General features: G+C 72.9%; 99 protein-coding genes, 1 pseudogene and 1 riboswitch (1 of these 101 running past the window's edge). Of the genes and pseudogenes, 40 read left to right on the top strand and 60 right to left on the bottom strand.

Features of this window, described 5'->3' with window-relative positions; translation table 11 throughout:
* Window positions 1-185: acyl-CoA carboxylase biotin carboxyl carrier protein subunit (locus tag OTB16_RS26500; RefSeq protein ID WP_324290883.1), on the top strand; the 185-nt coding region annotated here is incomplete at its 5' end.
* Window positions 186-283: 98 nt separating this feature from the next.
* Here OTB16_RS26500 and OTB16_RS26495 read toward each other — a convergent pair.
* Window positions 284-1240 carry a DeoR/GlpR family DNA-binding transcription regulator gene (locus tag OTB16_RS26495; protein WP_267723266.1) on the bottom strand — a complete coding sequence of 319 codons (957 nt, stop codon included), beginning with the start codon at window positions 1238-1240 and terminating at the stop codon, window positions 284-286.
* Between the two features lie 175 nt (window positions 1241-1415).
* The gene (locus OTB16_RS26490) at window positions 1416-2855 is read right to left on the bottom strand and encodes an NAD(P)H-quinone dehydrogenase (RefSeq protein WP_267723265.1); all 1440 of its coding nucleotides are present in this window, start codon (window positions 2853-2855) and stop codon (window positions 1416-1418) included.
* 173 nt (window positions 2856-3028) lie between these two features.
* Between OTB16_RS26490 and OTB16_RS26485 the strand changes: the two genes are divergently transcribed.
* The 3 genes from OTB16_RS26485 to OTB16_RS26475 all read left to right on the top strand — a co-directional run bounded on the left by OTB16_RS26485 (window position 3029) and on the right by OTB16_RS26475 (window position 6205).
* The gene (locus OTB16_RS26485; RefSeq protein WP_267723264.1) at window positions 3029-3466 is read left to right on the top strand and encodes a gamma-glutamylcyclotransferase family protein; all 438 of its coding nucleotides are present in this window, start codon (window positions 3029-3031) and stop codon (window positions 3464-3466) included.
* A gap of 201 nt (window positions 3467-3667) precedes the next feature.
* Window positions 3668-4474 carry a purine-nucleoside phosphorylase gene (locus tag OTB16_RS26480; RefSeq protein WP_267723263.1) on the top strand — a complete coding sequence of 269 codons (807 nt, stop codon included), beginning with the start codon at window positions 3668-3670 and terminating at the stop codon, window positions 4472-4474.
* A 75-nt stretch (window positions 4475-4549) separates the two neighbouring features.
* Window positions 4550-6205, top strand: a complete 1656-nt coding sequence (locus OTB16_RS26475) for a phospho-sugar mutase (RefSeq protein WP_267723262.1) — start codon at window positions 4550-4552, stop codon at window positions 6203-6205.
* A 168-nt stretch (window positions 6206-6373) separates the two neighbouring features.
* Here the strand turns inward: OTB16_RS26475 and OTB16_RS26470 are convergent, their stop codons facing one another.
* Genes OTB16_RS26470 through afsQ1 form a run of 3 tightly spaced genes read right to left on the bottom strand, consistent with a single transcriptional unit; the run spans window position 6374 to window position 9211 of the window.
* Window positions 6374-7066 carry a hypothetical protein gene (locus OTB16_RS26470; protein ID WP_267723261.1) on the bottom strand — a complete coding sequence of 231 codons (693 nt, stop codon included), beginning with the start codon at window positions 7064-7066 and terminating at the stop codon, window positions 6374-6376.
* Entirely contained in the window at window positions 7053-8537 is a 1485-nt protein-coding gene (locus OTB16_RS26465) for a sensor histidine kinase (protein ID WP_267723260.1), read from the bottom strand. Before OTB16_RS26465 ends, OTB16_RS26470 begins: the two co-directional genes overlap by 14 nt.
* Entirely contained in the window at window positions 8534-9211 is a 678-nt protein-coding gene (gene afsQ1 / locus OTB16_RS26460) for a two-component system response regulator AfsQ1 (RefSeq protein WP_267723259.1), read from the bottom strand. Before afsQ1 ends, OTB16_RS26465 begins: the two co-directional genes overlap by 4 nt.
* 177 nt (window positions 9212-9388) lie before the next feature.
* On the opposite strand from afsQ1, the gene OTB16_RS26455 reads away from it, so the two are divergent.
* The gene (locus OTB16_RS26455) at window positions 9389-10102 is read left to right on the top strand and encodes a SigE family RNA polymerase sigma factor (protein ID WP_267723257.1); all 714 of its coding nucleotides are present in this window, start codon (window positions 9389-9391) and stop codon (window positions 10100-10102) included.
* Window positions 10103-10295: 193 nt separating this feature from the next.
* Here OTB16_RS26455 and OTB16_RS26450 read toward each other — a convergent pair whose 3' ends face one another.
* Window positions 10296-11006 carry a uridine kinase family protein gene (locus tag OTB16_RS26450; RefSeq protein WP_267723279.1) on the bottom strand — a complete coding sequence of 237 codons (711 nt, stop codon included), beginning with the start codon at window positions 11004-11006 and terminating at the stop codon, window positions 10296-10298.
* Between the two features lie 54 nt (window positions 11007-11060).
* Here OTB16_RS26450 and OTB16_RS26445 point away from each other — a divergent pair, with 54 nt between their 5' ends.
* The gene (locus OTB16_RS26445) at window positions 11061-11411 is read left to right on the top strand and encodes a hypothetical protein (protein ID WP_267723255.1); all 351 of its coding nucleotides are present in this window, start codon (window positions 11061-11063) and stop codon (window positions 11409-11411) included.
* Window positions 11412-11508: 97 nt separating this feature from the next.
* Here the strand turns inward: OTB16_RS26445 and OTB16_RS26440 are convergent, their stop codons facing one another.
* Genes OTB16_RS26440 through deoC form a run of 3 tightly spaced genes read right to left on the bottom strand, consistent with a single transcriptional unit; the run spans window position 11509 to window position 14820 of the window.
* Entirely contained in the window at window positions 11509-12423 is a 915-nt protein-coding gene (locus OTB16_RS26440) for an aldehyde dehydrogenase family protein (protein ID WP_267723254.1), read from the bottom strand.
* Window positions 12416-13852: an aldehyde dehydrogenase family protein gene (locus tag OTB16_RS26435; RefSeq protein ID WP_267723252.1), complete on the bottom strand. Its 1437-nt coding sequence runs from the start codon at window positions 13850-13852 to the stop codon at window positions 12416-12418. The genes OTB16_RS26440 and OTB16_RS26435 overlap by 8 nt, the downstream gene beginning before the upstream one ends.
* 5 nt (window positions 13853-13857) lie before the next feature.
* A complete protein-coding gene (gene deoC / locus OTB16_RS26430) occupies window positions 13858-14820 on the bottom strand; it encodes a deoxyribose-phosphate aldolase (protein ID WP_267723278.1) in 963 nt (320 codons plus the stop codon).
* Window positions 14821-14987: 167 nt separating this feature from the next.
* Between deoC and OTB16_RS26425 the strand changes: the two genes are divergently transcribed.
* From OTB16_RS26425 to OTB16_RS26415, 3 genes are all read left to right on the top strand, one after another.
* Window positions 14988-15653, top strand: a complete 666-nt coding sequence (locus OTB16_RS26425; RefSeq protein ID WP_267723251.1) for a PH domain-containing protein — start codon at window positions 14988-14990, stop codon at window positions 15651-15653.
* A 76-nt stretch (window positions 15654-15729) separates the two neighbouring features.
* Complete coding sequence (locus OTB16_RS26420) at window positions 15730-16302, top strand: VanZ family protein (protein WP_267723250.1); 573 nt, start codon at window positions 15730-15732, stop codon at window positions 16300-16302.
* 37 nt (window positions 16303-16339) lie between these two features.
* Window positions 16340-16540, top strand: coding sequence for a PspC domain-containing protein (locus tag OTB16_RS26415; protein ID WP_267723249.1), 201 nt, complete (start codon window positions 16340-16342; stop codon window positions 16538-16540).
* Between the two features lie 13 nt (window positions 16541-16553).
* Here OTB16_RS26415 and OTB16_RS26410 read toward each other — a convergent pair whose 3' ends face one another.
* The 3 genes from OTB16_RS26410 to OTB16_RS26400 form a co-directional block, all read right to left on the bottom strand.
* A complete protein-coding gene (locus OTB16_RS26410; protein ID WP_267723248.1) occupies window positions 16554-17327 on the bottom strand; it encodes a hypothetical protein in 774 nt (257 codons plus the stop codon).
* A gap of 133 nt (window positions 17328-17460) precedes the next feature.
* Window positions 17461-17727 (bottom strand): hypothetical protein, encoded by a 267-nt coding sequence (locus OTB16_RS26405; protein ID WP_267723247.1) that lies wholly within the window; start codon window positions 17725-17727, stop codon window positions 17461-17463.
* A gap of 139 nt (window positions 17728-17866) precedes the next feature.
* Window positions 17867-19015: an adenosine deaminase gene (locus tag OTB16_RS26400; protein ID WP_267723246.1), complete on the bottom strand. Its 1149-nt coding sequence runs from the start codon at window positions 19013-19015 to the stop codon at window positions 17867-17869.
* Between the two features lie 113 nt (window positions 19016-19128).
* Between OTB16_RS26400 and OTB16_RS26395 the strand changes: the two genes are divergently transcribed.
* Together OTB16_RS26395 and OTB16_RS26390 are read left to right on the top strand one after the other, a co-directional pair.
* Window positions 19129-19854 (top strand): alpha/beta hydrolase, encoded by a 726-nt coding sequence (locus OTB16_RS26395; protein WP_267723245.1) that lies wholly within the window; start codon window positions 19129-19131, stop codon window positions 19852-19854.
* A gap of 122 nt (window positions 19855-19976) precedes the next feature.
* The gene (locus tag OTB16_RS26390) at window positions 19977-20348 is read left to right on the top strand and encodes a cupin domain-containing protein (RefSeq protein ID WP_267723244.1); all 372 of its coding nucleotides are present in this window, start codon (window positions 19977-19979) and stop codon (window positions 20346-20348) included.
* On the opposite strand, the gene OTB16_RS26385 is transcribed toward OTB16_RS26390, so the two are convergent.
* A complete protein-coding gene (locus OTB16_RS26385; protein WP_267723243.1) occupies window positions 20324-21568 on the bottom strand; it encodes an ATP-grasp domain-containing protein in 1245 nt (414 codons plus the stop codon). The two genes, OTB16_RS26390 and OTB16_RS26385, sit on opposite strands and share 25 nt — an antisense overlap.
* A gap of 136 nt (window positions 21569-21704) precedes the next feature.
* On the opposite strand from OTB16_RS26385, the gene OTB16_RS26380 reads away from it, so the two are divergent.
* Complete coding sequence (locus OTB16_RS26380) at window positions 21705-22757, top strand: helix-turn-helix transcriptional regulator (RefSeq protein ID WP_267723242.1); 1053 nt, start codon at window positions 21705-21707, stop codon at window positions 22755-22757.
* Here the strand turns inward: OTB16_RS26380 and OTB16_RS26375 are convergent.
* The gene (locus OTB16_RS26375; protein ID WP_267723277.1) at window positions 22754-23689 is read right to left on the bottom strand and encodes a LysR family transcriptional regulator; all 936 of its coding nucleotides are present in this window, start codon (window positions 23687-23689) and stop codon (window positions 22754-22756) included. The genes OTB16_RS26380 and OTB16_RS26375 overlap by 4 nt on opposite strands.
* Before the next feature lie 98 nt (window positions 23690-23787).
* Here OTB16_RS26375 and OTB16_RS26370 point away from each other — a divergent pair, with 98 nt between their 5' ends.
* From OTB16_RS26370 to OTB16_RS26360, 3 genes are all read left to right on the top strand, one after another.
* Window positions 23788-25137 (top strand): MFS transporter, encoded by a 1350-nt coding sequence (locus OTB16_RS26370; RefSeq protein ID WP_267723241.1) that lies wholly within the window; start codon window positions 23788-23790, stop codon window positions 25135-25137.
* A 112-nt stretch (window positions 25138-25249) separates the two neighbouring features.
* Entirely contained in the window at window positions 25250-25957 is a 708-nt protein-coding gene (locus OTB16_RS26365) for a L,D-transpeptidase family protein (protein ID WP_267723240.1), read from the top strand.
* Between the two features lie 92 nt (window positions 25958-26049).
* Window positions 26050-27033, top strand: a complete 984-nt coding sequence (locus tag OTB16_RS26360) for a sigma-70 family RNA polymerase sigma factor (RefSeq protein ID WP_267723239.1) — start codon at window positions 26050-26052, stop codon at window positions 27031-27033.
* Here the strand turns inward: OTB16_RS26360 and OTB16_RS26355 are convergent.
* The 13 genes and pseudogenes from OTB16_RS26355 to OTB16_RS26295 form a co-directional block, all read right to left on the bottom strand.
* Window positions 26947-27276 carry a hypothetical protein gene (locus OTB16_RS26355; RefSeq protein WP_267723238.1) on the bottom strand — a complete coding sequence of 110 codons (330 nt, stop codon included), beginning with the start codon at window positions 27274-27276 and terminating at the stop codon, window positions 26947-26949. The two genes, OTB16_RS26360 and OTB16_RS26355, sit on opposite strands and share 87 nt — an antisense overlap.
* Window positions 27277-27331: 55 nt before the next feature.
* Entirely contained in the window at window positions 27332-27922 is a 591-nt protein-coding gene (locus OTB16_RS26350; protein ID WP_267723237.1) for a Uma2 family endonuclease, read from the bottom strand.
* 94 nt (window positions 27923-28016) lie between these two features.
* Window positions 28017-29294 (bottom strand): thymidine phosphorylase, encoded by a 1278-nt coding sequence (locus OTB16_RS26345; protein ID WP_267723236.1) that lies wholly within the window; start codon window positions 29292-29294, stop codon window positions 28017-28019.
* Window positions 29295-29399: 105 nt separating this feature from the next.
* Complete coding sequence (locus OTB16_RS26340) at window positions 29400-29807, bottom strand: cytidine deaminase (protein ID WP_267723235.1); 408 nt, start codon at window positions 29805-29807, stop codon at window positions 29400-29402.
* A complete protein-coding gene (locus OTB16_RS26335) occupies window positions 29804-31066 on the bottom strand; it encodes an ABC transporter permease (RefSeq protein WP_267723234.1) in 1263 nt (420 codons plus the stop codon). The genes OTB16_RS26340 and OTB16_RS26335 overlap by 4 nt, the downstream gene beginning before the upstream one ends.
* A complete protein-coding gene (locus tag OTB16_RS26330; protein ID WP_267723233.1) occupies window positions 31063-32178 on the bottom strand; it encodes an ABC transporter permease in 1116 nt (371 codons plus the stop codon). The genes OTB16_RS26335 and OTB16_RS26330 overlap by 4 nt, the downstream gene beginning before the upstream one ends.
* Window positions 32175-33878: an ABC transporter ATP-binding protein gene (locus OTB16_RS26325; RefSeq protein WP_420717802.1), complete on the bottom strand. Its 1704-nt coding sequence runs from the start codon at window positions 33876-33878 to the stop codon at window positions 32175-32177. Before OTB16_RS26325 ends, OTB16_RS26330 begins: the two co-directional genes overlap by 4 nt.
* 221 nt (window positions 33879-34099) lie before the next feature.
* The gene (locus OTB16_RS26320) at window positions 34100-35176 is read right to left on the bottom strand and encodes a BMP family lipoprotein (protein ID WP_267723231.1); all 1077 of its coding nucleotides are present in this window, start codon (window positions 35174-35176) and stop codon (window positions 34100-34102) included.
* A gap of 268 nt (window positions 35177-35444) precedes the next feature.
* Window positions 35445-36692, bottom strand: coding sequence for an amidohydrolase (locus OTB16_RS26315; RefSeq protein ID WP_267723276.1), 1248 nt, complete (start codon window positions 36690-36692; stop codon window positions 35445-35447).
* Between the two features lie 137 nt (window positions 36693-36829).
* Window positions 36830-38038: a hypothetical protein gene (locus OTB16_RS26310; RefSeq protein ID WP_420717801.1), complete on the bottom strand. Its 1209-nt coding sequence runs from the start codon at window positions 38036-38038 to the stop codon at window positions 36830-36832.
* A 72-nt stretch (window positions 38039-38110) separates the two neighbouring features.
* Window positions 38111-39025 carry an N-acetylneuraminate synthase family protein gene (locus tag OTB16_RS26305; protein WP_267723275.1) on the bottom strand — a complete coding sequence of 305 codons (915 nt, stop codon included), beginning with the start codon at window positions 39023-39025 and terminating at the stop codon, window positions 38111-38113.
* 453 nt (window positions 39026-39478) lie between these two features.
* Window positions 39479-39853 (bottom strand): annotated as a pseudogene (locus OTB16_RS26300) (acylneuraminate cytidylyltransferase family protein); the annotation flags it as partial.
* A 26-nt stretch (window positions 39854-39879) separates the two neighbouring features.
* A complete protein-coding gene (locus OTB16_RS26295; protein WP_420717800.1) occupies window positions 39880-41277 on the bottom strand; it encodes a DUF6716 putative glycosyltransferase in 1398 nt (465 codons plus the stop codon).
* Between the two features lie 176 nt (window positions 41278-41453).
* Here OTB16_RS26295 and OTB16_RS26290 point away from each other — a divergent pair, with 176 nt between their 5' ends.
* On the top strand, window positions 41454-42464 hold the full coding sequence (locus OTB16_RS26290) for a glycosyltransferase family 2 protein (RefSeq protein WP_267723229.1): 1011 nt from the start codon (window positions 41454-41456) through the stop codon (window positions 42462-42464).
* Window positions 42464-43876: a polysialyltransferase family glycosyltransferase gene (locus OTB16_RS26285; protein WP_267723228.1), complete on the top strand. Its 1413-nt coding sequence runs from the start codon at window positions 42464-42466 to the stop codon at window positions 43874-43876. Before OTB16_RS26290 ends, OTB16_RS26285 begins: the two co-directional genes overlap by 1 nt.
* Here OTB16_RS26285 and leuE read toward each other — a convergent pair.
* Window positions 43869-44519 carry a leucine efflux protein LeuE gene (gene leuE / locus OTB16_RS26280; RefSeq protein WP_267723227.1) on the bottom strand — a complete coding sequence of 217 codons (651 nt, stop codon included), beginning with the start codon at window positions 44517-44519 and terminating at the stop codon, window positions 43869-43871. The genes OTB16_RS26285 and leuE overlap by 8 nt on opposite strands.
* A 431-nt stretch (window positions 44520-44950) precedes the next feature.
* Here leuE and OTB16_RS26275 point away from each other — a divergent pair, with 431 nt between their 5' ends.
* Window positions 44951-45811: a L,D-transpeptidase family protein gene (locus OTB16_RS26275; RefSeq protein WP_267723226.1), complete on the top strand. Its 861-nt coding sequence runs from the start codon at window positions 44951-44953 to the stop codon at window positions 45809-45811.
* A gap of 194 nt (window positions 45812-46005) precedes the next feature.
* Here the strand turns inward: OTB16_RS26275 and OTB16_RS26270 are convergent, their stop codons facing one another.
* Both OTB16_RS26270 and OTB16_RS26265 read right to left on the bottom strand, forming a co-directional pair.
* Window positions 46006-47121 (bottom strand): hypothetical protein, encoded by a 1116-nt coding sequence (locus OTB16_RS26270; RefSeq protein ID WP_267723225.1) that lies wholly within the window; start codon window positions 47119-47121, stop codon window positions 46006-46008.
* Window positions 47121-47885 carry an RNA polymerase sigma factor gene (locus OTB16_RS26265; RefSeq protein ID WP_267723273.1) on the bottom strand — a complete coding sequence of 255 codons (765 nt, stop codon included), beginning with the start codon at window positions 47883-47885 and terminating at the stop codon, window positions 47121-47123. The genes OTB16_RS26270 and OTB16_RS26265 overlap by 1 nt, the downstream gene beginning before the upstream one ends.
* 452 nt (window positions 47886-48337) lie before the next feature.
* Here OTB16_RS26265 and OTB16_RS26260 point away from each other — a divergent pair, with 452 nt between their 5' ends.
* The 9 genes from OTB16_RS26260 to OTB16_RS26220 all read left to right on the top strand — a co-directional run bounded on the left by OTB16_RS26260 (window position 48338) and on the right by OTB16_RS26220 (window position 55280).
* Window positions 48338-48928, top strand: coding sequence for a 2-oxo-4-hydroxy-4-carboxy-5-ureidoimidazoline decarboxylase (locus tag OTB16_RS26260; RefSeq protein WP_420717799.1), 591 nt, complete (start codon window positions 48338-48340; stop codon window positions 48926-48928).
* Window positions 48929-49080: 152 nt separating this feature from the next.
* A complete protein-coding gene (gene sdhC, locus OTB16_RS26255; protein ID WP_078892868.1) occupies window positions 49081-49461 on the top strand; it encodes a succinate dehydrogenase, cytochrome b556 subunit in 381 nt (126 codons plus the stop codon).
* A gap of 5 nt (window positions 49462-49466) precedes the next feature.
* A complete protein-coding gene (locus OTB16_RS26250) occupies window positions 49467-49949 on the top strand; it encodes a succinate dehydrogenase hydrophobic membrane anchor subunit (RefSeq protein ID WP_267723224.1) in 483 nt (160 codons plus the stop codon).
* A 23-nt stretch (window positions 49950-49972) separates the two neighbouring features.
* Window positions 49973-51727, top strand: a complete 1755-nt coding sequence (sdhA, locus tag OTB16_RS26245; protein WP_267723223.1) for a succinate dehydrogenase flavoprotein subunit — start codon at window positions 49973-49975, stop codon at window positions 51725-51727.
* Complete coding sequence (locus tag OTB16_RS26240) at window positions 51727-52494, top strand: succinate dehydrogenase iron-sulfur subunit (RefSeq protein WP_267723222.1); 768 nt, start codon at window positions 51727-51729, stop codon at window positions 52492-52494. Before sdhA ends, OTB16_RS26240 begins: the two co-directional genes overlap by 1 nt.
* A gap of 173 nt (window positions 52495-52667) precedes the next feature.
* Window positions 52668-53219 (top strand): hypothetical protein, encoded by a 552-nt coding sequence (locus OTB16_RS26235; protein ID WP_267723221.1) that lies wholly within the window; start codon window positions 52668-52670, stop codon window positions 53217-53219.
* Between the two features lie 474 nt (window positions 53220-53693).
* Window positions 53694-54098 (top strand): hypothetical protein, encoded by a 405-nt coding sequence (locus OTB16_RS26230; RefSeq protein ID WP_267723220.1) that lies wholly within the window; start codon window positions 53694-53696, stop codon window positions 54096-54098.
* A 22-nt stretch (window positions 54099-54120) separates the two neighbouring features.
* Window positions 54121-54546 carry a thiol-disulfide oxidoreductase DCC family protein gene (locus OTB16_RS26225; protein ID WP_267723219.1) on the top strand — a complete coding sequence of 142 codons (426 nt, stop codon included), beginning with the start codon at window positions 54121-54123 and terminating at the stop codon, window positions 54544-54546.
* Between the two features lie 11 nt (window positions 54547-54557).
* Window positions 54558-55280: a TetR/AcrR family transcriptional regulator gene (locus OTB16_RS26220; protein WP_267723218.1), complete on the top strand. Its 723-nt coding sequence runs from the start codon at window positions 54558-54560 to the stop codon at window positions 55278-55280.
* Between the two features lie 27 nt (window positions 55281-55307).
* Here OTB16_RS26220 and OTB16_RS26215 read toward each other — a convergent pair whose 3' ends face one another.
* The 3 genes from OTB16_RS26215 to OTB16_RS26205 form a co-directional block, all read right to left on the bottom strand.
* Entirely contained in the window at window positions 55308-55604 is a 297-nt protein-coding gene (locus OTB16_RS26215) for a hypothetical protein (protein ID WP_267723217.1), read from the bottom strand.
* A 63-nt stretch (window positions 55605-55667) separates the two neighbouring features.
* Entirely contained in the window at window positions 55668-56957 is a 1290-nt protein-coding gene (locus OTB16_RS26210) for a metallophosphoesterase (protein WP_267723216.1), read from the bottom strand.
* Window positions 56954-57286, bottom strand: a complete 333-nt coding sequence (locus tag OTB16_RS26205) for an SCO4848 family membrane protein (RefSeq protein WP_267723215.1) — start codon at window positions 57284-57286, stop codon at window positions 56954-56956. The genes OTB16_RS26210 and OTB16_RS26205 overlap by 4 nt, the downstream gene beginning before the upstream one ends.
* A gap of 121 nt (window positions 57287-57407) precedes the next feature.
* On the opposite strand from OTB16_RS26205, the gene OTB16_RS26200 reads away from it, so the two are divergent.
* Window positions 57408-58646, top strand: a complete 1239-nt coding sequence (locus OTB16_RS26200; protein WP_267723214.1) for a D-alanyl-D-alanine carboxypeptidase family protein — start codon at window positions 57408-57410, stop codon at window positions 58644-58646.
* 26 nt (window positions 58647-58672) lie between these two features.
* Here the strand turns inward: OTB16_RS26200 and OTB16_RS26195 are convergent, their stop codons facing one another.
* The 4 genes from OTB16_RS26195 to OTB16_RS26180 all read right to left on the bottom strand — a co-directional run bounded on the left by OTB16_RS26195 (window position 58673) and on the right by OTB16_RS26180 (window position 63046).
* Window positions 58673-59692 (bottom strand): YihY/virulence factor BrkB family protein, encoded by a 1020-nt coding sequence (locus OTB16_RS26195; RefSeq protein WP_267723213.1) that lies wholly within the window; start codon window positions 59690-59692, stop codon window positions 58673-58675.
* A 157-nt stretch (window positions 59693-59849) separates the two neighbouring features.
* Complete coding sequence (locus tag OTB16_RS26190) at window positions 59850-60446, bottom strand: 2'-5' RNA ligase family protein (protein ID WP_267723212.1); 597 nt, start codon at window positions 60444-60446, stop codon at window positions 59850-59852.
* An 85-nt stretch (window positions 60447-60531) separates the two neighbouring features.
* Window positions 60532-61545: a tryptophan--tRNA ligase gene (gene trpS, locus OTB16_RS26185; RefSeq protein WP_267723211.1), complete on the bottom strand. Its 1014-nt coding sequence runs from the start codon at window positions 61543-61545 to the stop codon at window positions 60532-60534.
* Between the two features lie 232 nt (window positions 61546-61777).
* On the bottom strand, window positions 61778-63046 hold the full coding sequence (locus tag OTB16_RS26180) for a serine hydroxymethyltransferase (protein WP_267723210.1): 1269 nt from the start codon (window positions 63044-63046) through the stop codon (window positions 61778-61780).
* Window positions 63047-63079: 33 nt separating this feature from the next.
* Window positions 63080-63170: riboswitch (ZMP/ZTP riboswitch) on the bottom strand.
* Between the two features lie 119 nt (window positions 63171-63289).
* On the opposite strand from OTB16_RS26180, the gene rocD reads away from it, so the two are divergent.
* Complete coding sequence (gene rocD / locus OTB16_RS26175) at window positions 63290-64495, top strand: ornithine--oxo-acid transaminase (protein WP_267723209.1); 1206 nt, start codon at window positions 63290-63292, stop codon at window positions 64493-64495.
* A 30-nt stretch (window positions 64496-64525) separates the two neighbouring features.
* Here the strand turns inward: rocD and OTB16_RS26170 are convergent, their stop codons facing one another.
* Together OTB16_RS26170 and OTB16_RS26165 are read right to left on the bottom strand one after the other, a co-directional pair.
* Entirely contained in the window at window positions 64526-65728 is a 1203-nt protein-coding gene (locus OTB16_RS26170; RefSeq protein ID WP_267723208.1) for a glutathionylspermidine synthase family protein, read from the bottom strand.
* A 13-nt stretch (window positions 65729-65741) separates the two neighbouring features.
* The gene (locus OTB16_RS26165) at window positions 65742-66041 is read right to left on the bottom strand and encodes a hypothetical protein (RefSeq protein WP_267723207.1); all 300 of its coding nucleotides are present in this window, start codon (window positions 66039-66041) and stop codon (window positions 65742-65744) included.
* A gap of 112 nt (window positions 66042-66153) precedes the next feature.
* On the opposite strand from OTB16_RS26165, the gene OTB16_RS26160 reads away from it, so the two are divergent.
* The gene (locus OTB16_RS26160) at window positions 66154-66996 is read left to right on the top strand and encodes a DMT family protein (protein ID WP_267723206.1); all 843 of its coding nucleotides are present in this window, start codon (window positions 66154-66156) and stop codon (window positions 66994-66996) included.
* Here OTB16_RS26160 and OTB16_RS26155 read toward each other — a convergent pair.
* Genes OTB16_RS26155 through OTB16_RS26145 form a run of 3 tightly spaced genes read right to left on the bottom strand, consistent with a single transcriptional unit; the run spans window position 66983 to window position 68204 of the window.
* Entirely contained in the window at window positions 66983-67177 is a 195-nt protein-coding gene (locus OTB16_RS26155) for a DUF397 domain-containing protein (RefSeq protein ID WP_267723205.1), read from the bottom strand. The two genes, OTB16_RS26160 and OTB16_RS26155, sit on opposite strands and share 14 nt — an antisense overlap.
* Complete coding sequence (locus OTB16_RS26150; protein WP_267723204.1) at window positions 67174-67380, bottom strand: DUF397 domain-containing protein; 207 nt, start codon at window positions 67378-67380, stop codon at window positions 67174-67176. The genes OTB16_RS26155 and OTB16_RS26150 overlap by 4 nt, the downstream gene beginning before the upstream one ends.
* On the bottom strand, window positions 67377-68204 hold the full coding sequence (locus OTB16_RS26145) for a helix-turn-helix domain-containing protein (protein WP_267723203.1): 828 nt from the start codon (window positions 68202-68204) through the stop codon (window positions 67377-67379). Before OTB16_RS26145 ends, OTB16_RS26150 begins: the two co-directional genes overlap by 4 nt.
* 108 nt (window positions 68205-68312) lie before the next feature.
* Between OTB16_RS26145 and OTB16_RS26140 the strand changes: the two genes are divergently transcribed.
* The gene (locus OTB16_RS26140; protein WP_267723202.1) at window positions 68313-68759 is read left to right on the top strand and encodes an ATP-binding protein; all 447 of its coding nucleotides are present in this window, start codon (window positions 68313-68315) and stop codon (window positions 68757-68759) included.
* Here the strand turns inward: OTB16_RS26140 and pdxR are convergent.
* Window positions 68740-70131, bottom strand: a complete 1392-nt coding sequence (gene pdxR, locus OTB16_RS26135; protein ID WP_267723201.1) for a MocR-like pyridoxine biosynthesis transcription factor PdxR — start codon at window positions 70129-70131, stop codon at window positions 68740-68742. The two genes, OTB16_RS26140 and pdxR, sit on opposite strands and share 20 nt — an antisense overlap.
* A 47-nt stretch (window positions 70132-70178) precedes the next feature.
* On the opposite strand from pdxR, the gene OTB16_RS26130 reads away from it, so the two are divergent.
* A complete protein-coding gene (locus OTB16_RS26130; protein WP_267723200.1) occupies window positions 70179-70697 on the top strand; it encodes a carboxymuconolactone decarboxylase family protein in 519 nt (172 codons plus the stop codon).
* Here OTB16_RS26130 and OTB16_RS26125 read toward each other — a convergent pair whose 3' ends face one another.
* The 6 genes from OTB16_RS26125 to OTB16_RS26100 all read right to left on the bottom strand — a co-directional run bounded on the left by OTB16_RS26125 (window position 70698) and on the right by OTB16_RS26100 (window position 76589).
* Window positions 70698-71642, bottom strand: a complete 945-nt coding sequence (locus OTB16_RS26125) for a hypothetical protein (RefSeq protein WP_267723199.1) — start codon at window positions 71640-71642, stop codon at window positions 70698-70700.
* 2 nt (window positions 71643-71644) lie between these two features.
* Window positions 71645-72061: a hypothetical protein gene (locus OTB16_RS26120; RefSeq protein ID WP_267723198.1), complete on the bottom strand. Its 417-nt coding sequence runs from the start codon at window positions 72059-72061 to the stop codon at window positions 71645-71647.
* Entirely contained in the window at window positions 72051-73784 is a 1734-nt protein-coding gene (locus OTB16_RS26115; protein WP_267723197.1) for a hypothetical protein, read from the bottom strand. Before OTB16_RS26115 ends, OTB16_RS26120 begins: the two co-directional genes overlap by 11 nt.
* Window positions 73785-73942: 158 nt before the next feature.
* Complete coding sequence (locus OTB16_RS26110) at window positions 73943-74932, bottom strand: malate dehydrogenase (RefSeq protein ID WP_267723196.1); 990 nt, start codon at window positions 74930-74932, stop codon at window positions 73943-73945.
* A gap of 270 nt (window positions 74933-75202) precedes the next feature.
* Window positions 75203-75739, bottom strand: coding sequence for a DUF3017 domain-containing protein (locus OTB16_RS26105; protein WP_267723195.1), 537 nt, complete (start codon window positions 75737-75739; stop codon window positions 75203-75205).
* Window positions 75729-76589, bottom strand: a complete 861-nt coding sequence (locus OTB16_RS26100) for a bifunctional methylenetetrahydrofolate dehydrogenase/methenyltetrahydrofolate cyclohydrolase (protein WP_267723194.1) — start codon at window positions 76587-76589, stop codon at window positions 75729-75731. The genes OTB16_RS26105 and OTB16_RS26100 overlap by 11 nt, the downstream gene beginning before the upstream one ends.
* A 244-nt stretch (window positions 76590-76833) precedes the next feature.
* Here OTB16_RS26100 and OTB16_RS26095 point away from each other — a divergent pair, with 244 nt between their 5' ends.
* Window positions 76834-77559, top strand: coding sequence for an RDD family protein (locus OTB16_RS26095; RefSeq protein WP_267723193.1), 726 nt, complete (start codon window positions 76834-76836; stop codon window positions 77557-77559).
* Window positions 77560-77674: 115 nt separating this feature from the next.
* Here OTB16_RS26095 and purH read toward each other — a convergent pair whose 3' ends face one another.
* Together purH and purN are read right to left on the bottom strand one after the other, a co-directional pair.
* Window positions 77675-79276: a bifunctional phosphoribosylaminoimidazolecarboxamide formyltransferase/IMP cyclohydrolase gene (gene purH, locus OTB16_RS26090; RefSeq protein WP_267723192.1), complete on the bottom strand. Its 1602-nt coding sequence runs from the start codon at window positions 79274-79276 to the stop codon at window positions 77675-77677.
* Window positions 79273-79896: a phosphoribosylglycinamide formyltransferase gene (gene purN / locus OTB16_RS26085; protein ID WP_267723191.1), complete on the bottom strand. Its 624-nt coding sequence runs from the start codon at window positions 79894-79896 to the stop codon at window positions 79273-79275. Before purN ends, purH begins: the two co-directional genes overlap by 4 nt.
* A gap of 245 nt (window positions 79897-80141) precedes the next feature.
* Between purN and OTB16_RS26080 the strand changes: the two genes are divergently transcribed.
* Window positions 80142-80807 (top strand): hypothetical protein, encoded by a 666-nt coding sequence (locus OTB16_RS26080; RefSeq protein ID WP_267723190.1) that lies wholly within the window; start codon window positions 80142-80144, stop codon window positions 80805-80807.
* 130 nt (window positions 80808-80937) lie between these two features.
* Here the strand turns inward: OTB16_RS26080 and OTB16_RS26075 are convergent, their stop codons facing one another.
* Window positions 80938-82761, bottom strand: a complete 1824-nt coding sequence (locus tag OTB16_RS26075; protein ID WP_267723189.1) for a cell division protein PerM — start codon at window positions 82759-82761, stop codon at window positions 80938-80940.
* A 119-nt stretch (window positions 82762-82880) separates the two neighbouring features.
* On the opposite strand from OTB16_RS26075, the gene OTB16_RS39680 reads away from it, so the two are divergent.
* Window positions 82881-84839, top strand: a complete 1959-nt coding sequence (locus OTB16_RS39680) for a helix-turn-helix domain-containing protein (protein ID WP_267723188.1) — start codon at window positions 82881-82883, stop codon at window positions 84837-84839.
* A gap of 99 nt (window positions 84840-84938) precedes the next feature.
* Here OTB16_RS39680 and sucD read toward each other — a convergent pair whose 3' ends face one another.
* The 5 genes from sucD to OTB16_RS26045 form a co-directional block, all read right to left on the bottom strand.
* Window positions 84939-85829, bottom strand: coding sequence for a succinate--CoA ligase subunit alpha (gene sucD / locus OTB16_RS26065; RefSeq protein WP_267723187.1), 891 nt, complete (start codon window positions 85827-85829; stop codon window positions 84939-84941).
* A gap of 21 nt (window positions 85830-85850) precedes the next feature.
* The gene (gene sucC / locus OTB16_RS26060) at window positions 85851-87029 is read right to left on the bottom strand and encodes an ADP-forming succinate--CoA ligase subunit beta (protein WP_267723186.1); all 1179 of its coding nucleotides are present in this window, start codon (window positions 87027-87029) and stop codon (window positions 85851-85853) included.
* A gap of 337 nt (window positions 87030-87366) precedes the next feature.
* The gene (locus OTB16_RS26055; RefSeq protein ID WP_267723271.1) at window positions 87367-88482 is read right to left on the bottom strand and encodes a VWA domain-containing protein; all 1116 of its coding nucleotides are present in this window, start codon (window positions 88480-88482) and stop codon (window positions 87367-87369) included.
* A gap of 460 nt (window positions 88483-88942) precedes the next feature.
* Complete coding sequence (locus tag OTB16_RS26050; RefSeq protein WP_267723185.1) at window positions 88943-91261, bottom strand: DUF5682 family protein; 2319 nt, start codon at window positions 91259-91261, stop codon at window positions 88943-88945.
* The gene (locus OTB16_RS26045) at window positions 91258-92364 is read right to left on the bottom strand and encodes an ATP-binding protein (RefSeq protein WP_267723184.1); all 1107 of its coding nucleotides are present in this window, start codon (window positions 92362-92364) and stop codon (window positions 91258-91260) included. Before OTB16_RS26045 ends, OTB16_RS26050 begins: the two co-directional genes overlap by 4 nt.
* 134 nt (window positions 92365-92498) lie before the next feature.
* On the opposite strand from OTB16_RS26045, the gene OTB16_RS26040 reads away from it, so the two are divergent.
* Both OTB16_RS26040 and OTB16_RS26035 read left to right on the top strand, forming a co-directional pair.
* Window positions 92499-93842 carry an SWIM zinc finger family protein gene (locus OTB16_RS26040; protein WP_267723183.1) on the top strand — a complete coding sequence of 448 codons (1344 nt, stop codon included), beginning with the start codon at window positions 92499-92501 and terminating at the stop codon, window positions 93840-93842.
* Window positions 93843-94125: 283 nt separating this feature from the next.
* Complete coding sequence (locus OTB16_RS26035) at window positions 94126-95706, top strand: DUF5691 domain-containing protein (RefSeq protein WP_267723182.1); 1581 nt, start codon at window positions 94126-94128, stop codon at window positions 95704-95706.
* 477 nt (window positions 95707-96183) lie between these two features.
* Here the strand turns inward: OTB16_RS26035 and OTB16_RS26030 are convergent, their stop codons facing one another.
* Window positions 96184-96585, bottom strand: coding sequence for a coenzyme B12-dependent isobutyryl CoA mutase small subunit (locus OTB16_RS26030; RefSeq protein ID WP_267723181.1), 402 nt, complete (start codon window positions 96583-96585; stop codon window positions 96184-96186).
* A 186-nt stretch (window positions 96586-96771) separates the two neighbouring features.
* Here OTB16_RS26030 and OTB16_RS26025 point away from each other — a divergent pair, with 186 nt between their 5' ends.
* Both OTB16_RS26025 and OTB16_RS26020 read left to right on the top strand, forming a co-directional pair.
* Window positions 96772-97620, top strand: coding sequence for an esterase/lipase family protein (locus tag OTB16_RS26025; protein ID WP_267723179.1), 849 nt, complete (start codon window positions 96772-96774; stop codon window positions 97618-97620).
* A 78-nt stretch (window positions 97621-97698) separates the two neighbouring features.
* Complete coding sequence (locus tag OTB16_RS26020) at window positions 97699-99429, top strand: M23 family metallopeptidase (RefSeq protein WP_420717798.1); 1731 nt, start codon at window positions 97699-97701, stop codon at window positions 99427-99429.
* A 60-nt stretch (window positions 99430-99489) separates the two neighbouring features.
* On the opposite strand, the gene OTB16_RS26015 is transcribed toward OTB16_RS26020, so the two are convergent.
* Both OTB16_RS26015 and OTB16_RS26010 read right to left on the bottom strand, forming a co-directional pair.
* Window positions 99490-102177: an ATP-dependent DNA helicase gene (locus OTB16_RS26015; protein ID WP_267723175.1), complete on the bottom strand. Its 2688-nt coding sequence runs from the start codon at window positions 102175-102177 to the stop codon at window positions 99490-99492.
* An 82-nt stretch (window positions 102178-102259) separates the two neighbouring features.
* On the bottom strand, window positions 102260-102577 hold the full coding sequence (locus OTB16_RS26010; protein WP_267723174.1) for an ArsR/SmtB family transcription factor: 318 nt from the start codon (window positions 102575-102577) through the stop codon (window positions 102260-102262).
* 131 nt (window positions 102578-102708) lie between these two features.
* On the opposite strand from OTB16_RS26010, the gene OTB16_RS26005 reads away from it, so the two are divergent.
* A protein-coding gene (locus OTB16_RS26005; protein WP_267723173.1) for an alpha/beta fold hydrolase crosses the window boundary here: on the top strand, window positions 102709-102798 show its 5' end (the start). 816 nt of this gene lie beyond the right edge of the window; 90 of the gene's 906 nt are visible here — the first part of the coding sequence; its start codon is at window positions 102709-102711; its stop codon lies off the right edge, out of view.

The following is a 102798-nucleotide window of genomic DNA, read 5'->3' as shown; positions in this document are numbered from 1 at the left end:
CCATCGTCAAGGTCGCCGTCGAAGAAGGCCAGCAGGTCACCGAGGGCGAACTCATCGTCGTCCTCGAAGCCATGAAGATGGAGCAGCCCCTCAACGCCCACCGCTCCGGCACCATCACCGGCCTCAAAGCCGAGATCGGCGCCTCCCTCACCTCCGGCGCCACCATCTGCGAGATCAAGGACTGATCTCCCGAGTCGCCAGACGACATCGGCCCCCAGGACCCGTCCGGGTCCTGGGGGCCGATGTCATATACGGAGGGCCGCTGCGGGATGCAGCCGAGCCGTCACCGCCGTCGCATGTCCGCCACCCTCGCCCGTTCGCGCTCGCGGTCGCCCGGGTCCGGGAGGGACGACGCGCTGCGCAGTTGCGACGGCGGGGCGCCCCGGCGCTGGACCGGGAGGGGGGAGTCGCGGCGGGGGCGACGCCCCTGCATCGGGTCGCCGGCCGCGGCCGGGTGGGCCGAGCCCGCCACCGTGATCTGTACGCCCTGGTCGGCGAGGGCCTGGAGTTCCGTGGCCGCGCGGTCGTCGTGCGGCGGCGGCTCGTCCGTGACCAGGCGGGTCATGACGTCGGTCGGCACCGTCTGGAACATGGTGTCCGTGCCCAGCTTCGTGTGGTCCGCCAGGACGACCACCTCCGCCGCCGCCTGGACGAGGGCCCGGTCCACGCTCGCGCTGAGCATGTTGGACGTGGACAGCCCGCGTTCGGCCGTCAGGCCGCTCCCGCTCAGGAAGGCCCGGGAGACGCGCAGCCCCTGGAGGGACTGCTCCGCACCGCTGCCCACGAGGGCGTAGTTGGACCCGCGGAGGGTGCCGCCGGTCATGACGACCTCCACCCGGTTGGCATGGGCCAGCGCCTGGGCGACCAGGAGGGAGTTGGTCACCACGGTCAGTCCGGGCACCCGGGCGAGCCGGCGGGCCAGCTCCTGGGTCGTGGTGCCCGCGCCGACGACGATGGCCTCACCCTCTTCCACGAGGGAGGCCGCGACGTCGGCGATGGCGGTCTTCTCCGCCGTCGCGAGATGGGACTTTTGCGGAAAGCCGGACTCCCGCGTGAAACCGCCCGGCAAGACCGCACCGCCGTGCCGGCGGTCGAGGAGTCCTTCTGCCTCCAGCGCCCGCACGTCCCGCCGTACGGTCACTTCGGAGGTCTGGACGACGCGGGCGAGCTCCCGGAGCGATACCGCTCCGTTGGCCCGCACCATTTCGAGGATCAATTGGCGACGTTCTGCAGCGAACACGAAACTGACAGTAACCCCAATGACCGTCTGCTTTCAGCTCCTTGCGCCGGAATACCGAAGTTGTCCGTATGGCAGGGCGACTAGTGGTATACGCGGCCCGAGACTTGGGTGAACGGACGGCCACACGGCGACCCACCGCCCCAACACCGGTGCGGCATGGGGCGGTTGGGACGGATCAGGCCTTGCCTTCCGCCTTGCGGGTGTGGAGCTGGCGGGCCACCTCGGCGATCGAACCGGACAGCGAGGGGTACACGGTGAACGCGTTTGCGATCTGCTCGACCGTCAGGTTGTTGTCGACCGCGATCGAGATCGGGTGGATGAGCTCGCTCGCACGCGGGGAGACGACCACGCCGCCGACCACGATGCCCGTGCCCGGGCGGCAGAACATCTTCACGAAGCCGTCCCGGATGCCCTGCATCTTCGCGCGCGGGTTGCGCAGCAGCGGCAGCTTCACCACCCGTGCGTCGATCTTGCCGGAGTCCACGTCCGCCTGGGTGTAGCCCACGGTGGCGATCTCGGGGTCGGTGAACACGTTCGAGGAGACCGTCTTCAGGTCCAGCGGGGCCACCGCGTCGCCGAGGAAGTGGTACATCGCGATGCGGCCCTGCATGGCGGCGACCGAGGCGAGGGCGAAAACGCCGGTGACGTCGCCGGCCGCGTACACGCCGGGAGACGACGTACGGGACACCTTGTCGGTCCAGATGTGCCCGGAGTCCTTGAGACGGACGCCCGACTCCTCCAGGTTCATGTTCCTGGTGTTCGGGATCGCGCCGACCGCCATCAGGCAGTGCGTGCCGGTCAGCACCCGGCCGTCCGACAGCGTGACCTCGACCCGGTCGCCGACCCGCTTCGCGGACTCGGCGCGCGAGCGCCCGACGACGTTCATGCCGCGGCGCCGGAAGACGTCCTCCAGTACGGCGGCGGCGTCCGGGTCCTCGCCCGGCAGCACCCGGTCGCGGGAGGAGACGAGCGTCACCCGGGAGCCGAGGGCCTGGTAGGCGCCGGCGAACTCGGCGCCCGTCACGCCGGAGCCGACCACGATGAGCTCCTCGGGGAGCTCCTCCAGGTCGTAGACCTGGGTCCAGTTCAGGATGCGCTCGCCGTCGGGCATCGCGTCCGGGATCTCGCGGGGGTGTCCGCCGGTCGCGATCAGTACGGCGTCTGCCGTGAGGATCGTCTCCGAACCGTCGGCGGCCGTGACGATGACGTCCCGGGTGCCGTCGATGCCCTGCGGGCCGCCGAGCTTGCCGCGGCCGCGCATCACGCGGGCGCCCGCGCGGGTGACGGAGGCGGTGATGTCGTGCGACTGGGCGAGCGCGAGGCGCTTGACGCGCCGGTTGACCTTGCCGAGGTCCACGCCGACGACGCGCGCGGCCTGCTCGATGTGCGGGGTGTCGTCAGCGACGACGATGCCGAGCTCCTCGTACGACGAGTCGAAGGTCGTCATGACCTCGGCCGTCGCGATGAGCGTCTTCGAGGGAACGCAGTCGGTCAGGACCGACGCCCCGCCCAGACCGTCGCAGTCGACGACGGTCACCTCCGCGCCGAGCTGGGCCCCCACCAGGGCTGCCTCATACCCGCCGGGTCCGCCGCCGATGATCACGATCCGGGTCACGAAAAGTCCGCCTCACGTCTACCCGGTCGGCTGCCGCCCCGGCCGGTGTTCCGGGGGGTCTCCCCGGGGGATGCATTCCGTGCCCCATTGTCCCGCACGCATCAAGGTGCTTCGCGCCCGGTCCCTCCATCCGGGAACGCGGCCACCACCGCCCCTCCCGTACCCTCGACCACATGTCGCTCTACGCCGCGTACGCCGGCAACCTCGACCCGCGGCTGATGACGCGCCGCGCTCCCCATTCGCCGCTGCGCGGCACGGGCTGGATCAACGACTGGCGGCTGACCTTCGGCGGCGAGCAGATGGGGTGGGAGGGCGCTCTCGCCACGATCGTGGAGGCGCCGCGCCACCAGATCTTCGTCGCCATGTACGACATCGCGCCGCTCGACGAGGAGTCGATGGACCGCTGGGAGGGCGTCGGGCTCGACATCTACCGCCGGATGCGCGTACGGGTGCACACCCTCGAGGGCGAGGAGGCGGCCTGGGTGTACGTGCTGAACGGCTACGAGGGCGGCCTGCCCTCCGCCCGTTACCTGGGCGAGCTGGCCGACGCCGCCGAGTCCGCCGGCGCCCCGCACGACTACGTGATGGAACTGCGCAAGCGCCCCTGCTGAGCCCTGCGGCCCGCCCCACCGGCCCGGCGCCCCACCGGCCCCACCGCCCGGCCCGCCGCCCGCCCCACCGCCGGCGCCCGCCCCGCACCGGTCCCGCACCGCGCGACCGGGACGATTCGGCGGAAACGACAAGGCAACGATCCGAACACCGTGAGCTGCGCCATCTACGCGCGTAGGGATTGAGCGGTTACGCTCGTCCGCGTGAACGCATCTGTTACCGACCCCTTCGCCGCCGCCGACGCCGCAGCCGCCCGTCTGCGCGAGCTGACCGGCGCCGAGACCCACGATGTCGCCCTCGTGATGGGCTCCGGCTGGGCCCCCGCCGCAGAGGCGCTCGGTGCGCCCGAGGCCGAGTTCCCGGTCACCGAGCTGCCCGGCTTCCCGCCCCCCGCCGTCGAGGGCCACGGCGGCAAGATCCGCTCGTACAAGATCGGCGACAAGCGCGCGCTGCTCTTCCTCGGCCGGACCCACTACTACGAGGGCCGCGGCGTCGCCGCCGTCGCCCACGGCGTGCGCACGGCCGTCGCCGCCGGCTGCAAGACCATCGTGCTGACCAACGGCTGTGGCGGCCTGCGCGAGGGCATGAAGCCCGGCCAGCCGGTCCTGATCAGCGACCACCTGAACCTCACGGCCACCTCGCCGATCGTCGGCGCGAACTTCGTGGACCTCACCGACCTCTACTCGCCTCGCCTGCGCGCGATGTGCAAGGAGATCGACGAGACCCTCGAAGAGGGCGTCTACGTGCAGTTCCCCGGCCCGCACTACGAGACCCCGGCCGAGATCAACATGATCCGCGTGATGGGCGCCGACCTGGTCGGCATGTCCACCGTGCTGGAGGCCATCGCCGCCCGCGAGGCCGGCGCCGAGGTGCTGGGCATCTCCCTGGTCACCAACCTGGCGGCGGGCCTGTCGGGCGAGCCGCTCAACCACGAAGAGGTGCTCCAGGCCGGCCGCGACTCGGCCTCGCGCATGGGCACGCTGCTGACCCGGGTCCTCGCGCGCATCTGAGCGACCGCGCGAGAGGCCGCAGGGCCGCAGAGGGCCGCAGGGGCCCCCAGAGGTACGAGAGGTAAGGCGGAAGCAGTGCAGGAACAGGACGACCTGATCACCCGGGCGCGGGCCTGGCTGGCGGAGGACCCGGACCCCGGGACGGCGGCCGAGCTCGCCGCGCTCGTCGACGCGGGCGACACGGCGGAGCTCGCGGAGCGCTTCGCCGGCACGCTCCAGTTCGGCACCGCCGGACTGCGCGGCGAGCTGGGCGCGGGCCCGATGCGGATGAACCGCGCCGTGGTCATCCGGGCGGCGGCGGGCCTCGCGGCCTACCTGAAGGCCCAGGGTCACGCCGGCGGCCTGGTCGTCGTGGGCTACGACGCCCGCTACAAGTCGGCGGACTTCGCCCGCGACACCGCGGCGGTCATGACCGGCGCCGGACTGCGTGCGGCCGTCCTGCCCCGCCCGCTGCCGACGCCCGTCCTGGCGTACGCCATAAGGCACCTGGGCGCCGTCGCCGGCGTCGAGGTGACCGCGAGCCACAACCCGCCCCGGGACAACGGCTACAAGGTCTACCTGGGCGACGGCTCGCAGATCGTCTCCCCGGCGGACGTGGAGATCGCGGCGGAGATCGCCCGCGTGGACACCCTCGCCTCGGTCCCCCGCCCGGAGTCCGGCTGGGAGGACCTCGGCGACGAGGTCCTGGATGCCTACCTGGCCCGCACCGACGCCGTGCTGACCCCCGGGTCCGCCCGGGGCGTACGGACCGTCTACACGGCCATGCACGGCGTCGGCAAGGACGTCGTCCTGGCGGCCTTCGCCCGCGCCGGGTTCCCGGAGCCGGTCCTGGTCGCCGAGCAGGCCGAGCCCGACCCGGCCTTCCCGACCGTGGCGTTCCCCAACCCGGAGGAGCCGGGCGCGATGGACCTGTCCTTCGCGAAGGCCGCCGAGGTGAACCCCGACATCGTGATCGCCAACGACCCGGACGCGGACCGCTGTGCGGTGGCCGTCCCGGACGGCGCGTCGGCCACCGGCTGGCGGATGCTGCGCGGCGACGAGGTCGGCGCGCTGCTGGCGGCGCACCTGGTGCGCAAGGGCGCGCAGGGCGTGTTCGCCGAGTCGATCGTCTCGTCCAGCCTGCTGGGCCGGATCGCGGAGGCGGCGGGCGTCGGCTACGAGGAGACCCTGACGGGCTTCAAGTGGATCGCCCGCGTCGAGGGCCTGCGCTACGGCTACGAGGAGGCGCTCGGCTACTGCGTGGACCCCGAGGGCGTCCGCGACAAGGACGGCGTCACCGCCGCCCTGCTGGTGGCGGAGCTGGCCTCGGAGCTGAAGGAGCAGGGCCGCACCCTGACCGACCTGCTGGACGACCTGGCGCTGGCCCACGGCCTGCACGCCACCGACCAGCTGTCGGTCCGCGTCTCGGACCTGTCGGTGATCGCCTCGGCGATGGCCGCGCTGCGGGCCGAGCCCCCGGTGTCCCTCGCCGGTCTGCGGGTCGTCTCGGCGGAGGACCTGTCCGTCGGTTCGGCGGCGCTGCCGCCCACGGACGGCCTGCGCTACTACCTGGACGGTGACTACAAGGCCCGGGTGATCGTCCGCCCGTCCGGCACCGAGCCGAAGCTGAAGTGCTACCTGGAGGTGGTGGTCCCGGTCGCCGACGCCTCCGGCCTCGCCGCGGCCCGCACCCGCGGCCAGGAGATCCTGGACGCGGTCAAGAAGGACCTGGCGGCGGCTGCCGGAATCTAGCCCTCCCGACGCGCCCGACACCCGCCGGCCCCCGGAGCCCCAGGCTCCGGGGGCCGGCGTCGCCTGCGCCGCAGGACCACGAGCCCGCCCCGCTCGCCGGCGCCGAGCCGTTCGGGCGGGGTGTCGAGAAGGCAGGGCGCGGCGGCGCCGAGCCGTGCGGGCGGTGCGTCAAGACGGGGTCGCCGACGGTCGTACGAGTTCGCCCAGCGTCGGCACCGACTCCGGCCGCGAACGCACCGCGTCCGTGCACTCCCACGCCCGCGGCGGATCCGCGTCGGGACCGCCCAGGACCACCGGCCCGGGGCCCGCCGACACCGCCTCGTTGCCCGCCAGCGTGCAGACGATCTGCGACAGCGCCACCGGCGGCAGGTCCTCCGGCTTGCGGCTCAGGCGCACCGCGCCCGCCGGGTCGCCCGGCCTCGGCGCGCCCGCCGTCAGCCCCGAGGGCACCCCGGTGCTGAAGCCGGCGTCCCGTTCCTGGGCCGAGGGCGACTTCTCCAGCGCCTCCAGCAGCGCCTGCGCGACCAGCGCCACGGGATCCCGTACGACCCGCTTCTCGGGCACCGGGACGATCCGTTCCACCCCCACCAGCTGCGATCCGCAGACCAGTTCCACCGAGGCACGGAAGCCCTGTACCCCGCCCTGCCCGGACGCCTGGTCCGGGGTGTCGCACGACACCCGCGAGGGCGCCGGCCCCACGTCCACCGGCACGGTCGTCGCCCGGATCCCGCACCCGGACACCAGGCCCGCCACGACCGCCAGGCCCGTCAGGCCCGTCAGGCCCGTCAGGCCGCCCCTCAGGCCCAGCGGCGCCGGCGCCCGCCCGGCCCCGCCGCGCGCCGCCCTCCTACTCCTCGTCATCCTCGATCACCTTCCCCACGTCCACGGGCAGCCGCAGCGTGAACAGCGCACCGCCCCCCGCCCCGTTGGCCGCGGTGATGTCGCCGCCGTGGATGTGCGCGTTCTCCATCGCGATCGACAGGCCGAGCCCGCTGCCGTCCGACTTCGGCCGCGACGCGCTCGCCTTGTAGAACCGGTCGAAGACGTGCGGCAGCACCTCCTCGGGAATGCCCGGCCCGTTGTCGCGCACCGCGATCACCAGCCACTCCCCCTCCACGGCCAGCGACACCCGCACCGGCGAGCCGCCGTGCTTGAGCGCGTTGCCGATCAGGTTGGCGAGGATGACGTCGAGACGGCGCGGGTCGAGCCGCGCCACGATGCCCCGCTCCGCGTCGAGTTCGACCGCGTCGAGCCACGCCCGCGCGTCGATGCACGCGGTGACCTGGTCGGCGACGTTCACGTCGTCGAGCACCAGCCGGGCCGTCCCCGCGTCGAAGCGGGTGACCTCCATCAGGTTCTCCACCAGGTCGTTGAGGCGCCGCGTCTCGCTCACGACCAGCGCCACCGCCGGCGCGATCATCGGGTCGAGGTGGTCGGCCTCCTCCTCCAGCACCTCCGCCACCGCGGTCAGCGCCGTCAGCGGCGTGCGCAGCTCGTGCGACATGTCCGCGACGAAGCGCCGGCTGGACTCCTCGCGCGCGCTCATGTCGGCGACCTTCTTCTCCAGCGCCTCCGCCGTCTTGTTGAAGGTGTGCGACAGGTCCGCGAGTTCGTCCGTCCCCGACACGGCCAGCCGGTGGTCCAGCTCGCCCTCGCCGAGCCGCCGCGCCGCGTCGCCGAGGCGCTGCACGGGCTTGAGCACGGTCCGCGCCGCGGCCTGCGCGAGCAGCGCCGAGCAGAGCAGGGCCAGTCCGGTGGCGATCGTCAGCGACCAGCCCAGCGCGTTCAGGTCGTCGCGCTCCTGCGCGAGGGACTTGTACATGTAGCCGGTCGGCCCGCCGCCCACGATCCGCGTCCCGCCGACCAGGTACGGGTTGCCCTGCGGCTTCGTCCGCTGCCAGTACACGTGGTACTCGGAGTCGTTCGCCGACGTCGTCTTCTGCCGGTCGTCGACCGCGTGCCGCAGCGACCGCGGTACGTCGTCCAGCCCGAAGGCGTCGGGCCCCGCCGCGCCGAACACCTCGCGGCCGTCCTCGCCCTCGTTCACCAGGAGCACGCTGTACCCGGGGCTGCTGCCCGCCATCAGCTCGGCGGTCCGCTGCATCTCCTCGGCGGTCGGGTCCGCGGGGAGCGCGGCGGCCCGGTTCTGCATCTCCTGCCGGAAGTCGCCGAGGGCGGCGTCCTGCGTACGGGTCAGGACCGCCTCGCGGTTGAGCCAGTACGCGATCCCGGAGGCGGAGACCGCGGCGGTCAGCGCGACCAGCGCGAAGACCACGAGGAGCCGCAGCCGCAGGCTGGTCCAGCGCCGGCCCGCGAGCAGCGCCCGGATCACTGCGGCGAGTCCAGGCGGTACCCGACGCCGCGGACGGTACGGATCAGCGTGGGCGAGGACGGCACGTCCTCGACCTTGGCGCGCAGCCGCTGCACGCAGGCGTCGACGAGCCGCGAGTCGCCGAGGTAGTCGTGCTCCCAGACGAGGCGCAGCAACTGCTGGCGGGACAGCGCCTGGCCGGGCCGGCGGCTGAGTTCGAGGAGCAGCCTCAGCTCGGTCGGCGTGAGCTGGAGGTCCTCGCCGTTCTTCGTGACGGTCATGGCGGCGCGGTCGATGACCAGCGAGCCGAAGCTCGCCGAGTCGGTGGACTCGCGCTCGCCGCGGCGCAGCACGGCCCGGATGCGGGCATCGAGGACCCGGCCCTGGACGGGCTTGACCACGTAGTCGTCGGCGCCGGACTCCAGGCCGACGACCACGTCGATGTCGTCGCTGCGCGCGGTGAGCAGGATGATCGGCAGCTGGTCGGTGCGGCGGATGCGGCGGCACACCTCGAAGCCGTCGATCCCGGGCAGCATGACGTCCAGCACGATGAGATCGGGCCGCTGCTCGCGCAGCAGTTTCAGGCCGTCCTCTCCCGTCGCCGCGGTGGCCACTCGGTGGCCCTGGCGTGACAGGGAGAGTTCGAGGGCCGTGCGGATGGCGTCGTCGTCCTCGATCAGCAACAGGAAGGGCACGGGCTCATTCTGTCCCATCGGCCGTCGGGAGTTCGACCGTCGGGGGCGGGCGATCTCGACAGGGCCGCTGTGACAGGCCTGTGACAGACGACGGACACCCCGGTTAAGTCGGCCCGGCAGGCTTCAGTCATCGAACGAAGCACGGACCGGAGCAGACTCCACGACGGGGGGCGCGAGATGAACACGCTGCACAGCACCAGCACCAGCGCGGTTGTCACGCGGCTGCACGATGTGAACCGCCGGGCGGGTGTCCGTACGGTCGCGGTCGCCCGCCCCCGGCAGTCGCACGTGGTGGCCATCGACGCGAACACGTACCAGCCGACCACCGCCGTCCCGGCGCCGGCGCCGGCGGCGCGGCCGTCCGCCGCCGCGGAGGCCGAATTCACGGCGTACGTCCAGGAGCGCCGGTCCGCCCTCTACGCGACGGCCTTCCACCTCACCGGTGACCGGCACGAGGCCGAGGACCTGCTGCAGAGCGCGCTGTTCTCCACGTACCGGGCCTGGGACCGCATCAGCGACAAGGCCGCCGTCGGCGGGTACCTGCGCCGCACGATGACGAACCTGCACATCAGCGCCTGGCGCCGGCGGAAGCTGAACGAGTACCCGACGGAGGAGCTGCCGGAGACGGCATCGGACACGGACGCGATGCGCGGCACGGAGCTGCGCGCGGTGCTGTGGCAGGCGCTGGCCCGGATCCCCGAGCCGCAGCGCACGATGCTGGTGCTGCGCTACTACGAGGGCCGTACCGACCCGGAGATCGCCGAGATCCTGGGGATCAGCGTCGGCACGGTGAAGTCGAGCATCTGGCGGTCGCTGCGGCGGCTGCGGGACGACGAGGCACTGAGCTTCGGCAACGACGAGGCGGAGTCCTTCGAGGAGCTGGTGGCGTAACGCGCCGCCGTACGGACCATCGGGCCGGGGGCCCGTCCTGCGGGGGTGGGACGGGGAACGGGGGGAAAGGGCGGGAACGAGCGGACGGGGGTCCGCTCGTTCCCGCCCTTTCGCATGCCCGGAGCCCGGCGGGCGGGCCTCCGCTGGCGGGGCCTCTGCCGACGGGGCCTCTGCCGACGGCGGCCCCGTGCGCCTACACCGTGGTGGCGGCCGTGCGGTGGCGGCCCGCCGCCGCGGCGGCCAGTCGGCCCAGGGCCTCGTCCCGGGCGCAGGCGTGCGCGCCCAGGGCGGTGTGCCGGGCCACGATGCCCCGCTCGGCCCGCATCAGCCGCCAGCCCCGGCGCAGCAGGAACGGAACCGACTTGCGGCCCTCCCGCAGGTCGCGGGCGAGGCGCCGCCGGAACGTCGTCGAGGGGCGCCCCCGCAGGCACAGGGCGTCGGCCAGCAGGCCCAGTTCCTGGCAGCGGGTCGCGATGTCGGCGGCGAAGATGCCCTCCGCGATGAACAGCGGGGTCCGCGGGGAGCGGGCGATGTCCAGGGTCCCGGTGCCCGTGCGGGAGCTGGTCGCGATGTCGTAGACCGGGATCTCGGTGCGGCCCGTCGCGCAGAGCTCGGCGATCGCGGCGACCGCCGCGGCCGCGTCCCAGGAGCCCGGGGCGTCCCAGTCGATGTCGGAGCTGCCGGCGACCAGGGGGAGGGTGGGGTCGTCGCCCTCCTTGTAGAAGTCGTCGAGGCGCAGCACGGGCAGCCCCGAGCGGGCGGCCAGGGAGGATTTACCGGAGCCCGACGGACCGGTCAGCAGGACGACTCGGGTCGGCGAAGGAGAGGAGGAGCTCACGGGACACCAGTCTGAACCATTCCCCCGGGTAGGGGACCCTCCCGGTGGCCGGTTGGTATCGAGGATCACACCTCAACTACGCTGCGTGCGCACGCGACTACGACCTCAGGCGGGATTCCCATGGCACGTCACGCAGCCCCCTCCACCCCGAACCGGCTCCGCGCCGCGGGCCTGACCGTCTCCATGGCAGGCGCGGCGCTGGCCATGGCCGCCGGGGGCGCCCAGGCCGGTGAGCTGTCCGTACCTGCGGCCTTGGCCGGGGTCGCCGACCCCGTCTCGAACCTCAAGGTGAACCCCCTCGCGCACACCGGCGTGGACCCGCTCGACAACGGCGTGGCCACGAAGGTCGCGGACTTCCCGTCCGTCGGCACCGGCATGGTCACCGGCATCCTGACGCAGGGGCCGTCGGTCGGCGAGCTGCCGACCGCGGCGGTGACCTCGCTGCTCGGACCGGCCCTCCCGCAGAAGTAGCGGGCCGCGGACACGGGAAGGCCCCGGCAGCGCGGGGGACGCTGCCGGGGCCGGTTCGTGTGGGGCCCTCCCGTACGGGGGGCCCGCGGGGGGCCCGCTAGTACGAGGAGCCGCCCGCGCCCAGCGAACCCGTGGGGTGCCAGACGGTCTTGGTCTCCAGGAACGGCGTCATGCGCGCGGTGCCCGGGTCGGCGGTCCAGTCGTCCACAGGCTGTGGACGCAGGACGCGCTTGAGGTTGTCGGCCGCGGCGATCTCCAGCTCCTTGGCGAGCTCCGCACCGGCCCCGGCCAGGTCGATCGCGTTGACGTCCTGGTGGGAGGCCAGGTGCGGGCCCATCTCGGCGGCCTTGCCGGACAGGATGTTGACCACGCCGCCCGGCAGGTCGGAGGTGGCCAGCACCTCGCCCAGGGAGAGGGCGGGGAGCGGGGACTTCTCGCTGGCGATGACCACGGCCGTGTTGCCCGTCGCGATCACCGGGGCGATCACGGAGACCAGGCCCAGGAACGAGGAGTCCTGCGGGGCCACGACCGTGACCACACCGGTCGGCTCCGGGGTGGAGAGGTTGAGATACGGGCCCGCGACGGGGTTGGCGCCGCCGACGAGCTGGCCGATCTTGTCGGTCCAGCCCGCGTACCAGACCCAGCGGTCGATGGCCGCGTCCACGACGGCGGCCGCCTTGGACTTGGACAGGCCCTCGGCCTCGCCGACCTCGCGGACGAACTGCTCGCGGCGGCCCTCCAGCATCTCGGCGACGCGGTAGAGGATCTGGCCGCGGTTGTACGCGGTCGCGCCCGACCAGCCGCCGAAGGCCTTGCGGGCGGCGACGACCGCGTCACGGGCGTCCTTGCGGGAGGACAGCGGGGCGTTGGCCAGCCACTTGCCCTTGCCGCCCGACGATGTTTTGGCGGTCACTTCGTACACCCGGCCGCTCTCGGAGCGGGGGAACTTGCCCCCGACGTACAGCTTGTAGGTCTTGAAGACACTCAGACGCGTCGACGACGACTCAGACATCGAGGTACCCCTCCAGGCCGTGACGGCCGCCTTCGCGCCCGAAGCCCGACTCCTTGTAGCCGCCGAACGGCGAGGTCGGGTCGAACTTGTTGAACGTGTTGGCCCAGACGACACCCGCGCGGAGCTTGCCCGCGACCGCCAGGATGCGCGAGCCCTTCTCCGTCCAGATGCCGGCGGAGAGACCGTACTGGCTGTTGTTGGCCTTCGCGACCGCCTCGTCGGGCGTGCGGAAGGTCAGCACGGACAGCACCGGGCCGAAGATCTCGTCGCGGGCGACGGTGTGCGCCTGGGTGACGTTCGTGAAGAGCGTCGGGGCGAACCAGTAGCCGGCGGACGGCAGCTCGCACTCCGGGGACCAGCGCTCGGCGCCCTCGGCCTCTCCGGTCTCGGCGAGCGCGGTGATCCGGGCGAGCTGCTCGGCGGAGTTGATCGCGCCGATGTCGGTGTTCTTGTCGAGCGGGTCGCCCAGGCGCAGCGAGGAGAGGCGGCGCTTGAGCGAGTCCAGCAGTTCGTCGTGGATCGACTCCTGGACCAGCAGGCGCGAGCCCGCGCAGCAGACCTGGCCCTGGTTGAAGAAGATGCCGGTGACGATGCCCTCGACGGCCTGGTCGATGGGGGCGTCGTCGAAGACGATGTTGGCGCCCTTGCCGCCCAGCTCCAGGGTGACCTTCTTGTCGGTGCCGGCGACCGTGCGGGCGATGCGCTTGCCGACGGCCGTGGAGCCGGTGAAGGCGACCTTGTTGACGTCCGGGTGCTCGACGAGGGCCGCGCCCGCGTCGCCGTAGCCGGTCAGGATGTTGACGACGCCCTTGGGCAGGCCCGCCTGGCGGCAGATGTCCGCGAAGAACAGCGCCGACAGGGGCGTGGTCTCGGCGGGCTTGAGGACGACGGTGTTGCCGGTGGCGAGCGCCGGGGCGATCTTCCACGCGAGCATGAGGAGCGGGAAGTTCCAGGGGATGATCTGGCCGGCCACGCCGAGCGGGCGGGGGTTCGCGCCGTAGCCCGCGTGGTCGAGCTTGTCGGCCCACCCCGCGTAGTAGAAGAAGTGCGCGGCGACCAGCGGGAGGTCCGCGTCGCGGGTCTCCCTGATCGGCTTGCCGTTGTCCAGGGTCTCCAGGACGGCCAGCTCGCGGCTGCGCTCCTGGATGATCCGGGCGATGCGGAAGAGGTACTTGGCGCGCTCGGAGCCCGGCAGCGCGGACCACTTCTCGAAGGCCCTGCGGGCGGCCTTGACGGCGCGTTCCACGTCGGCGGCGCCCGCCTGGGCGATCTCGGCGAGGACTTCCTCGGACGACGGGGAGACGGTCTTGAAGACCTTGCCGTCGGCGGCCTCGGTGAACTCGCCGTCGATGAAGAGCCCGTAGGAGGGGGCGATGTCGACGACCGAGCGGGACTCGGGAGCCGGTGCGTACTCGAAGAGGGATGCCATGGTGATCAGTCCACCGTCACGTAGTCGGGACCGGAGTAACGCCCGGTGCTCAGCTTCTGGCGCTGCATCAACAGGTCGTTGAGCAGGCTGGAGGCGCCGAAGCGGAACCAGTGGTTGCTCAGCCAGTCCTCGCCCACGGTCTCGTTGACCAGGACCAGGAACTTGATCGCGTCCTTGGTGGTGCGGATGCCGCCGGCCGGCTTCACGCCGATCTGGATGCCGGTCTGCGCGCGGAAGTCGCGTACGGCCTCGAGCATCAGCAGGGTGTTGGCGGGGGTGGCGTTCACCCCGACCTTTCCGGTCGACGTCTTGATGAAGTCGGCGCCGGCCATCATGCCGATCCAGGAGGCGCGGCGGATGTTGTCGTACGTCGACAGCTCGCCGGTCTCGAAGATGACCTTGAGGCGGGCCGCGGTCCCGTCGGGGCGGACGCAGGCCTCCTTGACGGCCCTGATCAGCTCGTACGTGTCCAGGTAGCGGCCGGCGAGGAAGGCGCCACGGTCGATGACCATGTCGATCTCGTCGGCGCCGGCGGCCACGGCGTCCGCGGTGTCCGCGAGCTTGACGGGCAGGGCCGCGCGGCCGGCGGGGAACGCCGTGGCGACGGAGGCCACCTTGACGTCGGCGCCGTTCAGCGCCGCCTTGGCGGTGGCCACCATGTCGGGGTACACGCAGACGGCGGCCGTCGTCGGGGCGGTGCGGTCGGTCGGATCGGGGATGACGGCCTTGGCGGAGAGCGCCCGGACCTTGCCCGGGGTGTCCGCGCCTTCCAGGGTCGTCAGGTCGATCATCGAGATGGCCAGGTCGATGGCGTACGCCTTGGCCGTCGTCTTGATCGAACGGGTGCCGAGGGCGGCCGCGCGGGCCTCCAGGCCGACAGCGTCGACGCCGGGCAGCCCGTGCAGGAAGCGGCGCAGCGCACTGTCGGACGTCGTCACGTCAGCGAATGCGGTGAGGGTGGTGGGCATGGTCACCACATGAGCATATCTACGCGCGTAGCGGCCTGTCACCCCCCTCCCCCGATTCCGGTGCGGAATCGACACCTCCGCTCACGCCCGCCCGCCGGCCGGGGCGGGAGAGGGCCGGAGAGGCGCCGATCTCGTCCGCCGGGACGGCGTGGGGCAGAATCGACCGCATGAGCAGCCAGCAGCAGCCGACCGACGAGCCCGTCTACGACGACCGGGTCTACCGCTCCTCCATGGCCGTCGTCACCGGGGTGCTGCTGCTCGGGCTGACCGCCTGGCTGTGCGGGGACGCCGCGGTGCGGGGCTCGGGGAACACCCCGTGGATCGCGCTGGCCCTGGCGCTGTGCGCGGTCCCGCTGATCGTGGCGTTCACCATCCGGCCGGCCGTCTTCGCCAACGACGACCGGATGCGCGTGCGCAACCCCTTCCGGGTCATCGAGCTGCCCTGGGCGGCCGTGGACACCGTGCGCGCCGGATACTCGGCCGAGGTGCTGGCCGAGGGGTCCACGTACCAGCTCTGGTCGGTGCCCGTCTCGCTGCGGGAGCGCAAGAAGGCGAACCGGCGCCAGCTCAGCCGCCGCGGCGGGCTGACCGGCCGCAGCCTGACCGACCCGGCGCAGAACGGCGCCGGCGCCGCCGGTCCCGCCGCCGCCGGTCCCGCCGCACCGCAGCGGGCCGGAGCGGACCGGGTGGTGGACGAGCTGCGCGAGCTGGCCGAGCGCGGCGCCTCGCGGGCGGGCGCCCGGGGCGGCGTGCGCGTGCACTGGTCGTACGAGGTCATCGCCCCCGCCGTGGCCGGAGCGGTGCTGCTGGTCGTCCTCCTCGTCGCCGGCTGACGCTCCGGCCCGCGTGGTCCCCGCCACACCCCCGCCGGTGCGGAACCGGCGCTACCGGTGACGCGTCCTCGCAGGTGTGCAGCGTCATGAGGCCGGCGGGAACGCCGCCACCGCCATCCATCTCCGGTTCCGACTCGCGGCCGGGGTCCTGCTGGCCGCTCATCTCCTGGTCGTCGCCTGGCTCACCCTGCGGCCCCTGGACGTGCCCTGGGCCGCGGCAGCCAATCTGACCCTCTTGGAGGGGATCAGGACGGACCTCGCCCTCGGACCCGTCGAGGCCGCCCGCCGGATCGGCGAGGGGCTGGCGCTGCTGGCCCCGCTGGGGGTGCTGCTGCCCCTGGTCAGCGGACGGCTCGCGCCCTCGCGGCTGTCCGCGTGGTCCTCGCTGACCCGGACCGCCGCCGCGGGCGCGCTGGTCTCCGTGTGCATCGAGCTGCTCCAGACCGCCGTCCCGGGACGGGTCGTCGACGTGGACTCGGTGCTGCTGAACACGGTGGGCGTACTCCTCGCCCACGCGGCCGTCGTACCGGCGCTGCGGGCCCGGATGCGGCGCTCACGGGCCGCTTATCAGGGGGCGACCCCGAGAATTACCAGGGTCGGGCTCGGCCCCTGGACCGAGGTCGTCTCGGCGGTCCCGCGGGAGTATTGAGGCATCGCGGAAGAGCGATCCCGACGAAGGAGACACCATGAGCGCCTTGGCCCGCCCCCGTGAAGGACGATGGATCGGCGGCGTCTGCGCCGCGCTGGCGCACCGCTTCGGAACGTCCGCGAACACGATGCGCGTCATCTTCGTCGTCTCGTGCCTGCTGCCCGGCCCGCAGTTCCTGGTCTACCTGGCGCTGTGGCTGCTCCTGCCGAACGGCAAGACCGCCTCCACCGCCTGGTAGACCCACCGGCGGGTCAGCCGGCCCGCTGGACCTTCTCCAGCTGCTTGTCCGCCACTTCCTGCGGCACCAGGGCCTTCTGCTGGGCGGCCGCCACGTTGAGGGCCATCAGCCGTACGACGGTGTCGCCCTCGCGCACGATGACCAGGTGGACCTGCGCCGAGACGCCCTGGGCGGCCGCGGTCGTGGTCCAGCTGACGCTCTCGTCGCCGGACGTCGTGTACGCGGCGGCCCGCACGTCGCGGTAGCTGCCGGTCTGCTTCTCGACGGTGGCGGAGAAGCCCGTGGCGCAGGCGGCTACGGCGGCCTTGAGCCGGTCGATCAGGGCCTTGGCGTCGCTTTCCGCGTACGAGCTGACGGATGCGGAGACGGCGAGGCCGATCTGCTTCTGGGAGCCGACGCCGCGGTTGACCGTCTCGCGGGCGGCCGGGTCCGGCTTGTCGCCCATGATGTCCGCCAGCGGCTGGCAGGCCTTGCGGTCCGCCTGCGGCTGGCCGTCGGGGGCGTTCGGGTTCTTGCCCTGGGCGGAGATCTGGTAGCCGGGCAGGTCGCCCGGTTCCAGCGCGGACCGCTCCGTCTTCGTGCCGCCGGTCTTCGGCGCGCCGGTTCCGGCGGGGGCGGACGCGGTCGGGACCGGGGCGCCGGGGGCGCCGGGCGCTCCGGAGGCGGGGCCTGAGGAGCCCTTGGGGTCCGGGGCCTCGCTCTTGGCGGGGGTGTCCGTACTGCCGCATCCGACCGCCGCGAGGAGCAGGGCGGGGACCAGCGCGACCAGGGTCGCTCGTGCCTTCATTCGCATGACCAAAGACCTCATACCGATTGCTTCGGCGGGCAGTTGGTGGTGATCGTGGCACACGGCACGGCGGGGCACACACCTCGTCGAAGAGGCGTGCGCCCACCGCGCGCGCGTTCGGGTCGCGGCAGCGTCAGCCGCCCAGGCCGTTCAGGGCGCCGGTGGCCGGGGCCAGGCCGCCGAGGAGGCCGGTGATCGGGGCGGCGGGGTCGGACGACTCGCCCTGCTGGCCGCCCACGTTCTGCTGGCTGGTGGCTCCCTGGAGCGCGCCGGTGGCACTGGTCAGTGCGTCGGTGAGGCCGACCGCGGGGACGGCGGCGGAGGCGGTGCCGGCGGCGACGACGGCGAAGGCGGCGCCGAGAGCGGCGACACCGAGGGTCTTGGCAGCTGACTTCTTCATGAAAGATCGTCCTTGCGACGGGGAATTGAGCGGCTCCGCAAACTAGTCACTTCAAACCCCCGCCCGCAAACATCCGTAAATACGAGAAAGCGCCCGGGAATTGCTCCTCCCGGGCGCTTTCAGTACGTCATGCCGTGGCCTAGGCCGAGACGGAACCCCTGGTGGAAGCGGTCTGCTGGAACAGCCACTCCGACTTCAGTTCCGCGTATCCGGGCTTGATGACCTCGTTGATCATGGCCAGTCGTTCATCGAAAGGAATGAACGCGGACTTCATCGCATTGACGGTGAACCACTGCATGTCGTCCAGCGAGTAGCCGAAGGTGTCCACCAGGTGCTCGAACTCGCGGCTCATGCTGGTGCCGCTCATCAGCCGGTTGTCGGTGTTGACGGTCAGCCTGAAGTGCAGCTTGCGCAGCAGGCCGATCGGGTGCTCGGCGTACGAGGCGGCCGCGGCCGTCTGCAGGTTCGAGGTCGGGCACATTTCCAGGGGGATGCGCTTGTCCCGTACGTACGAGGCCAGGCGGCCCAGCTTCACCGTGCCGTCGGCGGCGACCTCGATGTCGTCGATGATCTTCACGCCGTGGCCGAGGCGGTCGGCGCCGCACCACTGCAGGGCCTGCCAGATCGACGGCAGGCCGAAGGCCTCGCCCGCGTGGATGGTGAAGTGGTTGTTCTCGCGCTTGAGGTACTCGAAGGCGTCGAGGTGGCGGGTGGGGGGGAACCCGGCCTCGGCGCCGGCGATGTCGAAGCCGACCACGCCGTTGTCGCGGTAGCGGTTCGCCAGCTCGGCGATCTCCAGCGCGCGGGCCGCGTGGCGCATGGCGGTCAGCAGGGCGCCGACGCGGATGCGGTGGCCGTTGGCCTTCGCGCGGCGCTCGCCCTCGCGGAAGCCGTCGTTCACGGCCTCGACGACCTCTTCGAGGGTCAGGCCGGCTTCCAGGTGCTGCTCGGGCGCGTACCGGATCTCGGCGTACACGACGCCGTCCTCGGCCAGGTCCTCGGCGCACTCGGCGGCGACCCGGAAGAGGGCCTCCTTCGTCTGCATGACCGCGCAGGTGTGCGCGAACGTCTCGAGGTAGCGCGGCAGGGAGCCGGAGTCGGCGGCTTCCCGGAACCAGATGCCGAGCTTGTCGGCGTCGGTCTCGGGGAGGTTCTCGTAGCCGGCCTCGCGGGCCAGCTCGATGATGGTCCCGGGGCGCAGCCCACCGTCGAGGTGATCGTGCAGGAGCACCTTCGGGGAGCGGCGGATCTGGTCCGGGGTCGGCAGGTTGGGGGTCTCGCTCGTCATCTGGGCACTCTAGCTCCTACGCGCGTAGAGCGTGCCCCGGCGCCGGGGGTCGATATGTAACAGAGACCGCGCGGACGGATGGCGTACACCTCGGGGTCTGAGACTGTTCCGCCATGGCACAGCATGCGCCGCCGGCGCGCGGGGCCCGCTTGGGGCGGGCGGCCGGCGCGAACGGTTCGGTCACGACGGTCAACGGTGTGGTGCTCCTGCTTCCCGGAGCGTCCAGATTCTCCCCCGGTCCCCTGCGTCCGCTCGCGCGGGCGCTGGCCCGGGCGGGCGGTACGGAGGGGCTGGCCGCGCACTCCGTCCTGCACGGCGGGGACTCCTCCCGCGAGGAGCAGGCGCGGTGGGCGGCGGACGAGGTGGTGCGGCGCTACGGCGACGTGCCGGTGTGCCTGGCCGGCTACGGCGCGGGCGCTCTGGCCGCTCTGCGCGCGGCGGGGCACGAGGCCGTCGGCTCCGTACTGGCGATGGCCCCCTGCCTGCCGGAGGCGCGGGTCTCCGCGGCGTCCCCCGAGCCGGTGAAGCACCTGGCGGGGCGCAGGGTGCTGATCGTGCACGGCACGGACGACGCGCGCAGCGACCCGGAGGCCTCGTTCCTGCTGGCGGCGCGGGCGAAGAAGGCGAACCGGTCGACGTGCCGGTTCGAGGTGCACTCGGACGGGCACGGGCTGCGCGAGCACCAGGCCGAAGTCGTCGCGCTGGCCGTGGACTTCGTCCTCGGGTCGGTGTTCTCGGGACGGTACTCGCGCCCGGTGACGGACGCCCTGGCGGCGCCCCCGCCGCTGGGCCTGCGCATGCCGCTCGCCTCCGGCTTCGGCAGGCCGCCGCGGCGGTGACGCGCCGGCCCGGCCCGCCCGGCCCCCCTTCCCCATACGCGGTTTGAGGGCCGGAGCGGGCCGAACAGCCGGGCGTACAGTGGAATCGAGGACTCGGGGACTTCTTCCCGGAGGCGATGATCATGGCCGATCTGGTGTGCAGGAGCTTCGACGCGGCCGACGAGACGCGGCCCTTCCTGGCCGGCAAGGGCCGGCTGGACCTGCTGGAGACGGACGGCGGACAGGTCGGGCGCGGGGTGTTCGAGCCGGGCTGGAAGTGGTCGGAGCACATCAAGCCGCTGGCCGGCACCGAGAGCTGCGAGTCCGCGCACACGGGATACGTGGTCAGCGGCCGCATCAGGATCGTCATGGACGGCGGGGACGCCGTCGAGGCCGGTCCGGGCGACTTCATCCAGGTGGCTTCCGGGCACGACGCCTGGGTCCTGGGCGACGAGCCCTGCGTCCTCCTGGACTGGACCGGCTACGGCGACTACGCCAGGCCGCCCTCCGGCTGAGGGATACGGCGGGCCGGCGGCACCTGGCCCAGCAGGCCCGTGGCCCGGTCGAGGACGCGCGCCAGGGAGCCCGGGGTCGCGGCGGTCGCCAGGACGTACGCGTGGTGCCGGGCCCCCGTCGGGGCGCGGCGGACGGTGGCGCCCGGCGGGATCTCCAGCTGGACCCGCACCACTCCCGGCACGGCGCGGGCCGCGGCGATCCCCGGTCGCGCCCCGTCGAGGCGGCGGCCGGGCGGGAAGTCCACGTACCGCAGCCCCGCGCAGGCGGCGCGGGGGCTGCGTTCCGGGTCGGGCAGGCCCAGCCCGGAAGCGAGCGCGAGGCCGAGGACGTCGGTGCCGTGGGCGAGCCGGAGCAGCCGGGTGAACTCCTCGCCGCCGGGGCGGGCGTGGGCCTCGATCAGGCGGGGGCCGTGCCGGGTGAGGACGACCTCGGTGTGGGAGGGGCCGTCACCGTGGCCCGCGAGGTCGAGGACGCCGCGTACGAGGGCCCGTACGGCCTCGGCGGTGCCGGGGTTCAGGGCGACGGGCAGTTCGTGGCCGGCGGCGGTCAGGCCGGGGCCGGGCCGGCGGCGGGACCAGCCCAGGACCCGGTGGCGGCCCGCCCGGGAGAGCGCCTCCACGGCGAGTTCGGGGCCTTCGAGGTACTCCTCGACGAGGAGGTCGGTGACCTCCGGGTAGGCGAGGGCGGCGGCCGAGGCCTCGGCCTCGTCGCGGACCAGGCGAACACCCTCGCCGTCGGAGCCGGCCCGCGGTTTCACCACGCACGGGTAGCCGATGAGGGTGGCGACGAAGGGGAGGGTCGCGGCGCGGCCGCAGCGGGCGAAGGAGACGGGTCGGGCGGGGTGCAGCGCGTTGGAGCGGACCCGCAGGGCGGCCTTGTCCATGAGGGCGGTGACGGCGGCGGTGGGGGTGCCGGGCAGGCCCAGCTCCTCGTTGGCCCGCGCGGCGGCCAGGGCCGAGGCGGCGTCGAACCCGAAGACGGCGGCGCGGCCGTCGCGGACCTCCTCGATCGGGCCGACGGCGCCGACGAGGCGGCGGTGGTCGCGCCAGTCCGCCCGTACCCGCCGCTCCGCCCCCTCACGGTCGGATGGCACTGATGGAACCGGCGCGACCACCACGGTGCGCGCGCCCGCGCGGCGGGCGGCCGCCACCACGGCGGGTCGTGGGCTCAGCAGGACGGCAACGGGCTCCCGCCCCTCGATGGGTGTCCGCTGCCGCATACCGCGCTCCCCCTCACGCCGTGTGACCACTGTGCCGCTTCGGCATATGCCGGAACCGGCCGGGCACGCGTCGTCTTGCCGCCTTGCGGGAACACGAGGGGTTTATAAACGGACACAGCCCGGGACGAATACGCATATGCCAGCCGACCAAGCCGGAGAGCCCGAGGAGCTGAGCCCCGCGGCGCGGCGCCTCTACGCGTACGCCGTCGAGCGGCACGCCTTCGGCGAGGCCGAGGCCACCGCGGCCCTCGGCGTGCGCGCGGCCGCCGCGATCACCGAGCTGGCCGCGGCACACCTGCTCCAGCGGGCGCCCGGCGGCGCGCCCGACCGGTGGAGCGCGGTCGCGCCCCGGGCAGCGGCCGCCCGGGCGCTGGCCCCGCTGACGCTGCTCGTACGGGAGACGCACGACGAGATGGACCGGCTGCGGGGGCGGCTGGAGACCCTGGTTCCGGCGTACGAGGCGGGGACCGCGCACCGGGACCTGAGCGGTCCGGGGCGCCTGGAGCTGGTCACCGACCTGGGCGCCGTACGGGGTCTGATCGCGGAACTGGCCGCGTCGTGCGAGCGGGAGCTGCTGACCTCCCAGCCGGGCGGCGGGCGGCCGCTGGAGACGCTGGAGGAGTCGATCGGGCGGGACGAGTCACTACTGGCGCGCGGGGTCCGGATGCGGACGATCTACCAGCACACGGCGCGCTACTCGCGGCCCACGGCGGCGTACGTGGAACGGGTGACGGCGCTGGGCGCGCAGGTGCGGACGCTCGGCGACGGGCTGATGCGGATGCTGGTCTTCGACGCGCACACGGGCCTGATGGCGGTGCCGGACCGCAGCGGGGCGGCGCTGGTGGTGCGGGAACCGGGCGTCGTGCACTTCATGACGGCGGCGTTCGAGCGGTCCTGGCTGGGCGCCCGGCCGTTCCCGGTGACGGTGAGCCCGGACGCGGCCCGGTCGATCTCGGACGAGCTGCGGCAGACGATCGTACGGCTGCTGTCGGAGGGGCTGGAGGACAAGGTGATCGCGCGCCGGCTCGGCATGTCCGAGCGGACGTGCCAGCGCCACATCGCGGGGATCATGCGGGCGGTGGGGGCCAAGTCCCGCTTCCAGGCGGGGTTCCTGCTGTCCACGCACCCCGCGCCCGTCCCGGAGCGGGCGCCGGAGGCGGAGGCGGAGGCGGCGCCGGACCACGCTTAGGGGGTCTCCAGCTCCGGGATGAGGCGGCCGCGGCGGGAGAGCAGGAAGCGTTTGAACTCGGCCACGGGCGGGGTGTCCGGGTGGCCGTCGAGCCAGGCGACGCCGATCTCGCGGACCGCGCGCGGGGCGGTGACCGTCAGCTCGACGACCCCCGGGCGGGCCACGGCCGGGGGTGGCAGCAGGGCCACGCCGAGTCCGGCCGCGACCAGGCCGCGCAGGGTCTCGGCCTCCTCGCCCTCGAAGGCGACCCGGGGGGTGAAACCGGCCTCGGCGCACAGGTCGTCGGTGATGCGGCGCAGGCCGTAGCCGGGCTCCAGGGTGACGAAGGTTTCCTCGGCGGCCTCGGCGAGGCGGATGCGCTTGCGCCCGGCGAGGCGGTGGTCGTCGGGGACGACCAGGCGCAGCCGCTGCTCGTCCAGGCGGCGGGCGACGAGGTCCGGGGCGTCGGGGAGGGGCGAGGTCAGACAGAGGTCGAGCTCACCGGCGCGCAGCCGCTCCAGCATGGCCTCGCCGTAGTTCTGGACGAGGGAGAAGCGGATGCGGGGGTGGTCGGCGCGGAAGGCGCGGATCAGGCCGGGCACGGTCTCGGAGCCCAGGGTGTGCAGGAAGCCGAAGGCCACCTTGCCGGCGGTGGGGTCGGCGTCCTGCTGGACGGATGCGGCGGCGCGGGCGATCCCGTCGAGGGCCCGCTCGGCGGAGGCGAGGAAGGTGTGGCCCGCGGTGGTGAGGGCGACGGTGCGGCCCTTGCGGGCGAACAGCGTGACGCCGAGGTCCTGTTCGAGCCGGACCATGGCCCGCGACAGGGTCGACTGGGGGACGCCGAGCTCGTGCGCGGCGCGGGTGACGTGCTCGTGCCGGGCCACGGCCGCGAAGTACGCGAGGCGCGGGGCCAGCAGGCGTGTCACCGCCATGTCTTCTTCGTAACGGTTCATCGACATGCGCCGTCCTGAGCTGTACTGATACGTGAGTGGAACGATTATCGCGAATCCGTGCATTGGACGCATGAAAAACACGGGCCTACCTTCGACGTATGCCTCCCGCTCATACCGGGGCACCCGTCATCCCGGGTGCCTCCACCCCGTCGTTCGCCGAACCCGCGCCCGCACCGAAGTCCGCGCCCGCCGTCGCGCCGGCGCCCGCGCCGCCCGCCACCGCCGCCCCCGAGGGCCGCGAGCCCGGCCGCCCCGGCTACCGCCGCATGAGCCTCGCGCTGTTCGCCGCCGGTCTCGCCACCTTCGCGCTCCTCTACTCCACCCAGGCGCTGCTGCCCGCCATCTCCGCGGGCTTCGGCGTGACGGCGGGTCAGGCCAGCTGGACGGTGTCCGCGGCCACCGGCGCGCTCGCGCTGTTCGTCCTGCCGCTGAGCGCGCTGTCCGAGCGGTTCGGGCGCACCCGGATGATGACCTGGTCGATGGTGGTGGCCGTGGCCGTGGGCCTGCTGGTGCCGTTCGCGCCGAACCTGGAGTGGCTCGTCGTCCTGCGCGCCGTCCAGGGCGCGGCGATTGCCGGGATCCCGGCCTCCGCGATGGCGTACCTCGCGGAGGAGGTGAAGCCGAAGGCACTCGTCGGCGCGATCGGCCTGTTCGTCGCGGGCAACTCCATCGGCGGCATGAGCGGCCGCCTCGTCACGGGCTGGGGCGCGCAGCTGGGCGGCTGGCGGGTGGGCCTGCTGGCCGTGGGCCTGCTGTCGCTGGCCTGCGCGGCGGCCTTCCTGGTGCTGCTGCCGCGGGCCCGGTTCTTCCGGCCGGCGTCGCTGAACCCGCGCGCGGTGGGCCGTACGGTCTCCGGGCACCTGCGCGATCCGCTGCTGCTGCGGCTGTACGGGATCGGCGCGCTGTTCATGACCGTCTTCGGCGCGGTGTACACCGTGATCGGCTACCGGCTCGTGGACGAGCCGTTCTCGCTGGGGCAGGGCGTGATCGGGTCGATCTTCCTGGTCTACCTGGTCGGTACGGTCTCCTCGGCGGCCGCCGGACAGCTGGTGGCCCGTACGGGGCGGCGGGGCGCGCTGTACCTGGCGGTGACCACGACCGCGCTCGGGCTGCTGTTCTCGCTGGCCGAGTCCCTGGCCCTGATCCTCGCCGGGCTGGTGCTGATCACGGCGGGGTTCTTCGCGGGCCACGCGGTGGCGTCCGCCGCCGTGAGCCGTACGGCCAAGACGGGCCGGGCGCAGGCTTCCGCGCTCTACCAGTCGGCGTACTACCTGGGATCCAGCGCCGGCGGCACGCTGGGCGCGCTCGCCTACCACTCCGCCGGGTGGGCGGCCACGGTGGGCATCGCGCTGCTGGCCGTGCTCGGCGTCGTGTCGATCACGCTGTACGGGTCCCACGCGGCCCGCGCCGAGCGCCGGACGATGACGGCGGCCGCGGTCGCGCGCTGACGGCGGCCGCAGTCGCGCGCTGATGGAATCTACGCTCCCCCCTCAGGTAACTCCCGCGCGTTTTCCGGGCATTGAACCGGCAGGAAGACAGTGCGACCAAGGGGAGGACCTGATGGGGGCAAGGCGCGCGTACGCGAGGCGGCGGGCCGCGGTGGTGTGCGGGGTGGCGGCGGTGCTGGCCGTACCGGTGGTGGTGGCGGGGGGCGGCACGGCTCAGGCCGCCGCCTGCAACGTCACGACCGGGCCGTACCAGCGGCAGGTGGAGCAGTTCCTCGGCCGCCCGGTGGACGGCCGGCAGTCGGCGGCGGACTGCACCGCGGTCAGGGCGTTCCAGGCCGCCCACGGAATCACTCCGACCGTGGGGTACGCCGGGCCGCTGACCTGGCAGACGATGAGCACGATGCTGGCGCAGCGGGCCGCCGGCAGCACCCCGAACCAGGCGGGCGCCTGCCCGGTGAACCGGGGGCGGATCGCCTGCGTCGACCTGACGCGGCAGCTCAGCTGGATCCAGGACGGCGCCGCGCTGCGGTACGGCCCGGTCCCGGTCCGCACCGGCAAGGACGGCACCGAGACCCGGACCGGCCTGAAGAAGATCTACTACCGCAGCATCAACCACTGGTCGACGATCTACAACGTCGCGATGCCGTACTCGCAGTTCTTCGACGGCGGCATCGCCTTCCACTCCACCACGAAGAGCATGTGGAACCCGCCCGGCTCGGGCGGCTGCGTGAACATGCGGCCTGCCGACGCCAAGGCGTACTGGAGCCTGCTGGGCAACGGGAACGCCGTGTACGTCTACGGCCGCAAGCCCGGCACGTAGCGGCGACACGGGTCCTGACCTGCTCCGGCTGCCGTTGTCGGACCCCTCGGGTAGTTTCCGGAGTATCGGATCTATCTGGGGGAACGACGGCCATGAGTGACCTCGCGACGACGGCGCCATCCGACCTGGATGCCGCGATGGACCGCCACCGGGTCGAGCTGACCGGGTACTGCTACCGGATGCTCGGCTCGGCCTTCGACGCCGAGGACGCGGTGCAGGAGACGTACATCCGCGCCTGGCGCGGCCGGGACAAGTTCGAGGGCCGCTCCTCGCTGCGGTCCTGGCTGTACCGGATCGCCACGAACGTCTGCCTGGACCTGCTGAAGGCCGGCAACAAGCGGGCCCGCCCGATGGACCTGAGCGCCCCGCAGCACCAGGCCTCCGCCGTGCTGAACGAGCGGCCGGAGGTGACCTGGCTGGAGCCGGTACCGGACGGCCGGGTGCTGCCGCAGACCGCCGACCCCGCCGAGATGGCGCTGGCCCGGGAGTCCGTACGGCTGGCGTTCGTCGCGGCGCTCCAGCACCTGCCGGCGAAGCAGCGGGCGGTGCTCATCCTGCGCGAGGTACTGGCCTGGAAGGCGGACGAGGTCGCCACGCTCCTGGACACCACGGTCGCCTCGGTCAACAGCGCCCTCCAGCGGGCGCGGGCGACGCTCGCGGGCCACGCGCTGCGCGAGAGCGACCCGGCGGACCCGCTGGACGCGGAGCAGGCGAAGCTGCTGGAGCGCTACCTGACGGCCTTCGAGGCGTACGACATCTCCCGGCTGACCGCGCTGCTCCACGAGGACGCGGTGCTGTCGATGCCGCCGTACGACCTGTGGCTGCGGGGTCACGAGGACATCGCCGCCTGGCACCTGGGCCAGGGCATCGGCTGCAAGGGCTCCCGGCTCGTCCCGACGACGGCGAACGGCATGCCGGCCTTCGGGCAGTACCGGCCGGCGGCCTCCGGGAAGGGGCACACGCCGTGGGCGCTCCAGGTGCTGGAGGTCTCAGACGGGAAGATCGTCGGGCTCAACGCCTTCCTGGACACCGCCCGGTGGTTCCCGCTGTTCGGCCTCTCCGAGGAGCTCCCCTAGCCCTACGAGCTCCAGCAGACCGACCAGACCGGGCGCGGCCCGCACCCGGAGGGGGACGCCGAGGCGCCGGGCGGTCAGTGCGGCCCGCGCGAGGGCCTGGACGGTCGCGAGCGTGGGCGCTGCGACCGCGCCCGCGTCGAGCACGATCCCGACGGGCCCGTCACGGCACAGTTCGTACACGCGCGCGCACAGCTCGGCCGTATCCGGCTCCGGTCCCTCGACCGCCAGCGTTCTGGTCTCCACACGAGGCAGACCCCCGGCCCCGCTCGAACTCATCGGCGGGGCGGGGAGCCACCACCTACGGGCGGGGGAAGGCGAAGGAGTCGAGGATCAGATCGAACGGCTCGGGCAGGTGGAAGGCCTCGCCGAACTTGGCGGCCGCCAAGACGCGGTACGTCCCGTCGCTGGGCTCGCCGTACAGGTGGATGGTCGGGATGCCGGACGAGTGCGGGTCGATGAGGAGGTAGAGCGGGACGCCTGCCGCGGCGTAACCCTGGAGTTTGGCGACGCGGTCGTTCACGGCGTTCGACTTCGACGTGATCTCGACGACGAGTTCGGCGACGGCTGCGGGAGCGAAGTTCTCCCCCTTGGGAACCGCGTCCCTCGGCACGACCGCGAGGTCCGGGATGTAGAGACCGCCGCGGCTCGGGACAGCCAGATTGAGGGTCTGGAAGACACCCCAGTCATCGGGGATCGCGGTGTAGAGACGCCTCTGTACCAGCTCGGCGATCAGGGTGTGATTGTTGACGGGCGGTGGTGCCACGGTGACGATCCCCTCGATGATCTCCACCTTGCAGCCCTCCGGCCAGCCCATCTCCTCCCAGAGGCGGACGACCGAATCCCAGTCGTCACCGCTCGGAGGCTGGTGCTCGACTGCGAGTGCGCTCATGGTGTGCTCCTATCGCTTCGTCACCGATCCCAGCATGCCGAACGGGACCGGCGGGCGTCCACCGGTCCCGTTCAGCCGTACGAGTGAGTACGGGTCAGGCGATGCGGTCCAGCACGATCGGCGTGGCGGAGAAGGACGTGCCCGCCGGGGCCACGTCGAAGGAGCCGTCCAGCGCGGAGAGGGCGTACTCGAACTTCTCGGGGGTGTCCGTGTGCAACGTCATCAGCGGCTGGCCGGCCGTGACGGTGTCGCCCGGCTTGGCGTGCAGCTCGATGCCCGCGCCCGCCTGCACCGGGTCCTCCTTGCGCGCGCGGCCCGCGCCGAGGCGCCAGGCGCCGACGCCGACGCCGTACGCGTCGAGGCGGGTCAGGACGCCCGAGGACGGGGCGGTGACGATGTGCTGCTCGCGGGCGACCGGCAGGGCCGCGTCCGGGTCGCCGCCCTGGGCCGCGATCATCCGGCGCCACACGTCCATCGCGGAGCCGTCGGCCAGTGCCTTCTCCGGGTCGGCGTCCTTGATGCCCGCCGCGGCCAGCATCTCGCGGGCCAGGGCCAGGGTCAGCTCGACGACGTCGGAGGGGCCGCCGCCGGCCAGGACCTCGACGGACTCGCGGATCTCCAGCGCGTTTCCGGCGGTGAGGCCGAGCGGGGTGGACATGTCGGTGAGCAGGGCGATCGTCTTGACGCCGCTGTCGGTGCCGAGGGCGACCATGGTCGAGGCGAGCTCGCGCGCGTCCTCGATGTTCTTCATGAAGGCGCCGGAGCCGACCTTCACGTCGAGGACGAGGGAGCCCGTGCCCTCGGCGATCTTCTTCGACATGATCGAGGAGGCGATCAGCGGGATGGCCTCGACGGTGCCGGTGACGTCGCGCAGGGCGTAGAGCTTCTTGTCGGCGGGGGCCAGGCCGTCGCCCGCCGCGCAGATGACCGCGCCGGTGGTGTCCAGGACGTGCAGCATCTCCTCGTTGGAGAGCAGCGCGCGCCAGCCCGGAATGGACTCCAGCTTGTCGAGCGTGCCGCCGGTGTGGCCCAGGCCGCGGCCGGAGAGCTGCGGCACGGCCGCGCCACAGGCGGCGACGAGCGGGGCCAGCGGGAGGGTGATCTTGTCGCCGACGCCGCCGGTGGAGTGCTTGTCGGCGGTCGGCCGCGAGAGGGAGTCGAAGTTCATGCGCTCGCCGGAGGCGATCATCGCGGCGGTCCAGCGGGCGATCTCGGTGCGGTTCATCCCGTTCAGCAGGATGGCCATCGCCAGCGCCGACATCTGCTCGTCGGCGACGACACCGCGCGTGTACGCGTCGATGACCCAGTCGATCTGCTCGGGGCTCAGCTCACCGCGGTCCCGCTTGGTCCGGATGACGGAGATGACGTCCATGAGGTGACTTCCTTCTACGCGCATAGAGAGGGGGCTGTACGGAGGGGGAGGAGAGGAAGACGACGGCCCTCCGCCCGGGAGGGGGGCGGAGGGCCGTCGGCACGGCTATCTCAGGTGGTCGGGCCCGAAGGCCTGGGGCAGCATCGCGGCCAGCGGAAGGATCCCGTCGGGGGTCTCCACCAGCAGCTCCGGGCCGCCGAACTCGAACAGGAGCTGCCGGCAGCGACCGCAGGGGACGAGGATCCCGCCCTTGCCGTCCACGCACGTGAAGTGCGTGAGCCGGCCGCCGCCGGTCGCGTGGAGCGAGGACACCAGTCCGCACTCGGCGCACAGGCCGAGTCCGTAGCTCGCGTTCTCGACGTTGCAGCCGGTCACGACCCGGCCGTCGTCGACGCGGGCGGCGACCCCGACCGGGAAGCCCGAGTACGGCGCGTACGCGCGGGACATGGCGTCCCGGGCCGCGACGCGCAGGGCCTCCCAGTCGACGGCCGGAGCCGGCGGCGGGCTCGTCACTTGCCCTGGCCCTTGCGGTACGGCATGCCGTCCGCCTTCGGCATCCGCAGCCGCTGCGCGGAGAGCGCGAGGACCAGCAGGGTGGTGACGTACGGGGCCGCGTCCACGAACTGGCTGGGCACCGAGTCGGTGAGCGCGTACCAGACGAACAGCAGGACGGCGAAGAGCGCCGAGATGCCGGCCTGGACGTACTTCTTCTTGTACAGCTGCCAGGCGGTGACCAGGACCAGCAGGATCGCGATCAGCAGCAGCATCGCGTGGACGTTCTCGGCGCCGCCGCGCAGCTTGAGGCTGTCGATGAAGCCGAAGAGGCCCGCGCCGAGCGCCGTGCCGCCGGGCATCCAGTTACCGAAGATCATCGCGGCGAGACCGATGTAGCCGCGGCCGCCGGTCTGGCCCTCCTGGTAGATGCCGGTGGTGATCGCGAGGAAGGCGCCGCCGAAGCCGGCCAGCCCGCCCGAGACGATCACGGCGATGTACTTGTACTTGTAGACGTTGACGCCGAGGGACTCCGCCGCGATCGGGTTCTCGCCGCAGGAGCGCAGGCGCAGGCCGAAGGCGGTGCGCCACAGCACCCACCAGGTGCCGGGGATCAGCAGGAGGGCGATGAGGGTCAGCGGCGAGAGGTTGGTGACCACACCGCCGATGACGCCCGCGAGGTCCGAGACGAAGAACCAGTGTTTGCCCTGGAGGTCCGCCAGCGCGTCCGAGAGCCCGCCGAGGTTGATCCGTGGGATGTCCTCGATGCGCGGGGACTGCTTGGAGGAGCCGCCCTCGGCCTCGGCGAACGTGAAGTTCGACAGGTACTGGGTGAAGCCCAGCGCCAGGATGTTGATGGCCACACCGGAGACGATGTGGTTGACGTTGAACGTGACCGTGATGATCGCGTGCAGCAGGCCGCCGAGGGCGCCGCCGAGGATGCCGACGAGGACGCCGGTCCACGGACCCCACTGGTAGCCGGCCCAGGCACCGAACCAGGTGCCGAGGATGAGCATGCCCTCGAGGCCGATGTTGACGACGCCCGCGCGCTCGGCCCACAGGCCGCCGAGGCCGGCGAGGCCGATCGGCACGGCGAGCTGGAGGGCGCCGGAGACCTGGCCGACGGACGTCAGGTCGTCGGCCCCGCTGATCACGCGGACCAGCGAGACCAGCGCGAGGCCGCCCGCGATGATCAGCAGGATCCAGGGCAGGGTGAGCTTTCGGCGGCCGTCCGACTTCTTCGGGGCCGCGCTCGCCGCGGAGACGGTGCTGGTGCTCACGCCGCGACCTCCTTGTCGGTCTTGATGGCGCCGCCGGCGGCGAGTTCCTCGCCGACCTTCTGCTGCTGGCGGCGGATGCCGTAGCGGCCTACGAGCTCATAGGAGACGACGACCGCGATCACGATCAGACCCTTCATGATCGTGCCGATCTCCTTGGCGTACCCGGCCGTGTCGAGCGAGGCCGAGGCCTTGTCGATGAAGGCCATGAGCAGTGCCGCGAAGAAGATGCCGACCGGGCTGTTGCGGCCGAGCAGGGCGATGGTGATGCCCGTGAAGCCGATGCCGACCGGGAAGGACAGGCTGTACGTGTGGCTCTCGCCCAGCAGCACGGGCATGCCCGCGAGGCCGGCGACGGCGCCGGAGATGAGCATCGAAGTGATGATCATCTTCTTGGCGTCCACACCGGAGGCCTGGGCCGCGGACTCGCTGGCGCCGGTGGCGCGCAGGTCGAAGCCGAAGCGGGTCCGGTTGAGGACGAACCAGTAGACGATGCCGAGGGCGAAGGCCACGAAGGTGAAGCCGTAGATCTCCAGGCCGTCACCGAGGTCGACCGCCGGGAACCAGCCCGACTGGGCGATCTCGCCGGTGTTCAGGTCGTTGGAACCCTCCGGCTGGACACCGAGGTTCTTCGGGAGGATCAGGTAGGCGATCAGGCTGGTGGCGATGGCGTTCAGCATGATCGTGGAGACGACCTCGCTGACGCCCCGCTTGGCCTTCAGGACGCCGGCGATGCCGGACCAGAAGGCGCCGACCATCATCGCGACGAGGACGATCAGCAGGATGTGCAGCGGGCCCGGCAGGGTGACGGCCGTGCCGACCACCGCGGACACCATCGCCGCGAGGCGGTACTGGCCGTCGACGCCGATGTTGAAGAGGTTCATGCGGAAGCCGATGGCCACGGCCAGGGCTGCCAGGTAGTACGTACCGGCCTGGTTCACGATGAGGACCTGTACGTCCTCGTAGCCCGCGTTCTCCACCATGATCCGCAGCGGGTCGATCGGGTCCACGCCCGTCGCCGCCAGCACGATCATGGTCAGCACGAACGCGGTGACCAGCGCGAGCGCGGGCCCGGCGAAGGCGAGGAGCAGCCGGTCCTTGTCGAATTTCTTCATCGGGCCTCGTCCTCCGGGGAATCGGCACCAGCGTCGGTACCGGCGGAGCGGTTGTCGGTGGCTTCCAGGTGCCCGGAGGCGGCGCCCGTCATCGCGGTGCCGAGCTCTTCCGGGGTGACGGTCGCGGGGTCGGCGTCCGCCACCAGGCGGCCGCGGTAGATCACGCGCAGGGTGTCGGACAGGCCGATCAGCTCGTCCAGGTCGGCGGAGATCAGGAGCACGGCCAGGCCCTCGCGGCGGGCCTCGCGGATCGCGTCCCAGATCTGGGCCTGCGCGCCGACGTCCACACCACGGGTGGGGTGGGCGGCGATGAGGAACTTCGGGTTGTGGCTCATTTCGCGGCCGACGATCAGCTTCTGCTGGTTGCCGCCGGAGAGCGAGGCCGCGGTGACCTCGATGCCGGGCGTGCGGACGTCGTACTCGCGCACGATCCGCTCGGTGTCCTTGCGGGCCGCCTTCAGGTCGAGGACGCCGCGCTTGGAGTTGGGCGCCTCGGTGACGTGGCCGAGGATGCGGTTCTCCCACAGCGGGGATTCCAGCAGCAGGCCGTGGCGGTGGCGGTCCTCGGGGATGTACCCGATGCCGCCCTCGCGGCGCTTGCGGACCGGCGACTTCGTGATGTCGGCGCCGTCCAGCGTGATCACGCCCGCGTCGGCCGAGCTCATGCCCATCAGGGCTTCGATCAGTTCGGTCTGGCCGTTGCCCTCGACGCCCGCGATGCCGAGGATCTCGCCCTTGTGGATCGTGAAGTTGACGTCGTCCAGCAGCAGGCGGCCGCCCGCCGCCGGCTCGTGCACGAAGGTGTCCGACGACTCCGGCGTCCGCGCGGTGTCCTCGGTGGCGACGGGCGCGAGGCCTCCCTGGGCGACGGTCAGGCCCGCCACCGTCAGCATCGGGATGTCCGTCACCGTCGACTCGCGGGTCTCCGGCGAGGGCAGCTCCGCGCCGACCATCAGCTCCGCGAGCTGCTTGGGCGTGGTGTTGCGCGGGTCGGCGGTGCCGACCGTGGTGCCGCGGCGGATGACGGTGATGTCGTCGGCGACCTTCAGGACCTCGCCCAGCTTGTGCGAGATGAAGATGACGGTGAGGCCCTCGGACTTGAGCTCGCGCAGGTTGTCGAAGAGGGCGTCCACCTCCTGCGGCACGAGCACCGCGGTCGGCTCGTCGAGGATGAGGATCCTGGCGCCGCGGTAGAGGACCTTGAGGATCTCCACGCGCTGGCGGTCGGCGACACCGAGGTCCTCGACGAGGGCGTCGGGGCGCACGCCGAGGCCGTACGCGTCCGAGATCTCCCTGATCTTCTTACGGGCCTTGGCGCCGATGCCGTACAGCTTCTCGCCGCCGAGAACCACGTTCTCCAGGACGGTGAGGTTGTCGGCCAGCATGAAGTGCTGGTGCACCATGCCGATGCCGCGGGCGATGGCGTCGCCGGGGCTGGTGAAGGAGACCTGCTCCCCGTCGATGGCGATGGTCCCCTCGTCCGGCTTCTGCATGCCGTAGAGGATCTTCATCAGAGTCGACTTGCCGGCGCCGTTCTCACCGACGAGGGCATGGACCGTGCCCTTGCGGACGGTGATCGCGATGTCCTTGTTGGCTACGACGCCGGGGAAGCGCTTGGTGATGCCGTGCAGTTCCACGGCGGGGGGCGGGCTGGACGCGTTGATGACGCACTCTCCTTGGCGCGGAAGGAGCGGAGGCAGGGGGAGACAGGGCGGGACTCGGCCGGGCGGGTGGGCGGGAGCAGGACGGTACCGCGTCCACGATGCCTCTACGCGCGTAGCACTGTCGAAAGTGAAAACGTGCGGCCAAGTGGCCACAACGAATCACGGGGTGACGGTTCACAAGACGCGGCTCGGGGTCCGGGAGCGGCACTGACCGCTCCCCGGACCCCGGAGACCACGACTACATGTCGGACTCGGCCTTACGGCGCGGTCTTGACAGTGATCTTCTTGGAGATGATGTCGGCCTTGGCCTTCTCCACCGCGGCGATGACGTCGGCCATCTTCTTGTACTCGGGGTTCGAGTCGGAGAGGCCCACGCCGTCCTTGTCCAGGCCGTAGCGGATCTCACCGTTCTCCGGCTTGCCGTCCTTGACCGACTTGATCAGGTTGTAGACGGAGTCCGAGACGTCCTTGGTGACCGAGGTCAGGATCTTGTCCTTGTACTTGGACAGACCGGCCTGGTTGTACTGGTCGGAGTCGACACCGATCGCCCACTTGCCGGCCGCGTGGGCCGCCTCGATGGCACCGGAGCCGGCCAGGCCCGCCGCGGCGTAGACCACGTCGGCGCCGCCCGCGCTCAGCTGGCCCTGCGCGGCCGCCTTGCCGAGGTCGGGCTTGGCGAAACCGTCGAAGTTCGGCGGCTGCGTCAGGTAGGCGGAGAGCACCTTGGCGTTGGGGTTGGTGTCCTTGACGCCCTGGGTGAAGCCGGCCTCGAACTTCTTGATCAGCGGAACCTCGACACCGCCGATGAAGCCGACCGTGCCGGTCTTGGACACCTTGGCGGCGGCGACGCCGGCCAGGTAGGAGCCCTGCTCCTCGTTGAAGACGAGGTTGGCGATGTTCGGGCCGGTCACCGAGGTGTCGTCGATGATGCCGAAGGTGGTCTCCGGGAACTTCGGAGCGACCTTCTTGATGGCCGGGGCGTAGGCGAAACCGACACCGATGACCGGGTTGTTGCCCTTGCGGGCAAGCTCGGTGAGGCGCTGGACCTTGTCGGCCTCGCCCTCACCGTCGGTGGGCTCGGCCTCGGCACCCTTGATCTTGAGGTCCGTCTCGGCCTTCTGGAGGCCCGCGTAGGCGGCGTCGTTGAACGACTGGTCGCCGCGGCCGCCGATGTCGTACGCGATGGCGGCGGTGGCGGCCTTCGCGTCGCCCGAGGCGGAGGACGAGGACGAGGACGAGGCGTCCGACGAGTTCTTTCCGCCACAGGCGGTGGCCGAGAGGGCCAGCGCAGCGGACGCGAGGCCCACGGTGGCGATCCTGGTGATCCGGCGCAAGGGAAGGCTCCTTCAAAACCTGACCGAAGCGCCACGACCGGCGCTGGTTTCGCGGCGATCGTAACGCGCGTAGATGTCAGTTAAAGGCCCGTTCATGAGTCGTTATCGGATCGTCGCGAACCGGACAGTGACCGATTGGTGACTGCGGAGCTGTCCAACCCTTGTGTACCAAGGGCTGGACAGCTCCGCAGGAAGAACGCCGGATGTTGTACGGACTTTTACCGGACCCGGCCGGGCGGGCTCCGGCGGGCGGAGCCGGCGGGCGGTCCTACTGGGCGGCGGGCCCGGTGCGCCGGCCGTCCAGCAGGGCGGCGGCCGTGAAGAACTCCACGCCGACCGCGATGGCGGACTCGTCGACGTCGAAGTCGCCCCGGTGCAGGTCCCTCTTGGCGGTGTCGCCGGGGGTGCGGACGCCCAGCCGGGCCATGGCGCCCGGGACGTGCTCCAGGTACCAGGAGAAGTCCTCCCCGCCCAGGCTCTGCTCGGTGTCCTCGACCGACTCGGCGCCGCAGCGCACGCCCATCGCCTCGCGGAGCAGTTCGGTGACCGCCGGATCGTTGACCACCGGCGGGACCCCGCGGACCTGGTTGATCTCGAACTTGGCCCCGTGCATCGTCGCGATCTCGTCGATCGCCGCGTGGATCATGTCGGGGGCCTCGTGCCAGGCCGCCAGGTCCAGGCAGCGCACGGTCCCGGACAGCTCGGCGTGCATCGGAATGACGTTGCAGGCGTGGCCCGCCTCGATCCGGCCCCAGGTGACGGCCATGCCCGAGCGGGCGTCCATCCGGCGCGACAGCACCGCGGGCAGGTCGATCGCCACCCGGGCGGCCGCCGTCACCAGGTCGGTGGTCAGGTGCGGCCGGGCGGTGTGCCCGCCGGGACCGGAGAGGCTGACCTCCAGCCGGTCGCAGGCCGAGGTGATGGCGCCGGACCGCAGCCCGATGCGGCCCGAGTCGACCCGGGGGTCGCAGTGCACGGCGATGATCTTGCCGACCCCGTCCAGGACCCCGGCCTCGATGGCGTCGGTGGCCCCGCCGGGGAGCACCTCCTCCGCGGGCTGGAAGAGCAGCCGCACCGGGCGGGGCAGCAGGCCCTGACGGTCGAGGTCGGCGAGGACCAGGCCCGCGCCGAGGACCACCGCGGTGTGCACGTCGTGGCCGCAGGCGTGCGCCCGGTCCGGGACCGTCGAGCGGTACGCGACGTGCGTCTTGGCGTCCGGGATGGGGAGGGCGTCGATGTCCGCGCGGAGGGCCAGCATGGGCCGTACGCCGTCCCAGGTGCCCACGTCACAGATCAGACCGGTGCCGGACTTCAGCACCCGTGGTCGCAGGCCGGCCTTTTCCAGCCGGGCCTTGATCGCGGCCGTGGTACGGAATTCCTGGTGCCCGAGTTCGGGATGCATGTGCAAGTCCCGGCGGAAGGCGATCAGTTCGGCACGCAGGTGGTCCGGAAGCTTGCCGGGCAGCTCGGGCCGGTCGGACGCGGCGGGCTGGGCGGGCTGGGATTCGCGGGACATCAACTGGTTCACCCGTTGAAGGGTAGGCGCACCGACCGGCCAACTGGCTGGAGATCACAAAAAGTTCATGCCGTTAGGGGAAAGAAACCCGGCCTCTGGACGCATGGCCGGACGCAGCCGGGGGTAAACTCGCGCGCTCATCCGGCCGCCCCGGCCGTCTGGGCAGGGAGTCTGCGCACATCACGGGCGCTGTCGGTGACCCCCGCGAGGAAACCGCGGGCGCGCGGCGACGCGGATCCGGTGAGCCAGGCGGGGTCGACATCGCATACGGCGACGGTGACGCCGGTACCGCTCAGGGCGTACGGCAGGGTGTGGACGACCGTGGACGGGAAGCTGACCACCGTGTGCCCCACCGGTCCGCGCCGGGCGATCAGCTCCAGCGGCAGGTCCGGCCGTACGATCTCCAGCCCGGTCGCCACGCTCAGCGCGCGCAGCTTCTCGGGGGACTCCCGGCGGTGCGCGAAGTAGCGGGTCGCGCCGTGCTCGGCGGTCAGGGCGCGCACCGCGTCGAGGTAGCGGGCCGGGTCCACCACCCCGGTCTCCACGAGCGAGGTCCCGACCAGGTCGGTTCCCCTGGTCAGGCGGGGCGGGCCGAAGCGGGCGCGGGTCCAGGCGAAGTCGTTGACCCGCAGGGTGGTGCCGCCGTGGACGGTGACCGGCATCGAGCTGAACAGCTCCACGGTGCGCGTCCCGGACGGCGTGAACCGGCGCCGGGCGGTCGCCGAGACCGGTGCGTACGCCAGCTCGCGGACCCGGCCGGGCAGCCCCCCGGCGCCGACCCGGTGCCAGCGGACGAGGCGTTCGCCGCGGGCGGTCTGGGCGACGAACTCCATCGTGGCGGTTCCGTCGTCGACCACGACGAGCCGCTCGGCGCGCACGAGGGTCAGCAGCAGCTGTACGTACCGGGAGAAGGGGTCGCCGACGACGACGGTGCGGGCGGCCCGGACGTCGCCCGCGAGCGCCGCGAGGGCCTTCAGCGGCGCGAGCCGGCCGCCGCGCGCCTCCTGCCACCGGACGTCGTGACCCTCGTCACGTGCCAGGGCGGCCATCCGGCGCAGCTGGCCCCGGGACATCGGGTCGGTGGGGGGCAGGACGACGATCCGCAGCGGGTCGGCGGCGGGCGCGGACGCGGACGCCGGTACGGACGCGGGGTGCGGGGCGGGGGCGCCCGCGTCGCGGCCCTGGCGCGGGATGCCGCCGAGCAGCGGGGCCGCGGCCGCCGGGCCGGAGCCCGCCGGGCCGGGACCCGTGGGGTCGGCGGGCCGGGCGTACGCCCACTCCAGGACGTTCAGGAGTTGGACCGGGCTCTCGACGAACGCCAGGGCGGAGGCGGAAGGGGGCACCACGGACACCACGTACTCCTCGTCTGGGGGCGGAACTCGTACGCGTCGGACTGGGGGCGGAACTCGTACGGACGGTCAGACGGCCACCGGCGTGCCCTGCACCCGGCGGAGCTTCTTCATCGGGCCGAGCTCGGAGGCGTAGACCCGCTTGACGCCGTCGCCGAGGGCGGTCTCGATGGTGCGGATGTCGCGCACCAGGCGGGTCAGGCCGCCCGGCTCGACGGAGGCGGCCTGGTCGGAGCCCCACATCGCGCGGTCGAGGGTGATGTGCCGCTCGACGAAGGCGGCGCCGAGGGCGACGGCGGCGAGGGTGGTCTGCAGGCCCGTCTCGTGGCCGGAGTAGCCGATGGGGACGTTGGGGTACTCCTCCCGGAGGGTGTTGATCACCCGCAGGTTGAGCTCCTCGGCCTTGGCCGGGTACGTCGACGTCGCGTGGCAGAGCAGGATGTTGTCGCTGCCGAGCACCTCCACCGCGTGGCGGATCTGCTTCGGGGTGGACATGCCGGTGGAGAGGACGACGGTGCGGCCGGTGGCGCGCAGGGCGCGCAGCAGCTCGTCGTCGGTGAGGGAGGCGGAGGCCACCTTGTGGGCGGGGACGTCGAACTTCTCCAGGAAGGCGACGGCCTCGGTGTCCCACGGGGACGCGAACCAGTCGATGCCACGCTGGGCGCAGTGCGTGTCGATGGCCCGGTACTCGTCCTCGCCGAACTCGACGCGGTGGCGGTAGTCGATGTACGTCATGCGGCCCCAGGGGGTGTCGCGCTCGATGTCCCACTGGTCGCGCGGGGTGCAGATCTCCGGGGTGCGCTTCTGGAACTTCACGGCGTCGCAGCCGGCTTCGGCGGCCGCGTCGATCAGGGCGAAGGCGGTGCCGAGGTCGCCGTTGTGGTTGATGCCGATCTCTCCGACGACGTAGACGGGGTGGCCGGGGCCGGCGGTGCGCGACCCGAAGGTGCGCAGGCGGGCGGCGGCGTGGGGGGTGGCGGTCATGACGGGCGACGTCCTTCGGGTGGGTACGGGGGGTACGGGGTGTGCGGCAGGTGCGGTGAGCTCGGGGTGCGGGGTGTGCGCGGGGTGTGCGGGGAGTTCGGGGTGCGGGGTGAGCTCGGGGTGCGGTGCGGTGAGCTCGGGGTGCGGGGTCAGGGGGTCGAGGAGCGGGGCGAGGAGGCGGGCCCGGGCCAGGTCGTGCGGGTCGTCGACCTCCAGGACCCGCGCCGGGTCGGTGGCGACGGGCAGGACGCGGCCGAAGAACCGGTGGCCGGCGGTGCGGAAGCCCGCGGCGTCCATGGCGTAGGCGGCGCCGGTCTCCAGCAGGTCCCGGGCGCGGTCCTGGCGCCTGGGGCGGTACGCCTCGTCGTGGTTGACCCCGGCGGCGGACCCGTCGGGGCGCTCCCGCCAGAGGAAGCCGTGGAACGGGGCCGCGGTCAGGGCCGAGTCGGCCTCCCCCGAGGCGACGGCGGCGGCGACGGACTCGATGTCGGAGGCGGTGAGGAACGGGCTCGTGCACTGGACCAGGAGGACCACGTCGACGGTGGCGCCGTGCAGCTCCTCGAAGGCGGCCAGCGCGTGCAGGACCGCGGCCTCGCTGCTCGCCGTGTCGCCGGAGATCGCCCGGGGGCGGGTGACCGGCTCGGCTCCGGCGTCGCGGGCGGCCGCGGCGATCCCGGCGGAGTCGGTGGAGACCACCACGTCGGTGACGGTCGGCGCGGCCAGGCAGGCCCGTACGGCGCGGGCGACGAGCGGCACCCCCGCGACCTCGGCGAGGTTCTTCCCCGGCACCCCCTTGGAGCCGCCCCGGGCGGGTACGACGGCCAGCACCCGCGGCGCCCCGGGCCGCGGCGCGGTCACAGCTCCCCCAGACGGCGGATCACCGGGGCCACCCGCTGGACGCCGTGGCGGTACGCCCCGCGGGCGGCCCCGCGCAGGTGGGCGCGCAGGCGGCGGCGCAGCCGGGACTCCCCCGCGGTCCCGCGCACGGCGCCGGGCAGCGGGGTGCCGTCGGGGGCCAGGCGGTGGCGGGCCAGGATGCCGGGCAGGTACCCGGGGGCGGTGGTGAGCGTGTAGTACGGCGCCGGGGCGGGCAGCCGCTCCTCGGCGGCCAGCGCGGCGACCCGCTCCCGGGCGGCCGCGTAGGCGTCGTCGGGGGCCGCGCCCGCGCTGTCGTCCGGGGCCGTGCTCGCGTCGCCGTCCCCGCCCGCCGGGCGAACGCCCTGGGCGCGCAGCCACTCCGGATCGCCCTGCGGGAGCAGCCCGGCGTCCAGCTGGTCCCAGGAGGCCAGGCAGCCCGAGCCGAGGAAGTGGTGGTTCCCGAGGGCCTCGCGGATGCCGAGGTCGGTGAGGACCGCGGTCGGCACGTACCGGTGCAAGGACTCCAGGGCGGCCGTGGACGAGACGGTGACCAGCAGGTCGGCGGTGTCCAGTACCTCGCCCATGTTCCCGTACACGAGGCGGCAGTTGGGCGGGAGCCCGCCCGGGAGCCGCTGCGCGAGTCGCTGGTACGGGTGCTCCTCCAGGTGCGTGGTGTGCTCCCCGGGCCGGCTGCGGAGCTTGATCAGCACCTCCCGGCCGGGGTGCAGCCGTGCGTGCCGCGCCGCCCGCTCCAGCAGGTACGCACGGTCCGCGCGGCCCTCGGGCACGGAGGGCTGTACGGCGAAGACCACCCGGTGCGCGGACCCGGCGGCCCCGGCGGCCGCGCCCGCAACGGCGCCCGCACCGGCCGGCGGGGCGTACCGCGCCCCGCCCAGGAACGGCAGGGCCGTCTCGGTCACGGCTCCGGCGTCCGCGCCGACCCCCTCGTACACGGCGCGGAACCGCTCGGCGTCGTGGCGGGAGTTCGCGAGGACGAGGTCGGCCCCGTGCCGCAGGAGCAGCCCGTCGGCGAGCTTCTCGTAGACGACCCCCACGTAGCCCGTGACGAGTACGGGCCGCGCGGCCGGGGCGGGCCACAGCGCGCGGGCCCCGTGCAGGACGGCCTGGACGGCGCCGCCGACGAGCGCGAGGACGACCACGTCGTAGCGCTCCCGCACGAGTCCGTCGAGGAACTCGGCGCAGGACACCTCGGTCAGCCGGTCGGCGCCGACCCCCACCTCGCCGAGCTGGCGGTCGGTGGGCGTGGCGCGGCCGCGCAGCAGGTATCCGGTGAGCTGGTGGTCGGGCACGAGACGGCGGGCGGTGAGTGCGCCCCATTTCCATCGCGTATCGGAATCGGCGAGCACGGCGACGCGCAGCTTGCTTTCTGGCACGCGGCAGAAACTATTCCGCGGCGCCGCCGACCGGCCCAACGACCGCACAACAGCGGGTTAACAACCAGTCGACGACATGCGAAAGCGCGCGGGTTTACGCGCCCGCCCCGCGTCGTTCACATGGAATCCGCACGGGGGTCACGGTGAATGCCGGACGGGCCCCTACCGTCCCGTGAGTGCCCAAGCTCTCTGTTGTCGTGCCGTTCTACAACGTGCGGACGTACGCACCGGATGTCCTGAGGAGCCTCGAAGCCAACGCCCGGGACGATTTCGAGTTCCTCCTCGTCGACGACTGCTCGACGGACGGGACGGGCGACCTGCTGGAACGCGCGGCCCGCACGCTGCCCGGCGCGGTCCTCCTCCGGCACGGGCGCAACGGCGGCCTGGCCACCGCGCGGAACACCGGGCTGGACGCGGCGCGCGGCGAGTACCTCGCCTTCCTGGACGGGGACGACTGGCTGGCCCCCGGTCACCTGGCCCGGACGCTGGCCGCCATCGAGGACCTGAGCTGCGACTTCGTCCGCACCGACCACGTGCAGTGCACCGGTCGGGCCCGGAGCGTGCAGCGCGTCCCGTACGGACCCCAGTCGATCGTCGCCGATCCGCGCACCGCGATCCTGCCCGCCGACCGGGCCACGTCGGTGGACTACCCGTACGCCTGGGCCGGCATGTACCACCGGCGGCTGCTGGACCGGGGGGTACTGCGCTTCACCGACGGGCTGCGGACGGCGGAGGACCGGCCGTGGATCTGGCGGCTGCACCGGGAGGCGGAATCCTTCGCGACCGTCGGAATGCCCGGAATCTTCTACCGTCGCGGGGTTTCCACCTCGCTGACGCACATCGGAGACGAACGGCAGCTCGATTTCATCCGCGCATTCGATCAAGTCCTCGCGGAAACCGCGACGGACCGAGAATCGGACCGGCTGATGCCGAAAGCCGTACGAACATATTGCGCAATCATCGCCCACCATTTCGGATCCATCGAAAGGTACGAACCGGCCGTGGCCAGGAAACTCCGCACGATGAGCACGGCCGCACTCGGGCGCATGCCGCAGGACGTACTGGACCGTGTCCTGGACTCGATGGACCTGGAGCGCTCCACCCTGCTGCGCCGGGTGCGCCGGGCGCACCGCCCGCTGGGCCGTCGCCCGCTCGGCCTCCGCACCCCGCGGGGAGCGGCCGCCTGATGCCCACCCAGATCTTCCTGGCCTCGACCCTCTACGGCGCCGCCACCCTCGCGGCCGGCATCGACGCGGGCGCCTTCCCGCCCGCCGGCCGCCGCGTCCTGCTGACCAGCAACCACGCCGTGACCGCCGAGGTCACCCCCGGGCTCGCGGACCTGCCGGGCTTCGCCGTGCTGCGCGCCCGCTTCGACGAGGTGCTCGACTGGAACGCCGTCATCGCACCGCAGCACCCGAGCACCTGGGCCCCGCGCGCGGAGGACGTCCCGCTGTGGGAACGGCAGTTGCGCGGCCTGTGGGGCCTTGGCGACGAGCGGGTCGAGCTGGTCGTGGAGTCGCTCCAGGTGCCGCCCGCCCAGACCCTGTGCCGGCTCTTCCCCGGCGCGGCCATCGACGTCTACGCCGACGGGCTGATGAGCTACGGACCCACCCGCTTCCGGCTCGAACCCCAGCTCGGGACGCGGGTGCGGCGGGTGCTCCACCCGGACCTGGTGCCGGGTCTGGAGCCGCTGCTGCTGACGGAGTTCGGGGTACGGTCGGAGCCGCTGCCCGCGGAGCCCCTCCTGAAGGTGCTCGCGGAACTCGCGGAACGCGCGGACCTCGAAGGCCTCGAAGGAGTCGAAGGAGTCGCCGGCCTCGAAGGACTCGCGGACCCCGAAGGCCCCGCCGGCCGCCCGGTCCTCCTCCTCGGCCAGTACCTCTCCGCGCTGGACCTGATGACCCCCGACGAGGAGGAGCGGCTGCACGGGGACATGGTCCGCGGCGCGCACGCCCTCGGCCACCGCGTGCTGGTCTTCAAACCGCACCCCGGCGCCCCGGCCGCGTACTCCCGCGAAGCCGAGCGGGAGGCCGAGCTGCTCGGGGTCCGGCTGATCGTGGCCGCCGCCCCGGTGCTGGCCGAGACGCTCTACCAGCGGCTGCGGCCCGCGCTGGTCGTCGGCTGCTTCTCCACGGGCCTGCTGACCGCCGCCACCCTGTACGGGCTCCCCGTCGCCCGCACCGGCACGGACACGGTGCTGGCCCGCCTGACCCCGTACGCGAACAGCAACCGCGTTCCGCTGGCCCTGGTCGACGCCCTGCTCCCCGACCTGGCGGACCCGGACGCGGTCCGCGCCTGGACGCCCCCCGGCCCCGAGCGGGTCCGGGCCGAGCTGGCCGGGCTCCTCACCGCGGTCGGGTTCACGATGCAGCCGCGGATCCTGGCGGCCCGCCGGGCGGAGGCCGAGGCCCACCTCGCCGGGCGGGCCGGCCCCGAAGCCCTGCGGTACGTGACCCGGCGCCGGCTGACCGTGCTGGGGCTGCCCGGCGGTGTCCCCGCCCGGCTGGCGTTCCTGCCGCGCAGCCCGAGGGTGCGCCGGGCGGTACGGCGGCTCGCGCGGCTGAGGCGTACGGGGCGCGCGGGCCCCCCGCTCAGCTGACGGCGAGCTTGGCCGCGAAGCCCAGGAACAGCACGCCGGCCGCCGAAGTCGCCCAGGCCGACAGCCGCTTGCGGCGGCGGAAGGCGGCCGACAGCCGGGTCCCGGTGAAGATCAGGGTGGACAGGTAGAGGAAGCTCACCAGCTGCGAGACCGTGCCGAGCAGCAGGAACGACAGCGCCGGGTAGGCGTACCCGGGGTCGACGAACTGCACGAAGAAGGACAGCAGGAACAGGATGGCCTTCGGGTTGACCAGGCTCACCAATAGCGCCCGCCGGTAGGGCCGCCCGGCGCCGCCCTCCGGTTCGGCGCCGGTCAGCAACTCCTCCTGCGTGGCCCCGCGCGCGCGCCACATGGCCCGGGCGGTCCGCATCATCCCCACGGCCAGCCACGCCAGGTAGCCGGCGCCGAGGAACTTCACCACGGCGAACAGCAGCGGGCTCGCCTGGAGCAGCGCGCCCGCGCCGGCGGCGGTCAGCACCATCAGGACCGCGTCGCCGGTGAACACCCCGGAGGCGGCCTTGTAGCCCTCTTTCACCCCGCCGCGCGCCGCCACGGACAGCACGTAGAGCGAGTTCGGCCCCGGCAGCAGCACCATCAGCACCAGGCCGGCGAGGTACGTCGGAAGATCTGTCACACCCAGCATGTGCAGGAGTGTCGCACAGGGTTGCACCTGTCACGCCACCCTGTTTCACCCACTGGAACCGGCCGTCCCGTACGCCTCCCGTGCACGTCCCGCACGCCTCCCGGAACACCTGATCGGGTGATCGTGCCCCACTCCGTCAGGTCGCCGGGGTTGCGGGCCCGTTCGACCGGAATTCCGTTCACGGTGCGCGCCGTCGGCCGTTTTCGCGTGGAACGACCGGGTCCGGGACTGATAGAACCTTCCCCGGCCACCGCTGGGCGCGCCCCGCCCCGCACGCCTTCGAACGGCGGCGGGCGGCCCCCGGTCACAATGGCGCAACATCCCGGGACTCTGTGCAACTCTCCGCGCGCCCCAGGCATCACCTACTTACACGACGTAGAAATCGGGGGAATGCAATGCAACGCCAGAGAGTCATAATCCGCACGCTTGGGGTGGTCACCGCCGTCGCGCTCGCCGCGACCGCCTGCGGACCGCAGAAGTCGGAGTCCTCGGGCTCCTCTTCGTCGGTTTCCGCCTCGCCCACGGCGGGCGCCTCCCCCGACGCCTCGCCGACCGCCGACAACAAGCCGGGCGAGCCGTCGAAGTCGGCCTCGCCCTCCGCCTCGAAGTCGGCCTCGCCGTCCGCCTCCGCCTCCGCCTCCACCTCGCCGTCGCCGACGGTCAGGCAGGTCATGGCCAACGGCGACGACAGCGAGCAGGTGCGCGAGCTCCAGGCGCGCCTGAAGCAGCTCAAGCTGATGTCGGTCGCGCCGACCGGCTTCTACGGCTCCAAGACGACCTCCGCGGTCAAGTCCTTCCAGTCGAAGAACGGTCTGACCCCGACCGGGTCGGTGGACGAGCCCACCTGGAAGAAGATCCAGGCCGCCACCAAGGAGCCCACCGCCGACGAGCTGCGCCCGCCGACCGTCAACGAGCCGGACGCCCCGGACGCGCGCTGTATGGAGGGCCGGGTGATGTGCATCAGCAAGGAGAGCCGCACCCTCGCCTGGATGATCGACGGCAAGGTCGTCTCGACGATGGACGTGCGCTTCGGCTCGGAGAACACCCCGACCCGCGAGGGTGTGTTCAACGTGGGCTGGAAGGCCAAGGAATGGACGTCGACGATCTACCACACGCCGATGCCCTACGCGATGTTCTTCAGCGGCGGCCAGGCGGTGCACTACTCGGCCGACTTCGCGGCCCGCGGCTACGCCGGCGCCTCGCACGGCTGCGTCAACGTCCGGGACAAGGGAAAGCTGTCGGCCCTGTTCGACCAGGTCCAGGTCGGCGACAAGGTCGTCGTCTACTGGTGACGTCCGCCGAGCCGCGCGAGCGGTCGGAAGTAAAGGGCGCGGGCAGGGCCGGGGGAACGTGCCCCGCCCGCGCCGGTTGCGCAGAGCCCAGGGGTACGGGGGGAACCCCGGCTCATGCGCGGCCGATGACCAGTCGGCTCGATACGTACTGCGTCACGGGTTCGAAAAGTGTTACAGGCAGGTCAGCACACTGATCAGCGACGGTCGCGCAGGCCCGAACCGCCCGGCAGCGCCGGGGTCAGGGTCGGGGCCCGGAAGACGCCGTCGCCGCCGCCGTCCCCGCCCGGACCGCCGCTCCCGCCCGAACCGCCGGTCGTACCCGATCCGCCCGAGCGGCTGGGTGCGCCGGTTGCGTCGCCGGGCATGCCGCCGGCGTCGGTGACCCCGTCGAGCAGCGCCTCGCAGTAGCGCGGGATGCGGGAGAGACCCCGGGCCAGGTTCGAAAGCTTCTCGCGGCGGTCCTTGTCGAGGTGTCCCGCCCGGTAGTCCTCGCAGAGGGTCGCCGCCCGGCGCTTCGCCCGGTCGTCGTCGCGCTCCTTGCTGCCGGCGTCGGCGAAGGTGTCCCGGTTGCCCTCGGCGGCGCCCGCGTCGCCCTTGCCCGCGGCGGCACCGTCCTGGGTGCCGCTGCCGGGGTCCTTGCCGGTGCCGCCGGCTGCGAGCCCTCCGAACGGGGTTCCGGTTCCGGCGGTGGCCGCGGCGCCGGCCTCCGTACGCCCGTCCGCTTCCGGCGTCGCGGTGACGCCGCCCGGGTCGGGCTGGACGGTCGCGCCGTCCCGGAGCGTGGTGGGCCGCGGCTGGGGGACGAGGGTGGGGAGGGCGCCGTCGGCGTCCGGGGCCGCGTCGTCGTCGGCGCTGACCGACATCGCCGGTACGGGTCCCGCGCTGTCGGACCGGTTCTGGTCCAGCAGCCCGGCTCCGGCCGCGGCGGCCAGACCGCCCACCGCGACGCTCGCCAGGGCGGCCGCGAGGCCGAACCGGACGTGCCGCCGGGAGCGGGGCGCCGCGACGGGGGTGAGGCGGCCGAGGTCGAGCAGCGCTTCCCGGGAGGCGGCGGCCGGCGGCCGGCCAGCGGCGGCCGCCGCGCCGCGCGTGGCGTGCGCCGCGCGGAAGGCGGCGACCGCCGCGGCCTCGCCGGGCAGTTCCCCGCGGGCGGGCGAGGGCTCGGCCAGGGCGTCGAGGGCCGCGCGCAGGCGGGCGGCCCGTGCTCGGGCGTGCGGATCGGCGGCCGGTCCCACAGGTTGCGCCGGTTCTCCGCGCAGCAGTCTGTCCGCCGCGGCTCTGTCCAGCCACCTGTCGCGCTCGTCGGCCATCACATGTCCTTCTGCGTCCGCCAACGTGAATGCGTCACACCGGTTTGTTCTACGAGGCCCCCGCCACGGCCACGCTGTGCGGGTACGGCGTCGAGATCCCTCCCGCCCCCGCCGTCCCGTGCCTGGCCACCGGCATTATGGCCGACCCGGGCCCGCCCGTCCGAGTCCGGTTCCGGTTCCGTTTCCCCGTCCGGCCCGAAGTCGCCCGTCACGCCTTGCGCGCCCAGCAGCTCAGCCAGCCGCTTCAGGCCCCGGTGCGCGGCGGTGCGTACGGCTCCGGGCCGCTTGCCGAGGGTCTCGGCGGCGGTCTTGGCGTCGAGGCCGACCACGACGCGCAGGACGACGGCCTCCGCCTGGTCCTGGGGGAGCTGGGCGATGAGGGCCATGGTCGAGCCGGTGGAGAGCGACTCCATGGCCGCGCCCGCGGTGTCGCACTCGGCCGCCCAACCGGTGAGTTCGGTGTCGTCCCCGCCGATGGCGGGGCGGCGGCCGCGCATGCGGATGTGGTCCAGGGCCCGGTTGCGGGCGATCCGGGCGGCCCAGCCGCGGAAGCGGTCGGCGTCGCCGGTGAAGGAGTCGAGGTCGCGGGCGATCTGCAGCCAGGCCTCGGACGTCACGTCCTCCGCGTCGCCGTCCCCGACGAGCGTGCGTACGTATCCGAGCAGGCGTGGGTGCACGGCGCGGTACACAGCACGGAACGCGTTCTCGTCGCCGTCCTGTGCCGCGAGCACCGCGGCGGTCAGCTCCGCGTCGTCCCCCAGCAAAGTCCCCAACCCGTTCACTGTCCTGTACGTCTGGCGCAAATCAGCACGTTACGGCTTTCACGCACCTTCGTCCACGAGTTGTACAACCAGCAACCAACCCTGCGCGGAGCGAGGTGTGACACAAAACGCACTCGGGGCGCTGACAGGGGTACGGGCTTGTCGCACGAGTCCGTGACGGACGGCGACCGGGGCCTCTCCTGTGGGGGGTGGCGGCCTCGGTCGTCTTCCCCTTCCCGTCCCGCCCGCGCGGCTCCACGCGGCCGGGCCGCGCGTCCTTCGAACGGCTGCCCCACGCTCCGCACCAGGCGTCCACGTCATCCTTTCGGCTCTCTTCCGGGTGATTTCCCCGTGGGAGTACGACACACCCGACCCCACGTCGCTAGCGTGGCGGTACACCCGCGCCACGCCCCGAGGAGCCCCCGCTGTCCAGCCATCTTCCGGCACAGGCCGCCGTGGGCACCTTCCAGGGGGCATCTTCCGGACGAAGTCCGGGCGAGAGGTCCGGGGCACGCTCCGAACCCTCTCGCGGCCGCGGACTGACGCGGTTCAACGCCCTCTCCCCCGAGGCGGCCCACGCCGCCCTGCTGCACTGCTGCGGAAGCCGGCGCTGGGCCCACCGGCTGGCCGTGCACCGCCCCTACCCGGACCCGGGCGTGCTGCTCGCCGCCGCCGACGAGGCCTCGTACGACCTCTCCCAGGCGGACCTGACCGAGGCGCTGGCCGCCGAGAGCTCCGTGGAACTGGAGCACGGGGCCTCGTACGCCGCCCTGCTGGCCCTCGACGCGGCCCACGCCGAGTACGAACGCAAGTTCGGCCACGCCTTCGTGATCTGCCTCGACGGGCACCCCCCGGAGGAGCAGGCGGACCAGCTGCTGGCGGCGATCCGACGGCGGACGGGGCACGAGGTGGACGAGGAGCGCTCGATCTCCGCAGACGAGCTGCGCAGGGTCGCTCAGGCCCGGCTACTGGACCTGACACGCTGGCTCACGTCGGCCGATGGGCTGACTGCGGAGGAATTCGGGCCATTTGCCCCTGTGGGATAGTCCGTCCGTGCCTGTTTGATCACACCGATGACCCCCGCGCAAGGGAACCGACAAAGCGTCGCTACGATGTCCAGGGCCGGAGGACCGTACCCGGCCGGGCCCGACCGACAAAGAAGCCGGCTGGCCCCCGCCCCGCTTCCGGAGGGTTTTCCGTGCCGGCTGGAACGTTGTACCGCGGCCGGGAAGGAATGTGGTCCTGGGTGGCTCATCGAGTCACCGGCGTCCTCATCTTCTTCTTCCTGTTCGTACACGTCCTCGACACCGCTCTCGTCCGCGTCTCCCCTGAGGCGTACGACGACGTGGTGGCTACCTACAAGACGCCGATCGTCGCGCTGCTGGAGTACGGCCTCGTCGCCGCAATCCTGTTCCACGCGCTCAACGGTCTCCGTGTCATCGCCGTGGACTTCTGGTCCAAGGGCCCGCGCTACCAGAAGCAGATGCTCTGGACCGTCGTGGGCATCTGGATCGTGCTGATGGTCGGGGCTCTCTACCCCGTACTCGGCCACGCCTACCTTGAACTGTTCGGGAAGTGACACGCATGTCTTCTGACACTTCTTCCCCCAAGGTCGTCGGCGACGTCGAGGGCGTGTCCCTCTACGACGTCGACAACCCGGCCCCGTACATCGAGGCCCCGCGCAAGCGGACCGGCAAGACCCCGCGCTCGACCCGCGGCAACTTCGAGATGGTGGCATGGCTCTTCATGCGCCTCTCGGGCATCGTCCTGGTCGTGCTCGTGATCGGCCACCTCCTGATCCAGCTGGTGCTGGACGGCGGCGTCTCCAAGATCGGCTTCGCCTTCGTGGCCGGCCGCTGGGCGTCCCCGTTCTGGCAGGTCTGGGACCTGCTGATGCTGTGGCTGGCCATGCTGCACGGCGGCAACGGTCTGCGTACGGTCATCAACGACTACGCGGAGCGCGCCAACACGCGGCTGTGGCTGAAGGGCCTGCTCTACACCGCCACGGTGTTCACCATCCTTCTGGGCACGCTGGTGATCTTCACCTTCGACCCGAACATCCGCTAGGCAACGGGGCTGAGGCGTAACCAATGAAGATCCACAAGTACGACACCGTCATCGTCGGAGCTGGCGGCGCGGGCATGCGCGCCGCCATCGAGTCGACGAAGCGCAGCCGCACCGCCGTGCTGACGAAGCTCTATCCCACCCGCTCCCACACGGGCGCCGCGCAGGGCGGCATGGCCGCCGCGCTGGCCAACGTGGAAGAGGACAACTGGGAGTGGCACACCTTCGACACGGTCAAGGGCGGTGACTACCTGGTCGACCAGGACGCCGCCGAGATCCTGGCGAAGGAGGCCATCGACGCCGTCCTCGACCTGGAGAAGATGGGCCTGCCGTTCAACCGCACCCCGGACGGCACCATCGACCAGCGCCGCTTCGGCGGCCACTCGCGCAACCACGGCGAGGCCCCGGTCCGCCGGTCCTGCTACGCCGCGGACCGCACCGGCCACATGATCCTCCAGACGCTGTACCAGAACTGCGTCAAGGAGGGCGTGGAGTTCTTCAACGAGTTCTACGTCCTGGACCAGCTCCTGGTCGAGGAGGACGGCGTCACGAAGTCGGCCGGCGTGGTCGCGTACGAGCTCGCCACCGGCGAGATCCACGTGTTCCAGGCGAAGTCCGTCATCTACGCCTCCGGCGGCACCGGCAAGTTCTTCAAGGTGACCTCCAACGCGCACACCCTCACCGGCGACGGCCAGGCGGCCTGCTACCGGCGCGGCCTGCCGCTGGAGGACATGGAGTTCTTCCAGTTCCACCCGACGGGCATCTGGCGCATGGGCATCCTGCTGACGGAGGGTGCCCGCGGAGAGGGCGGCATCCTCCGCAACAAGGACGGCGAGCGCTTCATGGAGAAGTACGCGCCGGTCATGAAGGACCTCGCGTCCCGTGACGTCGTCTCGCGCTCCATCTACACCGAGATCCGCGAGGGCCGCGGCTGCGGTCCGGCCGGGGACCACGTGTACCTGGACCTGACGCACCTGCCGCCGGAGCAGCTCGACGCCAAGCTCCCGGACATCACCGAGTTCGCCCGTACGTACCTCGGCATCGAGCCGTACACGGACCCGATCCCGATCCAGCCCACCGCGCACTACGCCATGGGCGGCATCCCGACCAACGTCGAGGGTGAGGTCCTGCGCGACAACACCACCGTCGTCCCGGGCCTGTACGCGGCCGGCGAGGTCGCGTGCGTGTCGGTGCACGGCGCGAACCGCCTGGGCACCAACTCGCTGCTGGACATCAACGTCTTCGGCAAGCGCTCGGGCATCGCAGCCGCGGCCTACGCCCACGCGCACGACTTCGTCGAGCTGCCGGAGAACCCGGCGCAGCAGGTCATCGACCTCGTCGAGCAGCTGCGCAACTCCACGGGCCGCGAGCGGGTCGCCGACCTGCGTCTGGAGCTCCAGGAGACGATGGACGCGTGCGTGATGGTGTTCCGTACGGAGCAGACCATCAAGACCGCGGTCGACAAGATCGCGGAGCTGCGCGAGCGCTACCGCAACGTGTCCGTCCAGGACAAGGGCAAGCGCTTCAACACGGACCTGCTGGAGGCCATCGAGCTGGGCAACCTGCTCGACCTGGCCGAGGTCATGGCCGTGTCCGCGCTGGCGCGCAAGGAGTCCCGCGGCGGTCACTACCGCGAGGACTACCCGAACCGCGACGACGTCAACTTCATGCGCCACACCATGGCGTACCGCGAGGTGGACGCCGACGGCAGGGACTCCGTCCGGCTGGACTACAAGCCCGTCGTCGTCACCCGCTACCAGCCGATGGAGCGTAAGTACTGATGGCCACCCCGACCCTGTCCAAGACGGACCAGATGGAAGCCGCGGCGGCCGCCTCGCCCTTCATCACGGTCACCTTCCGGATCCGCCGCTTCAACCCGGAGATCTCGGAAGAGTCGACCTGGCAGGACTTCCAGGTCGAGATCGACCCGAAGGAGCGCGTGCTCGACGGTCTCCACAAGATCAAGTGGGACCTCGACGGCACGCTGACCTTCCGCCGCTCGTGCGCGCACGGCATCTGCGGCTCCGACGCGATGCGGATCAACGGCAAGAACAGGCTCGCCTGCAAGACGCTGATCAAGGACATCAACCCGGAGAAGCCCATCACCGTCGAGGCCATCAAGGGCCTCACGGTGATGAAGGACCTCATCGTCGACATGGAGCCGTTCTTCCAGGCCTACCGCGACGTGATGCCCTTCCTCGTCACCAAGGGCAACGAGCCGACGCGCGAGCGCCTGCAGTCCGCCGAGGACCGCGAGCGCTTCGACGACACCACCAAGTGCATCCTGTGCGCCGCGTGCACGTCCTCGTGCCCGGTGTTCTGGAACGACGGCCAGTACTTCGGCCCGGCGGCGATCGTCAACGCGCACCGCTTCATCTTCGACTCGCGCGACGAGGCCGGCGAGCAGCGGCTGGAGATCCTGAACGACAAGGACGGCGTGTGGCGCTGCCGCACGACCTTCAACTGCACCGACGCGTGCCCCCGCGGCATCGAGGTCACGAAGGCGATCCAGGAAGTCAAGCGCGCCCTGATCACGCGCCGCTTCTGACCTGAGTCCGTAGCCGTAGTAGTCGTAGTAGTAGTCGTAGTCCGTAGTAGTAGTCGTACGAAGCCCCGCGCCCCGGACCGCCGTCCGGGGCGCGGGGCTTTCGTGTACGGGATTGGTCCCGGTCCGAGCACGTGGGGTACGGGGGCGAGCGGGCCTGTGGAAGGATCGGCTGTATGAGCGAGCAGCAGCCGAACCCCTACGCGAGCGACCCGAGTCAGGGCGGCCAGCCCGGCCCCTCCGGCCAGGGCGACTACAGATGGGGTCCGGGCGAGGCCAGTTACGGCTACCCGCAGCCCTATCCCGCAGCCGCCGCCTACCAGCCGACCATCGGTGGCGCGGGCTTCCCCGTGCCGGCGTACGGTCCGGGTACGGGTGGCGGCGGGGGCGCGATGCTGGCCCTCGGCGACATCAGCGTCGTCGGCGACCAGATCATCACCCCGTCTGGTTCGATGCCGCTTCAGGGCTCGATGTGGAACGCGGCGGACTTCTCGCGCACCGAGGAGAAGATCCCGACCCACGCCATCGTGCTGGCGGTCGTCTTCGCGGTGTTCTGCCTGCTGGGCCTGCTGTTCCTCCTGATGAAGGAGAAGGTCACGACGGGCTACATCCAGGTCACGGTCACCAGCGGCGGCCGCCACCACTCCACGATGATCCCGGCGTCGAACGCGCACGCGTACGCGTGGGTCATGCACCAGGTCAACTACGCCCGCTCGCTTAGCTTCTGAGGGGGCTTCGGGGGCGGGGGGCTGGGCGGCGCCGGGCGGGGTAGCGGCGCCGGGGCGGGGGCGCTGAGGCCGGGCGGGGGTGTGGGGGCGGTACTCGTGCGGGCCCGGGGCGCGAGGTGTTGGGGGTTTCCCGTCAGTCTCATCGTCTCTCCGGTTCGGGCCGGCCCCTCGGGCGCTCCCTGCGGTCGCGTCGCTACGCGATGGCCTGCGGCCACCCTTGGCCGACCGTCCCGAACCGGAAATACGAGACTGTCGGGAACCCCCCAAAAGAACGGCACGGGGCGAGAGATCCCACCCATCAGCAGCCAGAGAAGGACGGGCCCGCCCCTCTCTGGCTGGACCCAGGCGGCACCTCTCGCCCCGTGCCGTTCTCCCCCGTTCGAAACCGGGCGGACGTTCGCTTGAACTTGTTCAAAAAACGCCCTAGAGTCAGTCCTGCCAAGCATTTGAACACGTTCAAGGGGGCTGAGGGCAATGGACCTCACCGTGGTCGCGTACGTCATCTACCTGCTCACCAGCATCGGCCTCACCGTCTGGGTGGCCCGCACGCTCAGCCGCAACGGCCGCGTCTTCATCGGCGACGTCCTCCAGGGGAACGAGAAGCTCGCCGACGCCGTCAACCACCTCCTGGTGGTCGGCTTCTACCTCGTGAACATCGGCTTCGTGACCCTCTACCTGCGCTCGGGCGAGACGATCCTCAACGCCCGCGGCCTCTTCGAGGCGCTGTCGCTCAAGCTCGGCGTCGTCCTGCTCGTCCTCGGCGTCATGCACCTCGGGAACGTGTGGGTGCTGAACAAGATGCGCCGCCGGGGAATCATGGAGCGGCAGCAGATCCCGCCGGTCGCCCCCCAGGGGTGGACCGCGCCGGCCGGGGCCTGAGCCGGTGCCGGCTCAGGGAGCGGTGCGCGGACTGACCGTCCTGTACGACGCCGGCTGCCCGGTCTGCGTACACATCAGGCACTGGCTGATCGGGCAGCGCCGGCTGGTCCGCATGGACCTGGTGCCCGCGGCGTCCTACGAGGCACAGCGGCGGTTCCCGCGGCTCGACCACGCGTCGACGCTCAAGGAGATCACCGTCATCGGGGACTCGGGCCAGGTCTGGAAGGGGACCGATGCCTTCATCGTGTGCCTGTGGGCGCTGGCCGAGCACCGGCCGAAGGCCAACTGGCTCGCCACCCCGGCGGGCCGCCCCTTCGCCCGGGCGGCCATGTACACCGCCTCCGCCTGGCGGCAGGCGGTACGGACGGAAGGCGGCCCGGCGGCGGAGAACGGCCCCGCGCGGGCGGAGGAACCGGTCTGTGACGACCAGTGCTCCGTCCCCCGATAGGCTCGTGCACCGTGACTGATCAGAAGGCTCCCAAGAGCGAACAGACCCGCACGCTCATCCTTGAAACCGCGCTCCGGCTCTTCCAGGAGCGCGGCTTCGACAAGACGACCATGCGGGGCATCGCCAAGGAGGCCGGTGTCTCGGTCGGCAATGCCTACTACTACTTCGAGTCGAAGGAACACCTGGTCCAGGGCTTCTACGACCGGATCGGCGCCGCCCACCAGGCGGCGGTCCGGCCCATCCTGGACAACGAGACCGATCTGCAGAAGCGGCTCGCGGGCGTGCTGACCAGCTGGATGGACATCGCGGCCCCGTACCACGAGTTCGCTTCCCAGTTCTTCAAGAACGCGGCGGATCCGGAGAGTCCGCTCAGCCCCTTCTCTCCGGAGTCGGAGCCCGCCCGCAAGGCGGCGATCGGCATCCACCGCGAGGTGCTGGCGGGCGCGAAGACCAAGGTGCCGGCCGAACTGGCCGACGTGCTGCCGGAGCTGATGTGGCTCTCGCAGATGGGCCTGGTCCTGTACTGGGTCTTCGACCGCTCGCCGGACAGCCAGAAGACGCGGGGGCTCGCCGAGCGCGGCGCGCAGCTGACGACGCGGGGCATCGTCCTGGCCCGGTTCCGGGTGCTGCGGCCGTTGGTGCGGGAAGTGCACGAGCTGTTCGCGGACTTCCTGCCGGGCATGGCGCAGACGGTGGTGTCGAAGAAGCGGGCGTCGGACCCGGACCCCGACTGACCGGAGCCCGACCGGCCGGCCCCCGGCTCACCGGAGCCCGCCCCGCCGCCGGCCCGCCGCCGCCGGCCCCGGCCCGGCCTGGAGCCGGTCGAGTTCCCACAGACGCCACACGCCTGTTCCGTCGGACAGGTGCTGGGCGCCGGTGACGGCCTCGCGGGACATCACGTAGTCCTCGCGGAAGTCGGCCTCGGCCTCGGACCGTTCCGAGTGGGACTGGGGGGCGAGTTCGACGCCTAAACGATCGGCTGGATCGCCGACTGCTGGGCGCTCAGGTCCCGGTTGATCGTCTTGGTGGAGAGCACCGGAGCCAGGTAAAACGGTCATCCGATCACGGAATTTCGGCCTCGGGAAGGCCGATATCCGACGGCTCGGGGCGCTGGGAGGGGATCAGGCCTGGTATGAGGCGAGTTCCACGACGGTGATGTCGGACGGGGCGCCCACGCGGACCGGGGGTCCCCAGGCGCCGGCTCCGCGGGAGACGTAGAGCTGGGTGTCCCCGTAGCGCTCCAGGCCGGCGACGGTGGGGTTGGCGAGCTCGGCGAGGTAGTTGCCCGGCCAGAGCTGGCCGCCGTGCGTGTGCCCGGACAGCTGGAGGTCCACGCCGTGCCGGACCGCGTCGTGGATGACGACGGGCTGGTGGGCGAGGAGCACCGCGGCGCGGGACCGGTCGCGGTCGCCGAGGGCGGCCTGGAAGTCGGGGCCCTGGCCCTCGCTCTCGCCCGCGATGTCGTTCACCCCGGCGAGGTCGAAGTACGGCAGGACGCGGCGGGCGTTCTCCAGCGGGGTCAGGCCCAGCTCCCGGACGTGGTCGACCCACTGCGCGGCGCCGGAGAAGTACTCGTGGTTACCGGTGACGAAGTACGAGCCGTGGCGCGCCCGCAGCCCGCGCAGCGGCTCGGCGGCCGGCCCGAGGTCGTGCACGTTCCCGTCGACGAGGTCCCCGACGATGGCGATGACGTCGGGCTGGGTGCGGTTGACGGCGTCGACGATGCGCAGGGTGTGGGCGCGGCCGAGGACCGGGCCGAGGTGGACGTCGCTGACGACGGCGATCCGGAACCCGTGCGCCGCGCGCGGCAGCTTGGCCAGCGGCACCTTGACGCGCTTGACCGTCGGGCCCCGCAGCACCCCGTGGGCGCCGTTCGCGACGGTGCCCAGGGCCACGGCGGCGGCCGCGCCGCCGACGGCGCGCGCGATCGTACGGCGGCTCGGCCCCCGGTCGGCGGGCTCGGCGGGCACGTCGGCGGGGGCCACGGCCGGAGCCTCGGCGGGGGCCACGGCGGGGGCGTTCGCGGGGGCGCCGGCGGGGGCGTTCGCCGGGGCTCCCGAAGTGGCGGGTACCGCCTCGGAGGGGGCCCGGTGGGCCAGACGGCGGAGCAACAGCGCGCGGATCGGCTCCGCGACCAGCATCGTCAGGGTCAGGTACAGGAGCACCGCGAGCCAGAGGAACCCGGGCCAGGCGACCGCCTGCTGGAGCCAGAAGGGGACCCCGGCGCGGCCGGTGGTCAGGGCGGCCACAGAGAGGAGGGGCAGGGCGATGGCCAAGGACGTGCCGATGCGGCGGGGCAGGCCGCCGGGGGCGGTGGTGTCGCGGACCAGGCGGATCCACAGCCATCGGTGTACGAGGACCAGCAGGGCGAGGACCGCCAGCGCGACGAGTGCGAAGACCACGATCATCATGCGGCCGACCCCGATCCGGCGTCAGGTCCGGTACGCGGACCCGCGGCCGTGCCCCCGCCCGGCTCCGAGCCCGGCTCCGCGCCCGGACGTGATCCGCGCCGCAGCGCCCGGACCCCGCGCAACCCGATCACCCCGACGGCCGTCCCCAGGAGAAAGGACGCCACCGCGAGGGTCAGGTGGACCCAGAAGTAGGACGTGGGATCGCCGGCCGCGTCAAACGCCAGGCCACTGCCGTTCTTCCACAGGTTCCGGACGAAAGACACCCAGATGAACCAGCTCCACACTCCGAAGGCGAGTAGGAACCAGGAGGAGGAACGGCTGAGTTTCATGACCTCAGTATCGGATTCGTCCCCAGGACGGACGCGCCGGGGTGGGCTGTCCCGGCGGTGGTTTCTTCGAAATGGCCGGTCAGCGACGGTATGCAGTACATCGGGATGTACTTTCACCTGCGTGTCTGCAAAGAAGACCGCGCTGACGGTCCTTTCCGCCGCGCTGCTGATCCCCTCGGTGCTCGGGGTTCCCGCGCACGCCGTGCCGGCCCCGCCGGCCGACGGGAAGGGCGGGCCCGCCAAGGCCCCGTCGGCGGCCGCGCCGCCCGCGTCGATGTCCACGGTGGGCGGTTCCCTGCTGGGCCAGCCGGGGACCCAGGTGAGTCTGCTGCCCGGCGCGCCGTCCCTCCCCGCGAACCTGTCGGGGCGGTCCTGGGTCGTGGCCGACGCCGATTCGGGCGAGATCCTGGCCGCGCACAACGCGCACTGGCGGCTGCCGCCGGCCTCCACCATGAAGATGCTCTTCGCGGACACCGTGCTGCCGAACCTCCCCAAGGACCGGGTCCACAAGGTCACCGAGGAGGAACTGTCCGGGGTCGGTTCGGGCAGCAGCCTGGTGGGCGTCAAGGAGGACTACGAGTACTCGGTCCACGACCTGTGGCTGGGCGTGTTCCTGATGTCCGGCAACGACGCCGTGCACGTGCTTTCGGCCATGAACGGCGGCGTCGAGAAGACCGTCAAGGACATGCAGGCGCACGCCGAGGAGCTGCAAGCCCTGGACACCCACGTGGTGTCCCCCGACGGCTACGACTCCCCGGAGCAGGTGTCGAGCGCGTACGACCTCACGCTCATCGCCCGCTCCGGACTGCAGAAGCAGGACTTCCGGGAGTACTGCGGCACGGCGAACGCCGACTTCCCCGGCAAGCAGGGCGCCGGGAAGGCGCGCGAGTCCTTCGGCATCCAGAACACCAACCGGCTGATGACGGGCGCGCACGGCATGGCCCCGTACAAGGGCATCGCGGGCGTCAAGAACGGCACGACCACGATGGCCGGCTCCACCTTCACCGGTGTGGCGCAGCAGGGGTCAAGGAAGCTGCTGGTCACGGTGATGAACCCGAGCACGGGCGGCGGAAACGCGGTCTACGAGCAGACGTCCGCGCTCTTCGACTGGGGTTTCGCCGCGGCCGGGAAGGTCAAGCCGGTGGGTGAGCTGGTGCCGCCGAAGAGCGAGGACACCTCCTCGTACGGCTCCCCCGCCCAGTCCCACGAGGGCGGCCCGGCGGCGGCCGGCGCGGGAGCGGGCGGCGGCGTGGGCACCGCGCTGGGTGTCGCGGGCGGTGCGCTGGTCCTGCTCGCGGGCGGCGCCTTCGTGGTGAACCGGCGCTGGCCGCGCGGCCGCCGCGGCATGGGCCACGGCTGACCCGGAGCGGCCGGCCCGGAGCCCCGCTACGGCCGCGCGCGCTCCGGGCCGGCGGCCGGACCGGGCCCCGGAGCCCTGTCCGGGTCGGGAGCCTTGTCCGGGTCGGGAGCCCTGTCCGGGTCGGGAGCCCTGTCCGGGTCCGGGGCCTTGTCCGGGGCCTTGTCCGGGGCCGGGGCCTGCGCGCCGTCACCGTCCGCGTCGTCGCGCGTGGCGGTCCAGGACGACACGAAGAGCAGCAGCTTCGCCGTGAAGTTGATCCACAGCAGCAGGGCGATCGGCACGCCGAAGGCGCCGTACATGCTCTTGGCCGCCACTTCCCGCATGTAGCCGCTGAGCAGCAGCTTCAGCAGTTCGAACCCGACCGCGCCGATGAGCGCCGCCTGGATCAGGCGGCCGCGCGGCGGTTCGACGCCGGGCAGCAGGGTCAGGACGTAGAGCAGCAGCAGGAACGCCGCCAGGACGCCCACGAGGAACGCGCCGGACCGCAGGAGCGCGCCGCCCGCGCCGTCGCGCGGGATGCCCAGCCACTCGGCGGACTTTCCGACCGCGCTGGACCCGAAGGTCGAGGCCGCTGCCGAGGCCAGGCCCACCCCGCCGAGGCCGAGGAGCACCAGGGCGTCCTTGCCCTTGCGGGTGAAGGGGTTCCCCTCGTCCTCGTCGTCCTTGTCCCACACCGCGCGCAGGCAGTCCCGCATGGCGCCGACCCACCCGATGCCGGTGAACAGCAGGATGGCGCCGGCGACGAGCCCGATCGTGCCCGCGTTGGCGACGAGCGCGTCGAGGTCGAGCTGGTCGGAGATGCCGGGGACCTGTTCGGCGAGGTTCTTCTGGAGCGTGGCCAGCTGCTCCTTGCTGAGCAGCGCCGCGCCCACGGCGGCGGCCACCGTGATCAGCGGGAAGAGCGCGAGGAAGCTGATGAAGGTGATCGCGGCGGCGAGCCGGGTCCAGTGCACGCGGTCGAGGCGCTCGTACGAACGCCACGCGTGGGTGCGCATCAGACGGGCCACCAGCGGCCCGATCACCGGGAGTTTCGTCAGCCAGTCCATGGAGTCACCGTAATTGAGCCGCAGGAAATAGCGGGGATTGCCGCTTGCGGGGACTACGGTCGTCGATTGTGACTTTTCGCCCGAAGGCCCGTCCGTTCCACTCCCTCGTCCTGCGCGGGCTCAGGTTCCGCACGCACCGGGCCCTGCGGCCGCTCCGTCAGGAGGGCCGTACGGTCGGCCCCGCCGCCGCGTCGGTCGGTGAGCCGCACTGCGCCGGGACTCCGGCGGGACCGGCCCCGAAGGGGTACTCGCGCAGCTTGCGCCAGACCCCGTCCGAGCCCTGCTCGTAGAGGGCGAAGCCTTCGCAGAGCCACTCGGCCGCGTAGTCGGCGAGGGCCGCGAACGCCACGTCCATCGCCTCCTCGGAGATACCGTGGGCGACCGTCACGTGCGGGTGGTACGGGAACGCCAGCTCGCGGCTGAGCGGCCCCGCCGGGTCGCGGACCTCGCCCTGGAGGCGGGTGCAGCCCGGGGCGCCCTCGACGATCCGGACGAAGACCACCGGCGAGAGGGGCCGGAAGGTCCCCGTCCCGGACAGCCGCATCGCGAAGGCGCGGAACGCGGCCGCGACCTCGGCCAGGTGGGCCCGGATCTGCGGCAGCCGGTCCGCCTCGACCTCGGTCGGCGGCACGAGGGTGACGTGCGTGGGGATGCCGTGCGCGGCAGCGTCCCCGAAGCCGGCGCGCAGCTGCTGGAGCTGGCTGCCGTACGGCTCCGGGACCGCGATCGAAACGCCGAGCGTTACGGTCCCCACGTGTCTCTCCTCCGTGTGTCTGGTTGGACTGCTGCCGCCCAGTGTGGCGGCAGCACCCCCGATCTCGCCAGGGCCCTCTGCCGCGTCAGTGCTTGGCGGGCAGGAAACCGAGGCGGTCGTACGTCTGCGCGAGGGTCTCGGCGGCGACCGCGCGGGCCTTCTCCGCGCCCTTGGCCAGGATGGAGTCCAGGCCCTCGGGGTCGTCCAGGTACTCCTGGGTGCGCTGCTTGAACGGTGTGACGAAATCGACCATGACGTCGGCCAGGTCGGTCTTCAGCGCGCCGTAGCCCTTGCCCTCGTACTTCTCTTCGAGGGACGGGATCGTCTCGCCGGTGAGGGTGGAGTAGATCGTGAGCAGGTTGCTGACGCCGGGCTTCTCCTGGGCGTCGAAGCGGATCTCGGCCCCGGTGTCCGTCACCGCGCTCTTGATCTTCTTCGCGGTGACCTTGGGCTCGTCGAGGAGGTTGATGAGGCCCTTGGGCGAGGAGGCGGACTTCGACATCTTGATCGCCGGGTCCTGGAGGTCGTAGATCTTCGCGACCTCCTTGACGATGTGCGCGGCGGGGAGGGTGAAGGTCTGGCCGAAGCGCTGGTTGAAGCGCTCGGCCAGGTCGCGGGTCAGCTCGATGTGCTGGCGCTGGTCCTCGCCGACCGGGACGGCGTTCGCCTGGTACAGCAGGATGTCGGCGACCTGGAGGATCGGGTAGGTGAACAGGCCGACGGTGGCGTTGTTCGCGCCCTGCTTCGCGGACTTGTCCTTGAACTGGGTCATCCGGCCGGCCTCGCCGAAGCCGGTGATGCAGTTCATGACCCAGCCGAGCTGCGCGTGCTCCGGCACGTGGCTCTGGATGAAGAGCGTGCAGCGCTCGGGGTCCAGGCCGGCGGCGAGCAGCTGCGCGGCGGAGAGCCGGGTGTTCGCGCGGAGGTCCTTCGGGTCCTGCGGCATGGTGATCGCGTGCAGGTCGACGACCATGTAGAAGGCGTCGTGCGTCTCCTGCAGGGCGACGTACTGGCGGATGGCTCCGAGGTAGTTCCCGAGGTGGAACGAACCGGAGGTGGGCTGGATGCCGGAGAGCGCGCGAGGACGATCAGAAGCCATGGCCCCATTCTCTCAGGTGCGGGGGCGGGCTCCGGTCCCCCGCTGGCCGGAACCTCCCGGGTCGCGCCGCTCCCCCGCCCGGCCCCGCACGGGTACCGGGCGGTAGTGCGGCGGCCGGATCCCGCCCCGGCCGAGCGACCGCTTTGCACCCGGCGGGGCTGATTTCAGCCCCGTCGGCGTGTGAGGCGCGGGGTCCGGGTCCGGGGCGGCGCCCCGGCAACGGGTCCGCAGGTCAGGACAACGGCAGGCCCGGGGCCGGGAAGGCGGCCATCAGGTCCGTGACCTCGGCCCGGATCGCGCCGAGCGCCGGCTCGTCGCCCTTGGCGGCGGCGTCCACCGCGCGGGAGATCCAGTCCGCCACCGCCGGCATGTGCGCGGCGGTCAGCCCGCGGGAGGTCAGCGACGGCGTGCCGATCCGCACCCCCGAGGGGTCGAACGGCTTGCGCGGGTCGAAGGGGACGGTGTTGTAGTTCACGACGATGCCCGCCCGGTCCAGCGCCTTGGCGGCGACCTTGCCCGCAACGCCCCGCGAGGTGAGGTCCATCAGGATCAGGTGGTTGTCCGTGCCGCCCGAGACCAGGTCGAAGCCGCGCTCCAGCAGGGCCGCGGCCAGCGCCTTCGCGTTGGCGACGACCGTGTGCGCGTACGCCGTGAAGGAGGGCTGCGCCGCCTCGTGGAGGGCGACGGCGATACCGGCCGTCGTCTGGTTGTGCGGGCCGCCCTGGAGGCCCGGGAAGACGGCCTTGTCGATGGCCTTGGCGTGCTCCTCCCGGCACATCAGCATCGCGCCGCGCGGGCCCCGCAGGGTCTTGTGCGTGGTCGTGGAGATCACGTCGGCGTGGTCCGCCGGGGACGGGTGCGCGCCGCCCGCGATCAGGCCCGCGATGTGGGCGACGTCCGCGACCAGGACCGAGCCCGCCTCCTCGGCGATCGAGGCGAAGGCGGCGAAGTCGATGGTGCGGGGCAGCGCGGTGCCGCCACAGAAGATGATCTTCGGCCGCTCGGCGAGCGCCAGCTCCCGTACGGCGTCGTAGTCGATCAGCCCGTTGTCGGGGCGCACCCCGTACTGGACGCCGCGGAACCACGAGCCGGTCGCCGAGACGCCCCAGCCGTGGGTGAGGTGCCCGCCCATCGGCAGGGCCATGCCCATGACGGTGTCGCCGGGCTTCGCGAAGGCCAGGTAGACGGCCAGGTTGGCCGGGGAGCCGGAGTACGGCTGGACGTTGGCGTGGTCCACCCCGAACAGGCCCTTGGCCCGCTCGACGGCGAGGGCCTCGACGCGGTCGATGTTCTGCTGGCCCTCGTAGTAGCGGCGGCCGGGGTAGCCCTCGCTGTACTTGTTCTGCAGCACCGTCCCGGAGGCTTCCAGGACGGCCGCGGACACGTAGTTCTCGCTGGGGATCAGGCGCAGGGTCTGCGCCTGGAGGACTTCCTCCGCCGCGACGAAGGACGCCAGTTCGGGGTCGGTCGCGGACAGGGCGGGATGGCGGCTCGCGGACATGCGGCTCCTCCGGGGTCGATGGGAATCGGTACCCCGCGAGGCCCAGGCGAGCGGCCCTGTGTGCGGATCTGCCCGCACGACTCCCCCGGAGTCGCTTCTCCGTACGCCAGTCGCCGTGCGTGCCGCTCACCCTAGCGGGCGCGCCGCCCGGGAGGTTTCCGCGTCCGCAATACGAGCGACGATAAGACTGTGACGCCACCCTCGTCACACGCTCACCCGGCAAGACGGACGATCGGAGACCCCGTGTCGACAACTGCTGATGCCATCCGCTCCGCCGAGGCGCACAGCGCGCACAACTACCACCCGCTGCCCCTCGTCATCGCCTCCGCGGAAGGCGCGTGGATGACCGACGTGGAGGGGCGCCGCTACCTCGACATGCTCGCCGGCTATTCGGCGCTCAACTTCGGCCACGGCAACCGCCGTCTGCTCGACGCGGCCCGCGCGCAGCTGGAGCGGGTCACGCTGACCTCCCGCGCCTTCCACCACGACCGCTTCGCCGACTTCTGCACCGAACTGGCCGCGCTGTGCGGCAAGGACATGGTGCTGCCCATGAACACGGGCGCGGAGGCGGTCGAGACGGCGGTCAAGACCGCCCGCAAGTGGGGGTACGAGGTCAAGGGCGTGCCGGACGGACACGCCAAGATCGTGGTCTGCGCCGACAACTTCCACGGCCGGACCACGACGATCGTCTCGTTCTCCACCGACCACGACGCCCGCGACCACTTCGGGCCGTACACGCCGGGCTTCGAGATCGTCCCGTACGGGGACCTCACCGCGCTCGCCGCGGCCGTCACCGAGAACACCGTCGCCGTGCTGCTGGAGCCGATCCAGGGCGAGGCGGGGGTGCTGGTGCCGCCGGCCGGCTACCTCCAGGGCGTACGGGAGCTGACGCGCGAGCGGAACGTGCTGTTCATCGCGGACGAGATCCAGTCGGGCCTGGGCCGGACCGGCCGGACCTTCGCGTGCGAGCACGAGGGCGTCGTCCCGGACGTGTACCTGCTGGGCAAGGCGCTGGGCGGCGGCGTGGTGCCGGTCTCGGCCGTCGTCGCCGACCGGGACGTGCTCGGGGTGTTCCGGCCCGGGGAGCACGGCTCGACGTTCGGCGGCAACCCGCTGGCCTGCGCGGTGGCGCTGGAGGTCGTCGCGATGCTGCGGACCGGCGAGTACCAGCAGCGGGCCACCGAGCTGGGCGACCACCTGCACCGGGAGCTGAACGTGCTGGTCGGCGGCGGTGCGGTGACCGCCGTACGGGGGCGCGGGCTGTGGGCGGGCGTGGACATCGACCCGTCGCGCGGAACCGGCCGGGAGATCTCCGAGAAGATGATGGAGCGGGGGGTGCTGGTGAAGGACACCCACGGGTCGACGATCCGGATCGCCCCGCCGCTGGTCATCTCCAAGGAGGACCTGGACTGGGGGCTGGAGCAGCTCCGGTCGGTCCTCTCCGCCTAGCCGGGCCTCCCCGGCCCGGGGAGGCCGCCGCTAGAGGATCACGTGGGGCAGGAAGCGGGCGTACTCGTCCGTGACCGGCCCCGCGGATTCGCGGATGCCGAGCCCCGCCGCCTCGTCCTCGACGACCCACGCGCCGAGCACCACCCGGTTGCCGTCGAAGTCGGGCAGCGGGGCCAGGCCCTGGAAGCAGTACCGCTCGCCCTCCTCCGGGACGAAGGGCTCCCCGCCCTCGCCCGGCACGTGGAGGGTGACCCCGGCGCCCTCGCGGCCGAGCAGCGGCTTGGCCACGTACCCGCCCGATCCGGGCCCGGCCAGCTCGCGGGGGCCGTCGAGGTAGGCGGGCAGCAGGTTCGGGTGCTCCGGGAACAGCTCCCACAGGACGGCGAGCAGCGCCTTGTTGGAGAGCAGCATCTTCCACGCCGGCTCGATCCAGCAGGTGCTGCCGGTGCCGCCGCCGTGGTCGTAGGTGCCGATGACCTGCGGGCCGAACTCGTCGGCGGCCAGCCACTCCCACGGGTAGAGCTTGAAGCAGCTGCGGATGAAGCGGAGCTTCTCGTCCACGAACCGGCCGGACAGGCTGTCCCAGCCGATCTGCTCGACGGACAGCGCCTGGGTGTCGATGCCGGCCTGCTCGGCGGTCTCCTGGAGGTAGGCGACCGTCATCAGGTCCTCGCCCAGCTCGTCGGTCTCGGAGTGCGCGAAGTGCAGCGGGCCGGGCGGCAGCAGTTCCGCCTGCCGGCGCCAGGCCTCCACGAGCCGCTCGTGGAGGGAGTTCCACTGGTCGGCGCCGGGGAACCGCTCCTCCATCCAGAACCACTGCGGGCTGGCCGCCTCCACCAGGGAGGTCGGCGTGTCGGCGTTGTACTCCAGCATCTTGGCCGGGCCGCCGGCGCCGTCGTAGCGCAGGTCGAAGCGTCCGTAGAGGGACGGCTGGTCGGCGCGGCGGCGCCAGGACTCGGCGACCAGCGCGGCCACCTTCGGGTCCGTGATGCCGAGGTCGGCGAAGCGGTCGTTCTCCACGATGTGCGCGGCCGCGGCCATGCACATGGCGTGCAGCTCCTCGACGACGTTCTCCAGCGCCTCCACCTCGGGGAGCGTGAAGGAGTAGTACGCGCTCTCGTCCCAGTAGGGGCGCAGCGAGTCGTCCGGGTAGCGCGTGAGGGGGTAGATCAGGCCCTGCTCCTCGACGGTCTTCTGCCAGTCGGGGCGGGGTTCGATGGTGTGCCGCTTCATGGTTCTGGGTTCCTCAGCCGCCGCTGGTGCCGGACTTGCTGCCGCCGATGCCGCCCCGCGTGACGGCCGACTTGTCGAAGCTGCCGCCGGAGACCTTGCCGGCGACGACGGAGCCGCCGTAGTAGTACGCGCCGTGGCCCCCGCTCTTGCATTCCTTGTTGTTCAGCTTCTCCAGCGTGGAGCGGGACGCGCACCGCTTGTCGGGCTCGTCGCTGCTGCCGCAGGCCACGAGCGTGGCCGCGAGGAGGCCCATGCCGCCGAGGGCGACGACGCTGGAGCGCATGCGGCGCTGGTTGGTGCTGCTGCTGTCCATGTGGCTGCTCCCCCTGGGTGGCGTACTGCCGACAGAGTAGAGCGGGCCCCCCGGGGGATGGAATCCGGCCGTCGTGAGATCTGTGACCTAGAGTCACTTCGTGCTGATTGGGATGATTTGTGCGCTCGGGGCCGCGCTGTGCTTCGGTACGGCCTCGGTCCTCCAGGCGGTCGCGGCGCGGGCGGCGGAGCCGGGGACCGGGTCCGGCGTGGACCCGGCGCTGTTCCTGCGGGCCGTGCGGCAGTGGCGGTATGTGGCCGGACTGGGACTGGACGGAGTCGGCTTCGTGCTCCAGATCATCGCCCTGCGCCACGTCCCGATCTATGCGGTGGGGGCCGCGCTGGCCGCCAGCCTCGCCGTGACGGCCGTGGTCGCGGCGCGGCTGATGGGGGTACGGCTCTCCCGGACCGAGTGGGCCGCCGTGGGGGTGGTGTGCGCGGGGCTGCTGATGCTCGGGCTGGCCTCCGGGGAGGAGGGCTCGGGAACGGGCTCCGACGCGCTGCGGTACGGGCTCCTCGGCGTGGCGGCGCTGGTGCTGCTGGTCGGCGCGGCCGCCGGACGGCTCCCGGACGGGCCGCGCGCCCTGACCCTCGGCCTGGCGGCGGGCACGGGGTTCGGGGTGGTGGAGGTGGCCGTCCGCCTGATCGACGGCTTCTCGTGGAGCGAGCTCGCCAACCCGGCGCTGTACGCGCTGCTCCTGGGCGGCGCCGCGGGCTTCCTGCTGCTGACCTCTGCGCTCCAGCGCGGCTCGGTCACGGCGGCGACGGCCGGCCTGGTGCTCGGCGAGACCATCGGGCCCGCGCTGGTGGGGGTGGTGTGGCTGGGCGACCGCACCCGGGAGGGGCTGGGCTGGCTCGCCGTCCTCGGCTTCACGGTGGCGGTCGCGGGCGCCCTCGCGCTCGCCCGCTTCGGCGAACCGGCCCCGGAACCGGGCCCGGCTCCTACCGGCCCCTGACCCCGGCCACGAACGCGGCGAACGCCCCGGCCCCGACCTCCAGGACGGGCCCGCCGGGGTTCTTGGAGTCCCTGACGGGCACGACCCCGCACGAGGCGACCAGGTTGGTGGCGACCTCGACGCAGTCGCCGCCGTTGTTGCTGTAGGAGGACGTGACCCAGCGGGGCTCTGCGCGGATCACCGGAGCCCGCCCTTGACCCCCGCCACGAACGCGGCGAACGCGCCGGGCGCGAAGTCCAACACGGGCCCGCCGGGGTTCTTGGAATCACGAACCGGAACCACCCCGCGCGAAGCGATCAAGTTCGTGGCGACCTCTATGCAGTTGCCACCGTTGTTGCTGTAAGAGGACTTGAACCAGCGGGGGGAATCGGTGCGGGTCGTCACGGGGAGCCCTTTCGTACCGCATTGATCATGGCGACTGATGCCGTCTGGGAGAGCGCTTCGGCCTGTAGCTGATGGTAGGCCGTAAGCATGGGCAGGACCGAGACGGTTTCTCGGTCCAGGTGCCCCTGCGCCTGTGACTCGGCGTACGCGACGACGGAGCGATCGGCAAGCGTCAGCAAGTTGACCGGCAGGTCGAACGGCCGGCGCTCCCCGATGCCAAAGGGTGCCACCTGAAGAACCGTATGGGCCCGCGCCGCGAACTCGACCAGCCGGTCCAGCTGGGCTCCCATGACTTCAGGGCCGCCGACGGGCCGACGGATGCAGCTTTCGTCCATCACCACGAACACCATGGGTGGTCGATCCCGCTCCAACGCCTCTTGGCGCTCAGCAAGGAACGCCACGCGCTCCGCCGCGTACGCGGGAGTGATGGCGCCGCGTTGCACGGCGCTGTTCGCCAACGCCTTCGCGTACTCGGGCGTCTGCAACAGGCCAGGAACGATGCCGATCTCGAACAGGCGGAGCTCCACCGCCCGGCCTTCGTATCCCACGTACTCCGGGAAGCCTTCCAGTAGCGCACCGTGCCGAATCTCCAGGGACTGGCGCTCGAACGCATCGCCGGTCCCGAATGCGGCATCCGCACTCCGCGAAAACCGCAAAGTCGGCACCTTGCGACCAGTTTCCACCGAGGAGATGTGCGTGCTCGAATACCCCATCCGCTCGCCCAGGTCGTCCTGGGTCCACCCCTGCGCCTTCCGCGAGCTGCGCAGGCGGGCGCCGAACGCGGCCTGCGGAGAGCTCTCCGGATTCAGCTCCTTGACGTTCACGCGGCACGCACCAACCTTTCGTCCTCCCCTGACACGTTGAATGCTTCCCTGTGTGCGGCCACGCTGAACCTCACCGGTAGCGGAACGACTACACAGAGGAGCGGCGCCATGCCCAACGCAGGCAACGAATGGCGGCAGCGGTTCAGCAGTACCCGGCGGGGCGCGCGGCTGGCGCGGGAGCTGGCGCTGCTGGAACTGGCGCGGTGGGGTTATCCGTTGGCCGGGGGCGACAGCGAGCGCGTCGCGCAGGTCGTCGCCGAGCTGGCGGCCAACGCCGTGGCGCACGGCGGCGTGCCGGGGCGGGACTTCGAGCTCGGGCTGCGGGAACTGGACGGCGTGCTGCGGGTGGAGGTCTCCGACGCGCGGGCGGGACAGCAGCCCCGGGTCCGGCCGGGGCCGGTCGAGCCCGACGAGCACGGTCACGGCCTGCGGATCGTCGAGGCGCTCTGCGTCGCCTGGGGCGTCTCGGGCCGGCTGGTCGGCAAGACCGTCTGGGCCGAGGTGGCCACGCGGGCGGCGGCCCCGCGGACCGCGGCTACGGCAGCGCGGCCGTGAGCGCCGCCAGGGTCGGCGACCACGCGCTGGCGGCCGGGCTCCCGTAGCTCACGACCAGGGCGTCGCGCGCCGGCAGCTCCGCCTGCGGGTGCCGGAAGGCGGCGAGGCCCTCCAGGGCCAGGTCCTGCCAGGCCCCGGACCGGATCACCGCGCGCTCCGTCCCCTCCGGAAGGTCCAGCACCGCGTGCAGCCCCGCCGCGATGCCGGAGACCCCCACCCGGCCGGCCACGGCCGCGACGAGCTCGTCCCGGCGGCGCCGGTAGCGCAGCCGCATCCCGCGCACGTGCCGGTCGTACGCCCCCGAGGTGATGAACTGCGCCAGCGTCAGCTGGTCCAGCGCGCTGGAGGTCGCGTCGCCCGCGCCCCGCACCGCCATCACCTCGTCCAGCAGCCCCGGCGGGACCACCATCCAGCCCATGCGCAGGCCCGGCGCGAGGGACTTGCTGGCCGTGCCCAGGTACACGACCCGGTCGGGGTCCAGCCCCTGGAGCGCCCCCACCGGCTGGCGGTCGTAGCGGAACTCCCCGTCGTAGTCGTCCTCCAGGACCAGCCCGCCCGTGGACCTGGCCCAGTCGACCGCGGCCGCCCGGCGGGCCGGGGTCAGGGCCGCGCCGGTCGGGAACTGGTGCGCCGGGGTCAGCAGGACCGCGCCGGGACCGGAGGTCAGCCCGCCCGTACGGGCCCCGTCCGCGTCCACCCCCAGCGGCCGCGTCCGCAGGCCCGCCCGTTCCAGCAGGTTCCGGTGGATGTCCAGCCCGTACCCCTCCACCGCCACCTCCCGTACCCGCCGCGCCCGCAGCATCCGCGCGAGCAGCGCCAGCGCGTGCGCGAAGCCCCCGCACAGCACGATCCGCTCCGGGTCCGCGTACACCCCGCGCGCCCGGGCCAGGTACCCGGCCAGCGCTTCCCGCAGCTCGATCCGGCCGCGCCCGTCGCCGTAGCCGAAGGCCTCGACCGGCGCGTCGGTCAGCGCCCGCCGGGCCGCCGCCAGCCAGGCCGTACGGGGGAAGCCGCCCACGTCCGGGGAGCCCGGCATCAGGCTGTACGCGAGCCCCCGGCGCGCGGGGTGCCGGACCCGGGGCGCGGCGGCGGGGCGCAGCGGGCGGGCCCGTTCGGCCACGCGGGTCCCGGAGCCCTGCCGGGCCGTCAGCCAGCCCTCGGCGACCAGTTCGGCGTACGCCTGGGCCACCGTGTTCCGCGCGATCCCGAGGTCGGCGGCGAACGCGCGCGACGACGGCAGCCGGGTCCCGGCCGGGAGCCGCCCGCTGCGCGCGGCCTCGCGCAGCGCCTCGGTGAGGCCGGCCCGCAGGCCGCGCCCGGAGACGAGGTCCAGATGGAGGTCCGCGCCGAAAGTGGCCCACGATTCCGTCATGGAGATGGACCATATCGGTGGGCCGCCCGGCTCCTAGGGTGGGTCGCATGACAACCACGGCGGAACACCCGCACACCCACGACCGCGCCCCCGAGCACAGCCCGCGCCTCCAGCTCGCGAAGCTCGCGCCGGAGGCCTACAAGGTCGTCCTGGCCCTGGAGATCGCCTCGAAGAAGGACCTGGACCCGGTCCTGGTCGAACTGGTCAAGATCCGCGCCTCGCAGCTCAACCACTGCGCCTTCTGCATCGACATGCACACCAAGGACGCCCTCGCCGCGGGCGAGAGCGTGGAGCGGATCGTCCAGCTCAGCGCCTGGGAGGAGTCGCGGCACTTCTACACGGAGCGGGAGCTCGCCGCGATCGGGCTGGCCGAGGCCGTGACCGTCCTGACGGACGGCTTCGTGCCGGACGAGGTGTGGGAGAGGGCCGCGAAGCAGTTCGAGGAGCGCGAGCTCGCCCAGCTCGTCACCGTCATCGCCACGATCAACGTCTGGAACCGCTTCGCCGTCACCACCCGCATGGCCCCGGGCCACTACACGCCGGGCATGTACAACACCAAGGGCTGATCAGTCGGTCCGGAACGACTCCGCGGCGGCCGTCAGGCGGGCGCGCACCACCTCGGGGGCGGCCGCCGGTCCGGCCGCCAGCAGTGCCCAGCGCCGGCCGTCAGGGGCGACGACGATCCGCTCGATGCCCCGGCGGCGGCCGCCCGCCTCGGCGCTGTCGTACTCGTAGACCAGCTCGCAGGAGTCGGCGGACAGCTCGCCGACGGACACCTCCCGGTAGCCCGGGTTCCCGTCGTCCAGGCCCCGTGAGGAGGTCCGCAGCAGGTCGCAGGAGCCGACGCCCGCGGGTTCGGTGATCCGGAAGACCTGGAGCAGCGCGGTGCGGTCCCCGGGCGGCCGGTAGAAGGCGCCGCTCCCGGTCTCGCCTGTGCTGGGCCGCCAGCCCTCGGGCACGGCGACCGAGAAGCCGTTGTCGCTGCGGACCACCGAGTACGACGGGCTCGGCGTGCCGGGCGTCGGGCTGGGCGTCGGGGACGGGCTCGGGCTCGGGCTCGTCTCCCCGCTCGGCGACGCGGACGCCGGGCCGGAGCGCGTACCGGAGGCCCCGGACGCCGACGGGGGCGCCGCCGGGGTCTTCGGGTCGTCGTCGGCGAGCGCGAGCCAGCCCGCCACGGCGGCCCCGCTCACCAGCGCCGAGCAGAGGGCCACCAGCAGCGGCGTCCGCCAGGGCCGGTGCGGACCGGGGCCGGAGCCGCCGGAGCCAGGTCCGTATGCGGTTCCGTATCCGGGGCCGGGGCCGTATCCGGGGCCGCCGGGGCCGCCCGCGCCCGCCGCGTGGTCCGCCGCGCGGTCCGCGGCGCCCTGGCCGGTCCCTTCCGGCTGCCATCGCGGTGGCACCGGCGGGAGCGGTGGGGGCGTACGGGGCAGCGGGGGCTGCTGCGCCGGCTCCTGCCCCGACTCCCAGCGCTGCGCGTCCGCGTTCCAGCGCGCGCCTCCCGAGGCCACCGTCAGCCCCCCAGCGAGGCGAGCAGCCCGCCGAGCGCCGCGGCCGCGTTCACCGACTCCACCAGCGGGGCCCAGCGTTCCAGCGTGCCGCGCAGCCGGGCGGGCAGGCCGGGCCGGATCTCCCCGGTCTCCTCCAGCTCTCCGGCGGCCTCGTCCAGCTCGGCGTCGAGCGCCGTGCGGTCGGCGCCCCGGGGCAGCCGTACGAGGGCGGCGCGCAGCTCCCGTACGGCCTCCAGTAGTTCCGCCGCGCCGGGGCCGTCCGCCCCCGTGCCGCCGTAGTGGACGGTGGTGGTGTTGGCGGTGTTGGTGTTGTTGCTGCCGCCGATGCTGAAGGCGCCGCCCTGCACGGTCCCGATGCGGACCTGCCCGGGGCCGGCGCCCGTACCGTCGGCGGCCGCCCCGGTTGCCTCATCTGCCACTGCCGTTGCTCCCGTTCGTGTGCGTGTGATGGCTGGTGTGGTTGCTGTTGCCGCTGCCGCCGACGCTGAAGGCGCTGTGGTTCATCGACTGGATGAACACCCCGCCCTCGGCGACGTGGACCAGGCGCTGGTCGAACTCGTCGGTGTGCCAGCCGGCTTCGTGCAGGGTCTCCTTGACCCCGCCGGCCACCCGCTCCTGGATGGTCTTCAGGTACCGGTCGAGGTCCATGAGGTGGAAGAGCGACCCGTCGGGCTGCGCGGCGATCTCCCGGACGGACAGCCCCGGCCCGGCCGGCAGCGCCCCCCGGTGGCCGGCCGTGGCCACCCGCCACACGCTCGCGCTGCCCCCGAAGAGCGTCGCCAGCGAGGCGCCGAGCGAGCGGGGCGTACGCCCCACGGCCGAGACCGCCTTCGCGAACGGGTTGTTGTTCCGGTGCCGCAGGGCGAAGTCGTCGGCCGCCTGGAACACCTCGTCGACCGGCAGCAGCACGTGCGGCGCCACCTCCAGCATCAGCATCCGGCCCTGGGTGTGGACCCGCACGAACACGGTCACGACGAGGTTCTCGTCCCAGCCGCCGACCCGGATGCGCAGGAAGTGCCGTCGTTGCTCGCCGCCCTCCTCGACGGCGTCCGCGCGGTGCGCCTCGTACACCTCCGGGCGGAACAGCTCCGGCAGCCGCCCCGGGAGACCCGCGGCGGGCAGGAACACGCACTCGTCGACGACGAGTTCGCGCAGCCGGTCCCGTACGGCGGCCTGCGCCCTCGGTGATCCGTGCGGCGTCGGCAGCCGCAGGCCCTCCAGCCGTGGCCGGATCCGTTCCAGGATCCGGGCGTTGTCGACGAGCTCCGGCGGTTCGGCGGCGGCGCGGTCGCTGCGCGGGCGCAGTTCCACGGCCAGGTGCCAGGGCCGGTACGGCAGTCCCGCCCCGCGGAAGGGGTCCTCGAACCCGTACATGACCAGCCGGGAGTGCTGCTCGTGGCGGATGCGCTCCTGGGCGCGGGCGAAGCGGACGCCGACGGCCTGTTCGGCGGGATCGGTGTCGGGGCGCGCGTACGCGTTCCGGTCCAGGTCGTGCAGGATCACCCGGGCGACGTGGCCGCGCTGGAGGCCGACGACGGTGGCGACGGCGGCGAACGCGGCCAGCACCCCCAGGCCGGTCCAGCTCTCCAGGAGGCCGCCACCACTGGCGTACAGCAGCGGGGCCAGGCCCAGCGCGTCCAGCAGCCAGAACAGCGGCCGCAGGAACACCAGGACCTGCACGCCGCTGCCCAGGGCGGCGACGGCGAGCACGAGCAGCAGCAGCCAGGCCCAGAGCCGGACCAGCGCGCCGGCGACCCGGCTCAGCACTCCGACGGCCCCCCGGCCGCGCGAGGTGAGCCAGCCGGCGATGCCGAGCAGCAAGAACGGCACCGCCACCACCAGGAGCGCGCCGCCGGTGAGCAGGACCCCGGCGAACCAGGCGAAGACGACCCCGGCGGCCCAGCCCAGCTCCGCCCGGCGGGCGCGCAGGGCGTGGGCGAGGACCCGGGCGGCGTCGAACCCGTAGGAGGGCGCGACGATGCGTTCCTCGTGGACGTACAGTTCCTCGATCACCCGGTCCCGGTAGGCCGAATCGAGGTAGGTGCCGGCGCACAGCAGGCGTCCCGCCTCGCTGAGCGACGGGTGGACGGGCGACCTGTCGTCCGAGGTCGCGCCCGTGCCCGTGGTGGTGCTGGTGGTCACCGAATCCCCCTCCGGTGTGCGGAGGGCAACGGTAGGGGAGGCCGCGGCCGCCCGACAGGAGGAAACGAGCCAAAAGGCCCCGGCGCACGGGGCGCCGGGGCCTTTCGGATCAAACAGGTGGTGCGGGTGGTGCGGGTGGTGCGGGTGCTGCGGGGCGGTCAGATCAGACCGAGCTCGCGGACCGCGTCGCGCTCCTCGACCAGCTCCGCCACGGACGCGTCGATGCGCGCACGGGAGAACTCGTTGATGTCCAGGCCCTGGACGATCTCGTACTTGCCGTCCTTGGTGGTGACGGGGAAGGACGAGATGATGCCCTCCGGGACGCCGTAGGAGCCGTCCGACGGGATGCCCATCGAGGTCCAGTCGCCCGCGGCGGTGCCGTTGACCCACGTGTGCACGTGGTCGATGGCGGCGTTCGCGGCGGAGGCGGCGGAGGACGCGCCACGGGCCTCGATGATCGCGGCGCCGCGCTTGGCGACGGTCGGGATGAAGGTCTCGGCGAGCCACAGCTCGTCGCTGACGACCTCGGCGGCGTTCTTGCCGGCGATCTCCGCGTGGAAGATGTCCGGGTACTGGGTGGCCGAGTGGTTGCCCCAGATGGTCAGGCGCTTGATGTCGGTGACGTCGGCGCCGGTCTTCTTGGCGAGCTGCGAGATCGCCCGGTTGTGGTCCAGGCGGGTCATCGCGGTGAAGCGCTCGGCCGGTACGTCCGGGGCCGCGGCCTGCGCGATGAGCGCGTTGGTGTTGGCCGGGTTGCCGACGACGAGGACCTTGATGTCGTCCGCGGCGTGGTCGTTGATGGCCTTGCCCTGCGGCTTGAAGATGCCGCCGTTGGCGGAGAGCAGGTCGCCGCGCTCCATGCCCTTGGTGCGCGGGCGGGCGCCCACGAGCAGCGCGACGTTCGCACCCTCGAAGCCCTGGTTCGGGTCGTCGAAGATGTCGATGCCCTTGAGCAGCGGGAAGGCGCAGTCGTCGAGCTCCATGGCGGTGCCCTCAGCGGCCTTCATGCCCTGGGGGATCTCCAGAAGACGGAGCTTGACCGGCACGTCCGCGCCGAGCAGGTGACCGGACGCGATGCGGAAGAGCAGCGCGTAGCCGATCTGGCCTGCGGCGCCGGTGACGGTGACATTCACGGGAGTGCGGGTCATGGCCTTCTCCGTTAGACAGCTGGCGGTGGGGCGTCCCTGCCCCATGTGCTGGGAGGACGCCGCTCCCCGGCCCTGTGAATCTTGACGTGAAGAGACATCCGCCGTCAGGCTATCCGACCCGGGAGGGGCCCAATCCCCCGGTCCCTGTGGTCCGTGGCACACGTACGGGCGATCCGCGGCACCCGTACGGCCGATTCCGCCGCGCCGCCGCCCTGGATTCGAAGGCCCGGCGGGGCCGGCGGCGCCCTGTTCCGCAGCTCCTGGGCGGCGTCAGCGGACCGTGAAGCGGACCGCCGTCTCCAGGAAGGGGATCTCCAGCCACGGACTCGGCTCCATGACCAGCGCCAGCATGGTGATCGCCACGCCCAGCAGCCCGTACGTGGCCACGTCCGTGAACCGGGAGCGCACCGCGAGCATGCCCACCGACGGCAGCAGCTGACGCATCGCCGAGGCGGCGATCAGCGCGGCGCCGATCACCAGACAGCCGACCCGCGGATGCCCGATCGACATGGCCAGCAGGCCGGCCGCGGTCGCGGCGAGCACGCTGAGCATCGGCCACTGCCGGGCCGGCGCGGACACCGCCCCCGGGACGGCGCGGCCGCTGCCCTCGGGGCGCGCGGTGTCCCGGGTGACGGACGGGAAGCGGCGGGACCTGGCCGGGGCCGGCTCGACGGCCGGCTCGGGGCCGGCCTCCGGGGCGGGGACGGCGCCCGCCGGCTGCGGCTTGGACTGCGGCTCGGGCTCCGGCGGCGGTACCGGCTCGGGCTCCGGAGCGGTCGCGGCCTCCGCGCCCGGGTCAGCCTTCACCGGTGGTCCGTTCCGCCGCCTCGACCACGTTGACCAGCAGCTGGGCGCGGGTCATCGGGCCGACGCCGCCCGGGTTCGGGGAGATCCAGCCGGCCACTTCGGCCACGCCCGGGTGGACGTCACCGACGATCTTCCCGCCCTCGTCGCGGCTCACGCCGACGTCGAGCACGGCCGCGCCCGGCTTCACGTCCTCCGGCTTGACCAGGTGCGGCACCCCGGCCGCCGCGACGACGATGTCCGCCTGGCGCAGCAGCCCGGAGAGGTCGCGCGTACCCGTGTGGCAGAGCGTCACGGTGGCGTTCTCCGACTTGCGGGTCAGCAGCAGGCCGATGGAACGGCCCACGGTGATGCCGCGGCCGAGGACGACGACGTGCGCGCCGTTGATGCCGACCCCGTGGTGGCGCAGCAGTTCGACGATCCCGTACGGGGTGCAGGGCAGCGGCCCCGGCTCGTTGAGCACCAGCTTGCCGAGCGACATGGGGTGCAGGCCGTCGGCGTCCTTGGCCGGATCCATCAGCTCCAGCACCCGGTTGGTGTCGATGCCCTTGGGGAGCGGGAGTTGCACGATGTAGCCCGTGCACTCCGGGTTGGCGTTGAGTTCGCGCACGACCTCCTCGATGTCCTCCTGGGAGGCCGTCGCGGGCAGTTCGCGCTGGATGGAGGCGATGCCGACCTCGGCGCAGTCCTTGTGTTTGCCGTTGACGTACCAGCGGCTGCCCGGGTCGTCGCCGACCAGCAGGGTGCCGAGGCCGGGCGTGATGCCCCGGCCCTTCAGGGCCGCCACGCGGACGGTCAGTTCGGACTTGATCGCGGCGGCGGTGGCCTTGCCATCGAGAATCTGGGCAGTCATGAACCCATACTCCCGGATGGAGTGGCCCCGGTTCCACTCAAGGCGTTCACCGGAGCACACGGTTCATTGCACTTGCACAACAAGTCACGGAGCACTTGGGAACCGGCTGGACAAGTCGTCACCCGGCCGACGACGATGCACTCAAAGAGTGCCGCGGGCAGTACCGGGGGGTGGACCGCACATCGCAGTGTTTCCTCCGATAGTGCCGTGCGTCCCCGCACTTCCACGGAGGAACAACCCCAAGATGAGTTTCGGCGACCCGAACAACCCGTACGGACAGCAGCCTCAGCAGCCGCCGCAGGGCCAGCCCGGTTACGGCTACCCCCAGCAGGCCCCGCAGGGCGTACCGCCGCAGGGCGGCTACGGATACCCGCAGCAGGGCCAGCCGGGCGGCGCACCGCAGGCCCCCGGCACGCTCCAGGCGAACAACGGTCTCATCAGCGTCGCCGGTCTCGGCACGGTCGAGGTCGCCACGATGGGCCGCCGCTTCGGCGCCCGCGTCATCGACGGCCTCGTCATCGGTGTCCTGTACTTCGTCCTCGGCGCGATCGGCGTCGGCAGCCTCGTCGGTGCGGGCGAGGCGAGCATCCAGGACTGCAACAACCTCGACGCGGCCGCCTTCGAGACCTGCATGAACAACAACAACGAGGCCGCCGGCGGCATCCTCGCCGCCTTCATGGGCGCCATGTTCCTCCTCTTCATCGCCACGCTGCTCTACGAATGGCTGATGATCGCGTTCCTGGGCGCGACGGTCGGCAAGCTGGCGCTCAGCCTGAAGGTCGTCAAGGAGAACACGGGCCAGGTTCCGGGCCTCGGCGGGGGCTTCATCCGCTGGATCATCCCGATGGTCGGCGCCTTCCTCTGCGGTATCGGTCAGCTCCTGGTCTACCTCTCCCCCTTCTTCGACAACTCGGGCAAGCTCCAGGGCTGGCACGATCGTGCCGCCGGCACGATCGTCGTCAAGAAGTAGGCAGTCGAGCAGCAGGCAGTACCGCTCGCACGACGCCGAAGGCCGCGCCTCCCTCGTACGGAGGGAAGCGCGGCCTTCGGCCTACCCGGGGCACCACCGGTCCGGCGGGGTCCGGTCAGTGGAAGAAGTGCCGGGTCCCGGTGAAGTACATGGTCACGCCCGCCTTCTTCGCGGCCTCGACGACCTGCTCGTCACGGACCGAGCCGCCCGGCTGGACGACGGCCTTGATGCCGGCCGCCGTCAGGATCTCCAGACCGTCCGGGAACGGGAAGAACGCGTCGGACGCGGCGTACGAGCCCTGCGCGCGCTCGGCGCCCGCCCGCTCGACGGCGAGCTTCGCCGAGTCGACGCGGTTGACCTGGCCCATGCCGACGCCGACCGAGGCACCGTCCTTGGCGAGCAGGATGGCGTTGGACTTGACGGCCCGGCAGGCCTTCCACGCGAAGGCGAGATCGGCGAGTTCCGCGGCGGACAGGGCGTCGCCGGTGGCGAGGGTCCAGTTCGCCGGGTCGTCGCCCTGCGCCTGGCCCCTGCCCTTTTCAAACGTATCGCTCTGCTGGAGCAGCACACCCCCGGAGATGGGCTTGAGGTCGCCCGGCTGGTGCGGGGTGCCGTCCACCTTGAGGACGCGGATGTTCTTCTTCCTGGCCAGGACCTCGACCGCGCCGTCCTCGTACGAGGGGGCGGCGATGACCTCGGTGAAGATCTCGGCGACCTGCTCGGCGAGCTCGACGGTCACCGGGCGGTTGACGGCGATGACGCCGCCGAAGGCCGACAGCGGGTCGCAGGCGTGCGCCTTGCGGTGGGCGGCGGCCACGTCCGCGTCCACGGCGATGCCGCACGGGTTGGCGTGCTTGATGATCGCGACGCAGGGCTCGTCGTGGTCGTAGGCGGCGCGGCGCGCGGCCTCGGTGTCCACGTAGTTGTTGAAGGACATCTCCTTGCCGTGCAGCTGCTCGGCGTTGGCGAGACCACCCGGCTGACCGTCCGTGTAGAGCGCGGCGGCCTGGTGCGGGTTCTCGCCGTAGCGCAGGGTCGACTTGCGGTCCCAGGCGCCGGCCAGGAACTCGGGCAGCGCCGCGTCCCCGGCCTCCGGGGCGTACGCGTTCGTGAACCACGAGGCGACGGCGACGTCGTAGGCGGCGGTGTGCTGGAAGGCCTCGGCCGCGAGCCGCTTGCGGGCGGTCAGGTCGAAGCCGCCGTTCTTCGCCGCGTCGAGGACGTCGGCGTAGCGCGCGGGGCTGGTGACGACCGCAACGGACGGGTGGTTCTTGGCGGCGGCGCGGACCATCGACGGGCCGCCGATGTCGATCTGCTCCACGCACTCGTCCGGGGTGGCACCCGATTGGACGGTCGCGAGGAAGGGATAGAGGTTGACGACGACCAGGTCGAAGGGCTCGACGCCCAGCTCGGCGAGCTGGTTGCGGTGGTCCTCCAGGCGCAGGTCGGCGAGGATCCCGGCGTGCACGCGCGGGTGCAGGGTCTTGACCCGCCCGTCCAGGCACTCGGGGAAGCCGGTCAGCTCCTCGACCTTGGTGACGGGGACCCCGGCGGCGGCGATCTTCGATGCGGTGGAGCCGGTCGAGACGAGCGCGACGCCCGCCGCGTGCAGGCCGCGGGCCAGGTCTTCCAGTCCCGTCTTGTCGTAGACGCTGATGAGCGCACGCCGGATCGGCCGCTGGGTCGTGGTCGGGTCGTTGCTCTCTACGGCGGTCACTGGATTGTTACCTTTCGTCCCTCAATGCGGTAGCCGTGCCGGGCCAGGCGCCCCACGACATCGACGAGCAGTGCCCGTTCGACTTCCTTGATGCGCTCATGGAGAGCGGCTTCGTCGTCCTCGTCCCGGATCTCGACCACACCCTGGGCGATGACCGGACCGGTGTCCACGCCGGAGTCCACGAAGTGGACGGTGCAGCCGGTGACCTTCGCGCCGTAGGCGAGCGCGTCCCGTACGCCGTGCGCGCCGGGGAAGGACGGGAGGAGGGCGGGATGGGTGTTGACGAACCGGCCGCCGAAGCGGTCGATGAACGCCTTGCCCACGATCTTCATGAACCCCGCCGAGACCACCAGGTCCGGCGCATGGGCGTCGGTGGCCGCGGTGAGGGCGGCGTCCCACTCCTCGCGGCTCCCGTACTGCTTGACCGGGCACACGAACGTGGGGATCCCGGCCTTCTCCGCCCGCTCCAGACCGGCGATGTCCGCGCGGTCGGCCCCCACGGCGACGACTTCGGCGCCGAAGCCCTCGGCTCCGCCGGGGTGGGCGTCGATGGCGTCGAGCAGGGCCTGGAGGTTGGTGCCGGAACCGGATACCAGCACGACCAGGCGGGAGGCGGCCATGGGAGGCCCTTTCTCGGGGGAACGCGGTGTTCGTCTTTGTGTGGTCATACGAAACTTCGGGGTACCGATATACGGGGGACCCTACGAAGCCTCCGACCGCCTGCAACGATACCGGCACACCGGACAGCCCCCGAGGGACGGGGGCACGGCCGAGAGGTAGCGTCAGGCGTACACGCCGCAAACAGGCCTCACCTCGCCACGACGTCTCCCTCGACGTCCATGACACAGGGGAAGAAACACACCCGATGCCGGACCGCCGCCAGCCCGACTCCCCCACCGACGACAACCCCTTCGCGGCTCCCCCGGAAGGCCGGCCCGACCAGCCGTGGAAACCGCGCAGCGGCGGCGACGGCGGGGACGGCGACGGCGGGGACCGCCCGGGCGGCAGCCCGAAGGACGGGACCGGCAAGGGCGGCCCCGCCCGCTGGGACCCGACCGACCCGATCCAGCGCCACGCCCGGTACGCCCTGCTGGCCGGCATGTGGGGCTTCTTCTTCGGGATCTTCGGGATCCCGTCGGTGGGGCTGCTGCTGGGCGCGCTCGCCCTGTACTGGGGGATCAGCGCGCTGCGGGGCAAGCCCGCGGCGGCGACGCCGAGGTCGGCGTCGGTGGCCGACGTGTCCGGGGGCGGCCCCGGGGCCGCGTCCGGTTCCGTGGCGGAGCCCGCCGCGGGGCGGGGCGGCCTGGCGGCGCTGGGCGCCGCGGCGCGGCCCCAGCGGACGGCGGCGGTGAGCGGCCTGGTCTCGGCCTCGCTGGCGATCCTGCTGGCACTGAGCTCGTACGGGCTGCAGCTCGCGTACAAGGAGTTCTACGTCTGCCGGGACGACGCCCTGACGGCGGCGGGCGAGCTGGAGTGCAACGACCTGCTGCCGGACAACTACGTGGGCGACGTCCTCAAGGTCCGGCAGTAGGCCGAGTGGCCGAGTAGGCCTTGGACCGTAGCCGTAGGCCGCGAACGACGGCGGGGGCCGGCTCTGGAGCCGGCCCCCGCCGTCGTGTGTTGGGTGTCGTGTGCTGGGTGCCGGGTGCCGGGTGTCGCCGTCAGGCGTCCGGGGCGGGGTCGGGGTCGGGCCTCCGCCGGGCCATGACCCGTACGCCCGACGCGGGCGGCACCAGCGGCGGGCCGGGCGGCGTCACGGGCGGGGCGGCGGGCGCCGCCACGGGCGGCGGGGCCGGCGGTGCCGCCGGGATCGGGATCGGTGTCAGGTCCAGGCTGAACCCCTGCGCGACCGTCACCGGGCGCGGCCGCCTCGGCGCGGCCGGGGCCTCGACCGGCACCGCGGGCGGGGCGGCGGGGGCCGCCGGGACCGGGTGCACCTGGAACTCCTCGGGCCGCGGCGCCCTGGCCGGGGCCTGGGGCCGTACCGGAGCCGGAGCCGCCACGGTGGCCGACGCCGGGGCGGGGGCCTGCGGCCGGGCGGGGGCCTGGGGCCGGGCCTCGGGCCGGGCCTCGGGCGGGGCATCCGGCGGGGCATCCGGCGGGGCTTGGGCGGACGAGAAGTCCGGGATCAGGGTGCCCGCCGCGCGGCGCAGCGCCGCCCAGCGCACCTCCCGTACGCCGCTGTCGTGCCAGCGGTCGTCCTCCGCGAGGTCCGCGGCCGCCGCACCCTTCGCGGGACGGGTCCGCCAGGCGTGCACCGACACCGCCACCGGCACGGCGAGCAGCAGCGTCCAGACGAAGGCCGCCGCACCCGTCGCCCACCACACCGGCCCGAAGTCTGCCAGGCCCCGGGAGCCCAGCGGCCCCGCGGACGCCGCCGCCAGGCCGGCCATGGCCAGCCCGCACACGAGGGCGCCCAGGGCCGCCGTCAGGGCGGTCTCCCCGTACGAGACCTCGCGCGCCCGGCGCACCGCGAACCAGCCCACGGCCAGCCCGGCCACCACCGGCACCCCGGCGGCCGCCCAGGTCAGCGGGGTCCCCGGCCCCTCGGGCGGGAGCGCCGCCAGCAGCGGGAACCGGGGCAGCGCGGGCGATCCGGTGAAGCCGAGCGGGGTCACGGCCGCGCCGGTCCCCAGGGCGAAGCCGGGGCCGAGGCCGTAGGCGGCGCCCCACACCATGGCGTTCGGGATCAGGGCGAGCGCGAGCAGCAGCACCGCGAACCGGCCCGACCACACCCCGGTCAGGGCCAGGAAGGACCCCTGGACCTCCGCGCCGTGCCACGCGAGCGAGACGCCGACGAGCAGCGCGCCGCCGCCCAGCAGGACCAGCGCCCCGCCCGCTCCGGCCCGGAGCGCCAGCGCGTATCGGGGGCGCGCGAATGCCTTCCGTACGCTCCTGGGCCACCAGGACGGCAGCGGGCCGAGGGGACGCCCCCGGGCCGCCCACACCCCGCCGCCCGCGGCGAGCACCGCGACGAGCGGGACGTGCCAGGCCGCGCTGAGCGGATCGGCGGGCATCGGCCCCCCGGCGGCGTACACCGTGGCGAGGGACCCGACGGCCAGATAGCCGCAGAGCACGGCGGAGAAGACGGCGCCGGCGGGCAGCACCTCCTCGGCGTCCTCCTCCTCCGCCGCGTGCCCCAGCCGGGCGGCACGCCGCATCAGCAGGACGGGCAGGGCGACGAGCAGCAGGGGCGTCACCCCGACCGGCGCGGGCACCCCGGACAGGGTCTCGTACCGCACCAGCTCCGTCCCGTGGGCGAGGAGCCACAGCCCGGCGGCCAGGTGCAGGGCCCCGCCGGGGCCGCTGTCGGGGTAGGGGGAGCTGATCCACAGCACGATGACGAGCACGGCGAGGAAGCCGAGCCCGAGGCCGGCCGCCACGGCGCCGCCCATCACGCACGCTGCGGCAGCCGGGGAACGGCGCCTCCCGGCGGTCCGGGGGGCGCCGGACAACGGGGTCCCGCGTTCGGTCACTTGGGTCACCCCGCCATGGTGCCAACGACACGCGCTATGGGCGGGTAACAGGCGAATGCCCGTGGTGTCGCCCAATATACGTTTATGTACTTTATCGCCCAGGTCTGTCGGGTCACGGGGAGTGTGGCATGACACAAAGCGTCGAGACGAGCTCGGAGCTGAACCTCCCGTCCCCGAAGGAACGCCGCAGACTGCGCGAATCGGCTGCCCTGACGCACGAGGAGGTCGCTGCGGCGATGGGCGTCACCCCGACCACCGTGCGCTCGTGGGAGACGGGCCGTACGGAGCCCCGGGGCCGCAAGCGCGAGGCGTACGCGAAGTTCCTGGACACCCTCGCGTACCCGCCGGAGCGGGAGCCGGAGCCGGGGACGGGGACGAAGGCGGAGGCGGAGGCCACGGCCGCGCCCGAGGGCGCGGCCGGAACCGGAACCGGGACCGGGACCGGCTCCGGGGCGTTGGCGCCGGACGGGGCGGGCTCCGGCGCGCCCCCCGGGGGCTTCGGCCCGGCTGAAGAGCACCGGAACACCGCAACGGCCGAGGCCACGGCCGGCACGGACACCGCCGACGCACACGCGGCCGGCGCGGACACCGTCGGCACGGATACCGCCGACGCACACACAGCCGACGCACACGCGGTACGCGCATACGCCGCCGACGCCAATGGGGTCGGTGCGGACACCGCCGGCGCGGCGGGAGCCGGCACCGAACCCGCCGGAGCCACCACGGAACCCGCCGTCGGCGCCCGCCCGGCACCCTGGGAGCCCGCCTCCCCGGCGCCCGCCGACCCCACACCCGGGCCCTCCGGGCTGCGGGCGGTCGGCGGCGTCCGGTCCTTCGCGGGCGGCGGCCCGACTCAGAATCCGAACCCGGGCCAAAGACAGGCCTCCGGCGCCGGGACCCGGCCGAAGCCCGCGGCCAAGCGCGCCTCGAAGCCCCCGGCCGGGCTGCCGCGCCACGAGCCCAAGCCCTCGTACGCCAAGACCCTGGCCGGCGGCACCGCCCTGACCCCGGGAGCCCCGGGAGCCGTCGGAACCCCCGGAGCCGCCGGGGCGACGGGCGGCAGCGGTTCCGCCGCTCCGGCCGACGCCCCCGAGGTCGCGGAGGCCCCCGAGGTCGCCGGAGCCGCACCCGGGCCCGCCGAGGACGCGCCCGCCGGCCTCGACGCGCCGGCTCCCGCCACGGAATCCGGCGCCGCGCCCGGCACGACCGGCCCGGCCGCCGCCCCGGAGGGGGTCCCGGAGGGGGTCCCGGAGGGGGTCCCGGAGGGGGTCCCGGCCACCCCGGACCAGGCCTTCGACGCCCTCTACGCCCACGCCGCCCACGCCCTCACCCGGCAGACGTACCTGCTCACCGGCCGCCGCGGCCTCGCCCAGGAGGCGGTGGACCGGGCGTTCCAGCAGGCCTGGGCCCGGTGGCCCGAGGTGGCCGTCGACCCGGACCCGGTGGGCTGGGTGCGCGCGGCCGCGTACGAGCACGCCCTGTCCCCCTGGCACCGGCTCCGCCGGGCCCACCGCCGGCCCGACAAGCCCCCCGTCGAGCCCGCCGACCGGATCCTCCTGGACGCGGTCCTCGCGCTGCCCCCCGCGCACCGCCGCACCGTCGTGCTCTACGACGGCCTCGGCCTGGACCTGCCCGACACCGCCGCCGAGACCGAGGCCAGCACCCCCACCGCGGGCACCCGGCTGATCCACGCGCACGCCGCGCTGTCCGGCCGCATCCCCGAGCTGGCCGCCGTACCGCCCGAGAAGCAGTCCGCGCTGCTGCGCGACCGGCTCACCGCCCTGAGCCCGGCGGTACGCCTCGAAACGCGCTCCGCCTCCGTCGTGCGGGCCGCGGCGGAGCACCGCGCCCGGCTGTGGACCCGGGCCGCCCTCGGGCTGACCGCGGTGATCGCCGTCGCGACCGCCTACACCGCCTCGACTGCCCCGACCCGGTACGAGCCCCCGCGCTCACCCGGCGCGAACGTCTCCGGCGTACCCCCGCACAGCGGCCCCCAGCGGCTCACCGACGAGAGCCGTCAGCTCCAGGACAAGCTGCGGGACGACCCGCTGGCCGGACCCGGCCGCGTCACCCCGCAGATCGGGTAGCGGACCGGGTCCGGCACGACGGCGCGACGACGAGGACGACGCGTCGCGACGGCACGGCACGGCACGGCACGCCCGTACACGCGTGCCTGGAAGGCGGAACTACTGCGCGGCGTTCAGGATGGCGCGCGCCAGCTCGGCCGTCTCGGTCGGCGTCTTGCCGACCTTGACGCCCGCGGCCTCGAGGGCCTCCTTCTTCGCCTGCGCGGTACCGGAGGAACCGGAGACGATGGCGCCCGCGTGGCCCATGGTCTTGCCCTCGGGGGCGGTGAAGCCCGCGACGTAGCCGACGACCGGCTTGGTGACGTGCTTGGCGATGTAGTCCGCCGCACGCTCCTCGGCGTCGCCGCCGATCTCGCCGATCATGACGATCAGGTCGGTGTCGGGGTCCGCCTCGAACGCCTCGAGGGCGTCGATGTGCGTCGTGCCGATGACCGGGTCGCCACCGATGCCGACGGCCGAGGAGAAGCCGAGGTCACGGAGCTCGTACATCATCTGGTAGGTCAGCGTGCCCGACTTGGACACGAGACCGATGCGGCCGGGCTTGGTGATGTCGCCCGGGATGATGCCGGCGTTGGACTGGCCGGGGGTGATCAGACCCGGGCAGTTCGGGCCGATGATCCGCGTCTTGTTGCCCTTGGCGGTCGCGTACGACCAGAAGGCGGCGGAGTCGTGCACCGCGATGCCCTCGGTGATGACGACGGCCAGCGGGATCTCGGCGTCGATCGCCTCGACGACGGCGGCCTTGGCGAAGGCCGGCGGGACGAAGAGGACGGACACGTTCGCGCCGGTGGCCTCGATCGCCTCCTTGACCGAGCCGAAGACCGGGACCTCGGTGCCGTCGAAGTCGACGGTCGTGCCGGCCTTGCGCGGGTTGACGCCGCCGACGATGTTGGTGCCGTCAGCCAGCATCAGCTTGGTGTGCTTCATGCCCGTGGCACCGGTCATGCCCTGGACGATGACCTTGCTGTCCTTGTTGAGGAAGATAGCCATGTGAGTCTGTGACCTCTGCCCTTACTTCGCAACCGCGAGCTCGGCGGCCTTGTCGGCCGCGCCGTCCATGGTGTCCACGCGCTGCACCAGCGGGTGGTTGGCGTCCGACAGGATCTTGCGACCCAGCTCGGCGTTGTTGCCGTCCAGACGGACGACGAGCGGCTTGGTGACCGCCTCGCCCTTCTGCTCCAGCAGCGCCAGCGCCTGGACGATGCCGTTGGCGACCTCGTCACACGCGGTGATGCCACCGAAGACGTTGACGAAGACGGACTTGACGTCCGGGTCGCCGAGGATGATCTCGAGACCGTTGGCCATGACGGCGGCGGAGGCGCCACCGCCGATGTCCAGGAAGTTGGCGGGCTTGACGCCGCCATGGTTCTCACCGGCGTACGCGACCACGTCGAGGGTGCTCATGACGAGACCCGCGCCGTTGCCGATGATGCCGACCTCGCCGTCGAGCTTCACGTAGTTGAGGTTCTTCGCCTTGGCGGCGGCCTCGAGCGGGTTCGCGGCCGCGTGGTCCACGAACTCCGCGTGGCCCGGCTGGCGGAACTCGGCGTTCTCGTCGAGCGAGACCTTGCCGTCGAGCGCGATGACGTCGCCACTGGCGACCTTCGCGAGCGGGTTGACCTCGACGAGGAGCGCGTCCTCGGCGATGAAGGTGTCCCACAGGGTCACGAGGACCTCGGCGACCTTCTCCGCGACCTCGGCCGGGAACTTCGCCTGGGCGACGATCTCGCGGGCCTTCTCGATGGTCACGCCCTCGTTGGCGTTGACCGGGACCTTCGCGAGGGCCTCGGGGGTCTTCTCCGCGACCTCCTCGATGTCCATGCCGCCCTGCACCGAGGCCATGGCCAGGAAGGTGCGGTTGGTGCGGTCGAGGAGGTACGAGACGTAGTACTCCTCAAGGATCTCGGGAGCGGTCTCGGCGATCATCACCTTGTGGACCGTGTGGCCCTTGATGTCGAGGCCGAGGATGTCCGTCGCCCGGGCGACGGCCTCGTCCGGGGTGGCGGCCAGCTTCACGCCGCCGGCCTTGCCGCGGCCGCCGACCTTCACCTGCGCCTTGACGACCGACTTGCCGCCCAGCCGCTCGGTGGCCTCGCGAGCCGCCTCAGGCGTGTCGATGACTTCACCGGCCAGCACCGGTACACCGTGCTTGGCGAAGAGGTCCCTCGCCTGGTACTCGAACAGGTCCACGCGCGTCCGTCCCTTGTCTTCAAAGATTCGCAGTGATTCGCGGTTTTCTGCTATCTGCGTGGGCGTGCCGCGGAGGGCAACGTGACGGCGCTGTCACAAGGAAGGCGCACACGGTGACCGTGGACGCGGCATGTCCGTCCCGCAGGTTATCCCCGTGGGCCGTAGGTCCCTAAATCGCAGATCACACCTGAGCGGTGATACCTGTCACAGATCGCCTCACGGTTGAGCTGGAACTTCGTGCGATCTGCCGGTTCACAGCCGTGCGCGGGGCGTACTGCCGATCGCCGGAAAGGCGGTCGGCCGATTGGCGGGAGGGCGGCCGGTGGCGGGCGCGCCGTCAGCCCGCCGGGACGGGCAGCGGCCGCTTCTCCAGCGCCGCCGCCATCACCTCCGGGAACAGGTCGGGGGTGCAGGCGAAGGCGGGTGCGCCCAGCGCGGCGAGGGCGGCGGCGTGCTCGCGGTCGTAGGCGGGGGCGCCCTCGTCCGACAGGGCGAGCAGGGTCACGAACTCGACCCCCGCCGCCTTCATCGCGGCGACCCGCTTCAGCATCTCGTCGCGTATGCCGCCCTCGTAGAGGTCGCTGATCAGGACGACCACGGTGTCGGCCGGCCGGGTGATCTTCGACTGGCAGTGGGCGAGGGCGCGGTTGATGTCGGTGCCGCCGCCGAGCTGGGTGCCGAAGAGGACGTCCACCGGGTCGTCGAGCTGGTCCGTCAGGTCCACGACGGCGGTGTCGAAGACGACGAGGCGGGTGGCGAGGGAACGCATGGAGGCGAGGACCGCACCGAAGACGGAGGCGTAGACGACGGAGGCCGCCATCGAACCCGACTGGTCGATGCAGAGGATCACCTCCTTCTTCACCGACCGCGCCGCCCGGCCGTAGCCGATGAGCCGCTCGGGCACGACGGTGCGGTGTTCGGGCAGGTAGTTCTTGAGGTTGGCGCGGATCGTGCGGTTCCAGTCGATGTCGTGGTGGCGCGGCCGGCTGATCCGGGCGGACCGGTCCAGGGCGCCGGTGAGCGTGGCCCGGGTGCGGGCCGCGAGCCGCTTCTCCAGCTGCTCGACCACCTTGCGGACCACGGCCCGCGCCGTCTCCCGCGTCGTCTCGGGCATCGCCTTGTTCAGGGAGAGCAGGGTGCCGACCAGGTGGACGTCCGGCTCGATCGCCTCCAGCATCTCCGGCTCCAGGAGCAGGGCGGACAGGCCGAGCCGCTCGATCGCGTCGCGCTGCATGACCTGGACCACCGAGGTCGGGAAGTACGTACGGATGTCCCCGAGCCAGCGGGCCACCTGCGGCGCGGACCCGCCGAGTCCGGCCGAACGCTCCCCCGACGCCTTGCGGGAGCCGCTGCCGCCACCGCCGTACAGGGCGCCGAGCGCGGCGTCCATCGCCGCGTCCCGCCCGGTGAGGGCGCACCCCGTGCCGTCCGCCTCACCCCCGCCGAGCACCATCCGCCACCGCCGCAGCCGTTCCGCCCCACCGTGCCCCCCGCCCTCGTCCGGCCCACCCGCGCCGTCCGCGCCGCCCGCGCCGCCGGGTCCGGGCGAAGCGGCCGGGCCGCCTGTCGCCGTGCCCCGCACGGGGTCCGCCGCCGTGTCCCGCGCCGCCGTACGTCCGTCCGTACCGTTCATCCGCCCGTCCCCTTGCACTCGTCGCTCGTCCGTCGTCGCTGCTCGTCCGTCGTCGCTGCTCGTCCGTCGTCGCTCGTCGCTCGTCCTGTCCGCCGGAACGGTCCGGCGGTCCCTTGCCGCACCCGTACCCGCCGCCGGCCGGGCTTCGGCCACGCCGGGCCGCATCCGCTCCGGAACCGGCCGCCCCGGCGCCCGCCGGGCCGTACCCGCGCGCGGCCCGCGCACCCCGACCGCCCGCCCGGGCGGGCGTGCCGCTCCCGCCCGGCCCCGGTGGGGGCCGTTACCCCGGCGCGGCGGGCTCGCTCCCGGGCGCGGCGCCCAGCAGCAGCCGGACCAGGTCCACCACCGCGTCGGCGCGGGCCGGGTCCAGCTCCGGGGCGAAGCCCTCGGGGGCGGCGCCCGGGCCGGTCGCCGCGGGCGGGGCACCCGGGCCCCGGCGGACCAGCTCACCGAGGGTCCGCTTCACCCCCGGTTCGTACGCACCGAACGTGCGCCGCAGCAGCGGCAGTACGTCCGTGAAGGCCCTCTCCGGCACCCCCGTCAGCCACGCGTCGATCAGCCCGAGCAGCCGCTCGTCGTGGACCAGCAGCGTGCCGCCGCCGCTGCCGCCGCCCGCGAAGCCCTCGATCCAGCCGGCCGCGTCCGCCGGAGAGGCCGCCGGGGACAGCGCCAGGCCCATCAGCCGCGCGGTCTCCTCACCCGGGAGCCGGCCGTCGTCGAGGAGCAGCCGGGCCGCCCGCCCGCGTATGAGTCCCGGGACGGTGTCCCGGGAGGCCAGCGTCCGCAGCACCGCGGACCAGCGATCCCGCAGGCCCTCGTCCGCGTCGGCGAGCAGGCCGACCGCCCCGTGCACCCCGTCGACGTGCTCCCGCAGCTCCGCGGCCGCGTCGGCGTCCAGCCCGGCCGCGCAGGCGGGCGGCAGGGCCACGCATATCCGCTCGGCGAGCCCGGACGCGACCGTGCCGAGCGCCGCCGCGTCGGTACCGCGGACGTCGCCGTACCGCAGGGAACGGGCCAGGGCCGGCAGGGCCTTGGCGAGGCGTGCCACGTCGGTGTCCAGCGCGGCGCGGTCCGCGAGGGCCCGCAGGACGGCGGGCAGCGCGTCGGAGAGGCCCGCCAGCAGGCACCGCTCGGCCAGCGCGGTCACCTCGCCCAGCTCCCGCGCGCCCGCCGCGTCGGCCTCGGCCCGGGCGGTGGCCGCCGCGAGGACGGTGGTGCCCCAGATCCCGGCCTCGGCGACCCGTACCGACAGCTCCGGCTCCCAGCGCAGCCGCCAGGTCTCGCGGAACGTCCCGGTGCTGCCCCGCGAGGCGGTGGGCGTGCCCCAGTCGACGCCGAGCAGCCGCAGCCGGTGCAGCAGCAGGGACTTGGCCGCGTCGGTGTCCTTGCGCAGGTCGAGCTCCAGCTCCCGGTCCTGGGCCTCGGCCTTGAGGCGCAGCGAGCGCTGCTGCCGGGTCAGGTCCCGCATCAGCGGGACGGCCGGCGCCGCGTCCGGGACCTCGCCGAGCACGTCGCCGACGACGAGGCGGTCCTCGATCAGCGCGAGCGGTATGTCGGAGCCGTCGCACATCACGGCCCGGACCGCCTCCAGGGTCTCGGTCAGGCCGGCCAGCGGCCGCCCCCGCAGCGCGGCCAGGGTGCCGGCCAGCCGGACGGCCTCGATGACGTGCGCCGGGGAGACCTGCCGGTCCTCCTCCCGCAACAGTCCGGCGACCTTGGTCAGCCAGCGCTCCACGGGCCGGTCGGGGGCCGCGAAGAGGTGGGCGTACCAGCCGGGCGAGGCGATGCCGGCGCCGTAGCCGCCGGCCCGGGCGAGCCGGCGGTGGGTCCAGGGCACCCAGGTGGTCTCCACCTTGACCTTGGGCAGGCCCGTGAGCAGCGCCTTGTCCGCCGCGACCGTGGTCTTCGCCCGCAGGGCCGGAACGTGCCAGGCCCCGCAGACCACGGCGTACGCGTCGCCGAACTCCCGGCGGGCTGCCCGCATCCGCTGCCGCATGTGCGCCTCGCGGATCAGGTCCCGGGAGTGGCCTCCGTCGCCGTAGGCCTCGCGCAGGGCGCCCATGGCCTCGCCGAGGGCCTCGAACGCGCCGAGCGGGTCGTACCGCTCCCCCGGGGTCCCGCGGTGCTCGACGACGTCTTCCCACCAGCGCTCGGGGTCGTCGTACCCGGCGGTCTCGGCCAGCACGGCGAGGGGGTCCAGCCGTACGGGGTCGAGCCGTACGGAGTCCCGCGCACCGGAGTCCCGTTCGCCCTCGGGCTCCCCTGCGGCGGCCAGGGTGTGCGCGGCCGGGAGGTCGATGAACCGCACCGGTACGCCGGCCTCCTGGGCCCAGCGGACGGCGACCCACTCCGGGGAGAAGTCGGCCAGCGGCCAGAACGCGGCCCGCCCGGGGTCGTCGGCGGCGTGGGCGAGCAGGGCGACGGGCGGCCGCATCCCGGGGTCGGCGGCGAGGTCCAGCAGGGCGTCCCCCTCGGGCGGTCCCTCGACCAGCACCGCCCGCGGCCCGGCGGCGTCGAGGGCGGCCCTTACGGCGCGGGCCGATCCGGGCCCGTGGTGCCGTACGCCGAGCAGCAGTGGCCCCGGTGCGGCCGGTGTCACGGGGTCACCTCCCGGCAGGCGCGGTAGAAGTCCTTCCAGCCGTCGCGCTCGCGCACCACGGCCTCGAGGTACTCCTGCCAGACGACCTTGTCGGCGGCGGGGTCGCGGACGACGGCGCCGAGGATTCCGGCCGCCACGTCGGAGGGGCGCAGGACGCCGTCGCCGAAGTGGGCGGCGAGCGCCAGCCCGCCGGTGACGACGGAGATGGCCTCGGCGGTGGACAGGGTGCCGCTGGGCGACTTGACCTTGGTGCGGCCGTCGTCGGTGACGCCGTCGCGCAGCTCCCGGAAGACGGTGACGACGCGGCGGATCTCCTCCAGGCCCTCGGGCGCGGCGGGCAGGTCGAGGGCTCGGCCCATCTGGTCGACGCGGCGGGCGACGATGTCGACCTCGGCGTCGGCGGTGGCGGGCAGCGGCAGGACGACGGTGTTGAACCGGCGGCGCAGGGCGCTGGAGAGCTCGTTGACCCCGCGGTCGCGGTCGTTGGCGGTGGCGATGAGGTTGAAGCCGCGGACGGCCTGCACCTCGTCGCCCAGCTCGGGTATCGGGAGGGTCTTCTCGGACAGGACGGTGATGAGGGAGTCCTGGACGTCGGCGGGGATGCGGGTGAGCTCCTCGACGCGGGCGGTCATGCCCTCGGCCATGGCCCGCATGACGGGGCTGGGGACGAGGGCCTCGCGGCTGGGGCCGTGGGCGAGGAGGCGGGCGTAGTTCCAGCCGTAGCGGATGGCTTCCTCGGGGGTGCCGGCGGTGCCCTGGACGAGGAGGGTGGAGTCTCCGCTGACGGCGGCCGCGAGGTGTTCCGACACCCAGGTCTTGGCGGTGCCGGGGACGCCGAGGAGGAGCAGGGCGCGGTCGGTCGCCAGGGTGGTGACGGCCACCTCGACGATGCGGCGCGGTCCGACGTACTTGGGCGTGACGACCGTGCCGTCGGGCAGTTCGCCGCCGAGCAGGTAGGTGGCCACGGCCCACGGGGAGAGTTTCCAGCGGGCCGGACGGGGCCGGTCGTCGGCTGCTTCCAGGGCTTTCAGTTCGTGTGCGAAGGCGTCTTCCGCGTGCGGTCGAAGTGCCTCGGTGCCGGTGTTCGTCTCGGGCATGGTCATGCTCCCCCTCCAATGCTCGGCAGCCGTTCCCGACTGCTGTGTCCACGGTGCACCACACCACTGACAACGCGCCTTGTTCGAGGCTTTGTTGCAGGTCAGGGCGATTGTCAGTGGGGTTCCGTACGGTGGTTCACATGACTGAGCAGGGGGTCCGCTGGACAGCGGAACAGGTACTGGCTCTGGCTCCTGACGATGCCTCGCGCAAGGCGGGGGGCAGACTCGGCGGGGCGGGGTCGTGGTCACAGACCGGAGGTTCCGCTTCCGGTTCTGTGTGGGGGTTGTGCAAGGGCAGCGGCAGCAAGCCGTACCAGACGGTCGTGGACCTGACGGGACCGGCGTACAAGTGCTCTTGTCCGAGCCGGAAGTTCCCGTGCAAGCACGCGCTGGGGCTGCTGCTGCTCTGGTCCGCCGAGGGGGCGGGCGAGCCCGGCGAGGCGCCGGACTGGGCTTCGCGATGGCTCGCCTCGCGGGAGGAGAAGGCCGTGCGGACGGCCGCCGGACCGGCCCGGCCGGTGGACGAGGAGGCGGCCAGGCGCCGGGCCGGGCGCCGGGCGGCGCGCGTCGGCGCCGGCGTCGCGGAGCTGGAGCAGCGGCTGACCGACCTGCTGCGCGGGGGCCTCGCGGGCCAGGAGCAGGCGGGGTACGCGGCGTGGGAGGAGACCGCTGCCCGCATGGTCGATGCCCAGGCGCCCGGACTGGCCGGTCGGGTCAGGGAGTTGGGGACGATACCCAGTTGCGGGCCCGGCTGGCCCGCAAGGATGCTGGAGGAGGCGGCGCTGCTGCACCTGCTGGACCGGGCCTGGTTGGGGGTGGAAGGGCTTCCGGAACAGCTCGCTGCGACCGTGCGCAGCCGGGTGGGACTGCCGGCCTCCGGGGAGGGGGAGGCCGTACGGGACCGCTGGCAGGTGCTCGCCCAGTACGACTCGGTGTCGCCGGACGGCCGGCTCACCACCCGCCGGATATGGCTGCGCGGGCTGGGGGGCGGGCGGCCCGCGCTGGTGCTGGACTTCGGTCCGCCGGGGCGGCCGCCGGGGCTGGCGCTGCCGGTCGGGCTGGTGCTGGAGGCGGAGGTTCGCTTCCGGCCGGGTTCGGCGGGATTGCGGGCGGACCTCGGTGAGCGGTCCGCGGCGGTGGCGCCGTACGCGGAGGTTCCGGCCGGCGTGACCACGGGGGCGGCGCTGGAGGCGTACGGGGCGGCGCTGCGGCAGGACCCGTGGCTGGAGTCCTGGCCGGTGGTGCTGGGGCCGGTGGTCCCGGTGCCGGGGGAACTCGGCTGGCAGCTGGCGGACGCGCGGGGAACCTGCGCCCTGCCGGTGCCCCTCAGCGGGCCGGGCAGCCGGTCCCGCGGGGGCCTGTGGCAGCTGGCGGCGCTGTCGGGCGGGGGCCCGCTGACCGTGTTCGGTGAATGCGGCCACCGGGGGTTCACCCCGCTGACGGCCTGGCAGCCGGGCTCGGCCGAGCCCGTCCCGCTGGTCTGACGGGACGGGGAACAAAGGGAAATCGCTGGGGGCCTGGGGGCCCGTATGCCGTCGCCGCAGGCGGCGGGGAGGGGATCGGTACGCGGCGCGGGGGCGCCGTACGGGGAGGGAGCGGCGGCGCGGGGGCGCCGGCGTGCGACAACGAGACAGCCGGGGGGCTCTTGTGAACGACAACCACGCCAGCTAGCGGGCGAACCGACCGACGGACGACGTGTACACAGACTGCTCCGGTCCCGCGGAGGGGGCGGGACCGGAGCACCGGCACAGGAGAGGGAGGGGTCCGATGGAGAAGCCCGACGAGGAGTACGGGGACTGGGAGGCGCTGGTCGGCGCCGCGCTGCTGGGCACCGACCGGCGGCGGGGCGGGGGCCCCGCCGGCTCGCCGCAGGCACTGCTGGACGCGGCCGCCGTGCACGCCGTACGGCGGCGGGCCGGGCTCCGGCCCGCCGAGGCGGCCGCCCGGCCGGACCCCGCAGCGCGCGATCCGCGGCCGGCCCCGCCGGACGCGGCGCGGCGGCGCCTCGCGCAGCTGCTGGCCGGCCGGACCGCCGGGAACGGGTCCGGCCGCCGGGGGGCGACGCCCGACCTGACGGAACTGCTGCCGCAGTGGCTGGCCGCCGCCGCGCGGCACGGGTACCGCTCACCGGCCGCGCTCGTACCGGCGTTGCTGGACGCCGCCCGGGCCCGTACGGACCTGCGGCCGCAGGCGCTGGCCCTGGCCGGCGCGCGGGGACTGTGGCTGGCCCGGCTCAACCCCGACTGGCGGTTCGCCCTGCGCGGCGGGGCGGGCGGCGCGGGGGAACTGCCGGAGGCGACCGATCCGGCGGGGGTGGAGCGGCTCTGGCAGGAGGGGCTGTTCGCCGAGCGGGTGGCGCTGCTGGGCCTCGTACGGGCGCACGAGCCGGCGGCGGCGCTGCGGCTGCTGCAGACGACCTGGTCCACGGAGCGGGCCGAGGACCGGCTGATGTTCCTGGACTCGCTGCGGGCGGGGCTGTCCGACGCGGACGAACCGTTCCTGGAGGCGGCCCTCGGCGACCGCAGCCGCAACGTCCGGGCCACGGCCGCCGAGCTGCTGTCGGCGCTGCCCCGGTCGGCGCTGGCCGCGCGGATGGCGAAGCGGGCCCTGGCCTGCGTGAGCCCCGACGGGGTGGTCCCGCCGGCCGAGTGCGACGCCGGGATGCTGCGGGACGGCGTGGTCAAGCGGCCGCCCGCCGGGCGCGGTGAGCGGGCCTGGTGGCTCGGGCAGTTGGTCGAGGCGGCGCCGCTGTCCTGCTGGGGGGAGCGGTTCGGGGGACTCGGCCCGGCGGACATCGTGGCCCTGCCGGTGGCCGCGGGAGAGGGCTGGGCGGAGGAACTGCATGCGGCGTGGTGCCGGGCGGCGGTGCGCCAGCGCGACGCGCCGTGGTCGCGGGCCCTGCTGGGCGCGCCGTCCGCGCCGCCCGCGGCGGGGCCGGGTACGCCGTCCCTGGCGGAGCGGGCGAAGCTGCTGGAGACCCTGCCGGACGGGGAACGGGCGGCATGGGTGGCGGAGTTCATACGGGCCCACGGCCTGTCGGAGGCGTTCCAGCTGCTCGGCGTGTGCGTGGTCCCGTGGGCCGGGACGCTGGGCCGGGCAGTGGTGGAGGCACTGGACTCGGCGCGGGAGGCGGGCAGCTACCCGTGGAGCTTCAGCGGGGTGATGGGCCTGGCGGAACGCTGCCTCGACCCGGCGGAGGCCGGTTCCCTGGAGGCCCTGACCGCTGCCGCGCAGGATCCGCCGGACGCCTCACCGGGGGCTGCCGCGTACTGGTCCGAGGCCTTCCAACGGCTCACGGCCACGCTGCGGTTGCGCGCCACGATGCTCACGGAACTCACCCCGACCTGACCCCACCGCCCCGACCGGCCCGCTCCCGGCCGCCGCGCCCCGGCCGGGAGCGCACACGGACCCGCACCAGGCCGGGCGCGGCGACGGGACGGACGGGCGCGCCGGACGCAGCCCGCGCAGGCAGGCCAGGACCGGCGCGAGTCGCCGACGCGCCGACGCGCCGACGCGGCCCGAACCTGGCCCGACCCGGAACGGGCACGGACCAACTCAGCCCGGAACCCACCCGAGCCCAACCGGCGGCGGCGCGGCCCGGCACGCCCACGCGCGAGCCCGGCCGGCGCAAGCCCGGGACCAGAACGGCCCGAGCCCAACCGGCGCAAGCACAAGCAGGCGCACCAACGCAGCGGAGGACCGGAACGGACGCAGGCCGGAACGGACGCAGGCCGGAACGGACGCAGGCCCGCCCGCCGCGGGCAGCGCAGGCCGCGTCAGCGGCGGGGGCTCGGCCGGGTCAGGCCCGCCGCCCCCGCCGGGACGCTACTGGCGGACGTTTCCGCGGACCCAGTCCACGATCGCCGTCGTCGTCGCGCCCGGGGTGAAGATCTCGGCCACGCCCTTCGCCTTCAGCGGGGCGATGTCGTCCTCCGGGATGATCCCGCCGCCGAAGACCTTGATGTCCTCCGCGTCGCGCTCCTTGAGGAGCTCCAGGACGCGCGCGAACAGCGTGTTGTGCGCGCCGGAGAGGATCGAGAGGCCGATCGCGTCGGCGTCCTCCTGAATGGCGGTGTCCACGATCTGCTCGGGGGTCTGGTGGAGGCCGGTGTAGATGACCTCCATGCCCGCGTCCCGCAGCGCCCTCGCGATCACCTTGGCACCGCGGTCGTGGCCGTCGAGACCCGGCTTGGCCACCACCACACGGATCGGACCGGTCACACCCATCGCACTGCCTCCCGAGTGAACGAACGTTAAGTACAGCATCGCGCACGCCACCGTTTCGCGGTCAACCGGGAGGGGGAAATCACACGTGGGACGGCGTTGATTCACCGGCCGCGCCACCGCGCCGACAGCCGCACGGCACGGGGGCGCGGCCGGCGTCCGTCCCAAGAGGCTCAGGGGAGGCCTTCGATGGCGCTGTCCATACCCTTGTCCGGCGCCGCGCTGCGGGCGGGCGCGCTCGAGGTCGTCGTGCTGGGCGGGCACCTGCTGCTCTACCCCACCGGAGTGTGCCAGGAGAAGATCCCCGCCGCGCCGCGCGCGACACGCCCGCCCGCGACACGCCCGCCCGTACTCCTGCTCCACGGGTTCACCGACAACCGCTCCGTCTTCGTCCTGCTGCGCCGCGCCCTTGGGGCGGACGGCCTGAGGCACGTGGAGGCGTACAACTACTCGCCCTTCACCCGCGACCTGCGCGTCACCGCCCGTCACCTCGCCCGGCGCGTCGACGAGCTGCGCGAACGCACCGGGCAGGACCGGGTGGACCTGGTCGGCCACAGCCTGGGCGGACTGGTCGGGCGCTACTACGTCCAGCGCCTCGGCGGCGACGCCCGCGTCCGGACCCTCGTCACGCTCGGCACCCCGCACTCCGGCACGCGCGTCGCCCCGTTCCTGAACGCGCTCCCGCTGGTGCGGCAGATGCGCCCCGGCTCCGAGGTGCTGGCCGAGCTGGCCGAGCCCGCGCCCGGCTGCGCGACCCGCTGTGTGGCGTTCTGGAGCGAGTTCGACGCGGTGATGTCTCCCGTCGGGACGGCCCGGATCGAGCATCCGGACCTCCGCGTGGAGAACGTGCAGGTCAAAGGCATCGGACACCTCGCGCTCCCCGCCCACCCGACGGTCATCGCGGCGGTCCGGCTCGCCTTGGACGGAGCCGCGCCGACCGCCGTGGCAACCGCCGCGCCGACGGCCGCACCGACGACCGTGGCAACCGCCGCGCCGATCGCGGCGCTCCCGGGGGCGGGGGCGTCTTCCGTCGCGTAGCCAATCGGCGTCCACCAGTCGAACGTATTTCGAACTCAAGGCCAAGGCCGCGTCTTTCAGCGACCGAAAGACGGCTGAATGCCCGGTTCCGGGAATACCGGAACCCGTCGAAGATTGTCGTTGCCAGTAACCGGCGGGTACAGTCACGCCACTGCTCTCCTCCGGGGAATCACACATTCCCCGGCCACCCAGGCCCCCACCGCCGAGGCGAAAGAGAAGTTGGTGAACGACCGCCCCCCGTCGGGCCAGTATCCGAATGTTGGGTACGACGGCCTGACCACCACCACTTTCGCTGGTGACTCGTCCTACGTTTCCTACGAATCGCAGGGTCAAGGGGTCAACTACGCGGCGTACGGCTCCTATGAGACCGGCACGTACGACTCCACCGCCTGGGCGCCCCAGGACCCGTACCTCTCCACGATCCCGAGCCAGGGCATCCCCGAGGACACGACGGGCCAGTGGGACGCGAGCGCGTGGAACACGCAGGGCACCGACCACTCCGGTTACGCGACGGAGTACCAGCAGCCCGCCGCCTTCGGCTACGACACGTCCGCCGAGCAGACCGGCCACTGGGCGGTCCCGGGATACGGCACCACCCTCGGCACCGAGACCGGCGCCTACGACGCCACCGCCTGGAACACCGTGCCGGAGCCCCAGGCCCCGGCACCGGCCCAGCCCGAGGCGGCGTACGGGTACGAGTACGCGCAGCACCCCCAGCAGGAGCACCCGCAACAGGATTACGCACCGCAGGAACACGCACAGCAGGGGTACGCGCCGGACTACACGTACGAGACGTACGAGACTCCCGCCCCGTACGCCTACGAAGCCCCGGCGCCCGGCACCGGAGCGGTGACCGAAGCCGACTTCGCCGAGTACAGCGAGACCTCCGTCTTCGAGGTGCTCTCCGACGGGACGGACGGGATCGACGGCCCGCCCGCGCCTCCCGCGGTCCACGACCTCCCCACCCAGGCCATGCCGATCACCCCGGCGCCCCCGCGCTCCACCCGCCGGACCGCCACCAAGGGCGCCGCGAAGACGAAGGCCGCCCCCAAGCCGGCCGGCGGTTCGAGCCGCCGCCGCACCCCCGCGAAGCGTTCCGCCCTGCTGACCGTGGCCGTTCCCTCGGCCTGCGTGATGGGCGTCGCGGGCGTCGCCGCCGCCTCCGTCGGCAACCTCACCGGGGCGGAGAAGCCAGCCGAGGACACCACCACGCTGGCCGCACCCGACCCGGCCTCGGTGCAGCCGGTCGCGGCGAACACCAAGCTCGACACCCAACTGGCCGCGCTCAGCGCCGACGCGGGCGACTTCGCGGACCGCGCGAGCCGCACGCAGGAGCGCATCGACCTGCGCCAGCGCCAGGACGAGGAGAAGAAGAAGAAGGCGGAGGAGGCCGCGGCCAAGGAAGCGGCCCGCCCCAAGTTCTCGCTCCCCGTCGCACAGCAGGGCCTCAGCGCCAACTACGGGCAGGCCGGCGGCATGTGGATGTCCGTGCACACCGGCATCGACTTCCCGGTCTCCTACGGGACCCCGGTCATGGCCGCCACCGACGGCACCGTGCGCACCCAGTACAACAGCGCCTACGGGAACATGGCCATCGTGACCTCGGCCGACGGAACCGAGACCTGGTACTGCCACCTCAGCAGCACCAAGATCCGGGGCGGCAAGGTCAAGGCGGGCGAGGTCATCGCCTACGCCGGCAACTCCGGCAACTCCACCGGCCCGCACCTCCACTTCGAGGTACGCCCCGGCGGCGGGGCCTCGATCGACCCCCTGTCGTGGCTCCGCAGCCACGGCCTGGACCCCACGTAACCCCCACCCGCCAGGCGGCGGGGCCCGGCCCGCGGGGTCCGTGCCTGCGGGGGCCGCGTCCTACAGCTTCTGCACCGGTGCGTAGCGCAGCAGCAGCCGCTTCGGCTTGTCGTCACCGAAGTCGATGGTGGCCTGCGCGCCCGCTCCCTTGACCTCCATGACGGTGCCGAGCCCGAACTGGTCGTGCGTGACCCGGTCTCCGACCACCAGCGCGACGACCGGCTTGTCGGTCGCCCGGCGCGTGGCGAAGCCGGAGGGGCCCGACTTCGTGCGCGACGAGGACAGGAACGACTCGGGCGAGGTGCCGAACGTCGCCTTGCCGCCGCCGGAGCCCGAACCGTAGCCCGACCCCGACCCGTAGCTTGAGCCCGACCCGTAGCCGGAGCCGGAACTGCGCATGGGACCGGCCGGCTTCTGCGAGGCGCCGGTGCGCTTCCACGTCAGGTACTCGGCCGGGATCTCCTCCAGGAACCGCGACGGCGGGTTGTACGAGGGCGTCCCCCACGCGCTGCGCATCGAGGAGCGGGTCAGGTACAGCCGCTCCCGCGCACGCGTGATCCCGACGTACGCGAGGCGGCGCTCCTCCTCCAGCTCCTTGGTCTGGCCGAGCGCGCGCATGTGCGGGAAGACCCCGTCCTCCATGCCGGTCACGAAGACCACCGGGAACTCGAGGCCCTTGGCGGTGTGCAGGGTCATCAGCGTGATGACGCCCGAGCCGTCCGTCTCCTCGTCCGGGATCTGGTCGGAGTCGGCGACGAGCGCGACCTGCTCCAGGAACTGGGCGAGCGTCCCGGGCCCGGCGGCCTCGGCCGCCGCATCCCCCTCGTCGAAGCCGCCCTCGTCGACACCGCCCGCTCCGGCACCGTCCGGTCCGACGACGTCACCGCCGGGGCCGGCGTCCTGAGCGGCGGCGCCGTCCGGTGCCGCCTCGGAGCCGGCCTCGGCCTCGGCATCCGCCTCCGCGGCCGCGGCCTCGCGCGCCTGCTCGAACTCCAGCGCCACCGCCGCCAGTTCCTGAAGGTTCTCGATCCGCGTCTCGTCCTGCGGGTCGGTCGACGCCTGGAGCTCGGCGAGGTACCCCGTACGCTCCAGCACCGCCTCAAGTACCACCGCCGGGCCCGCGCCCGAGTCGACGATCGTACGGAGCTCCTCCATCAGCACGTTGAAGCGCTTCACCGCGTTCGTGGAGCGCGCCGCCATGCCGAAGGCCTCGTCCACGCGCCGCAGCGCCTGCGGGAAGGTGATCTTCTCGCGCATCGCGAGCGCGTCGATCATCGCCTCGGCGCGGTCGCCGATGCCGCGCTTGGGCACGTTCAGGATCCGGCGGAGCGGGACGTTGTCCTCGGGGTTCGCCAGGACGCGCAGGTACGCGAGGACGTCGCGCACCTCCTTGCGCTCGTAGAAGCGGACGCCGCCGACGACCTTGTAGGGCAGCCCGACCCGGATGAAGATCTCCTCGAACACGCGCGACTGCGCGTTCGTCCGGTAGAAGATCGCGACATCGCCCGCCTTGGCGTCCCCGGCGTCCGTCAGCCGGTCGATCTCGTCCGCGACGAACTGCGCCTCGTCGTGTTCGGTGTCCGCGACGTAGCCGGTGATCACGGCGCCGGTGCCGGCCTCGGTCCACAGGTTCTTGGCGCGGCGGTTCTCATTGCGCTCGATGACCGCGTTGGCCGCGGAGAGGATCGTCTGCGTGGAGCGGTAGTTCTGCTCCAGCAGGATCGTCGTCGCGTCCTGGTAGTCCTCCTCGAACTGGAGGATGTTGCGGATGGTCGCGCCGCGGAAGGCGTAGATCGACTGGTCGGCGTCGCCCACCACGCACAGCTCGGCGGGCGGCAGGTCCGGGTAGCCGGTGCCGACCAGCTCGCGCACCAGCGTGTACTGGGCGTGGTTCGTGTCCTGGTACTCGTCGACGAGGACGTGCCGGAAGCGGCGCCGGTAGTGCTCGGCGACGTCCGGAAAGGCCTGGAGCAGGTGGACGGTGGTCATGATGATGTCGTCGAAGTCGAGCGCGTTGGCCTCGCGCAGCCGGCCCTGGTACATCGCGTACGCCTGGGCGAGGGTCTTCTCGAAACCGTCGGCGGCCTGATCGGCGAAGGCTTCCTCGTCGATCAGCTCGTTCTTCAGGTTGGAGACCTTGGCGTTGAAGGCCTTCGGCGGGAACTTCTTCGGGTCCAGGTCCAGATCGCGGCAGACGAGCGCCATCAGCCGCTTGGAGTCGGCCGCGTCGTAGATCGAGAACGAGGACGTGAAGCCGAGGCGCTTGGACTCCCGGCGCAGGATGCGCACGCACGCGCTGTGGAAGGTGGACACCCACATGGCGTTGGCGCGCGGGCCGACGAGCCCCTCGACGCGCTCCTTCATCTCGCCGGCGGCCTTGTTGGTGAAGGTGATCGCCAGGATCTGGCCGGGGTGGACCTGCCGCGCCGACAGCAGGTGCCCGATGCGGTGGGTCAGCACCCGGGTCTTGCCGGAGCCCGCGCCGGCCACGATGAGCAGCGGGGACCCCGCGTGCACCACGGCGGCCCTCTGCTCCGTGTTCAGGCCTTCGAGGAGCGCGGCCGGGTCGATGACGGGCCTGGGGGCGCCGTCCCGGTAGTACGCGTCCCCGGTCAGGGGCATGTCGAACCGGCCCCCGAAGAGATCGTCCGCGCCCGCTTCCGGGGCGGCGTGCTCCTCGGGCGGCGGGGGGACCTCGTCGGAGGGGGTGAAGTCCGCCAGGAAACTGTCGTCAAAGAGGCTGCTCATCGCCATCCGAGTCTAGGGGGCGGGACCGACAGCCGGTCCCGGGCCCGGAAAATCGCGGAATCCGGCCCGGGAGTCCCGCCCGCTACGCGCTTTCGTCCTCAAGGACGAGCCTCAGCAGCCCGGGGAACCGGGACTCCAGGTCGTCGCGGCGCAGCACGAGGTAGAGCTTGCGGCCGCGGGGCCGCTGGCAGATCACTCCGCTTTCGCGCAGTGACTTGAGGTGGTGGGTGACGCTCGACCTGGGCAGGTCCGGCACGACCTCACCGCAGAAGGCCTCCTCGCCGGAGGCCAGCCTGCGGACGATCTCCAGCCGGACGGGGTGGCCGAGCGCCGCGAGCACGTCGACCAGGGCGATGCGGTCGGCGGCGGGGTGGGCCGGTTCGGCGGCGGTGACAGCCATGGACCCACTGTACGGAAATCTCGTACGGGGCGGCACCGACCCTTGCCGGACTGTTCGAAGATCTCGTACAGTCGCGGCATCGTACGAAAACTTCGTACGGTCACTCCCTCCGAGGACACCAGGACACCCCCATGCCCGCGCACTCCCCCCTCCCCCTCGACGACGCCTCCCTCGCCGCCTCCCTCGACGGCGGGTTCACCAGCCACCGCGCCGAGGTCAAC

The organism is Streptomyces antarcticus, assembly GCF_026627255.1.
GTDB lineage: Bacteria > Actinomycetota > Actinomycetes > Streptomycetales > Streptomycetaceae > Streptomyces > Streptomyces antarcticus.
This window is presented reverse-complemented; position numbering and strand designations above follow the sequence as displayed.

What these genes read in the sequence shown, in the direction of transcription:
- OTB16_RS26485 (WP_267723264.1), top strand. Translation starts at nt 3,029, where the DNA reads ATGTCGCTCTACGCCGCGTACGCCGGCAACCTCGACCCGCGGCTGATG.
- OTB16_RS26470 (WP_267723261.1), bottom strand. Translation starts at nt 7,066, where the DNA reads ATGACGAGGAGTAGGAGGGCGGCGCGCGGCGGGGCCGGGCGGGCGCCG.
- OTB16_RS26455 (WP_267723257.1), top strand. Translation starts at nt 9,389, where the DNA reads ATGAACACGCTGCACAGCACCAGCACCAGCGCGGTTGTCACGCGGCTG.
- OTB16_RS26445 (WP_267723255.1), top strand. Translation starts at nt 11,061, where the DNA reads ATGGCACGTCACGCAGCCCCCTCCACCCCGAACCGGCTCCGCGCCGCG.
- OTB16_RS26440 (WP_267723254.1), bottom strand. Translation starts at nt 12,423, where the DNA reads ATGTCTGAGTCGTCGTCGACGCGTCTGAGTGTCTTCAAGACCTACAAG.
- OTB16_RS26435 (WP_267723252.1), bottom strand. Translation starts at nt 13,852, where the DNA reads ATGGCATCCCTCTTCGAGTACGCACCGGCTCCCGAGTCCCGCTCGGTC.
- deoC (WP_267723278.1), bottom strand. Translation starts at nt 14,820, where the DNA reads ATGCCCACCACCCTCACCGCATTCGCTGACGTGACGACGTCCGACAGT.
- OTB16_RS26425 (WP_267723251.1), top strand. Translation starts at nt 14,988, where the DNA reads ATGAGCAGCCAGCAGCAGCCGACCGACGAGCCCGTCTACGACGACCGG.
- OTB16_RS26415 (WP_267723249.1), top strand. Translation starts at nt 16,340, where the DNA reads ATGAGCGCCTTGGCCCGCCCCCGTGAAGGACGATGGATCGGCGGCGTC.
- OTB16_RS26410 (WP_267723248.1), bottom strand. Translation starts at nt 17,327, where the DNA reads ATGAAGGCACGAGCGACCCTGGTCGCGCTGGTCCCCGCCCTGCTCCTC.
- OTB16_RS26405 (WP_267723247.1), bottom strand. Translation starts at nt 17,727, where the DNA reads ATGAAGAAGTCAGCTGCCAAGACCCTCGGTGTCGCCGCTCTCGGCGCC.
- OTB16_RS26400 (WP_267723246.1), bottom strand. Translation starts at nt 19,015, where the DNA reads ATGACGAGCGAGACCCCCAACCTGCCGACCCCGGACCAGATCCGCCGC.
- OTB16_RS26395 (WP_267723245.1), top strand. Translation starts at nt 19,129, where the DNA reads ATGGCACAGCATGCGCCGCCGGCGCGCGGGGCCCGCTTGGGGCGGGCG.
- OTB16_RS26390 (WP_267723244.1), top strand. Translation starts at nt 19,977, where the DNA reads ATGGCCGATCTGGTGTGCAGGAGCTTCGACGCGGCCGACGAGACGCGG.
- OTB16_RS26385 (WP_267723243.1), bottom strand. Translation starts at nt 21,568, where the DNA reads ATGCGGCAGCGGACACCCATCGAGGGGCGGGAGCCCGTTGCCGTCCTG.
- OTB16_RS26380 (WP_267723242.1), top strand. Translation starts at nt 21,705, where the DNA reads ATGCCAGCCGACCAAGCCGGAGAGCCCGAGGAGCTGAGCCCCGCGGCG.
- OTB16_RS26375 (WP_267723277.1), bottom strand. Translation starts at nt 23,689, where the DNA reads ATGAACCGTTACGAAGAAGACATGGCGGTGACACGCCTGCTGGCCCCG.
- OTB16_RS26370 (WP_267723241.1), top strand. Translation starts at nt 23,788, where the DNA reads ATGCCTCCCGCTCATACCGGGGCACCCGTCATCCCGGGTGCCTCCACC.
- OTB16_RS26365 (WP_267723240.1), top strand. Translation starts at nt 25,250, where the DNA reads ATGGGGGCAAGGCGCGCGTACGCGAGGCGGCGGGCCGCGGTGGTGTGC.
- OTB16_RS26360 (WP_267723239.1), top strand. Translation starts at nt 26,050, where the DNA reads ATGAGTGACCTCGCGACGACGGCGCCATCCGACCTGGATGCCGCGATG.
- OTB16_RS26350 (WP_267723237.1), bottom strand. Translation starts at nt 27,922, where the DNA reads ATGAGCGCACTCGCAGTCGAGCACCAGCCTCCGAGCGGTGACGACTGG.
- OTB16_RS26345 (WP_267723236.1), bottom strand. Translation starts at nt 29,294, where the DNA reads ATGGACGTCATCTCCGTCATCCGGACCAAGCGGGACCGCGGTGAGCTG.
- OTB16_RS26330 (WP_267723233.1), bottom strand. Translation starts at nt 32,178, where the DNA reads ATGAAGAAATTCGACAAGGACCGGCTGCTCCTCGCCTTCGCCGGGCCC.
- OTB16_RS26315 (WP_267723276.1), bottom strand. Translation starts at nt 36,692, where the DNA reads ATGTCCCGCGAATCCCAGCCCGCCCAGCCCGCCGCGTCCGACCGGCCC.
- OTB16_RS26305 (WP_267723275.1), bottom strand. Translation starts at nt 39,025, where the DNA reads ATGACCGCCACCCCCCACGCCGCCGCCCGCCTGCGCACCTTCGGGTCG.
- OTB16_RS26285 (WP_267723228.1), top strand. Translation starts at nt 42,464, where the DNA reads ATGCCCACCCAGATCTTCCTGGCCTCGACCCTCTACGGCGCCGCCACC.
- leuE (WP_267723227.1), bottom strand. Translation starts at nt 44,519, where the DNA reads ATGCTGGGTGTGACAGATCTTCCGACGTACCTCGCCGGCCTGGTGCTG.
- OTB16_RS26270 (WP_267723225.1), bottom strand. Translation starts at nt 47,121, where the DNA reads ATGGCCGACGAGCGCGACAGGTGGCTGGACAGAGCCGCGGCGGACAGA.
- OTB16_RS26250 (WP_267723224.1), top strand. Translation starts at nt 49,467, where the DNA reads ATGTCTTCTGACACTTCTTCCCCCAAGGTCGTCGGCGACGTCGAGGGC.
- sdhA (WP_267723223.1), top strand. Translation starts at nt 49,973, where the DNA reads ATGAAGATCCACAAGTACGACACCGTCATCGTCGGAGCTGGCGGCGCG.
- OTB16_RS26240 (WP_267723222.1), top strand. Translation starts at nt 51,727, where the DNA reads ATGGCCACCCCGACCCTGTCCAAGACGGACCAGATGGAAGCCGCGGCG.
- OTB16_RS26235 (WP_267723221.1), top strand. Translation starts at nt 52,668, where the DNA reads ATGAGCGAGCAGCAGCCGAACCCCTACGCGAGCGACCCGAGTCAGGGC.
- OTB16_RS26230 (WP_267723220.1), top strand. Translation starts at nt 53,694, where the DNA reads ATGGACCTCACCGTGGTCGCGTACGTCATCTACCTGCTCACCAGCATC.
- OTB16_RS26215 (WP_267723217.1), bottom strand. Translation starts at nt 55,604, where the DNA reads ATGACCGTTTTACCTGGCTCCGGTGCTCTCCACCAAGACGATCAACCG.
- OTB16_RS26210 (WP_267723216.1), bottom strand. Translation starts at nt 56,957, where the DNA reads ATGATGATCGTGGTCTTCGCACTCGTCGCGCTGGCGGTCCTCGCCCTG.
- OTB16_RS26205 (WP_267723215.1), bottom strand. Translation starts at nt 57,286, where the DNA reads ATGAAACTCAGCCGTTCCTCCTCCTGGTTCCTACTCGCCTTCGGAGTG.
- OTB16_RS26195 (WP_267723213.1), bottom strand. Translation starts at nt 59,692, where the DNA reads ATGGACTGGCTGACGAAACTCCCGGTGATCGGGCCGCTGGTGGCCCGT.
- trpS (WP_267723211.1), bottom strand. Translation starts at nt 61,545, where the DNA reads ATGGCTTCTGATCGTCCTCGCGCGCTCTCCGGCATCCAGCCCACCTCC.
- OTB16_RS26180 (WP_267723210.1), bottom strand. Translation starts at nt 63,046, where the DNA reads ATGTCCGCGAGCCGCCATCCCGCCCTGTCCGCGACCGACCCCGAACTG.
- OTB16_RS26170 (WP_267723208.1), bottom strand. Translation starts at nt 65,728, where the DNA reads ATGAAGCGGCACACCATCGAACCCCGCCCCGACTGGCAGAAGACCGTC.
- OTB16_RS26165 (WP_267723207.1), bottom strand. Translation starts at nt 66,041, where the DNA reads ATGGACAGCAGCAGCACCAACCAGCGCCGCATGCGCTCCAGCGTCGTC.
- OTB16_RS26160 (WP_267723206.1), top strand. Translation starts at nt 66,154, where the DNA reads ATGATTTGTGCGCTCGGGGCCGCGCTGTGCTTCGGTACGGCCTCGGTC.
- OTB16_RS26140 (WP_267723202.1), top strand. Translation starts at nt 68,313, where the DNA reads ATGCCCAACGCAGGCAACGAATGGCGGCAGCGGTTCAGCAGTACCCGG.
- pdxR (WP_267723201.1), bottom strand. Translation starts at nt 70,131, where the DNA reads ATGACGGAATCGTGGGCCACTTTCGGCGCGGACCTCCATCTGGACCTC.
- OTB16_RS26130 (WP_267723200.1), top strand. Translation starts at nt 70,179, where the DNA reads ATGACAACCACGGCGGAACACCCGCACACCCACGACCGCGCCCCCGAG.
- OTB16_RS26110 (WP_267723196.1), bottom strand. Translation starts at nt 74,932, where the DNA reads ATGACCCGCACTCCCGTGAATGTCACCGTCACCGGCGCCGCAGGCCAG.
- OTB16_RS26100 (WP_267723194.1), bottom strand. Translation starts at nt 76,589, where the DNA reads ATGACTGCCCAGATTCTCGATGGCAAGGCCACCGCCGCCGCGATCAAG.
- OTB16_RS26095 (WP_267723193.1), top strand. Translation starts at nt 76,834, where the DNA reads ATGAGTTTCGGCGACCCGAACAACCCGTACGGACAGCAGCCTCAGCAG.
- purN (WP_267723191.1), bottom strand. Translation starts at nt 79,896, where the DNA reads ATGGCCGCCTCCCGCCTGGTCGTGCTGGTATCCGGTTCCGGCACCAAC.
- OTB16_RS26080 (WP_267723190.1), top strand. Translation starts at nt 80,142, where the DNA reads ATGCCGGACCGCCGCCAGCCCGACTCCCCCACCGACGACAACCCCTTC.
- OTB16_RS39680 (WP_267723188.1), top strand. Translation starts at nt 82,881, where the DNA reads ATGACACAAAGCGTCGAGACGAGCTCGGAGCTGAACCTCCCGTCCCCG.
- sucD (WP_267723187.1), bottom strand. Translation starts at nt 85,829, where the DNA reads ATGGCTATCTTCCTCAACAAGGACAGCAAGGTCATCGTCCAGGGCATG.
- OTB16_RS26055 (WP_267723271.1), bottom strand. Translation starts at nt 88,482, where the DNA reads ATGGTGCTCGGCGGGGGTGAGGCGGACGGCACGGGGTGCGCCCTCACC.
- OTB16_RS26045 (WP_267723184.1), bottom strand. Translation starts at nt 92,364, where the DNA reads ATGACCATGCCCGAGACGAACACCGGCACCGAGGCACTTCGACCGCAC.
- OTB16_RS26040 (WP_267723183.1), top strand. Translation starts at nt 92,499, where the DNA reads ATGACTGAGCAGGGGGTCCGCTGGACAGCGGAACAGGTACTGGCTCTG.
- OTB16_RS26035 (WP_267723182.1), top strand. Translation starts at nt 94,126, where the DNA reads ATGGAGAAGCCCGACGAGGAGTACGGGGACTGGGAGGCGCTGGTCGGC.
- OTB16_RS26030 (WP_267723181.1), bottom strand. Translation starts at nt 96,585, where the DNA reads ATGGGTGTGACCGGTCCGATCCGTGTGGTGGTGGCCAAGCCGGGTCTC.
- OTB16_RS26025 (WP_267723179.1), top strand. Translation starts at nt 96,772, where the DNA reads ATGGCGCTGTCCATACCCTTGTCCGGCGCCGCGCTGCGGGCGGGCGCG.
- OTB16_RS26020 (WP_420717798.1), top strand. Translation starts at nt 97,699, where the DNA reads ATGCCCGGTTCCGGGAATACCGGAACCCGTCGAAGATTGTCGTTGCCA.
- OTB16_RS26015 (WP_267723175.1), bottom strand. Translation starts at nt 102,177, where the DNA reads ATGAGCAGCCTCTTTGACGACAGTTTCCTGGCGGACTTCACCCCCTCC.
- OTB16_RS26010 (WP_267723174.1), bottom strand. Translation starts at nt 102,577, where the DNA reads ATGGCTGTCACCGCCGCCGAACCGGCCCACCCCGCCGCCGACCGCATC.